This window comes from Proteus cibi (genome assembly GCF_003144405.1).
Taxonomy (GTDB): Bacteria; Pseudomonadota; Gammaproteobacteria; order Enterobacterales; family Enterobacteriaceae; genus Proteus; species Proteus cibi.
In genome coordinates this window covers 57,672-173,014 of record NZ_PENW01000005.1, presented here as the reverse complement: position 1 = coordinate 173,014, position 115,343 = coordinate 57,672, and the positions used below count along the sequence as shown (strand labels likewise).

Below are 115,343 nucleotides of genomic sequence, written 5' to 3'. Positions count from 1 at the left end.
ACTCGATTTCGGTTCGTATGCGTAAAGATTAAAGGTTTTACTGACAATTTCGGAGAGATATCCCCCCGTATTCTCAACGAATGATTTTAATATCAATACGGTTGGACCGAGAGTAATGACTAATAAAAGAAGAATAACCGCCAATCCTAAGTTAAGTTCAGATAAAAAGCGGATACCTTTCTCTAGCCCAGAAACAACGGAGATAGTTGCAAGTCCAGTGATCACAACAATTAATATGACTTGAATCGTTGGGTTAATCGGCACATTAAAGAGGTGATTTAAACCCGCATTAACCTGTAGAACACCAAAACCAAGAGACGTTGCGACACCAAATACGGTTCCCATAACAGCGAAAATATCAACAGCATGACCAATTGGGCCATGTATGCGATCACCAATAATTGGATAAAGTGCAGAGCGCAGTGTTAACGGTAAACCATGGCGATAAGAGAAGAAAGCTAAGATCAACGCGACAATGGCGTAAATTGCCCATGCATGTAATCCCCAGTGGAAAAAGGTTAATCGCATGGCTTCTTTTGCGGCTTCGATGGTTTGCGCTTCACCCGTCGGAGGCATGAGATAATGCATAACAGGTTCAGCAACACCAAAGAACATTAAGCCAATCCCCATTCCTGCTGAAAAGAGCATGGCAAACCAAGCAAAATAACTAAAGTGAGGGCGAGCATGATCTGGCCCTAACTTGATTTGACCAAAGCGGGAAAGTCCTAAGTAAGTCACACTCAGCAAAACCAATGCAACGGCTAGAATGTAGAACCAGCTCGCATTTGTGAAGAGGTTTTCCTGAAGATGACCTAATTTATCATTAGCTAACTCTGGAAATAATGCAGAGAAACCAACGACCAGTAAAATTAATAACGCTGATGTATAAAAAACGGGAGGATTAATTTTTATCCTAACTTTTTGAGGGGTTATATCGTTTTGTTGACTCATAGTTAACCTATTTTTTGTTATTTTCCTAGAAAGAGACTTTTCGCTACCCATGATCTGATTGTTTATGTCATCAGAAAAGAAAAGTTCATAAGAAAATTTGAATAAAACACCAAATTGGAGAGATGCTTTATAAAAGAACGGAAGTAAATTATTTTTTCCGCAAGATGAAGAAAAACACAATTAAATCAATTTATTAATAACCTTATATACTAGATAATTTCGCTCTTTAATAGGTTTCTCCTGTTGAAAAAAGGAGAACATGGTTACATTTTTTGCTTAACCGATCAACCCTTGTCTTTTTTTTATACAAAAAAAGCCAGTAGAAAATTACTGGCTCTTAATTCATCAAAAAAACTGAAATTAGATTATTTGTTTTCAGTTTTTAAATCATCAATTTTTTGTTTGGCTTGATCAGTTAATTGATCCGCTTTATCAAGTGCTTTGTTTTCAGTCTCTTGAGCTTGTTGTTTTACATCATCGCTGGTTTTTGATGCATCACCTTTTAGCTGTTCAATCTTGTTGTCTGCTTCTTGCATTAGATTATCAGCTGTTTTGCTTGCATCTTGCTTTAGCTCTGCGGCTTTTTCAGATAATTTATTACTTTCAGCTTCTAGGCTTTGCTTAATTTCTTCCGCTTTTGCAGCACTTGCATCTTTTAGCTCATCGGTTTTTTGTGAAATGCTCTCTTTTAGGGCATCTGTTTTTTCATCAGCTTGCGCTTTTAAGTCAGCCGCTTTTTGTTCAGCTTTATCTTTTAGTTCTTGAGCTTGTTGTGTTAATTCATCTGCTTTTGCCGATGCATCTTCTTTCAAGTCAGCAGCTTTATCTTTGGCTTGTTCCGTTAACTCATTCGCTTTATCTTGCGCTGTTTCAGTAACTTGAGTCGCTGTTTCTTTTGCCTTGTCAATACTATCATCGACTTTTTTAGATGAATCATCACAACCTGCTGTAATAGTAACAAGACCCGCTAGAACCAATGAAGTAAGTAGTTTTTTATTCATTTTTTTCTCCAAAATGTGTATTCAAAAACAATTCAGTGATATCCCGCGTAAGAACTAGAAAAGGCGAGAAGTTATTGCGTTAATTGTAAGAGGTTACAGCTAAACTATCGTAATAAGTATAGTGCGAGTCTTAAAATCAACAAACCTAAGTATATTAAGTGTATTTCCTTAGTCAAACGTCATGAAAACAAAATAAAAATAATTTAGATTTTTATCTAGGTGAGATTTTCTGCTTTATAATAAACAGGCAGAGATTATTGGAAATGTGAGATGCAAATGGAATATTACTTTCTGGTTATTATCAAATTTATTATTGGTTTTACTATCATACTAGCTCATATGAATTTATCAGGTAAAACACAACTCTCTCAATTGACACCTATTGATTTTATTGGCAATTTTGTGCTCGGTGGCATTATGGGTGGGGTGATTTATACCGATGCGATCCCGCTTTATCAATATATTATCGTCTTCCTAATTGGTGTCTGTTTTATCTCTTTGCTTAATTATATCAGTAAGCGATTCAATTTTTTCCGCGCTGTGACCATTGGCAATCCTATTCCTATTATAAAGAAGGGCGAGTTTATAATGGAAAACATCATGGAGAAAAAGAACAAAATAGACATTTTAAACATAACGTCTCGTCTTCATGCTCAGGGTATTCATTCGTTTCAAGAGGTCAATTACGCGCAAATTGAACCTGATGGACAAATTACGGTGGTATGTGATGGTGCAAAAATGCCGTCGATTATTGTCATGAAAGACGGTGTTATTCGAACATCAGAATTAGCGCAAATAGAAAAAGATGAAGCTTGGCTTCAAGAAGAGATGAAAAATCAGCATATTGATAAACCGGAAGAGATTTTCTTAGCTGAGTTTTGGGATGGAAAAGTCAATTTTATTTTACAAGATGGGAAGATAAAACGGACTACGCTATAGACCAATAACTAAAATATACGTCGATGAGTGAAGTATGATTTATAACAATGGCGACGTAATATCGCCAAGGTTATCTAGTGAATACGCATTCACATCTTAAATACCTCAAAATCAGAAGCCATTTCAGTATGGCTAAAGATTTGTTGGCTTTCATTGAGTAATTCAACACACTCTTCAGGAGAATAGCGACTACTGATATGTGTAATAATCAGCTTTTTGCTATTAGCCTCTTTAGCTAACTGTGCGGCTTGTACTGTTGTTGAGTGTCCTCGACTATTCGCTTGTTCTGCCATTTCATGTTTAAACGTCGCCTCATGAACAATAACATCTGCGTTATTAGCCAGCTTTAATGCATTTGGTGTAGGTTGTGTATCACCAAAAATGACAATACAACGGCCTTTTATTTCAGGACCAATATACTCTTTACCGTTAATAACTCTACTATCTGGCAATTGAATTGTTTTACCTTGTTTTAACTCTTGCAACCAAGGGCCAGCAGGAATGTTGTCAACTTTCAGTTTTTCGGCATCTAATTTACCTGGGCGGTTTTCTTCTTCCAAGCGATAACCAAAACACGGTACGGGATGAGAAAGTGCTTCACAGCTGACTTTGATACCTTCCTCTTCAAACAGAAAACCCGCTTCGTCAATTTCAACAATATTAATAGGGTAAGTTAAATAGGATTGGCTTAATGTCAGTGCCGTTTCTATAAAGGCTTTTATACCCTTAGGGCCATACACCGTTAAAAGTGTTTCCGTTCCACCCATTGAGCGACTACAAAGTAATCCCGGTAAACCAAAAATATGATCGCCATGTAAGTGGGTAATAAAAATTTTATTTAAACGCGGTAGTTTCACGCGGGTATGCAATATTTGATGTTGTGTTGCTTCACCACAATCAAACATCCACATGCTTTTTTGTTTATTTTGTAAATCGAGCACCATACTGGTGACATTGCGATCTTTAGAAGGAACGCCTGCGTTAGTGCCTAAAAAAGTGAGCTCCATAATGAAATATTATTCTCCATGTTGAATTTGTTCCCAACTTAAATTGAATTTCGCCAGATACTTACGTAGGCGATCGGCATCGTTGGGTTGTTTTTTATTTTGCCTTGATACTGCGAAAAGTTTTCTACCGGCTTCTGAGAGTGTTGATGATTGCTGGCATGTTTTGATAACGGTATTCAGTTGACTCAGATCGAAAAGATCAATATCCGTACTATTAAATAAGGTAGAAGAAACAACACCCCAATTTTGTTTTAAACGATTAATTTCTTCATCAACAAGAGGCAGGGTAATACGACCATTTTCGGCAAGTGTTGCCATTCGCGTTATACTAGCACTAAGTTCGCGGAAATTACCACGCCATAATGCCTGTTCAGATGTGGCAAATCGAATATAGTGTGATTTCGCATCAGCATTAAAACGGATCACCTTTTGGTAAAGCTTTGCAAAGTGATGCAATTCATAATCGATATTAGGCTCAATATCCTCTTTACGATCAGCTAAACCCGGTAGTGAAAAAGACCATAAGTTGATCCTTGCATAGAGATCTTCACGGAAAAATCCTTTTGCAATTTGCTTGTCCATATCACGATGTGTTCCTGCGATCAGTTGAAAATCACTTTGCACCTCAGTATCTGAGCCATAAGGATAAAAAGATTTCTCTTCTATCGCTTTAAGTAACATGGCTTGTTCATCAAGTCCTAATTCTGCAATTTCATCCAGAAATAAAATCCCTTTATCGGCTTCTCTAAGCAATCCTTGTCTGGTTTGTAATGCACCTGTAAATGCCCCTTTTACATGTCCAAATAAAGTGGACATGGCATTGTCACCACGCAAAGTGGCACAGTTAACAGCAATAAAACGACCTTTTACAAAATGGCGAGATTGTCGTAATTCATAAATACGTTGAGCAAGAAATGATTTCCCAGCTCCTGTGGGGCCTGTTAATAAAATAGGCGCAACGGAGCGTAATGCAACACGTTCAATTTGAGCAATTAAAGTATTAAAACGTTCATTACGTGTGGCAATCCCCGATTTCAAGAACGAGAGGGACTCATTATGGTAATGCTCAAATCGGCTCGTTAGTTTTGTATAACGGCTTAAATCGAGATCAATAACAGCATAACTTCCCGTGGCGGATTGTACTGTTTTGATACCTTCTTCATTTTCTCTTATTTTAGAAGAAGGAGAGGTTTGTAATAGTTTTGCGGGTAAGTAATGGGCTTCAGTCAGTAGAAACCAGCAAATCTGAGCAATGTGCGTACCTGTTGTGATATGTACATAATATTCTTCATTTTCAGTATCAAATGGATAACTCACTGCAAAATCAAGAAAGTGACTATAAACCTCTTCCAGATCCCAAGGATCACAAATATCCATTTCGTAAGGTAAGACTTCAGTGTCAGGGGAGATGGTATGGATATCTTCAGTGATTTTTGACGCTAACATAGAATCATTAGGTTGATGGATCATGACCAATCGACTAACGGGAAAGTCTTTTTGATGACAAATCGAAATCGTTGGGCGCCATGAGTTCCATCTTTTATGACTTTTACCCCGTTTATCTAATGTTGTGCCTAAAACACCAATCACCACTTTGCGTTTCATTAAGTTATTTCCACTTATTTTTTATCTATATTTATAAACATCTAGATAAAAAGATAAGTTTTTATCGTTTTTAATTCAACGGCTAAATATTTAAAAATTACGTTAAAGATATTTTTACAAATAAAAACAATGAATTAAAAATATTTTTTGCAGATTTGAAAAACTTGGCACGATATTGGCAATATTATTAGTGTCTTGAGCAGATTTTAAATCTGGTAGGCACATAAAGAACACGCTGTGGTGTTATCTAAATGTGTTCCTTCACATTGAGACTCTGTAGGTGAAGAGGGTTATTTTCAGGTTCGATTCCTGACACCAAAAACCATTACAAATCCAAATGTAAAATTAAATATAAAAAATCGTTGTGATAGCAGTACCGTCACCTTGCTTATCCACCAGCAACTACGCTGGATTGAAGGCAGAAGAAGAGACAAACAAAGTATCGTTCCTCTCTTTTTTTCCCTTCTATTTCGCCAAGTTTGTTCGTGGAGAGCAAGTCACGATAAAAAGTAATAAAAGAAGAAAACTTATAAAGAAGAGAGAAAAAGGAAGCCATGATGATAAGAACAACAATAAAAGTGAGACAAGGACAACTGGGGTTATTAAAGAAGGACGATGAGTATATTGAAGTCCTTAGTGCAGGTGAGCATAAATTTTTTGATCTTCGTCGCCAATTAAGTGTTGAGCTGGTGGAGTTAAACGGCCCTGCGATTGAAAAAGAGAAAGCCGAATTTTTACGCCAATATCATCCAGAATGGGTGAGTGAATATTGTTTTGATATTGTGCTATCAGATGAAGAGATTGGTTTACTCTATGAAAATGACTCACTCAAAGAGATCTTAGCACCGAGTACCCGTCGTCTTTATTGGAATTATTCACAACGCTCAATGGAAGTGTTGTCAGCAAATGAATTGGAAGTTTCGCCAGCGTTGGTGAAAAAATTGCAGTATCCAAAATTACGTAACCAAACGGTAAAAGGCAGTGAAGGTGTATTAAGTGTGGATATTCCAACATGGCATGCTGGTATTATCCGTGTTGATGGTGAAACTCAATCACTATTGCCACCCGGATTAAAAGGCTATTGGCGTTATCAGCACAAAGTGGATGTTGAAGTCGTTGATATGCGTTTACAAACACTCGATGTGAGTGGTCAAGAGATCTTAACAAAAGACAAAGTGACATTACGCATTAACTTGTCAGCAAACTGGCGTTATAGCGACGTGCTTTCAGCGTATCAATTACTGAGCTCACCGATCGAGTTCTTATATAAAGAGTTGCAGTTTGCGTTACGTGAAGCCGTAGGAACAAGAACATTGGACGAATTATTAGAGAATAAAACGCTCATTGACAGCTTAGTGAGTGAAAAAATCAGTGAAGTGACTAAAGGATATGGTGTGGAAGTGGCTTCATTAGGAGTAAAAGATATTGTTTTACCTGGCGAAATGAAAACGATTTTAGCGCAAGTGGTTGAGGCAGAAAAATCTGCTCAGGCTAATGTTATTCGTCGAAGAGAAGAGACATCCGCAACGCGTTCTTTATTAAATACGGCAAAAGTAATGGAAAATAATCCAGTAGCCTTACGATTAAAAGAGCTAGAAACCGTAGAACGTATTGCAGAGCGTATTGATAAGATTTCCGTTTATGGTGGTTTAGACCAAGTATTAAACGGATTAGTACAAATTAAAGGAGCACAGGCATGATATTGGATCATCAAATAGTAAAAGAAGCAGGAACGTCTGAAATCAAAATGTGGACAAATGGTGTACCTGTTGAAGCAGATGCTCTAAAGCAACTTATTAATACTGCCAAAATGCCTTTTATTTTTAAACATATGGCAGTAATGCCTGATGTTCACTTAGGAAAAGGTTCAACAATAGGGAGTGTTATTCCAACGAAAGGCGCGATTATTCCTGCTGCAGTGGGGGTGGATATTGGATGTGGAATGATTGCAGTGAAAACATCATTGCACGCAAATGATCTGCCAGATAATTTATTTGCCATAAGAACGGCAATAGAAAAAGCTGTACCTCATGGAAGAACAAGTTATCAGTCAGGGAATGATCGAGGTTCATGGAAGAGCCCACCTAAACTGGTTGATCAACATTGGCAACAACTTGAAGGGCGTTTTAAGGTTTTAACTGATAAGTACCCACGTTTACGAAATACGAATAACTATCGTCACCTTGGTACATTAGGAACAGGAAACCACTTTATCGAGTTGTGCCTTGATGAATCAGATAATGTTTGGGTGATGCTACATAGTGGATCTCGTGGTGTAGGAAATGCTATCGGTACATTATTTATCCAAATGGCACAAGAAGATATGAGAGAGCATATCGCTAACTTGCCAGATAAAAATTTAGCGTACTTAAAAGAAGGAACGCTTTTCTATGATGACTATATAGAAGCCGTAGAATGGGCACAGGATTTTGCCCGACATAACCGCGAAATTATGATGGAACGTGTGTTGGCTGCGTTATCAACACAAATAACTAAACCTTTTACGACACAGCAACAGGCGGTGAACTGCCACCATAACTATGTGCAAAAGGAAATGCACTTCGGTGAAGAAGTACTCGTGACTCGAAAAGGGGCGGTTTCAGCTCAAAAAGGTGAAATGGGGATCATTCCAGGCTCAATGGGCGCTAAAAGCTTTATTGTAAGAGGAAAAGGAAATGCCGACAGTTTCTGTTCATGTAGTCATGGTGCAGGACGTGTAATGAGCCGAACAGCAGCGAAAAAAGCCTTTAGTGTTGCAGACCAAATTCGAGCAACAGCGCATGTGGAATGTCGAAAAGATGAAGATGTGATTGATGAAATTCCAATGGCTTATAAGGATATTGATGCTGTGATGAAAGCGCAGTTATCACTTGTTGAGATTGTTCATACACTACGACAAGTTGTTTGTGTAAAAGGGTAATTGTGTTTTAAGGTCATTCATAACTATCCCCTAACGATCACGTTGGGGATAGTAAGATATGAAAGCGTGTGCATGGAATGCAAATGAATAAAATTTTTAATAATGGATATTTTCTTTTAAATAAAACCCTTATTTCTTGATTAAAAATCAAACAAAGAATGTTTAGTATTACTAATAAATAAAGATTGATATTAAATTTACCGCTCTCCAATAAGGATAATCAAAAAAAGAATATGCGTTTGATTTATTCTTTCGTTAGAAAACGATTATTAATAAATTATTAATGTCTTTAATCGTGATTATTTATTTAATATAAAACAATTCCTAATTTTCTTATTTATATTAAAATTAACTGTATTCTTATTGAAAAAATATAGCCTACTCTATTTAGGGTGTTAATTCTCAGAGAATATATTAATTAAATAAGTGTTGTTAATTTATTGATTCCCAAATGTGAACAAAACGTTTTGAATTACTTGCGGTATAGATAACGGTATGTGAAATATTACGATGTCCTAAGTAATCTTGAATTAAACGAGTATCTCTACCTAAATCAGCCAGTGCATAACCACATGCATGGCGTAACATATGAGGATGAGGAGCAATGGATACATTAGCTTTTTTACCTAAACGGCGAAGTAATCCATATACTTGCTGACGCGAAATTGGACCAGTTTTTTGGGATAAAAAGACCCATTCTGAGTCATATTCTCTCCATGTTTCCCTTTTTTTCAACCAGTTAACTAACGCTTCATATTCTTCTTCAATAATTGGTTGTGTTGTTGATAAACCGCCTTTTAAGCGCCTGACATAGAGTATTCGACTTTCTAAATCAATATCGCTTAAAGTTAAATTACATAGTTCACTTACGCGAAATCCATGTAAAAAACACATTAAAAACATACAGTAATCTCTTTCTGGATAACGTCCTTCCTTTGCTTGCTTCAAAATAGAATTGATCTCAAAACGTGTAAGAAACTTGCGCTGCTTCATTTTCATAACCTTTTCAATGAGATAACAAGGAACAAAAGTCAATTGATGCACCACTATAACAAGTAATATGCATCAATAAAGAGTTGTGTTTTTTTTATGCTTGCACTTTTACTTGTTCATTTTAAACAAGTTTATTGAAAGTTTATTTATTTTTAGAAAATGAAAGTGATTGATTGAAAAAGCGAAAAATGAGTATAGATGGGAATTTGGCTTTCTTTATAGAAATAAACAGAATACACCAAATTGTTTACTATTATTCTCTGGCTTATCACTTAAGTCAAATTTAATATTCATCACTTATCTTCATTTATTTAACATATTGATATTTATCATTATTTTAAAATTCAAACACTATTGGTTACTTTGTTTAAAATCCAGAAATAAATTTTTTTACTTTTTTCACAAATTATAGTAATTGCACTTAGAATAATAAACTCTTTTTCTGATATTTAAAGTTTGATTATCTAAATGCGTTTGATTTCGAGATGAAAATTTTTAACAAAACAATTTGGTGTATTTTGTTTTGTTTCTAACGATATTTGAATTCGTTTTGGACGGGCACAAATATACCAAAATTCAAAAACTCAATAAATGAGTCATTCAATTAGGAATAATTCAATCCTAATGAATTTATTATTTTTAATGTCTTCGTCCTTTATATTTTAGGAAACAAAAAGATGAAATTAAATAAATTAGCGTTAGTTCTTGGCTTAGGTTTATCTGTTGCTGCGGGTTCTGCATTTGCTGCTGATCAAGGTCACGGTACAGTTAAGTTTGTTGGTTCAATTATTGATGCACCTTGTTCTATTCATCCTGATTCAGAAAATCAAACTGTTCCATTAGGTCAAATTTCTACTGCTTCATTAAAAGATGGTGGTCGTAGTAATTCTCGTGATTTTAAAATTACTTTAGAGAATTGCACAACAGAAACTTATAAAACTGTTCAAACAACCTTCACTGGTTCTGAAGATGCAGACATCTTAGCAGGTTCTTTAGGTATTGAAGGTATCGCTAAAAATGCAGCTGTTGTTATCACCGATGCTGGTGGTAAACAAATCAAATTAGGTACACCAAGTGCAGCTCAAACATTACGTGATGGTAATAACGATCTGAACTTTGCTGCTTACTTACAAGGTTCTTCTGCAGAAGCCGCTGTTCCTGGTGACTTCACTGCAATCGCAACTTTCGCACTGACTTATCAGTAAGAAAAAATAAGTTCTGTACAAGGATGTACAGAGCTTTATTTCCTGTGTCTATTTTTAACGATTTTTTTCTTACGGAGAAAAATATGAATCGCAAGATGACACCACTATGGCTATGCCTTATTGCCAGCTTACTGATGACAACAGCAGAAGCGAGTGATGTAAAACAAGATAAAAATATGCATCAGCGATTTGGGGTACTTAATCTTTCAGGCTCAATCTTAGAACCCTCTTGCACGATTGCAGCAGGAAGTGGTGAACAAGTTATTCCACTGACAACGGTTTCTATTCCAATGCTAGTGACTGAAGGGCAAGGACCTATTGAGTATTTTTCTATCAGATTAACGGAATGTACGCTAATTGAACAAAAAGGTCAGGAAGCGGACAACCCTCGTTTTATTGCAACGTTTGAAGGTCCCTCTAACGATAATGGCAATTTTGCACTTTCTGGTGAAGCGAGAGGTGCGTCATTAGCGATAGCTGATCGTTATGGTAGGCGAGCCATTCCGGGTAAGCCATTACCCCCTGTTGGTATTGACTCCAAATCAATGGCGTTACTTTACCAAGCGCGAATAGTCAAAAATAACGAAATACCCAAAGCTGGAAATTACCGAACGACGCTGCGATTTAAGCTGGAATACTATTAAATGGATCGGGTTGGATAACTTATGGTTAGAACATTCAAAACCGTTGGTTTAGGGACGGAAAAAAAGAAAAAACAACATACTATTCGGCCTGTTGCTGTACTGATCTATTTAATTCTTACTGGCGCTTCCAGTATTTCAAGTTCAGCTTTAGCAAATAGTGATATTGAATTTAATGCCGATATTTTGGATCTAAAAGATAAGCAAAATATCGACTTATCCGATTTCTCGCGTGCGGGCTATATTATGCCTGGGCGATATGAGTTTGTTGTTCGTGTGAATAATAATGAACTCCCTGACCTCTATAACATTAGCTATGTTGTACCCGCCAATGATCCTAAAGGTAGCGAGGCATGCTTGCCACCAGAATTGATCCATCAAATAGGACTCAAACCTGAATGGGCTGAAAAAGTTAAATATCAAGATAATGGAAGCTGTCTTGATATCTCTTCTATTCCCGGAATGACGGTAAATGCAAGTCTGGGAAATGGCAATCTTATTCTTACTATTCCTCAAGCGTATCTTGAATATTCAGCGCCTAATTGGGACCCACCTTCTCGTTGGGATCACGGTATTTCAGGCGTGCTTTTTGACTATAACGTCAATGCTAACGTGACCGATCCTGCTAAAGGAAAACAGCGCCAACAAGTTACAGGTTTAGGAACCGTGGGAGCAAACCTTGGTGTTTGGCGTTTTCGTGCCGATTGGCAAGCAAGTTATCAGCATACAACAGGTATTCCCGATAGCACTGAAAATAGTTGGAAATGGAATCAGCTTTATCTTTATAGAGCAATCACGCAATTAGGTGCTCGCCTTGTGATGGGGGAGACTTACTCACGTTCTGACATTTTCGATAACTTCCGTTTTACTGGGATTAACTTGTCTACAGATGACAATATGCTGCCACCTAATTTAAGGGGATATGCCCCTGAAGTAACGGGTGTGGCAAAAACGAATGCGAAAGTGACGATTAGCCAGCAAGGTCGCGTGATCTATGAAACGCAAGTTGCTCCAGGTCCGTTCCGTATTCAAGACATCAATGATGCAGTGAGTGGTAAATTAGATGTACGTGTTGAAGAGCAAGATGGATCTGTTCAAGAATTCCAAATGGATACGGCAAGTATTCCTTATTTAACACGCCCTGGTCGAGTGCAATATAAGTTATCTGCGGGGCAACCGTCAGATATGAGCCGTAATACAGAAGGCCCTATTTTTGGTATGGGAGAATTCTCATGGGGGATCAGTAACGGTTGGTCACTTTATGGGGGATCATTAGTATCGGGTGATTATAACTCAGTTTCGGCAGGTATTGGTCGTGACCTTATGGCACTGGGGGCTATCTCTTTTGATGCGACACATTCTTGGGCAAAAATTCCAAGTGATAACAAGCGTTATCACGGTGGCTCTTACCGCTTAAGTTACTCAAAACGTTTTGAACAAATCAATAGCCAAGTGACATTCGCAGGCTATCGATTCTCTGAACGTGACTTTATGAGTATGAACCAATACTTAGATCGTCGTTATCGTGGTGGTGAAGAAGATAACAATAAAGAGCTTTATACCATTATGTTTAGTAAGCAGTTCCCTGAGTGGGGATTAAGTGCCTACTTAAACTATAGTCATCAGACTTATTGGAATAAACCTAATAATGATAACTATAACTTGTCATTAGCCAAAACGATGGATATTGGTCGCTTTAAAAATATCAACCTCAGTCTGTCGGCGTTTCGCAATAAATTTAATGGCACCAATGATAATGGCGTTTATATGAATGTCAGTATGCCTTGGAGCGATCGCGCAACCATTAGCTACAACACTGTGATTAATAAACACGGCAATTCACATAATGTCAGTTATTACGATCGTATTGATGACAATAGTAGCTATCGTGTTGGTGCGGGTTTAAGCAGTAACGGTAAACCATCCGCAGATGCCTATCTTATGCATTACGCTGATGCGGCATTGGTCACAGCGAGTGCAAGCCATATTAATGGTGAATACACATCAGCCACATTATCACTACAAGGTGGGGCAACATTAACACCAAAAGGTGGTGCATTACACCGTACAAGTCGTACTGGTAGTACTCGTTTACTTGTTGATACAGATGGTGTTTCAGATGTACCCGTGAAAAGTATTGGCGCGATTACGCGTACCAATGTTTTTGGTAAAGCTGTATTGCCTGATATCAATGATTATTACCGCAGTAGTGCCAGCATCGACCTTGATCAGATGCCAGATAACGCTGAAGCATTACGCTCAATTCAACAACTCACCCTTACGGAAGGCGCAATAGGCTACCGCCACTTTGATGTGGTATCGGGACAAAAAGCGATGGCTGTCATTCGATTACAAGATGGCACTTATCCTCCATTTGGTGCCAGTGTCACAACCGAAAAAGGTCGTGAGCTCGGTATTGTTAATGATGGTGGGAATGTCTATCTGACGGGAATTAACAGTGATGATCTATTGAGTGTTCGTTGGAATGGTCAAGATCAGTGCAAAGTCCGTATTCCAACATTAGTTGAAGGATTATTTATGTCTTCATTATTACTGACTTGTAGTGATGGTGAAGCAACATCGTCAACAATCAATCAAAGAACAGAGCCCTTGCCTCAACCTAAACTGATTACGCAATAAGGTTAGGAAAGAAGGGAAAAGATAAAAATAATTTCAGACAAAAAGAGTAATTCAAAATGATGTTATCAAAGCGCTTATTCATTGTAACAACCACTTTATTGACTGGAATGGTCTTTACTAGTCAAGCCCTTGCTGCGATTGCTTTAGATAGAACGCGTGTCATTTTTAATGGTGCCGATAAATCGATTAGCTTAAATGTCAGTAATCAAAACAAAGAGCTGCCTTACTTAGCTCAGGGCTGGATGGAAAATGAAAATGGAGAACGTATTGACAGCCCATTATTAGTATTACCGCCGATTCAGCGTATAGAGCCGGGCGATAAAAGCCAAGTAAAAGTACAGTCATTACCGGATATTGCCAAATTACCACAAGATAGAGAAAGCGTTTTCTATTTTAACTTGCGTGAAATTCCACCTCGTAGTGATAAACCCAATGTGTTGCAAATTGCATTACAAACAAGAATTAAGTTGTTTTATCGCCCAGCATCGATTTATGCCACACAAACGGATCTCACTCATCCTTGGCAGGAAAAAATTACCTTAATAAAGAAAGGTGATCGTTATGAAGTGAATAACCCAACACCTTATTACGTGACATTAGTGGATGGGTTAACCGGGTTACAAGGAAAAAGCCTTGATGGTTTTGAACCGATCATGATTGCCCCTAAAAGTACAGGAACGATAAATCTGCATGCTTCCGCGTTTGGGGCATCACCAGTACTCAGTTACATCAATGATTACGGTGGACGTCCACAGATGAAATTCACCTGTAATGGCAATGAATGCAAAGTCACAGAAACATCAGCAGGAAACTAAATAGGTCTATTTTATGAAAATGGAACAGCGGTTTAGCCCAAGCAAAGCAGTGTTGATTCTTATTTTGGCAACGTTTACTGGAGGCCTAAGTTTTACTGCTGTTGCGAATTTACCCGCCAGAGCGGTGAAAGATGTTATTCCCGGCATCGTTTATATCAATATTACAGGCAATGTCATTGCACCACCACCTTGCTTAATTAATGACGGCAAAATGATTGAAGTTAATTTTGGTGAGGTAATGAGTACACGTATTGATGGTGTTCGTTATAAAGAGCCTATTCACTACACCGCGACTTGCCAAAAAATGCCAACCAATGCCATGAAAGTTTATGTGACGGGTAGCGCAACTGGATTTGATTCAAATGCGCTACAAACAAACATTACGGGATTGGGCGTGCGTATTCTGTATCAGGGAAACTTATTAGATTTAGGTAAGGCGGTGAATTTTACCTATCCCAACTTACCTGAATTAGAAGCTATTCCGGTTCGTGATCAGAATGAAGCCTTAGTGGGTGGTGATTTTGTCGCAAGTGGCACACTGCATGTGGATTATCAGTAAGAGGTCAGAAGATGAATAAATTAAAGTACATGTGTCTGATTGCATTACTGAATTCTTATTCTGTCATGAGTGCAGACGCACCTAATATGAAATTATTTGGCACCTTATTAGTGCCACCCCCTTGTGTCATTAGCAATAACGAACTGATTGATGTCTATTTTGGGCACAACGTGGGTATTCATAAAGTAGATGGCATTAACTATACCGAATCGGTGAATTACCGACTGGTTTGTGATCCAAATTTAAAAGGTTGGGATTTAGGGCTTTCTATTATTGGTCCTAAAACACAGTTTGATGAAGCTGCGCTACAAACCAATATTCCAGATCTAGGTATTCATCTTACGCAAGATGGTAAGCCTTTTAAATTAAACGAACGCATTGCGATATCACCGGATAATCCCCCCGTGATCCAAGCGGTGCCCGTTAAAAGACCCGGTAGCACTTTACCTGAAGGTGCATTTGAAGTTTCAGCAACACTGCTTGCTGAATACCAATAGGAGCGTATTGATGAATATTAAAAGATTATCGATCCCGTTCATATTGGGGCTAGCCACATTTACCGGATTAACATCAACCGCTTTCTCAGCACCGGACAATATGCGTTTTCACGGCATATTAGTTGACGAGCCCTGCACCATAAAGCCCGGTGACGAAACCGTTGAGCTAGATTTTGGCAATATTCCGGACAAGAACCTTTATGCGTATCAAAGAACACCAAGCAAGTTGTTTCAAATACGTTTGTCTGAATGTGATTTAACGATTGGTAAAAGCGTCAAGATCACCTTTAAAGGTGATGAAAATCAAGCTATGGCAGGACAAGGTTTTCTAGCGATTAGCCCAAGCAGCCAAGCCGCGGGTATTGCAGTTGGACTGGAATCTGAAAATGGAAATGCGCTACCTGTTAATAAAGAAACAGACAAAATGTCATTAAATGCGGATGACACGATTTTAAATTTTTATGCCTTTATTCAAGGGGAGCCAGATGCGATTGCTAATCAATCCATTAAACGCGGCCCATTTAGTGCAATAGCCACATTCCATTTGAATTATGACTAATTATTAGGGTTGAGGTTTTATATGTCCATATTAAAGCGATTTCCGGCTTTATGTATTGCAATCGGTTTGCTGTTTTCGGCACCGGCAATGGCATCTATCTTTTCTTACATTACACATTCTGAAGGTGAGCCTGCTCACGCCACTTACACCTATGTTATTCAGCGTTGGGACCCTGAAGAACCTTATACTCCTAACCCTTGTTATGGCTGGAGTCAATGCTGGATAACTATAAACCATAAGCATGATGCTAATGGTTCCCCAGGTTCGGCGGTAAGAAGTATTGTTCGTGTTGAAAAAGAACGCTATTTAGCAGGCGTTCGTGATGCGGTAATGCGTGTTGAAAGCTTTCCGATACAAGGAACGGCAAGACACGATGGTGATCCACTTACCTCAAACCAAGAATGTGTTGGATTATTTTATGAATCCAAGGCAGGAGGTTGGTCTCCGAATGGACGTTTATTACCGGGATCATTATGTGGTATTGCACCACCACCTGTTGGTGCCTGCAAAATAACAGAAGGAGCAGTAAACCTCAATTATGGTGATATTGATGAAGTCAGTTTAGAAAATGCGGCTCGTGCTCAAAATATTAATGTGACTTGTAACTTGGCAATGAAAGTTTTGGTTATTGCATCAGGCTCAGACAGTGGTCGCGTACCATTACGACCTGATAATAGTCTTTATGCTGATTTATTTCTCGATGGTTATCCTGGTGAAAAAGGGTCTGTAATTGATGTTCCTAAAAATGGAAGTATACCTGTAGAGGTTAAATCAATTTTACACACCAATGGTCGTGTTGCACCGGGCTACTTCTCTGGTTCTGGCTCAATTATTTTAACGATGCCTTAATCATGATAATAGGTGGATATATGATGAATTACGATTTTACAGATATTGATGTTAATGCGTTAGTTGGAAAACGAATTCAGAAAAAGCGTAAAGAATTAGGTTACACCGGTATGCAAATTGCTGAAAAAATTGGTGTAAGCCAACAGCAATTTTCTCGATATGAGCGCGGTATGAATAAGATTGATTTAAGCTATCTTGTTTTATTAGCCAATTATCTAAATACACCTATTTATTGGTTTTTTGAAGACTGTTTTATACCAAAATCCTCATCAGAAAATCAGCGTAACGATAAACGAAGTAACATCATTGCAGAAACGATGCCTGATGTTTTTTTATACTAACGCATATCGCTAAAGGACACTCAAACTTAGTGTTTTACAGCGTATGCTTTTTCTTTGATTGATTACCAAATTGGTAAGGCAGGGGATACCCTGCCCTTTTTTTATCCTAAAAAAACACTAAGTGCTGTTAGTCAAACGTGAGTTATTGGTCGCGTAGTCAGGAAAAAAGAGAAGATATCAATGATCAATTATTACTCTCTTATAAGAAAAAACAGGGGGCATAAATGTAAAATTATCATTTTATGATGATAATAATTATCTAAAAAAGGCATTTTTCTGGAAGGAGGGGATCGGAATACTCTTAAAGCGAGTATTTTAAAAAAATCGACTTCGATTCGGTTAAACATATCTTTTTTTTATTGCATCATGAAAAAGATAAATAAAGCTAACTGAATTTATTAAATAAAGATACTCCAATAACGATGCTCTCATTAAGATGGTGTTAGCCTAATAATTAAATAATACTAATGTGATCCTCTATTTTTATTTAAATTATTAACTCATTATCATTTAGTCTATAAAAGATAATTTCCAATATATATCTAAAAACTTACTTCTTTAAGTTAATTAACTATTCGAAAATAAGTTAAATCTATTCAGATAATATAAAACTATTCCTAATTTATCGTAAAGATAAAAAAACGCCAATATTCTTATTGAAAAAGATTTGATAATTAAAAAACAAGTAATAACGACTAATATGTATACGCATTATCCGAGTAATGTTAAATTGATATGTGCACAATGTAAATAAAATGTATTTTATCGTGTTTCTATTTGGATAAAAATATGTAGATCCAATGAAAGAGCAATAATATGAATAAGCTAATAATGAAATTAGTAGCAATACGTAAAATAGTCAATAATCCAGTAAATAAATAATTTAATTTTTTGAAGTAGATCTTAATAAATACATTAAAAATTTTACCCAAAAAAAGCGTAATTATTCTCAATCAAATGATTAAAAATTTAGGTTTTTTTGAGAAAAAAATAGTCATTACTCTAATTTCTTTTTTGAATTATCAGTTAGTTAACTTATGAGTGTGTTCTTAATCAAAAAATGCAAATTGTACAAAAAACTCACTTTCTGACCTTAATTTCCTAAGTATAAACACTTAACCTCAAGTGTTAAATTATTATCAAAACACTCTATTTTTGATTGTCTTTTTTATATAATCCATTACAAATCAATTGGTTATGCTTTTTATACTCTTTTTATGTTATTTATTGTAAATAATAGTAATTATAAATAATGTAACTATATGTTTATTTATAAAATACAACGACTTATGTCTATTCTTGGTTTTATTCTTAATGTTTTAATCTATTTAAGATTGTCATTAAAGGATTGGATTAGTGTGTTTTCTACGCGGTAGTAAATAATGATAATAAATAAATTAACAAACTCATTATTTTGATCTATTTATAAATCAATGTGTTAAAGCTGATTTGTTATAATATGTAAAATTTTAGTTATTTTGAGTTAAAATAAATAAATAGGAAAATGTTATTTAATTTACTATTACTCCTATTCATAAAAAGACAGTTAGATCTTTTCACTTTAAATTTTGAGATAGTAGAATTTAAGTCTCATTTCACTCTTTTTAAGAGTGAGTATTTAGTTTTAAATTCCATTTTAGCTATTTTCAAAAAGTAATATTTTGTATGAAAATGTAAAAAATACACCTAATATCAGTAAATTAATAAAAATAGACTTAATGAATTTGGGGTGGTTTGACTTAAATAAAACCGGAGAGAATAATATATCCAACTTGATACGGTTCCTTTATCTAATTTCATAATTAAATATGAAATTGGCTGGATGAATTTTATCAAAATATAGAAACTCTATTTAGTGTGTCATTCATTTAAGCAATTTGCTTATATTGAATTTTATTATTTTAAATATCTTCGTTCTTATATTTTCAGGAAACATAAAGATGAAATTAAATAAATTAGGTTTAGTTTTAGGTTTAGGCTTAACTGTTGCTGCTGGTTCTGCATTCGCTGCTGATCAAGGTCATGGTACTGTAGAATTTTGGGGTTCAATCATCGATGCTCCATGTTCAATCGATCCTAACTCAGGTGACCAACGTGTTCCACTAGGACAAGTTTCAGCAAATGCACTGAAAGATGGTGGCCGTAGCGTATCTAATACTTTCAAAATCAAATTATTACAATGCTCTACTGAAACTTATAAAACAGTTCAAACTACCTTCACTGGTGCTGAAGCAGCCGCTATTCTGCCAGGTTCTTTAGGCATCGAAGGTTTAGCGAAAAACGCAGCAGTTGTTATTACTGATGCAGGTGGTACACAAATTAAATTAGGTGAACCAACAAAAGCTCAAACTATTCGTGACGGTTCAAATGATCTGAACTTTGCTGCTTACTTACAAGGTTCTTCAACAGATGCAGCTGTACCTGGTGACTTTACTGCGATCGCAACTTTCGCATTAACTTACCAATAATAGATCTTCTGTTTTTAAGCCCTGTATAAGGATGTATAGGGCTTCATTTTTAGCTTTATTTTATGGTTTACCTTATGGAGTAGAAAACAATGAATCGCAAAATAGTGCCACTATTATTACTTGTTGCAACGGGATTATTTGTTAAACCTGTAATGGCAGTGACAGACATAAAACAAGATGTAAAATCACATCAGCGATTCGGCGTGGTTAGTCTACAAGGTTCTATATTAGAGCCAACATGTACTATCTCGGCTGGAAGTCGAGAGCAAGTTATCTCTTTAAGTACCGTGTCTATTCCGACCTTAGCTATAGATGGTCAAGGACCTATTGAATACTTTTCTATTCGATTAACAGAATGTTCCCTTGTTGACGAAAAAGGCACGCAAGCTGAACGTCCTCGTTTTATTGCTACATTTGAAGGCCCCGCACAGAACGGATTATTCCAACTTTTCGGCGATGCGAAAGGTGCTTCGTTAGCTATTGCTGACCGTTACGGAAGATTGGCAACACCAGGGAAACCTTTACCTCCTGTGGATATCGATACCAAATCGTTGTCTTTGTTGTATCAAGCAAGACTGGTTAAAAATAACGACATCCCACGAGCAGGTAATTATCAGGCAACCCTGCGTTTTAAACTTGAATATTATTAAATGGATTGGTTGGATTATTTATGGCTAAATCATTCAAAACTGCTTCAAGAAAAGCAGAAAAAAAGAGTAATCAGCATACAATTCGACCTGTTGCAGCACTGATCTATTTAATTATTGCTGGTATGGCGAGCGCCTCTAGTGCGGCATTTGCAGCCGGTGATATCGAGTTTAACTCTGATATTCTTGATCTTAAAGATAAACAAAATATTGATTTATCTGACTTCTCTCGTGCTGGTTATATTATGCCAGGTAAGTATGAATTTATTGTTAAAGTGAACAATAATGAATTACCTGACCTTTATACCATTAATTATATTGTTCCCGAAAATGATCCCAAAGCGAGTGTTCCTTGTATTCCTCGCGAATTAGTCAATCAATTTACATTGAAACCTGAGTGGCTCAAAGCGGTAACTTGGAAAGATGGCGATGCCTGTCTTGATGAGTCATCAATACCGGGTATGACAACAAGTACTAACTTAGGTGCAGGTAGTTTTATTGTGACTATTCCTCAAGCCTATGTTGAGTATGCTACTGAAGATTGGGACCCACCTTCTCGTTGGGATGAGGGGATTTCAGGACTTATTTTTGACTATAACCTGAATGCTAATGTGACCGATCCCGCTAATGGTAAACAAAGACAACAAGTTACGGGTAGCGGTACAGCGGGTGCTAACTTAGGTGTTTGGCGTTTTCGTGCTGATTGGCAAGCCAATTATCAACACACAACCGGTGTAAATGGTAGTACTGAGAATAATTGGGATTGGAGTCAATATTACCTTTATCGAGCAATAACCCAATGGGGTGCTCGCCTTGTGATGGGTGAGACTTATTCACGCTCTGATATTTTTGATAACTTCCGTTTTACTGGTATCAGTTTATTAACGGATGATCAGATGTTGCCTCCTAATTTAAGAGGTTATGCACCTGAAGTAACCGGTATTGCAAAATCGAATGCGAAAGTGACGATTAGTCAGCAAGGTCGTGTGATCTATGAAACTCAGGTCGCACCGGGTCCATTCCGTATTCAAAATCTTAATGATGCAGTCAGTGGTAAGCTGGATGTTCGTGTTGAAGAGCAAGATGGTTCTGTACAAGAATACCAAATGGATACGGCAAGTATCCCTTACTTAACACGCCCAGGTCGAGTGCAATATAAAATATCAGCAGGTAAACCTTCTGATATGGATCATAAAACTGAAGGGCCCGTGTTTGCAATGGGTGAGTTTTCATGGGGGGTCACAAATGGTTGGTCACTCTATGGCGGTTCATTAGTTGCGGGAGATTATAATTCTGTTTCTTTAGGTATTGGTCGTGACCTAATGGTATTAGGGGCAATATCCTTTGATGCAACACATTCATGGGCAAAAATTCCTAATGATGATAAGCGCTATCATGGTGGCTCTTATCGAGTGAGCTACTCTAAACGTTTTGAGGCTATTAATGGTCAGGTGACTTTCGCAGGTTACCGCTTCTCTGAACGTGACTTTATGAGTATGGATCAATATTTAGATCGTCGTTATCGTGATAACAACCGTGATAATAATAAAGAGCTTTATACCATAACATTAAGTAAGCAATTCCCAGATTTGGGCTTGAGTGCTTATCTTAACTATAACCATCAAACTTATTGGAATAAGCCTAATAACGATTATTACAACTTATCTTTATCTAAGTTTATGGATATTGGTAGCTTTAAAAATATCAATATCAATTTATCGGCTTACCGCAATAAATTTAATGGTGAGAATGATGATGGTGTTTATCTAAACGTCAGTATGCCTTGGAGTGATAAAGCCACAATTAGTTATAACACAGTCATTAATAAGAATGGTAACTCTCATAATGTGAGCTATTTTGACCGCCTCGATGACAATAATAACTATCGCTTAGGTGCAGGTTTAAGTAGCCGTGGTCGTCCTTCTGCCGATGCTTATTATACGCGTTATGGTGATACAGCATTGGTAACAGCAAGTGCGAGTCATATTCAAGGTGAAAATACTTCAGCATCACTTTCGCTACAAGGCGGTGCAACGTTAACACCTAAAGGCGGAGCATTCCATCGTACTGCAATGCCAGGGGCTGCGCGTCTATTGGTCGATACTAATGGGGTGGCGGATGTACCAATTAGAAGCTTAGGGGCTGTGAGCCATACTAACTATTTTGGTAAAGCAGTACTTCCAGATATCAATAATTACTATCGGAGTAGTGCAACAATTGATTTAGATAAATTACCTGATGATGTTGATGCGGTGCGTTCAATTCAACAATTAACCCTGACCGAAGGGGCGATAGGTTACCGTGAGTTTGACGTTATTTCAGGACAAAAAGCGATGGCGATTGTCCGCTTGAAAGACGGAAGTTATCCACCATTTGGCGCTAGCATTACCACAGAAAAAGGACGAGAACTGGGCATCGTGAATGATAGCGGTAATGTTTATTTAAGTGGAATAAACTCTGGTGAGATTTTAGATGTACGTTGGAGTGGTAAAAAACAGTGTGAAGTACAAGTGCCTCAATTAGATGAAGGTATCTTTATTTCTTCGCTATTATTAACGTGTGGGGACACTCCATCAATCTCTTATTCAGCACAAGAGAGAACTGAATCACCATCTCAGCCACAATTAGTCAAAACTGAAGGTTGAGAAGGGAAAAATTAAACGATTTTATAAACAAAAGAGTAATTAAAGATGATGTTATTAAAGCGCTCATTCATTGTAGCAACCACATTATTAACGGGTATGGTGTTTACTCAACAAGCTATTGCTGCGATTGCATTGGATAGAACTCGTATCATTTTTAATGGAGCTGATAAATCAATTAGCCTGAATGTCAGTAATCAAAATAAAGATCTGCCTTATTTAGCACAAGGTTGGATGGAAGATGTCAATGGGCAAAAAGTGGAAAGTCCATTAATCGTTCTGCCACCTATTCAGCGAATTGAACCAGGTGATAAAAGCCAGATAAAAATACAAGGATTACCTGATGTCGCTAAATTACCTCAAGATAGGGAAAGTGTGTTCTATTTTAACTTACGTGAAATTCCACCACGTAGTGATAAACCCAATGTATTGCAAATTGCATTACAAACACGGATTAAATTGTTTTATCGACCAGCTGCGATTTATGCAACACAAACAGATTTAACAAATCCGTGGCAGGAAAAAATTACCCTGACGAAAAAAGGGGATATCTATCAGGTTAATAATCCAACCCCTTACTTTGTGACAATTGTTGATGGCTTAACAGGATTAAAAGGTGAAAGTATTACTGGGTTTACGCCTTTAATGGTCGATCCAAAAAGTAGTGCGGATCTTAATTTGAAAGCCTCGACACTTGGTGCTTCACCCGTATTAAGTTATATCAACGATTACGGTGGACGCCCTCGTTTGAAATTTAGCTGTAATGGCAATGAGTGCAAGGTTGTAGAAACAGCAATCGGAAATTAATAGGTTTATTTATGGATATGGAACAGCGGTTTAACACAAGCAAAGCAGTGTTGATTTTATTAATGACAACATTTACTGGTGTCCTGAGTTCAGCTGCTGTTGCAAATACACCACCTACAGCGAGAGCGGGTAGCGCTATACCTGGGATTGTATATGTCTATATCACGGGTAATGTTATCGCTCCACCTCCTTGTGTCATCAATGGGGGAAAAACGATTGAGGTTGATTTTGGTGAAGTCATGAGTACGCGTATTGATGGTGTTAATTACAAAAAGCCTATTACTTATAGTGCTGAATGTAGAAAAATGCCAACAAATACAATGAAAGTCTCTATTTCTGGAAATGGTACGGGGTTTGATTCAAATGCCTTGACCACAAACATTACAGGATTAGGGGTACGTCTTCTTTACCAAAATAAATTATTGAGATTGGGGCAAGAAGTGAATTTCACTTATCCTAACTTCCCTCAATTTGAGGCAATTCCTGTTCGTGATTACTCTGCATCATTAACTGGGGGTGATTTTTACGCTACGGCAACGCTTCGAGTAGAATATCAGTAAGGAGTCAGTACATGCTTATTAATTTAAAAAAGGTTTGTCTGACAACATTACTCGTCATGTCGCCTTTATTTGTCAGTGCGGATGAACCGAATATGAAATTATTTGGAACATTATTAATTCCGCCTCCTTGTGTAATCGAAAATAATAATTTAATTGAAGTTTATTTTGGTCATAACGTTGGTATTCATAGAGTTGATGGGATTAATTACACCCAACCCGTGAATTACCGATTAAAGTGCGATCCCAATATTAAAGGTTGGGATCTGGGGCTTTCTATTATTGGTCCTAAAAGTCAGTTTGATGATGCTGGATTGCAAACCAATATTACGGATTTAGCTATTCATATGACTCGAAACGGTGAGCCTTTTATCTTAAATGAGCGCTTTGTTATCTCACCAGATAAACCCCCTATTATTCAAGCTGTTCCGGTAAAAAAACCGGGAAGTACCTTAGTAGAAGGTCCATTTGAAGTAACAGCAACATTGCTCGCAGAATATCAATAGGAGTGTGAAAATGAAGCTTAAAACATTACCGCTTCCTGTTATTTGCGGGCTTACGCTTCTAATAGGAATATTTTCAGCCGCTAATGCAGCACCGAATAATATGCGACTTTATGGCACATTAGTTGATGAACCTTGTGTGATAAAACCAGGTGATGAAACCATTTCTCTAGAATTTGGTAATGTGCCAGATAAAACGTTTTATATTGGCGCGGGTAGAACAAATAGCCAAAATTTTCAAATTCATTTATCAGAATGTGACCTTTCTATTAATAAAAGGGTGAGAGTGACATTTAGTGGTACTGAAAATCAGGCAATGGTTGGGCAAGGTTTTCTTGCATTAAGTACAGGAAGTCAAGCTGAAGGTATTGCCATTGGGTTAGAAAACTCGGATGGCAGTCCACTGCGGATTAATCAGGAAACAAGCAATATTGCCTTAAATTCAGGAGATTCTATTTTAAGGTTCCGTGCATTTATACAAGCCGAGCCTAATGCTATTGCTAATGAATCAATAAAACGAGGTCGTTTTAGCGCTATAGCCACATTCCACCTGAATTATGATTAATTATTAAGATTGAGGTTAGTATGTTTACCCCAAAACGATTATCAGCATTATGCCTATTTAGCGTGATGACACTCTTTTCTGCATCATCAATGGCTTCTATTTTTTCTTATATTACTGAATCTAAAATTATTTCTTCTTCTGCTGCAAATTATACTTTTATTATTCAGCGTTGGGACCCAGAAACAACGATGACATTGAATCCTTGTTATGGTGGTGCATCTTGTAAAATCACGATTAATCATAGACATAATGCATCAGGACAAGGTGGGGCTGCGACAAGAACAATTTTAACCGGGGCGCAAAAATATCGCACTATGGCGGAATTACGTGATGCTGTTATGCGTGTGCAAAGTTTTCCTACGTCACCGGCTGTAGCTCACCACTCAGGGGTGCCTAATAGTGAAATTCAAGAGTGTGTTGGCTTATTTTATGAAACCGGAACGACAAAATTACTACTTCCAGGATCAATGTGCGGTATTGCACCGCCGCCTGCTGGGGCTTGTGAGATAATTGATGGTTCTGTCAACCTCAGTTATGGCGATATTGATGAAGACAGATTAGGCGACTCAACACAGAATAAACGATCACAAACAATTCGCGTGACATGCAATAAAGACTTATCTGTTGTTGTTTATGCATCATCTCTAGAAGGCCCAAATGTCAGATTACGCCCAGACGGTAGCCTCTATGCAGATTTATACCTTAACAATAAACCAGGTGAAAATGGCGAGATAATTTTTGTACCTGCGGGAAGAGCAACACCTGTAGTGGTTAGCTCTATATTACGTCCTTATGGTCGAGTTGCTCCGGGTTCATTCTCTGGGGTAGGTACATTAATTTTGGCAATGCCTTAATATAAACGAAGTTGGAAAACGCGATGATGGATTATGATCTTATAAACATCAATGTGAATGAGTTAGTTGGTCAAAGAATACAGAAAAAACGCAAAGAGCTTGGTTATACTGGTGCGCATATTGCTGATAAATTGGGAATTAGCCAACAACAGTTCTCACGTTATGAACGCGGGTTAAATAAAATAGACTTGAGTTACCTTGTGACATTGGCGGTCTATTTAAGAACGCCCATTTACTGGTTTTTTGAGGATTGTTTTCACGCTGAAGAAGAGACTGAAGATAGACACACAAATCAGTGTATATACTTTATGGCTGAATCTACGCCAGATGTTATCTTCTAATCAACAAATGTTTTCTCATTGAGTGGTAGATAAAGAGGGTAAGGTTATTCTTACCCTCTTTTTTATCTTTAAAATATCAACAATATTGTCTTTTAAATACTTATTTTACGATTTCTATTTTTCTTTTCTCAGCTTATCAATTCTTTATTCTGTGTATAGTAAGACGTTCAATATCTACTGCAAAACCACCTGTTCATGTTACAAATAATCTAAACTTTTAACCTATTCTGACCATTTATTCGTCATTATTTTCCCTTTTATAGTAATTACAACCGTTATTATCAGGTTTATCTGAGCATTTAATCGTTTCTAACAATTAATCGACGGTGTTTTTAGATGGAAAAGGTTAATAAATAATCATGATAATGTTAAAAAATGTTACCTTATGCACATTTTTTAATTTTAGATATTATAAATTAATTTTAATGTAAGTGATTTGTAATTGTGTGATTTATTTTTATCGCGTTGTTTATTAAGATAAAAAATATTTTATTTTATAATTTTGTCATGATGTTTATCTTAAATAAAGCATCTATAAATAGGATTAACAGATAGTCATAATAAAAAGGGTTGTGTACTGTGCATTTTCTGTTTTTTTATAAAAAGGATAAATGATGCAAACAAAAAAACAGGGAGGCAGTCGCTTTCTACGCACAGTGGAATGGCTAGGAAATGCGCTACCCCATCCCGTTATTTTATTTATTATTTTAATTGCTATTTTACTTGTCTCTTCTGCAGTTGGTGAATACTTCGGTGTTACGGTACAAGATCCCCGACCAGAAGGCGCCAAAGGACGCGCAGAAGACGGCTATATTCACATTATTAGTTTGTTAGATGCAGAGGGTATTCGTCGTATATTGGCAAATATCGTCACAAACTTTACCGGATTTGCGCCTTTAGGTACGGTGCTGGTGGCGTTGTTAGGTGTCGGTATTGCTGAACGTGCAGGTTTATTATCTGCGGTTATGCGTTTAGTGGTAATGAAAGCACCTCGTAAAATGACCACATTGGCGATTGTCTTTGCGGGTATTATGTCAAATACCGCGGCTGAATTAGGTTATGTGGTATTGATACCGTTATCAGCGATTATCTTCCACTCGTTAGGACGGCATCCTCTTGCTGGTCTAGCGGCTGCATTTGCAGGGGTTTCCGGCGGTTATTCAGCTAACTTACTCTTAGGGACGATAGATCCGTTATTATCGGGCATTACGCAGCAAGCTGCGCGCATTATAGATCCAACTTATATCGTTGGTGCTGAAGCAAACTGGTACTTTATGTTTGTCAGTACATTCCTTATTACTTTCTTAGGTTACTTCATTACAGAAAAAATCGTTGAGCCTCAATTAGGGCCTTATAACGGTAACGAACTTGATGATGAAGAAAATGATTTAAGGAATGCTGCTGAAGTTACGCCACTAGAAAAGAAAGCATTATGGGCTGCAACGGGAACCTTTATTGTGATGGGCGTGATTTTGGCGCTAACGGTTGTTCCTGAAAATGGCATATTGAGAAACCAAGAGACAGGGCTAATTGGTAATTCTCCTTTCTTAAAATCTATTGTTGTCTTTATTTTCTTATTCTTTGCAATTCCGGGTATTGTTTATGGATGGATTGCTAAGACAATGCGTACAGATAAAGATATCGTTGATGCTATGGCGAATTCGATGAGTACGCTAGGGCTCTATTTAGTAATTATTTTCTTTGCGGCTCAGTTTGTTGCGTTCTTTGGTTGGACAAACATCGGTCAGGTGATTGCGGTTAAGGGAGCTGCACTACTTAATAGTATTGATATGCCAAGTGGATTACTGTTCTTAGGCTTTATTTTAATCTGTGCTTTTATTAACTTAATGATTGGTTCTGCATCAGCACAATGGGCAGTTACAGCTCCTATTTTTGTACCCATGTTAATGCTTGCAGGTTATGCGCCAGAGACAATCCAAGCAGCCTATCGCATAGGAGATTCTGTTACTAATATCATTACACCAATGATGAGTTATTTTGGTTTGATATTAGCTGTTGCAACAAAATATAAGAAAGACACAGGTATTGGCACTATGATCTCTATGATGTTGCCATATTCCATTATTTTCTTAATAGGTTGGTCATTATTATTCTACTTATGGGTATTTGTATTTAACTTACCTGTAGGACCTGGTTCACCAACGTACTATTCTCCAACAGCAGGTTAATGCTCAGCAATGAATGAAAGAAGCCTATACAAGGATGTATAGGCTTTTTCTATTTTGATATTTCATCATTTTTGTTCGGTTTCTTTTTATGATTTGCCAATTTTTCTGTCAGTTGTGTGGCATAGTCCGCATGTAAAAATTGAGTATCTAAACCTGCCTGCTGTAATTTCAACTCAAGTAATGCCAAGCGTTTTTGCAGTGATTCATTCTCTATTCCCGATCCATTTAATGTACTTAGGATCTCAGCGAGAGATAAGGCTTCTTTTCTATCTTGCATTTCAGGGGGTAAAAAACCGGCATTTTTTAATAAATGATAGCTTGCTCTAAGTGACTCTGGAACATGGCTATTATCATCGAGGATCAGCGGTTGTCCTTCACCTTTAAGTGATGAAAGTTCTCCTTTTTGCAACGCTTTTTCGATATGGCGTTCAGCCCACTCATCTAAAATAGACATTTTAAACCTCTTTTTCGGTAACTATCATAATAGAAAAGATCACCTTAGATTAAATTGACTTGCTTAGATTATATAATTTGATATTATGTTTTTATATTATATAAATAAATATATTGTAAGGGATCAAAAATGAGCAAGTACAAAGAAATAGTAACAGACATTGCAGGTAACATGGGGGCATTGTCTCAAAATATTCCAGAAGTAATGAAAGCTTTTATGAGTACGACAAAAGCGGGTGGTAAAGAAGGTGCGTTAGACGCAAAAACAAAAGAACTGATCGCCATTGCAATTGCTGTCGCAAATCGTTGTGATGGTTGTATTGGATTTCATACAAAAACACTTGTGGAGCTCGGTACAACAGAGCAAGAACTCGCTGAAGCATTAGGTGTTGCTATTTATATGGGCGGTGGTCCTTCAGTGATGTATGCATCCAACACCATGGGTGCTTTTAAAGAGTTCAGTAAATAAGATTTTTATTATCATATAATTAAATAAAGTAATAAAAAACCAGAATAAGTTCATTCTGGTTTTTTTATTTATATACTTTGTTTATTTTCTGTTTATGTTTAATTTTTTATCCTCTATTTATTACTTTAATACTATTTAGATAATTTGTGATAAAAACTCTCCGTTATTAAATAAATTAATAAAAAGTTAATAATTTCATCATTTAAATCACCGATTAAAAACTCAATATCTTATTGATAATAATCTTCTTTTGCATCTTTCTTGTTAATTAAAAATAAAGCGATAGGTTAATTAATTATAAATTAATAAATAATAATTGAATCTTTTATAGGATAGCTATTCTAAGTGAATAGTTCGTATAAGGTGATATGGTTTTATTTTAACGAGGAATATATGCGTGTTGATTTTGTAGAAAGATATAAATGGTTTCTACTTTTTATTTTTATATGTTTAACTTATTTAATTCCTCTCGAAACGCGACTACTCTGGCAACCAGATGAGATCCGTTATGCTGAAATTAGTCGAGAAATGCTGGTATCAGGTAACTGGTCTGTACCTTACATGCTGGATATTCGTTATTTTGAAAAGCCTGTATTAGGGTATTGGCTAAACAGTATTGCACAATGGTTATTTGGTGGCGGTAATTTTTCTGTTCGTATTGTCGTTGTCACTTCAACTTTATTAACAGGCTTATTTGTTTATCGTGCTACTATGCGAGTTTGGCATAACCGTGCTTTGGCGTTTAATGCACTGGTGGTCTTTTTATCCTCGTTTCTTGTGTTAGCGATTGGTACCTACAATATTCTTGATCCTATCGTGACAATGTTTGTCACGGCAGCAATGTATTATTTTTTATCTGGATTACATGCAACTAATAGAAAAGGGAGAATTAAAGCTTATATTCTCGTTGGTATTTTCTGTGGACTAGGTTTTCTAACCAAAGGTTTTATTGCGGTTGTATTACCTGTATTAGTTTTTTTTGTAACCGCAATTAGCTTATCCCGTTTTAAAGAAGTCCTTTGTTATACACCAATAGCGCTTATCTCAATGCTTATTATTGCTTGCCCATGGGTGATTTCAGTTGCACTTCAGGCACCTGATTATTGGCACTACTTCTTTTGGATTGAGCATGTTCAACGTTTTGTTGAAAAGGCATCAGCAAGATCACAACCTATGTGGTTTTATCTACCTATTGTTATTTTGGGTATTTTGCCTTGGTTAGGGTTCTTATTTGGAGCGCTTAAATCAGCGATTTTCTTGAAAAAGGGAACTCTTTATTTCACGTTTTGGTTCTTTCTATTTTTTGCTTTCTTTTCAGCCTCCAGCGGTAAGCTATTAACCTATATGTTACCTTGTTTTGTGCCACTTTCTATTTTAATAGCACATTACATGGAAGAGCTAAAAAATAAACAAAATGAAAAGATCCATAATATTAATGCGATTATAAATACTGTTTTTGGGCTTATTGGCGTCTCTATTATTGTTTATTCACTTTTCTCGACACGATTTACGTTATATGAAACAAATGAGCAATATAAAGCATTACTGGGTATCGTCGGGTTCTTATGTTGGAGCGTGATGGGAATGGTCTCATTCTTTAAATCGACACGTTTACTGACTTTATTTTGCTCGGTAGGATTAAGTCTAGCCATTGGTTATGCTATTCCTCACAAAGTAGAAAGCAAAAGCACTCCTGAAAAGGTAATTAATCACTATTATAGTGAGCTAGCAAATAAGCCTTATATTTTAACTGATGAAGTCGGGATCGGAACGTCTTTAGCATGGGGATTAAAACGCACTGATATTCGTTTAACAGAGACGAAAGGGGAGTTAGCTTATGGTTTGGCATATCCTGATGTGCAAAATAAATATTACGACCTTAAGCAGTTAGTTAACTTAATTGAAGAGAATAACTATCAAGGGATTGCGATTGTTTTAGTCCGACCAGAGCGAAAAGATATATTATCTGTTATTAGTCAGTTAAAGATAAAACCTATTGTAGAAAAACAGGGTGATTTAACGTTTATTTTCTTTAATTAACTGATTTAAAAACTCTTTTTAAATACTTTTATAAAAGAGCAAATAGATTTAACTTCAGCTTTAAAATGACATAAATTTGATTTTTTGTGTTGTTTTTATGTGATAAAAGTCCAAAAATGGATTTTGTTGAGAAATATATTTTGCTCTTTTTAGTTTTAATGGTAGGTTTAAAATGTGTCCATTAAATCGGAGTTAGCTAAGCACTATATGACAAGTCACTTTACTTTATCAGAACCCCCGCCCAAACAAAATGTACTTATGAATGGGGGTAATTTATGCTGATTTTCCTAGCTGAATGTTTTATCGGTCTAGCATCAATTGCTCTTACTCACCGTGTATTAACGTTGTACGGTAATAAAAAGAAGTGATGATACCCGCTAGCTAAAATAAGCAATTAACGATTGCTTATAATTAAAAGTCCTATATCTACTGAACTGCCCCCAATGTTGATGTCCAACTTTTGGGGGCGATTAAAGTTCACTATTTAGGACTTTTATAATTATATTGCTATCTCTTATAAAAAGATTTCAATACTTTATTGAAAATAACTTTCAATTAATTTTATTTTTTCAATGTCTAATGTATTAGTATATTGATGTAATAATGTCCAAGCCTGAATATAATCATATTTAGCTTTAATTAAATCTTGTTGAGCGCGATATAATAATTCTTCAGCATTAAGAACATCAACCATTGTTCTCTGTCCACCAATATAACTTTTTTGAGTCGCATCTAACTGTAATTTAGCAGAGGAAACGGATTGTTCATAGGCATTCAATTTAATATTACTTGTTGTGCATATTTGGTATTGATGACGTAATTCTTGCGTGATTTGCTGAATAATTGCATCTCTCTCAAATGCACTCATTTGATACAATGCAGTAGATTGACGCATTGAAGCTGTTGTTTTTCCACCATTAAATAAAGGCAAACTAACATAAAAACCAACGTTTGCTGATTGATATTTTTGATTTACGGTATTATTGCTATCGGAATCACTATTAGAATAAGAAGCGTAGAGTTGTACTGTTGGGAAAAATTCACCTCTATTTTTTTCCACTTCTTGTTTGGCTATTGCCATTTCATAACGCGCTGTTTGAATATTGAGGTTGCTTTGCATAGCCTCATTTTCCCATGACTCGTAATTATTGGGTGTGATTGGTTGTAATATAAAACGATGATTATTTAATTTTGCTATATGTTCCGCATAAGGCAGTGGTGTACCAATCATTGAACTGAGTTTATTTTTCGCATTATCTAACTCAAGCTGGATATCGGTATATTGCGATTGAGTTAAATATAAGCGTGTTTGGATCTCTGAAATATCTGTTTTTGTTCCTTCTCCTAATTCGAATAAACGCTGACTTGATATTAGCTGTTGTTTATAAATCTCTTGCTGTGAAAGGTTTAATAATAATTTATCTTGCGCATAAGCCAATTCTATATAATTATCCACTAATCTAATTACTAATTCGGAAAATTTTACTTGATAACGGCTGTCCGATAATAATGTTTTGATTACGGATGATTTGTAATCACTAAATGCTGTGTAATCAAAGAGTGGTTGGCTAATAATAGCACTAACAGAATGGCTTTGATAATTTTGATATTCTGTTCTTTCTATTTCCCCTTGATTCGTATTAATAGGATAAACTTTTCGTTGCCAATTTCGTGGATTATTTTGATAATTGACATGTACACTTGGGAGTAATTGAGATAATCCAATATTTTCATACTCTTTGCCCGCAATCTGTTCTTTAATCGCAGCATTAAATGTAGGATCATTTTTTATTGCTAAGAAATAAAGATCAGATAAGCTGATCGCGAAAGCGTGAAAACTTAGCATCCATATAAATAAAGTGGCAGAGAATTTTTTTATTAGCATCATTATTCTTCCGTTAATGAAGTATGGAGCCTATCTAAAACAGGTTTGAAGAGATAATTTAGCAATGAGCGATCACCCGTATTAATAAATACATCAACTGGCATTCCTGCCTTTAATTTATTTTTATTATCTATAAGAAGAGTTTTATCTTTGACATTAATAAACACTTGGTAATAGGGTTCTGTTGTTCTTTCATCAATAAGTCTATCTGCTGAAATTAATGTGACCTCTCCAGGAATTTTAGGTGTCGTGTTTTGATTGAATGCACTAAACATTAAATCAACAGGAAGACCAAGGGTAACTTTATCAATAAGGTGAGGGGCTAAACGTGCTTCAATAATTAATTGATGATCTTGAGGAACAACTTCCATTAATGTTTGACCTGTTCTGACAACACCACCTTGGGTAAAAACAGATAAATCCATTACTATTCCTGAGATGGGAGCAGTAATTTGCATTTTTTTTAGCTTATCTATTTCAATGATAAGTTGCTTTTCTGTTTCACTTATTTGTAATTGAACTTGGTTAAGATCAGTACGCGCCGATTGGTAAAAATTAGCATTGCGTTGCAATATCTTTTGTTGATATTCCAATTTTTGTTTTTCTAATGTACTTATTTGCCCATACGTATCATTTAGATGGTTATTATTTTCAGCGAGTTCACGCTCAATTTCTTGATAACGATGACGGGGAATATAACCTTCATTAGCAAGTGTATATAAATCTTTGATTTGAGTTTGTAAGCTATTAATTTGATGCTGTTTATTTATTGTGGATCTTTTTAAATGAACTAAACGATTGGAAATCCCATCAATAATAGCGTTATAGCCATTTATTTCACTATGCAACTCAATATATTTTTCATTAAGTAATTTATTTTGCAGTAGGGATAATTTGTTTAAATTCTCAGAAGGAGAATAGTATTTTTCATTAGGGTCTAAGATAAACTCTGTTTTTTCATTTAATTGAGCATATAAACGTTGTTGAGTAATCAGTAAATTATCATATTGTTCTGATAAGGATTTTACTAAGGCTTTTGATTGAATAGGGCTTAATTGAATAAGCGTTTGACCTTCGATTACGCTATCACCATTCTTCACTAAAATTTCAGTAATAATGCCTTCTACAGAAGCTTGGACGCTTTTTTTATTGCCTGAAATGGAAACATTGCCTTTCGCGGATACGCCTTTATCTAAAGGAGCAAAAGCTGCCCAAAAAATAAAAATAGCAAGACCCAAAAGAATCACTGACCATCCTATTATTAAGAATTTTCTAGGATCATCTGAAATACCATGAACAATATCAATTTCATTTTTTTTTGTGATCATAATAGTCTTCTCAATATTAAATATTGCTTTGAGTAATAGGTGTCGTTGTTGGTGTTGGCGTACTCTTTATTACTGATGAGTTATTTAACTCAGCAATAACTGCTGTTGTAGAGCCAAATAATTTGGTGTGACCATCGAAAAGAACTAAGAGTTTATTGGTCACTGAGAGTAATTGTTTTTGATGAGTGATTAATATTACGGTTTTTTTATTCTGCTTAAGCGTTTGAATTGCTTGTATTAAAGCTTTAATACCTAAATCATCCAAATTAGAATTTGGTTCATCTAAAACGACGAGAGTTGGATCACCATATAATGCGCGAGCTAACGCAATACGCTGTTGTTGTCCTCCTGACAATCCTTCACCATGAGCGCCAATAACGGTTTCATAACCATCAGGAAAACGTAAAATCATCTCATGTACATTTGCCATCATTGCAGCTTGAGTGACTTTTTGAGGATCTATTTCAGAAAAGCGAGCAATATTTTCGGCAATCGTACCTGGAAAAAGGGCAATTTCTTGCGGAAGATATCCTATATATTGACCAACTTCACTTTTATTCCATTGATATATATCTGCATTATCAAGACGTATGGCTCCTGTTTTAACTTCCCATATGCCAACAATAAATTTCGCTAAAGAGGATTTGCCTGAAGCACTAGGACCAATAATACCCAGCACGTCTCCAGGACTGAGTGAAAAGTGAATATTATTTAATAATGTGCGTTCCGTTTGAGGGTATTGAGCTTGATTAATATTGACCGTTAATTCACCTTTAGGTGCAGGTAACGCCATCTTTTTATTTTCTTCAGGATACGTTTTTAATAGTGTGGTTAATCGTTTATAAGCTTCTTTACTACTATCCCAATTTTTCCATACACCAATAACTTGCTCAATCGGTGCTAGAGCGCGACCTAATAGTATTGATCCTGCGATCATCATGCCTGGGCTAATTGTATTATCTATTGCTAGCCATCCGCCTAATCCTAGCATTAAAGATTGCAGTGCCATTCGAGTGACTTTTGTTATTGCATTAACACCTGCTGCATTATCACTTGCATGAGTTTGTGCTTGTAGATATTTAAAGTGGGCAATTTGCCATTGGTTACGTAAATAACCTAGCATTCCCATTGCTTCGATAGGCTGTGGATATTCAAAATGATGACCTTGTATCACCTGAGCTTGATTAGCAAATTCATTGGCTTTTTTTAATGATGATCGAGACAAGTATTCATTAAGAATTGCCAAAGAAAATAAAACGAGTGCACCACATAATGCAAATAATCCTAACCATGGATTAAATAATGCGATCACAAGAAGATAAATAGGAAACCAAGGTAAATCAAAAAAAGCAAAAATGGCGTGGCTTGTAATAAATTGCCTAATAGTCACTAAGTCATTAAATGCTAGAGAGGAATTAATACCGGACGTTTTGTTTAATTTTGCTTGATAAGCAGCAGTATAAATTCTTGAATTTAAGGATAAATCAAGTTTATTGCTTATTCTAATGACAATAATGCTTCTTAAGTATTCTAATCCTCCCATAAAAACAAATAATGCTAACATAATGAGCGTTAGCATTAATAAAGTCATTTCATTACCTGAAGGTAAGACTCGATCATAAACTTGCAACATATAAATGGAAGGAACTAACATTAAAATATTTATTAAGGCTGTAAATATTCCAATGGAAAGAAATACTTTTTTTCTTTCTTTTATAATATTTGTTATTTCATTATTGTTTTTGCTTACTGACATAATGTTATTCCTGATTTTATTCCTATCTGTTTTATTGCTATTTACTGCATTTCTTCTATCAATGTGGAGTGATAACTCTATCTTTTTTTTAATAAGATAATATAAAAATAACTCCTTATAGGTAAAAGAAAGGTAGGAGAAATATCTTTCTCCTACTCAATGCTCAATTAAACAATAAAGTCAGTTTCGTAATTAACAAATCCTACAATGTCAATTTTAAAATCAGGGCTATATCCATAACCATAAGCGTTAATAGCGAGTTCGCTTGAGTTTGTTGATTGATCATATTTAATGGTTGCTTCACCCGAGCGACCAGTAAAGTTATCAACAAAGTTAAGGAATTTATGGCTAAAGGTATTTTCGATTAATTCAGATAAATCAATTTTATCAATACCCGATTTAAAATCCATTATCTTGTCAGCAGCAGAGGCTAGAGAGTCGGAGATTTCTTTATAAACAAAGGTATTGCTACCTGTATTGCCCCATAATGTATCTTGACCACCGCCACCATACAGTATGTCGTTACCACCGCCGCCAATGAGAATATTATCAGCATCATTTCCATAGATAATATCATTACCAGAGCCACCGATTGCATTTTCTATTGTAACGCCTTGTGCAATCGAAACGTTTTTCTGTAGTCCGCCAACATTAGAGAAATGACCCTCACGTAAATCAATAATTTGATCTTGATAATATCCTGAGAAGTCAAAAGTATCGTTACCATTACTATCCCAAACTGAGAATATTAATTTATCATTACTGCTTGTTGCCGTGTAATAATCAATACCGGTATTTGAATTAAAACCGTAAACATCATCACCAATTCTTGTTGTTGTATTTGCGCCATAAAGGTATTGCATGGCTGAAATATCATGAAGTAGAGGAGCACCTGCATAAGCACCTTGGAAATGTGCTCCAGTTTCATATTCATCCCAATAGCTCATAACAGTATATTGGCGACTGTCTTCGGCGTAGTCAGATTTTAAATAACCAGGTACATTTTGTCCGGCGTTATAATCGCCAGGATGCATTAAGCCAAGCGCATGACCAATTTCATGGATAATAGTTAAGCGACCATAATTACCTAATTCAGGTGTTGTGTTTCCTGCATAATAATAATCACTAAACCAAGCTTGTCCCGAAACATCACGTCCATAATAATCATAGGTATTAGGTAATGTTGCATATGCTTGGAATTTACCATATGGATCAGTAATATTTCCAAAAGTAATATCTGATTTTACACCTGGCGCGACTTCTTTAAATTTAATATTGGCTATATCAGACCATGCGTCTAAAGATTGTCTTGCATGTTCTTTCTGCGTTGAATTAAATCCATAGGGATTTTTATCACCAAAATCATTAAATTTTTTACCTGCCCAAGTTGGGAATGAATATGTCACTTCTGCCGCTTGACCAATAACATATTTTCCATTCCATGTGGAATCTTCACGTGCGATATGTTTTCCTGCTGTATCATAATCAAAAGAAGGTAGCGTTTTAGCTGAGAAATTATAAAAAATACCACTCTTATCTAATAAATCAGAAACATTAGATAATCCTACTGCTTTTTTTAATAAAGAAGAACCCATAATATCCTCCGGATATCAAATTTAGGTTAAGTTTATTTTCATATTGAAAATAGTTTAATTATCTGGCGAGCGCCAGAGATGATAAAGATAGCTATTTATTGATATTAATCCAGAGGGGGAAAATATGTTTTTAAATAATTGTGAAGTAAAGTGTGTTTTAAGTCAAAATAATTTTACTCTGTAAATAAAATTAAGGTTATCTTATCTAAAGGAATATTTTTTAGTGTTATTATATAATGTCGTCATAGTTTTTAACTCTATTTTATTTGTCAGTTATAAGGCTTGAGTGAATTCAAGCCTTATACGTCTTTAGTTTCTTTTAATATAATTAACCATATTAATAAAGTAGATCTTTATAACTAAAATTTCCCATAATATCTATTATTAAATTGGGTTCATCTAGTTGTTTTTGGGTTTTTATCTCTAATCTTGTTATGTTATCTTCTTTTTGAAAATGCATTTTAAATGAAATTGAATTTTGTGATATGAGTTTTTCAATTCCTAGGCTTATTTTATTTTGATTTATAAAAATAAGATAATCTTCATGAATATTCATATCCATAATTTTATTGTGGCTATTTGTTATCTCATTAATTTCAAAAAAGAATAAATCAGCATTTTTTCCACCAATTAGTGTATTATTTCCATTGCCTCCAGAAATTATATCGTAGCCATCTCCTCCATGAATAAAATCATTGCCTTCTTGACCATAAAGCATATCACTACCGTTGCCCCCATAAATTTTATCATCCCCATCATCTCCATAAATAATGTCATTACCTCCATGACCAAATAGGATATTATTTACGTTATTACCTATAATCTGGTCATTATTTTCACCTCCTATCGCGTTTTCGATTATTGCTCCATAGGCAATAGAAATATTACTTTTTAGCCCACCAATATCAGAAAAGCTACCTTGATTAAGATCTATTTTTTGATTTACATTATATTTTGAAAAATCAAGAGTATCATTGCCACCAGCATCCCAAATACAGCTAATAATGACATCATCTGATGAAGTTAAGCTATAATAGTCTCTTTGCGTATTAGAATTAAAACCATAAATAGTATCACCAGTTCGAGTCGTTACATTTACGCCATAGAATTTTTGAATAACGAAGATATCGAGTAACATCGGACTCATTGGGTAATTATTATTAAAATCGGCATCTTCTTTATGTGGATGATTATAAGACATAACTGAATACATAAAACTATTTTGTGGTGAATAAGTTAAAGTGTCATTATCTTTAAACGTATGAGGTAAACCGAGAGCATGACCTAATTCATGTCGATAAACATATTCCTTATAAGTTCCCGGCTGAGGGGCTAATAGATCATTATTAACATGAGCATTGTTATTAATATTTCTATAGAGAAAAATGTTATCCTCATCCTCAACAAAATAAGTTGATATATAATCGGAATCTTTTTTGAAATTATTTATATAATTTTCTTTTTCTTTTGTTATTTTATCTTTTTTAAACCATTTTAATAATTTTGATACTGATATGTTAATCCAAACTTGACCGCCTTTATTGTAATCTTCAAAAACGTCTATTCTTTTATTTAAATCAATATGATAATCAGGGAAAAAACTAGAACCGCCAACTAAGTGATGTGTGTCATTGTTTAATTCATTTATATTATTATAAACTCCAAACTTTATATGAGTATTATATTGATTATCTTTTTCAATGAATTTTATATTTGCCACATCTGACCATTGCTGTAATGTTTTTTTAGCAAGTTTTTTTTGATATTCATTTAATGTTGTCGTTGTTTTATATTTATCACCTCTTAATTGACTCCAGTCAGGAAAGCTAAATGTGACTTCAGTAAAATCACTATTGGGATCTTGCTTTTTCCATCTGCGTAGTGGTTTAAAACTCTTTATTAAATTGATAATATCATTAATTACTAAAGGGGTATCTTGATGAATTGTATTCATAATATATTAATATCCTTTTTTTATAAATGTTTTCCATATACAAACATTTATATTTTACCCTCCTTTTAAATAAAATATTTTAAGAAAAAGTTTAATTGAAAAAATAGACTTTATTTAATGATATTTATATTGATTCAAGTAAAATGATAATAAACCAATAAAGATTTATTATCATTTATAAGAAGAAATATATAAGTTAATTATGAAGAATAGTTTTTATAATTACGAACCTTATTTTCTTTAAATGCAAATATAAAAACAATAGCAAGTATAAGTGTATAGGATGCAAAAATTAACCAAATCGATTGCCAGTCTTTAATTCCATTGACTGTAAAATGATCAACGACCATACCACTTAAAATTGAGCCTGCATATGCACCAACACCATTCACCATAGTCATAAACAGACCTTGAGCACTGGCTCTTATTTCTGGCTTAACTTCATTTTCGATATAGATAGAGCCTGAAATATTAAAGAAATCAAATGCACAACCATAAACAATCATTGAAAGCATCAGCAATACAAAACCCCAAGGTGAGGGATCGCCATATGCAAATAATCCAAAACGCAAAGTCCATGCAATCATACTAATTAGCATGACTTTTTTAATCCCAAAGCGTTTTAAGAAAAAAGGTATTGCGAGAATAAAGGCAACTTCAGCCATTTGTGATACGGATAGTAATATTGATGGATATTGAACAATTAAACTATCTGCAAACTCAGGATTTTTGGCAAAATCGTGAATAAATGGGCTACCGAAGGTATTTGTAATTTGAAGTACGGCACCTAATAACATCGCAAATAAAAAGAATATTGCCATGACTGGTTTCTTAAATAAAACAAAAGCATCTAATCCTAGACGGGATGCCCAAGATGTAGATTGTTTATGCTGTACTGTTGGAATTTTAGGCAAACAGAAAGAATAGAGAGCTAAACAAAGGGATGCAACAGATGCAATATATAATTGAGTGTTGCTAAGCTCTAATTTAAATAAACTGACACACCACATAGCGACAATAAAGCCTATCGTACCAAATACACGAATAGGGGGAAAATTAGCAACAGAATCTAGTTGGTGTTTATTTAAGCAAAAATAGCCAATTGAGTTTGAAAGAGCAATAGTTGGCATAAATGCTAATGCATTAATGAACATAACCCAAAACATAATAGTTGGATCAGTTACGGATGCGGCAAAGAATAAAGCAATTGCACAAATAAGATGACAAATAATATATAAGCGATTTGCAGGAATAAATTTATCAGCAATGATACCGAGTAAACCAGGCATAATCAGAGCAGCAATACCTTTAGAGCCATAAACCAGTCCAACTTCAATCCCTGTGAAGTTTAATGTTTGCATCATGTATGCACCTAGGGTAATTAACCAACTTCCCCAGATAAAATATTGCATAAACATCATGCCTTTGAGCTGTATTTTTATACCCATAACAATCTCCACTGTTGGGGATATTAATTTCAGTGGATCATAGGCAGCTATCTAAGATCCACTTTTTCTTTTATTGATAGAAAGTTATAAGCGAGCGATCACTTCACTGATAAGTTTTAAGAAAGTTGATTTTACACGTTCTGCTGTTTCAATGACTTCATCATGACTAAGAGGCTGTTCTAAAATGCCACAAGCCATATTGGTTAAGCATGAAATACCAATGGTATCAATGCCTGAATGGCGAGCAATGAGCGCTTCTGGAACGGTTGACATACCTACAGCATCTGCACCTAATGTTCTTATCATGCGAATTTCTGCGGGTGTTTCATAAGTGGGTCCTGTCCACCATGCATAGACACCCTGACGCAAGGTAATGTCTTGCTCTTTGGCAATATCAATAACAATTTGGCGCATGGCTTTGTTATAAACTTCACTCACATCTAGAAAACGAACACCTAATTCAGGGTTGTTTGGTCCAATTAGTGGGTTATTTGCTGTCAGGTTAATATGATCCGTAATTAACATCAGATCACCGGGATTAAAATCTGTATTTACAGCGCCACATGCGTTAGTGATAATCAGCTTTTCAACACCTAATGCCTTCATTACACGGACAGGAAAGGTGACTTCATCGAGTGACACACCTTCGTAGTAATGAAAACGACCTTTCATTGCAACAACGGTTTTTCCTGCCATTTTACCAATGACTAATTCATTAGCATGTCCCACAGCGCCAGACGCTGCAAAGTGTGGAATGGTGTGATAGGGAATATGTACAGCATCTTCTAATGTATCGGCAAAAGGACCTAAACCTGATCCTAAAATGATCCCAATCGTTGGTTTTTCTGTGGTTTTAGATTGAACAAATTCTTTTGCTTTATTAATTTCAGAAACCTGATGCATGACTCTCTCCTGTGTAAATCGTCATTACGTTTTAAATAGGGGTTGAGAGTACTTTGCCTGATAAACGGAAATGAACAACTTACTTTTTCTCATTTTGAGATTAAGATCATGTTGTTTGTTTTGATTAAGGAACTATTGCTTTTTTTACAGTAAGATAGCGATACTCTTCTTTTGCTGATCAATAATTTAATAAAGGATGTCGTTATGCTATTGAAAAATTTAAAAGAACTTCAGTCTTCTAAGACTTCAAAAGCATTGAAACTAAAAAGCCTTTATAAATTGGTAGCAGAGAATGGACCGATAAAAACAGAAACATTGACTGAATTAGCACAAATGAAGCCCGCAACTTGTGCTCGACTACTGGACGAATTGAATGCGCTTCAATTAATTACTACTGCAGAATTAGGGGAATCAACGGGTGGGCGAAAACCTATTTTGTATAATATTAATACCGAAGGCGTGTTTTTAATTGGTATTGAATTGAGCAAAGTTTATTCAACTATTGTGTTAATGGATTTAAAACTCAATATGCTGGATAAAATTAAAATATCGCCAGAGCCTTATTTATCTGCATATGAGATGACAGATAAATTATTACCTAAACTCGATGCTTTGTTATTAAAAAATAACATCAGCTATGAAAAAGTATTAGGATTAGGAATTTCTATTGAGCATGTTGTCGAACATCAATTAGCTTCAAAATCTCTCGATAAAGAATTCGGCGAATTAGAGACACTATTACGTAAAAAAATTCCTACTTACGTTACAGTAGGAAGCGGAGTGCATTTTGCCGCTTTAGCTGAATTTCGTTTATATTACCGCCAAAAAACACAGCGATTTTTATTTACTTCTTGTGATACCGAAGTAAGAGGATGTGCCATTATTGGTAATCAGTTTTTAACTGATACTTCAGCAACGATGAATTGTTTTGGTCATATGACAATTGATGTAAAAGGGCCACTGTGTGAATGTGGCTCTTATGGTTGCTTAAATACATTGTGTTCTTTAGATGCCATAAAAAATAATATCATTCATCAAATAAGAAGAGGGAAGCACTCATTATTAACTTCTCTAGTTAGCACTGATGATGAAATTAACTATCACACTATTTTTCAAGCAATAGAAATGCGAGATCCTTTATGTATTGATGCATTAGAAGAAGCGGCTTATTACTATGGACTTGCTATTGCAAATACGATTTTAATGCTCCAACCTGATATTGTTATTTGTGGTGGAACATTAATACCTAAATATACGTTTTTCGATACCGTTAAAAAAACGATTGAAGCTAAACTTGCACTTTTCTCAAATATAAAAACAGAAGTTTATCCAGCAAGTCACGCTTATGAAATAGTTTCTCAAGGCGCAGGCGCAATGGTATTAGAGCATTTAGTTAATTAAATAATGAAAAAGGCGCTGTAATATCAATTACAACGCCTTTTGGTTTTTTTATTGTTGTTTGTTGTTACAGCTTTAACCCTGGTGAGGTTACCTGCTAGGAGACAGGTTTATTGATATAGATTAACTTTTTACTACAAATTTTTTTATTTACCTCATTGTGAGGTAGGTGATTCTTTTTATTTTGGGTTTAATTTAAACTATCTGTACTAACACCTTATTATTGAGCTGTTACTTTACCCTAGTACTTTGTGCATTTGGGAGCCAATTATAAATATGCCTTACATACCTAGAGAAAAAATAGATTACCAAGCCATTGGCTATCGCTTGCGTGCTTACCGCATAGCCTCTTCATTAAAAGCTGAAGATGTAGCAGAAAGCTTGGGTATTTCTCGTGCTGCTGTATATCGGTTAGAAAAAGGCGAAATTGTTAAAATTGAGACACTTGATAATCTTGCTAGATTATTAAATACCTCGTTAACCAGTCTGTTGGGCATTAATACTGAATATTATTCAAGTGCAAATGGCTTCTTTGAACGAATGCGCCAACTTGAAACTCAATCTTCACATATTTACACCCACTTTGAACCTTTTTCTTACTTATTAACTTCAGATTGTTATGACAAAACATTGGTTGAAATGCTAACAGAGGCATCACCTTTAAATCTTTTGTCTGAAAAACAACAAGAAGTTTTATCTATTTTAAAAGAGCGTAAGAAACATCAGTCCTTACATTCACCTCATATTTATAACCTTATTAGTCAGCAACAAATTGAAAAATTTCTTTATGTTGGCATGCTAGGTTCGGTTAATTTAACTAAAACACTGCAACAAGAAAGAAAAAAACGAGCAAAAAATGAAATTCTTCATTTAATTGAAAAGTTAGAACAAAAAAATAGTTATCTTAATATTGCAATCATTTCAGATACTATGCCGTCTTTAACTTTCCAATTATTTTATCAAGAGAAAGTACCGCTTTCTTTAGCTGTTAGCCCGTTCCGTTTAGGTGAATTTCCTAATGTCAGCACGGGCATTGCCACTGTAACTTCTTCAACGGAGGCGATATTTCAATATCAATCTCTCTTTGATAAATTGTGGTTAAAAGCGACCAAAGGAGATGATGCAATTAACCTTTTAAAACAAATAGTGAGCCATTATTGATTTGCTAATGTGCCTAATGTTTCTGCTAACAAATCTGCAGCGACAGCAATATCACTAAATTCGGTAAATTCATCAGGATGATGACTAATACCAGCAACTGAAGGTGTAAAGATCATCGCCGTTGGATAAAGTGGCGCCATATTCATTGAATCATGGCCTGCACCACTTAACATTGTCATGTAGCTGATATCGTGTTTTTGGCATAAGCTTTCAATAACTTGGCAAATTGAATCATCTAATTTAACTGGCGATTCAGCAGAAATGGGTTGAACATCAATACTCACACCAAAATCTTTTTCTGCTTTTTCAACACTGTTATTTAAACGTTGTACAACACGCTGAATACTTTCAGTATCAATACCACGAATATCAACAGAGAATTTTACTTGCCCTGGAATAACGTTCATGGAGTTCGGAACAACATTGAGTTTACCCACTGTACCTACAGTGCCATAAACCGCTTCAGTGCACGCTGCACGGTTGATATCAGTAATAATCCCTGCACTTGCTACTAATGCATCTTGACGTTGATACATCGGCGTTGCACCAGAGTGATCCGCATGACCATTAACTGTGACTGAAAAACGTGTCGGTGCCGCAATACCATTGACAATACCAATCGTTTTTTTGTCATTTTCAAGGCGTTTACCTTGCTCAATATGAAGCTCAACAAAAGCACTAAAACGATCTTTTTTGATTATGCAATTATCAAGATTATCATGCTGATAACCTAACGATTTTAGCACTTCAAAGAAGTTGTTGCCGTCATCATCTCTATTTTGCTCCCAGCGAGCCTTATCTATTTTTCCGGTTAATACCTTACTGCCAATACACGAAAAGCCAAAACGACTAGATTCTTCCGCGCGGAAAACAACAAGCTCGAGGTCACGTTTCAGTTGTTGTGGTTTGTATTGCATTAAGGCATAAAATCCAGCGATGACACCCAAAGCTCCGTCATAAGCGCCCCCTTGAGGGACTGTATCAAGGTGAGATCCTGTACCTACTGCGGGTAGTGAACGATCTTTACCCGGTAAACGGGCGTAAAGTGTACCAATGCCATCTCGATAAACTTCCAGACCCGCTTCTTTCATTAAACCAGCAAGATACAGATGTGCGGCTTCATCTTCTTCACCATAGGCAATACGAGTGATCCCCTTGCCACTGTTATCTTTTTTATAAATTTGCATTGTTTCAATTAATGCTTTCATATCATCAATTGAGTAATGAGTTGCTGTATCTTGTCGAGTCATAAGAGAATTCTCCCGTGGTTTCTGTAATATCACTTGTCTAAAAAATGAGACAATTTAAGGATTAAAAAAGCCATCTTCAAAGATGGTCACTGTATTTATAATCATTGCTTATTATATTTACTGCTGAAGTTATATTTCGTCAATGACAATTAAGATGAATTTCATATTCTGTGAGGTAGGTATTAATTAAAAGGAGATATATATCTAGAGTATTTCTTAAATGAATTTAAATTGTATTATAAATGTTATAAAAGCGATCGCTTTTTTATGTTAAGTATATTTAAAGTTATATTCTTAGTTTTAAAATGAAAATAAGAATTATTATTGGTAGTAAATTTATTGTTTTAAGAGCTATTTAAATTGTGATTTATATACTAATAATAAAAGATAATTAAAAATACCCCTGACTTTTTTGTATTAATAAAGATATCAGTTTTTATATTAACTAATATTTATAAAATTAGCAGGAGTGGTTGTGAATATCATAAATACTGTGTAAATATATAGAGGTCTTTATATAAAATTAACTTTCTAATTATTAAAATAAATAATGACCTATCTTATATATTTAGATTTATAGTCTATTTATTTTATTGCTTTAGTTAAATGGATTTTTATCTCTCTGCTAAGTAGAAAACTCAATATTTACTATTGATAAGAATTATTAAATATTACACTATAATAGCCGATAATTTGGATGGGATATTGCTTGATTTTTATTCTAAATAAGGATGTGAAAAAATGGCTGAGCGTGAACTAGATTATAGTTATAGTGATGTATATAGAGATACATTAAGAAGAGAATCCAGTTATTTAAGAAAAATAGCAATGAAATTTGCCTATCAATATATTGGTGATTCTTTTGCAAGAATGATGTTCTTAAATGATATAGAACAACTGATTGCTAGAACAGAGTTAGAGGTAAGTAGTTATTGCTTAAGTTTATCAGCAGGATTAGATAATATCTCAGATGAAATTGAAAGGTTAGAGTTACAGGATAATTTACTTAGAAATCGAAGCGTAATGCAATATGCACTTTTTGAAGTAATGCGTAAAAAAGAAGAAAGTGAGAAAAATAATAAATTAATACTCAAACAAGTAGGTTTTGTCAGCGGAGCAATGCAAGTATATGGAGGAGGAGCATCTTGTGTGGGATCTGTCGGAACATTATGCAGTAGTTTAGGGGTTGGAATGGTATCTCAAGGTGTAAATAGTATGATTGAAAATGGACATTATTTATTATTTAGAGAGGATTATAGCGGTCCCATAAGAAACGGATATAGAGCCACATCTAAAGCTTTAGGTTATGGTGATTATGAAGCGGATATATTTTATAATGTGGTTGATTTAAGTTTATCTGGTGCATCACTACTAAAACCAGCTCTTAAAGAAGATTCATGGAAGTTATTTCATTATATTAAGAGTGATTTTATAACATCATGGCAATCAATGGGGCGATTATCACTTACTTCTGAGTTTTTCTTTGATGGTGTGACCTTCTATTCTACATACGATTTATATAAGGAAAAAAATAAAAGTGAATGATTTTGATGTGTTATCACCTTTTCCATTTGGCTGGTTGGAACTTTTTCTATTCTATCTATCTTCATTTCTATTATTTTATATTCTATATAAATTGCAGATTTATCTTCTTAATAAAGAGAGTGGATTTTTAAATTTAATGTATCTTATATTTATTTATATTGTTGGTAGTAGTTGTCTTATTATATTTAAATTTGGTGATAAATTTTTTATTGGTGAATTATTTATAAGATCTGGTAATAAAGATATTATTCGTTATAGTTGTCTCTTTTTTGCACTCTACCTTTGTATCTCACTGACTTTTGGTAAAAAAAAGTAATTTATCATATTGAGATTTTATCAAAAATAGGTTTGGTTAATGGTGAATAAAGAGATTAAATTCACCATTAAGTTTTTACTGATTAATTTAGTTCAGAGATACTATATCCAGAAGTTCCTGCCATTATATGATTACAGGTAATACTTTCATACTGTATGGTGATAATTTCGCTTGGTAATGAATCACTTTGAGTTAAGGTACTTGCATGTATTTGTGAGTAATTGACAATAGAAGCATTTGTTAAAACTATTGTCATATATTTCTCTTGAGCACCAGTATGAGAAGTTCTGTAGTAATCTACTTCACATTTTAAAATTTCATTATTTGTAATTGCTGTAATCAGTAATGGTGTCGATTTATCAACATGTTTGGTTATAGAGAGAGGGGCATGACTTAAATTTTGTCTTCTTGATATATCAAATGTGGATGCTATAACTAATATTTCATTTAAGTGAGAACTCTGATATTTATTGCCAAGTGAATCGTATGAAGAGCATCCTGCTGAAATATTACCCTGAACATTTCCATTTATTCTTAAATAAATATTATTAGACATTAATTGTTTTCCTTTTTATATAATTAAACTTCATGTTTATCTAAAGCTAAATTTATTTTAAAGTTAATCTCATTAGATTAATTTAAGTGTTTTATTATATTTAAAAATGGATAAATTACTATCTAAATACTGTGGTGCTCGAACTTGGGATCGAACAGTTGGATCATGAATTTGGTACTTGGCGCTATGTATATTGTGTTACCGCTTTTCTGGTTTGGTGCCGTAAGTTGGAGTGGGGTAAATCTTGGATTTGCGGTGTCTTCAGCCATTTCAAGTGGTTCAAAAGGCACACAACAAGCAGGTACTCAAGGTGGTTTGGTAATTCTGAATATGGTTAAAAAGGGTATTATGAAAACATAATATGATTATTTGATCTGCCAAAATAATATGGAGCAAAAAGTGAAATAATATAATTATTTTGCTCCGTTATTACCTAAAAAAATTAATAATAATGGACTTATAGATATTAACCCATTATTAAAGAATACATACTTGCTGCATTAATCACACTAACATAAATGATTGCGCCAGATAAATATATAGTTGCAATTCCAATAATGAGTTTGCATAGGTAATTAATATTCACTTTGCTGTAATTTTTATGCAAGTCATGAAGAATGGCTAGAATAATCAGCGCAATAAAGACGACTATACTACCTATAAGAATTTTATATTGATATGACTCACTTCCGAATTTGTCTTTACTAAAAAAAGCACCAAGAGATAGCATAAAGACAACAACCATAGAGGGGGAAATTAAAGACATCGTTCTTCTTAAAAACTCGAAGAAATCAGATCCATCAAAGAACCAAAAACTCTTTTTTTTCGTTTCATTAATATCTGTCATAAAACCTCTAATATAAATTTTTATATGGATAGATAAAATAGAATAAATTCATCGATTTTATTTTTAACATTAATAAATATTTATTCAAGAATAAATTTACATTAATATTTAATAAATCAAATGAATTAAATTAATTGTTATTGTTTTTTTGTATATGGTTTTTTTGAAATATTTAATTGACCTTTTTAATAAAATTAATATGGAGTATTGAGAAAATAATTTAACCTACCTACTAAGTATCCCTATCGTTTTCTCTTCAATTATTACCTCGTTATTTTAACAACAGCCAATGCTTCAGTGCTAATCATTGCACTCGCGATTTGAAAGAAGCGCCTTAGGGCAATCGCAAGCTCACATCATCATTATCTGAGAGATGGTACCTTCGGATGATAACCGCAAGATAATACAAATAATGAAGATGCCACCTGAGCTACGCGCAAACAGCACGCTTTAGCTTATGGTATCTACCTTTTCAATGATAACTACAGTCTGACACACTCGTAGTGACAATATTAAGGATAACTCACTCAAAAAATTAAAGGAGAAAATGAGCTCGGTATCGATGGCAATATCAGCGACAACTGATAGACGGAGGTAGTCTGATTTTATTTATCAGAACGGTTTATACCGCGAACAGCTCTGAGAGCTGGGGAGCCTCGTAAAAACTCAACTTATTGTCGCCTTGATGCACAGATACCCGCGAAAGTGAAAATATAACCATGCCGTCAGGGAGTTTTGATTTTTGTAAAGAGATTAATAATATTGTTTATATAACATTGTGTTTTTTGTTCGGCTACTTAGTTATGTTATGTAAATTTTATAGATCTGTAATTATTGGGATATTTGTCATTCTATTAAGTAAAAATTTGATATAATTATTTGACGGTTTTGAGATAATTTTTTCATTAAAATCTTTTAAATCATTGATTGTACGTATTTTTTTTATTGGTTTTTGAGATAATTTTTTAGCTCAGTTGAGATAATTAAACATAATGGCCCAATTTAATCACTTCGCACTTGGACTCTTGAATCCAAGTTTTGATTCTCCTTTAGTTGATGCTTTAACAGAGTTAGAGTTACTCCGACATTTACGATTAGAAACAGATGTCCATCCACTTTTATTTGCTCAATTGAAAGATATTTTTCACATGTTGGAGAGTCTTGGCTCTGCAAGAATAGAGGGAAACCATACTACACTTGCTGATTATGTTGAAAGTAAAGTAGAAGGAACACAAAATTCTACCGATCAGCTTAAAGAAATTAATAATATTGAAACAGCAATGGAATTTATCGATGAATACTTAAAAAATGGGGATGATATAACTGAGTATTTTATTCGAGAATTACATAGCTTAGCTGTGATGGGTTTACAACGAGAAGGTGATAAAACACCAGGTGCTTATCGCCAGCATAATGTGAGTATTGCTTTGTCAGAACATTTACCTCCAGAATATATTCATGTTTCTGATTACATGAAAGAACTGACGGCATTTATAAATCAGGTAGATAAACCTAAATATGATTTGATGAAAATTGCGTTAGTTCATCATCGATTTGGATGGATCCATCCTTTTGGGAATGGTAATGGGCGTACAGTACGACTGTTAACATATGCATTATTAATTAAATATGGGTTTAATGTACAAGCTGGGGGGCGAGTTCTTAATCCAACAGCAGTCTTTTGTAATGATAGAGAACGTTATTATGCAATGCTTTCTGAAGCTGATAAAGGAACAGAACAAGCGTTAGAAGAGTGGTGTATATATGTTCTTTCTGGGATCTCAGTAGAACTTAAAAAGCTAGATCAATTAACTAATCATGCTTTTTTAAGTAAAAAAATACTATACCCAGCGATTGATTTCTCGTTAGAAAGAGAACTTATAAATACTTTTGAATCAAAGGTATTAAAGCAAACAGTAGAGTTAGGAACAATAAAATCTGGGGATATTCGTAAGATTTTACCTAATTTAAAACCATCCCAAATAACGTATCAGCTTAGTAAATTAATTGAAAGAGGGTTGTTGCAACCTATAGAAGAAGGATCTCGAATTTATATTGCAAAATTTTCAAATTCTTATTTGATCCGAGGTGTTATTAAAATTTTAAAAGAGGAAGGATTTATTCATAATTTATAATTATTATTTGGAATATTATTATTAATAATAAATGATATTTTTATCAGATAATTTTTAGTTTCTGATGAGGAATAACTTTGTCCAAATTAAGCAAATAATTAACCACATTAGCAAAACAAGGTGGAGGGAGTTTTAAAACCGTTGCAGATCGTTTGAAAATCGCCTCTCGCATTGCCGATAGAATGGGAAAACTGAATATTCAAATTCGTGATGTAAAACATATCAAAACAAACCATATCGAGCTTTATATCAAAAGTCGACAGGAAGAAGGCATTTCAAAAAGAACAATTCAAAACGAAATGGCAGGCATTAGGAATATTTTAGCGGTTGCTGGCAGAACAAAGCTTGCCTCACCTCAACATGAAAAACTCAGTAATCATGCGCTTGGTTTATCGAATGCGAGCCGTGATGGTACGAAAGTAGCTATTAGCGAAGAACGGTATTTATCTGCTTTTTATCATGTAGAAAAGCAAGATATGGGGGTTGCAATGACCATGCAACTAGCACGTTATTTCGGGTTACGTACTGAAGAGGCAATACAGTCAGCAAAGTCATTAAAAACATGGCAACGCGCTCTGCTCCAAGGTGATAAAAATGTTCGTATTGTCTTTGGTACAAAAGGGGGAAGACCTAGAGATACGACGATTATTGATCGTGACAAAATGTTATATGCTGTCAATCAAGCTCTGAATTTAGCTTCTCAATCTAATGGTAAATTGATTGATAAACCCGATTTAAAATCTGCCATAGATCGCTATCGAAATGTTGTCAGAAATGCCGGGCTAACAGGTAAATACGCGCCTCATAGCTTACGTTATGCATGGGCAGTAGATGCAATGGATTATCATAAAAATAATGTTTCCGCATTATACCCATCACTAGAAAATTTAGTGAAAGAAGCACAAAAGGTAGGCGTTGAACCGACAGATCAAGTGTTCAATGTTGGGTGGTTTGATTTAATGAAAAGAAAGAAACATCCCAAGAGCATGGGCGAATATCCATTACGCTCATTTTTCAAACGCTTATTAGCAGAATGTAACTTTATCATATCACCACATCGCTTTCGACATACCGTCGCAACACATATGATGCAATCACCAGAACGTAATCTTTATGTTGTGAAAAGGCTATTAGGTCATGCCAGCATTACATCGACATTAGAATACATTGATGAAAGTGTTGATAACTTGCGAGATATACTTGAAGCGGAATTGATGTGATGAAAATAACAGGAGGGGTATCAAGATTTGACAGTGATTAGGAAAGAAAGTAAAAGTTACAAATAAAAAAAACAGCCTTGGTATGAACAAGACTGTTTATTCAAAGCTTTTAATAAATTTTAACAACAGATAACTTACGTTAAATTTGTGTCTTATCTTAGCTTTTTTGCCCTCTCAGTGATTTAACTCACTGACGAACAAATGAAAGATGGTGCCCGAACTCGGAATCGAACCAAGGACACGGGGATTTTCAAACAGTTATGAGAAAAATATATTTGGTATCTGTCACTGATAATATTTTATCAGGTGACTTATATGTATGTAATTTCAGTTATTTCTACAAAAGGTGGGGAAGGTAAATCCACTCATTCCGCAAATCTTGCAGGAATATGTGCTGACGCAGGGTTAAAAACTCTGCTTATTGATGCGGATTACGCACAGCCAACAGCTTCTAGTTATTATTCTTTGCTTTATGAAGCGCCTTGTGGTCTCTATGAACTACTGATGCAAACAGTTGATCTCAATCATCCAGAACGATTAATTTCTCATACTTGTATTCGTAATCTCGATCTTATTATCTCTAATGATCCTCATGAACAATTAAAAACGGCCATGATGCATGCCCCTGATGGCCGAATTCGTCTGCATAATCTATTACAACACCCACTTTTTACTGCTTATGATGTGATTATTATCGATTCACAAGGTGCTCGTTCTATTATGTTGGAATTGGTGTTACTCGCAACTAACCATATTGCTGTTGCGATGATCAAGCCGGTGCTACCCGATGTTCGAGAGTTTTTGCGGGGAACGGTAACACTAATGGAAGAACTGTTACCGTATCAAGGTTTTGGTATTGAATTGCCACCGATGAAAATTCTGATTAATTGTATGGATTATACAGTTTTGGCAAGAAAAGCCCTTAAGGCACTAACTGCGATTATTCATAACAGCTCATACAGTAAAGAAAAAATCCCACCGATCTCACTACTACAAACCCAGGTTTATGATCTCGATATTTATAAATTAGGTCATAGTAAAGGTCAGCCCGCACATCGTCTCGAATATCAAACAGATCGCAAAAGTTTACCTGCTGCACAAACAATGCATAACTTGGCTTGTGAATTATTCCCTCAATGGAAAGCGAGTTTCGATTTGGTTTTGAAACACCAACCAAAGGGGAATGCACTGTGAAATTTTATTGCGCAATACTGAATATGCTCAACTCCCCGTGTCGAGGTAATGATTTATTATCTCCCATTACATATATTCAATATAATGGGAGATAATAATGAGTAATCAAAAACAGAAATTACCTCCTCATTCTATTCATGCCGAGCAAGCCATATTAGGTGGACTCATTCTTAATAATGAACGTTGGGATGATATCTCATCGATTATTTCTGCGGATTATTTTTACTCTCGTCCTCATAAAATTATCTTCTCTGCGATCCAGTCATTATTTCAACAAAATAAACCTGTTGATTTGATTACATTAACTGAATCAATGGAACAACAATCTATTTTAAATCAATGTGGTGGTTTTGGTTATCTTGCGGAGCTTTCTAAAAATACACCCAGTTCAGCCAATATTGTGGCGTATGCAGAACATGTCGCCAATTACAGCCAAAAGCGTCAATTACTGGCATTAGGACATGAACTTGTCACTCAAGCGAGTGATGTGAGTAGTGATTTATCTGGACTATTAGAACAAACAGAACAACGTATTTTTAACATTACTGAACAACAACGTTTAGATGATAATGTAGACCTCCCTTCATCAATTGAAACCTTTCTCAATGAACTAGAGCAACGTTGTAGTCATGAAAATCTGATTACTGGAACACCGACAGGATTTGAGGAATTAAATGACATGACCTGTGGCTTTCAGCCGAGTGATCTAATTTTATTGGCAGGTCGCCCATCAATGGGAAAAACCGCGCTAGGACTCACTTTCTGTGAAAGCGCATTGAATGATTGTGTTGATAAAACTGTACAAATTTATAGCTTAGAAATGCCAACCACGCAGTTATTAATGCGCTTTACATCAATGTTAGGACGAATACCTTTACAACATTTGCGTAATGGCAATATGCAAGATGAAGATTGGGCAAGAACAAGTAATGCAATGAACATATTGCTTGATAAATGGAAAGGGCGATTAATTATTGATGACTCAAGTTATATGACACCAACAATACTGCGCTCTAGAGTCAGAAAAAACATTCGTAAATACGGTTATCCTTCACTTATTTTAATTGACTATTTACAGCTTATGCGGTGCCCAAATCAAGAAAATAGGACTCAAGAAATTGCCGAAATTTCTCGTTCCCTTAAAGCATTAGCCAAAGAAATGGAATGCCCGGTTGTTGCCCTTTCTCAACTTAATCGCTCATTAGAAAATCGGGTAGATAAACGCCCTAACAATGGTGATTTACGAGATTCAGGCGCATTAGAACAAGATGCTGATTTGATCATGTTTATTTATCGAGATGAAATTTATCACCCTGATAGCGCAGAAAAAGGGATCGCTGAAATTATTTTAGGGAAGCAACGTAATGGCCCTATTGGTACGGTAAAAGTGCAATATCAGGCAAATATCACACGTTTTGAAAATAGATTAAGTGGGCATTATGCAAGCTGAAAAAGTAATTTCTTTAGATGAAAAAATGCTTCAACGAGGTAGAGCACCTAAACAGTCAGCATCAAAAAATGTATTAACGGTAAGTGAAATACCGATGGTGTTGACCTTAGAGCAACTCCGACCTAATCCCGATAATCCACGTACTTCACGTAATCCAAAATATGATGATATTAAAGCTTCAATTCGTGCTCGTGGTTTAGATTCTGTTCCTAAAGTCACCAAAGATCCTGATTGTACCGATGATATTTATATTTTTAGTGATGGGGGCAATACACGTTATGCCATTTTAACAGAGCTTTATGCTGAAACAGGGGATGAACGTTTTCATTCGCTTCAATGTATTGTGAAACCGTGGCCTGGTCGATTGCAATGCATGATTGGGCACCTTGCTGAAAATGATATTCGAGGTGAATTATCATTTATTGATAAGGCATTTGGCATAAAGAAAACACACACAATTTACGAGGAACAGTTAGGTCGTGAAGTAAGTCAACGGGAGCTATCTGATCTTCTCAAAAATACGGGATATCCTGTTCATCACTCCAATATCAGTCGAATGTTTGCAACAATTGAGTATCTTTATCCTTGGATCCCCAATTTACTGAATTCAGGAATGGGAAGACCACAAATTACGCAGTTAATAGCTTTACGCAACTTAGCTGAAAAAGCATGGAACACCTTTATTCAAAAGACAAAAATATCACCAGAGCAAAGCTTTAATGATGTTTTTGGGCAAGTTTGTCACTCTTTTGATAATGCTGAATATTACTCAATAGAACTCCTAAAAGATGATTTGATTACCTCATTATTGGAGATTATTCCTGATCCTTCGATTACTTATGATAATTGGTTGATTGAACTATCGCCTAAAACTCAGAACTCCTCTTCGGAGATTATAACCTCGTCAATTAAGGATGATGATCAGCAAGAAAACCCGCCTATTAAGCAATCTGAAAAATCGAAAGCTAAAAAGCTAAGGATTAAACAAGAGCCTCAATCTCAAGTTATTCCGGTTGTAAACGAATTAGAGTCTGTCACAGATATCTGGCATATCTCTGCATTACACGATGATATTGAACATCTTCAAGATATTGCCTTTCGTTTAGCCTTTGAACTAGCCGAAGTGATGGGTGTTGAATCTACTATTCAAGAAAATAAATCTGCTTTAAGTGCTGGATTCTCACTAACACACCATGCCCAAAATGGACTCTTTGTCGCTTTAAGTGGTGATGAATCAAACTCAACTTTAGCGCCATTTATGGACGCATTAATAGGAAATGAGAACTTACTTGGTGAGCCGTTGCTTGATGATGCTTACACAATGAAATTTCTACGATTAATCAGGATTATTCGACGATTACGCGAATTACAACGACAAAATTCTGCTGAGATAAATGAATGAATCAACCAATAGTATCAAGGCTGATTGTGTTGTTATGTTTAGTTGTTTGGACTGCCAATATTGTGATGATTTATGGAGGAATAACGCAATGAATACACTATTAACGGAAATTGTGATGAAACTAAAAGCAGGAAAAATTCGTCACATTGAATCAATGGGATTAACACTGGATGAGATCCAAGCGCTCGATAAATTGACGGTAGAAGATCTCTATTATCTGGTGAATACACCGGTGCCATTTTTGACGTTAAATATCAATCATTGCAATCTTAACACAATGTTGAAACAAGCTCGTCAAGAGCAAAAACGGATCAAATATATTAATCGAGCATTAGCATTGCAGGGTTCTATAGAGTTAATGCAGCACTTTTTTGGGCTTACTGCGATTGAGGTGAGTTCTCGACGTCGATTGGTAGGCATTGTCGCTAAACAGGGACGTAATATCAATCCAACTGAAGAGCAGGAATTATTGATATGGCAACAATGGAAAATAGCAGAAATTCATAATATTGATTCATTAGAGGCTTTAGAAGTGATGATGGATATTGCTGAGCAACAAAAAATTCCGCTTGCTGTCGTCTGGTCATTAACTAAAGAGTGGAGTGCTATTTAATGGCAACTGTGCCGGTCGATAATATTATTCAACAAACACTAGCAAAGATGCAGGATCATATTGCACAAAAGTCGCAATCTGGTGATATGAGTAATGAGCAAAGTGGATTGCTATTTTTAGGCAATGTGCATGATGCTATTCCTCGTCGGCTATTTTTAGATAGCCGATTATCGCCATTAGATAAAATGGCTTGGGTCATGATCAGACTTTATGCTCAACAAAATGAGGGCGCTATTTTTCCAACCTATGATGAGTTACAAAGCCAGCTTGCATTGCCTCATTCTGATAAAGCATCCCGAGAAACAATCAGTAGAGCCTTGTTGATGTTGCGATTAACCGGCTGGCTAAGTTTATGCAAAAGAGTCAGAGATAAATCAGGGCGTATTCGAGGTAATATTTATGCTCAGCATGATGAGCCATTAGGTGTGTTTGAGTGTGAATATTTTGATCCCAGTTGGCTTGATACGGTGGCTCAAGCATGTAGCCACAGCAATAAAACAGTACGCTTAACAGCAATTGCTGTTTTACAAAGTATCAAAACCGAGAAACGAATGCGTCACCGACATGCTCGTGTCGCTCTTATTGAAGCGCGTTTATCATCACCACAAACACCACAACAAATGGTGACGGAAAAGCAGAAGAAAATAACCTCTTCTAAAATCGAACTTAGTTCAAAAACTCCTAGTTCGGAAACCGAACTGGGTAATAAAAACACCACTCAAATACCGAGTTCGATTTCCGAACTAAGCCGTAAATCAAGGGATTGCGACCCAGTTCGAAAATCGAACCGTTACGTACGTAGTTTTACACAGAGTGTAAAAGATACGTATACAGCAACAAACTCAACGCTACTTTGGTCAACTCAAGTCACTGAACGACTCAATCCAGAGGATAAAATGATGCTAGAGAGACAACTCAAGGCATTACCTGATGGATTAGGGCAACGACTCCTTGATGATTTAGCCGATAGAATGAAAAAAACAACAGTCAGAAATCCCATCGCGTACCTGTTAGCTAACCTCAAACGTGCTCGAGAGGGGCGATTTAATTTGGGCAACAGCGCTACCGATAAGCCATTGGAAAAAATGCAGCCAAAATCACCTGAAACCGTATTAGCGGCAGAAAAAAGAGTGATTAAACGTGCAAGAAGAGAGTATGTGTCAGGTGTTATGGCTGAACTTAGAGAAGCTTATTTTAGGTAGGGGAGGAGTGTTGACAGTGTCAACATGTGAGAAAAAGGTCTGAGATGAAAAATAATAGTCTTTTAAAGATAATTCTTTAAGGTTATTCATTTTAAATAAAACTGTACAATTGAAATAATAACTAGTGAATATTAAAAGAATAATTAAATTTTTATTTAATGAATAATTCGAAAAGATAAAATTAATAATTTGTTGAATAATAAAGGTTATTTTTTATCTAGAAAGTATAAAATAAAACTGGTTATTTAAACTGTTTTTATATACAGTATTAATATGTGATCTAGGGGGAACTTATTCATATATAATGTTCGCTGATATTTACTCCTAAAAGAACAAGAGGTTATACTAATATAAAGTAATCTTTTTGGAGTTGGAATGTATACTAACCCTAATAGTGACCCAAAAGAATGGGAGCGCTACTTTAAGAGTATTATTTCTTTACATTATAAACCTGCTAATTATTGTGATTTGCCTGATACTCAGTGTGGAGATTTTGGCTTGGAATGCTATACGTTAAATGGTCATGCTTTCCAATGTTATTTGCCTGAACAATCAAGTGATATAGAAAAACTGGTTAAAGCTCAGAGAAAAAAAATTAGTACTGATATTTTAAAATTTACTAAAAAAAACGTATCGGAGCTTGAGTTATTATTTGGAACAACAAAAATAAGTCGTTGGATATTAGCCACTCCTTACAATAAATCCTCAAAACTAACTCAATATTGTACACAAAAATCACTAAAGGTAAGAAAATTAGGTTTACCATATGTTTCAAATGATTTTCAAATTATCATACAGACAGATAGTGATTATTTAATAGAAAGAGATCTTCTCAGAAAGAATTATTATCAACTTAATCTTAATTTAGATGATACAACAGTTGAAAATGCTATATCTTATATAGAGAAAAACATAAAATTTTTAGAGAATTTAAATTTAAAATTACCCAAGATAAATCCATCAGAATCCACACAAAAAATATACAGACAATTTTTAATACAAAAATATCTTGATTATCAGAATTTACTTGATGAGTTAAAAACTAATTGGGTTGAGCTTTATAAAATTATATATAGTCATATTCAACGGAGAGAAAATAATTTAGTTGGATTATCTATTTTATCTCCAACTAACTCTCAACCGTCAGAGAAAATGACGCAACAAATAAAAGTTTTAACAGAAAATATAGAACTGGATGTTCCATCCTTAAAAGGCACTGATTTAGAAAAAATAACTTGGGGGGTAATTTCAGATTGGTTAATAAGGTGTCCATTAGATTTCTAATATGGTGAAGTATGAATATAAAATTAGATGATATTATTAATCGCCCATTTACCTTTACTCGAAGAAAAGAATATCTTCCATGTGAAATGAGGCCATTATGGCGTTGCAGTCTTATTTTAATTATTTTTTTGTTGTTAACAACTAAAAAAAGAACCTGTTCTTTAAAGAAACTATATGTAATTAACTGGTTATTGAAGTCAGATAAAAATGTAATTGATTATTCTTTTTGGGTTATTGAACAAGGGAGTATTAAACCTGAAGTCAGAATGGATCCTATGCTGGATAAAGCAATAGAATTATTATTAGCTGAAGAGCTTCTAGTTAGAGATAATGAAAAAATAAAACTAACAAAAAAAGGCGAGCTTTATTCATTTAATTTACTTAAATTAAATATTTTTGAAAAAGAATGTGATGTTTTGAATAAAAATAAAAAGTATTTAACCGAAACTAATATTAATAAATTATTTCAGGTGGAATGATATGTCTCTAGAATTAGTTCATCTAAAAATTAGAGTGAATACAATTGATGGTCTTTATGGTATTGATATCCCTTTTAGTAAGGGATTATTCTTATTGAGAATGGATAACTCTCAAGGTAAATCTACTTGCATGAATTCAATTGCTTATGTTCTTGGAATGGAAAAAGCGTTAGGACTAGGTAATGCTAAAATACCATTTCCACCATCATTAACAAGAGCTTTGACAAATAAGTACGGAAAAGAAATAAAGGTAATATCTTCATATGTAGAATTGATTATCAAAAACAAAGAAACAAGAGTTGCAGTGTTAAAAAGAACGATTGTAGGAGTTGAAAACACTAATATTATTCAAATTAATGAAGATAAAAAGACTGAACCATATTTCTTACATCGAGAAGGAGATACTGATAGAGAACATGGATTCTATAATTGGTTTGCCAATTTTTTGAATTGGGATATTCCTAAGGTGCCTAATCATCAAGGGAAAGACTCTCCTCTTTATCCTGCAGTTTTATTTCCTGCATGGTTTGTTGAGCAAAAAAAGGGATGGTCATCAATACTTGCAACCATTCCAACCCAATTTGGAATAAAGGATCCTAAAAAAAGGGTTATAGAATTTTTATTATCTTTAGATGTGAATGATAATTTATTAAAGCGCAGTACTATAAAAAATAAAATTGAAGAAATAAAAATTCAATGGAAGATTATTAAAAATAACTTGGAAAATATAGCTTATAAAGTGTCTGCTACTGCAACTGGAATACCTGAACAACCAGAAAATAAATTTGATAGTTACAAGATAGATCTAATTGTTCAAAATGAAGACAAGATATCATCTTTGATAGATATTAAAACAGAATTACAATCTCAATTACTAGATATAGATATAAATAGTAAGACTAAATTTGAGAATGAAAAGATTGATCTTGATGTAGTTAAAATTATAAGTGCTAAGTTGGACGAAATTAATTCATTAGAGAATAAATTACAAGAACTGATTAACTATAAAAGCTATATTAATTATCAAATTTCATCCACTAATAATAGAATTAAAAATTTAGTAGATGACAAAAGGAAGTATGAAGATATAAAGAAAATTTCCAGTTCGGATATTTTTAATGATTTAAATATTAATATAAATGAATGTCCAACTTGTGGTGCTCATTATAATGATAATCTTCTTGATTTACATTCAAAAGAAGATAATTTGATGACATATGAAAGTAGCCTTATTTTTATTAAAGAACAAATAAAAGCCTTTGAGTTTGTTCTTGATGATAGTAAAGGAAAATTGAAACTAAAAAACAATGAACAAAAGGAAATGGAAAGTAAAATAGCTCAATTAAAATCTGATGTTAATAGAATAAAAAATAATGACAATAATAATTTAGTAATAAAAGAAGAGATTTTAAGAAAAAAAATAAAAATTGAAAACTTAATTGAAAATATAGATGATGCTTATAATTATTTAATGGAAATAAAACTTAAACTAGACTCTTTGAATAATCAATTTATTAAATTAGCAAATAAAAGAAAATCTTTCCCTTTAGGTAATCTTTCAACTGAAGATGATTTGAAATTAAGAAGCCTAAATGATGAGTTGATTAAAAGGCTTAATAAATATAATTTTACTAGCTTTGATGCTAATTTGATTAGTATTTCAGAAGATACATATTTTCCAACAAGAGAAGGGTATGATATTGGTTTTGATACTTCAGCTAGTGATGGGATAAGAATTATTTGGGGATACTTATTAAGCCTATTTTCTATTGGTAATCAGTATACAATTAATCATCCTAAATTAGTTATCTTTGATGAGCCAAGACAACAAGAAGCGAATAAAGTAAGTTTTTCTGAATTACTTAAAGATGCTGCAGAGTCCTCAATAAATGGAGGCCAAATAATTTTTGCTACTTCTGAAGAAGAAAGTATTCTTAACCAAGCTTTAAAAGGATATAAATATAATATTATATCTTTTGATAAAAATGATGGTAAATTAATAAGAAAAATAGATGTTTAGAATAAATTAATTTAGAGTGGTTGTAGTATTATTAGTACGAATTTAATCTGACATAACTATAATGTTCGCTTCTCTTTAATTGAGACATATAGTAAAAAGTAAGAGTTTTATAATTATGCACTATATGTCTCTGCTAGGAGATAATTTAAATGTATAGGAGTCCGGTGGAAATTATAATCCTTTTGCAAAAACAAGCTATTTTCTCACTTGAGATAAAGATTCAAATAAATAAGCATTTAAAAATTTACGGAGAAACGAACCATTAAATCGTTCAATAAACCCATTTTTTGAGGTTTTTCATAATTGAATATGACGCCACTCAATAAGATTATTATTGACAATAATTCAATAGATATAAAAATATCAGTTCTGGTCAATTATAGATATGAATATCTTATTTTTAAATGCTTAAATACCTTACTATTCGAGTGAAGTATTCATCTTAATTGTCAAACATTTCTATATTATTCTATTAATAATATTCAGCACTCTGAAACATTTTCTGCAATATAAACTGTTGTGCATAAAATATAATATCCATAATTATTAACTGCCTTTCTTATACCAAGTCAGAGTTTTCTTAACTCGGTATTTTAGATTACGCCCTAAACAGTAATAAACACGAGAAATCATTTATAATTAAAGGAATCATCCTGAAATTGCAATTGTAAATATTACTTCTAAAACCTCGATTGAGGTGGTTTAGTTAAAACAGATTATATCGAATTGATGATTAGACGATCTTTCTTATACAAATCTAGCTGTTGACGATAAAACGTTGATTGTAGCTATAATATTATGGGATTCTATGCCAATGTAGTTTGATTGCAAATCATAATAGGTGGCGTTGTTAATTCCATTTTGGTGACAGACATCTTCTACTTTCATTCCTAGATTAACGAGATTTAAGATATTAATGATTTGAATCTCAGTAATAGTGAGCAGAAAATCCAATTATAACTATATAATTTAAGGAAAGTGAGAAGTATTAAGTGAGGAAATTAGATGAGAGTAAATGAGAGGTACATCCATTTTTATTTTTTTTAGCATAGTATAATTATTCTTAATTTTTAATATTTTTTTTGTTTTTTCAAACAAAGTTATTGATTGGAGATGGTATGGATTTTAATTATTATATTAATGATGATTTTAAAAAAATAATAAAAAAGATTAATAATAAAAAAAGTTATCATCATTTTATGAGAGATGATAAAAAAATTTTTAAAAAATTAAAAAAAATTGAGTGTGAATTTTTAGAAAAAAAAATTTTCCTAGATAAAATAGAAGAAAGGAATGTTATAATTCCTTTTTCTTTATTATCTTGCTTTGATATTAATAATATTGTTAGACTTGAAGAAGAAGGTGTATCTTTTACTTTGGTGACTGATAATATATTGGATTTTCAAAGTATTATCAATATTGAAAATATTAAAAGATATATTGTCAGTAGTGACGAAAAAATAGAGGTTTTTACATATGATGTGGAAGAAATATACTTCATAGCACATAAAAAATTCATGACGTGTAGTTATAAATTATCTAATATGGTTAGTGATATACTGGATAAAGCACTATATCTTGATAAAGAAAGTAAAGATGAATTAGAAAAAGAAATGGATAAATTGAGAGGTTATTGTACAACAAATTCTCATTTTGAGTTTATTAAGAAATCTAAAATAATTCTTTCTGAAATTTATTTGAAAAAATTAAATGAACTTAGATTTAATAATACAAATGGAAAGGGTTTAAATTTTGAAAAATAAAAGAAGAATAGAAGTTTTAAATGAAAAAATTGATGATTTATGCAAAGGGTATGACGATATTCCATGGGGGAAAAATGAATATTTAGCACAAGATAAAGAGAAGTTCGAATTAATATACAAAGAAATAAAAAAAATAAAGAAACAAGAACAAAAATATTCATGTTGTTATTGTAATGTTAGTTTAATTGAATCTCATGAGATGATTATTGATGTAGAACATATATTACCAAAGAGTATTTTTAATCGAATGACATTTGTTTTAGATAATTTAAGTATTTCTTGTAAACGATGTAACATGGGGATAAAGAATGATGATTTATCATTTTTTAATAAAAATAAAAGTGAATTTGAAAAAATAAATGATGAAAAAAAAGTGGGGTTAAGTAGTGATTATAAGATAATTCACCCTAATCTTGATAATATATATACTTATGTGCATAGAGAAGAAATAAGCATTGATGGATTTAAATTGACGTTATTTAAATTAAATAGTAATGGAAAGGGAAAATATCATAAATCATATTTTCAATTAGGTGAAATTACTAGATCTTGTCTTGATGCAATTCAGGGAATAGAACCTAGAAAAAATTATCTTAGAGCTAGTAGCATAGATTTACTTAAAGGTGATGATGGTCTGGTTCATAGATAAAATATAATATTGATGTTTTACTAAATTTATGAACTATATTTTATACATCTGATAACAGGTGTATAAACTCTATCCTCACCATAAAAAAATAAGTTATTCAACACGTTAATTGTAATATTAAAAGTATGTTAAAAAAGATAAATAATATATTTTAAACACTCTAAAGATATAAATTACTTATTATAATAATAAAATGTTTTTATTAATTTGATAACTCATTTTTATAATTTTATTTTGGATTAGTTGAAGGTGTTACCAAACTTATGGAGCTAAAATGTTTGATTTATGCATATTCGATTTAGATGAAACATTATTATATTCTAATGACTTAGAAGGAATTAGATTAGAATTAGTTAATAATGAAGATGAGGAACTTTTAGAAGCGCTTATTGATGCACTTAATGAAGATCCGGAACGATATATTTATTCTCAAGACTTGCTATTAGAAATAAGAAATAATAATCCTGATTTAAAATTAGCGGTATTTACAAGATCGCCAAGTAGTTATGCTGAATCGGTTTTGGAGTGGGCATACCCAGATATTACATGGGATGGAGTAATTTGCTATGAAGATGTAAATAGAACCAAGCCACATGGTGAGGGTATTTGTGATCTAATGGAACGATTTGATATAGATGATCCTTGTAAGGTAGTTATGGTCGGAGATTCATCGGTCGATATTCAATCAGCGTATAATGCTGGTTGTTATGCCGTATTAGATAAAAGTGGATGGCCTCGAGAATATGAATATACTCATTGGAATAGTTTAAAATTGATTCCTGATGCAATCATAAATGAACCTGAGGCTTTACTGAGAGTTCTTTCTGAACCTGATTCTTTTCTACCTAGTTTAGAATGTTTATTAAAATCAGAGAAAAGTACAGATAGATATTTTGATAAAATAAATCATTTTGTTCCTCGAGAAATTGGAGGAAATAACCATGCATATCCCATTTATGTTGCAGGAAGAAATTTTGCAGATTATAGATCTTTACAAGTTAAAAGAAGCTATAGTTTATTAACGGAATCTATCGAAAATAATAAAAACGCTAGATCTTTTCCTAATGAATGGATTTTTTCAATTTTTGATTTTATTAAGAGCCAAAATTTAGTAAAAATAGATAATCTATGGAGGGGAATAGATACAAAGGTCGTAATAACATCAGTACCCCCTAGACCAGGAAGGATTCATCGATTAAGTTATTTACTTAATCAATTACATGCTCACATAGTGGCTAATCCTATTCGTGGTTTGGATATTAGCATGATGCCTAACTTACTTGGTTATTCAGACGGCGTTCGTTCCCAGCATGGTGAACATTTATCTTCTATTGAAAGATTTGAAAATATACGGGATCATATATATATCAGTGAACCTGAAAGATTAGTTGATGTTGATGTGGTAATATTAATAGATGATGTTGTTACAACCGGAGCATCTCTAATCTACTCATCAGCGAAATTAAAAGATTTTAACGATAGTAGCGTTATTTGTTTTGCCTTTGCAAAAAATATAACAGATGTGCTTAATTCTTAAGAGAAGTAAAAAATGATAATTTCTAGCTCAACTAAGTTACTTTTAACTCTTTCTATGCTGAAAGGAGTTGGACCTGTATTTTTAAAAAAAATAGCTTTTCATCATCCATCTTTAGAAGAACTAACGCTTTCGGAATTGTCTAAAAGTGATGCTAAATTAGCAAATATATTAAATGCTTATAATGAACTATCCATTGTATACGATAAGGTTGAAGAACAGATAGAATATGCAGAAAAAAATAATTTTCGTATTCTCTCAATCTTAGATAATGAATATCCAGCACTTCTCGCTAAAACAAATGATGACCCTTGTATTTTATATGTTAAAGGGAATTTATCTTCATTTCCTGAAAAGTCTGTAGCAGTTATAGGTACAAGAGAGCCAACTAATCATGGGTCATTAATAGCAGAAAGAATTACTACATTTTTTGTGGAACAAAATTGGAGTATTGTAAGTGGGTTAGCTATTGGTTGTGATACGATCGCACATAAAACTGCATTAGATAATGGTGGACATACTGTTGCTATTCTTGCTCATGGTCTCCAAACTATAGCTCCAAGGCAAAATGAAAAATTAGCAAATCGAATTCTTGAGCAGGGAGGCGCTTTAATAACCGAATATCCTTTTGGTCAAGAAATTCAAAGAGCACAATATGTAAAAAGGGATCGTATTCAGGCTGGATTATCTCGTGGTGTTGTTATGATTCAATCTGATATCAAAGGTGGTAGTTTACATGCATCTAGGGCATCTCTTGATTATGATAGATGGTTAGCTGTTCCATATCCAACAGACGTGGATTACTTTAATAATGAACCTAAAATCCAAGCTAATTTATTGATAGCAAATGGTTCTGATAACGAAAGACTAAAACTTCTTCGTTGTGCTAATAGTAAACTGAATAACATAATCATTTTAAAAGAAAAAAAAGATTATCAGAAATTAATAGATGATAGCTTCACTAAAATAATGCCAATGCAAACATCATTTATTGATGATATGTTTTCAGAAACTCAAAGAAATAATGATAGAAATGTATTATCTTTTGAGTCGAGAAAAGATAGCACTGATATAAAAGAGGACAGAAATACCATTCATAAGAGTATGATGAGTGAAAGTGAAAAAATTATTTTTATTAAATTTAATTCTGACAAATATTATCATGATTCTTTTATAAAATATCGGATTAAAAACATTGAAGAACAACTGAAAATATTAATGGATTTTGAATCTAATACAAAACAAAATTTAGGTGTAAAAGAAAAACTAGTTATTGAGTGTATTCTTTTTCAAATTGATAAGATCTTAAAAGAGTTAATAACTCAAGGGAAAAAATCAAATTTTATTTTTAATTTAAATAGAAAAATTAATAATTATATTAACCATTCCCCGAGTTCAATTATTATTAATTATGATGAAATAATGCTTAAAGATGAAAAAAATATGGATGTAAAATATTTTTACGATATATTGAATGAATTTATAAATATTTTGGATTTATAATCTTTGATACTAAAATTATAAATTTAGTTAATTGATTTTCACTGTACTTACTACAATAAATTATCAAAATAGGACTCTTTCTAACAGAGAGTCCTTATGAGCAAACCCATTTCCTTTATAATCTGTTTCACTGCGTTATTTATAACGGCTTGTACTCCCAAAGAAAAACTTCAGCAATTTGAAACTAAACCTAACCCCATTATTCTCAATAAAAATACTCAAATAGCACAGCCCGATCTTTATGCAACGACACCAAAAGTTATTCGTTATGAACGTTATTTATTAATAAATACATCCCCAACGTTGGCTCAACGTGAACCACTAGAGCAAATGATTGATATTCATATCCCAACTTCTCAACGTTCCACAGTGAGTGACGCGATGCGTTATATTTTACAACCTTCTGGATATTCTTTATGTAAAACAACACCGTCTAATCAAGTGCTCTATCACCAAAAACTTCCCGTTGTACATCATCAATTAGGACCCATGCGTTTAAAGCAGGCACTGCAAGTATTGGCAGGTGCTGCATGGCAACTTGAGATTGATGTAGTACAACGAATTGTTTGTCATTCATTGCGCGCAGGTTATCAATTACCGCCAGAAATACTCACAAATTCAACATCATCGGCTAATAGGATGTTGAAATGAAAATGCAGTCTATATTGTACTCTCAATTTTTAGTTTTATTGGGGATTAGCGTGTTGACAGTGTCAACAGAAGGAATGGCGACTCAAAATCAGCATCAAGTTTTAAAAACAGAGCAACAAGCATTAGAACAATCACTTATCACTGAAAATGCTCAAGAATGGAAATTAACAGAGAAAGAATGGCAACGTTATGAAATGCTAAAAAAGGGTAAACGGGGGCTGTTTTCACCGAACTTAGATCCTTTAACTTTATTAGGCATTGAAGCGCGTACTTATGAAGAGCGACGTTATTTTGCTGAATTAGTGGTGAAGCAAGAATTTCAGCGTGTTGAAGCGGAATTGGCTTTTCAGCGAGAGGTTAATCAAGCGTGGCTTCGTCTTTATCCTGAAATTTTACCGATTCAAAATGAAATAAGAGAAAGTCGTCAGGCTTTATTTTTGAAAGAAAGTTGCCCTGTTTGTGAGGCCAAGCTCGCCCAACTTATTAAGCAAAATCAACTTATTGATATCTATTTAGTGGGAAGTGCGGGAAAAGATGATGTGATACGAAATTGGGCTAAAAAACATCATATTCCTATCGAAAAGGTAAAAAAGCGCCATATCACATTAAACCATGATAACGGGATATGGCTAAAGCATGGCAATGGAATGATGCCAGTCGTTTTACAACAAGGAGCGCAAGGATGGCAAAGAGTCGATTAGTTTTTTTATTTATCTCCGTTGGAATATCTCCCTGTTTTGCAGAAGTAATACCGTCATTCAATACGAAACAAACCGAATTAACCGTTGTCGCTGATTTGGGGGGACAATCGACCGAGAACTATTTTCAAGCTATCTCATCACCTGATAATGAAGATAAAGTTTCATCTCCTTCCGATGTGTTGACACTGTCAACACCCAGCTTAGTTAGCTTATTGCCGGTAAGAACACCAGAATTAACACCAGGTTATCAAACAAATAGAACATTAAGTTTAAATGGAATGTCACCGCTATTTTTACTTGGTGATGATGATTTTTCTCGACGTTGGTTAACAGAGAAAAAGGAACAACTGATTGAGCTTAATGCAGTGGGCTATGTGGTCAATATTGATACCGAAACGGCGTGGGATGAGCTAAATGAATTAGCGCAAGGACTGACGTTATTACCCGTATCAGGAAGTGATTTAGCCCTAAGATTAGGGCTTACACATTATCCTGTGTTAATCAGTGATAAGGGATTAGAGCAATGAGCGATCGCTATGTTATTGAAGCCTTATTACGTCCTGCGGTCGAGTTTAATACCGCTATCGTGACAGCGTGTGCAAGTTATCTTTGTATTACTGCACCTTGGGCTGTGGCTTTAGCACCATCTGTTAGTTATGTCACGGCATCAGGATTTGCTATTTTATCAATAAGGCGAGTTATTCAAGGAAGTCGCGTTTTACGTTATCGTCGTAATATTCGTCGTTTAAAACGTTATGCGATGTCGAGTAATAATATCCCTGTAAGCCATCATCAACTTTTCTTAGGAAAAGGGTTCTTATGGGAACAAAAGCACACACAACGATTACTTGATACGTTACGCCCTGAGATTGCTAAATATATTCGTCCACCTAAGCTGTATCGTGTGGTTCGTCAATTTGAACAACGCTATGAGTATCATTTCCCGTCACTATGTTCATTATTAACATCCGATTCGATATTTAATCCCGTTCGCCCATTACCGCCCGTTGGCGGGAATCCTGCAATACATGGGATTGAGTTAAAAGAGGTAAATGTCTCTATAAACTTAAGTGAACGAGTGGGGCATATGTTGGTGCTAGGCACTACGCGAGTGGGTAAAACACGTTTTGCTGAGTTGTTAATCACTCAAGATATTCAGCGAGGTAATACCACCATTGTTTTTGATCCTAAAGGTGATGCCGATTTACTCAAACGAATGTATGCCGAAGCGCATCGAGCTGGGCGAGATAATGAGTTTTACGTTTTTCACCTTGGATGGCCAGATATCAGTGCTCGTTATAATGCTGTTGGGCGTTTTAGTCGGATTTCAGAAGTTGCCTCGCGTATTGCTGGTCAATTAAGCCATGAAGGAAGCAGTGCTGCATTTAAAGAATTTGCATGGCGTTTTGTGAACATTATTGCCAGAGCATTGGTTGCGTTAGGACAACGACCTAGTTTTAGTATCATTCAGCGCTATGTGAATAATATCGAATTATTATTTGAAATCTATGCGGAGTATTGGCTAACAAAGCATAAGCCTGAATTATGGCAACTCATCGAAAATCTCACCCAAATATTAGATGAACGTGATATTCCTCGATATATGGAAGGGCGTTCCTTGCGTGTTGTTGCGATTGAACAAGTGCTAAATAGTGATGAAGGAAAAACGGTATTCGACCCGATATTAGAGAGCTTACGATCTTCTGTTCGTTATGACAGAAAGTATTACGACAAGATTGTGGCAAGTTTATTGCCGTTATTAGAAAAGCTGACCTCAGGAAAAATTGCTGAATTAATTTCCCCTGATTACACGGACATCTCTGATCCTCGCCCTATTTTTGATTGGCTACAGGTGATACGCAAAAAAGGCATCGTGTATGTGGGATTAGATGCCTTATCTGATCCTGAAATTGCTACGGCAGTGGGAAATGCCATGTTTGCTGATTTAGTGAGTGTTGCTGGACATATTTATAAGTTTGGCATTAATGATGGTTTGCCAGAAGCGGATGAAAAAAAGAGAGCAATTAGTCTACATTGTGATGAATTCAATGAATTGATGGGGGATGAGTTTATTCCGCTAATTAATAAAGGTGGTGGTGCAGGAATTGAAGTAACAGCCTATACGCAGACTTTACCTGATATTGAAGCGAGAGTGGGGAGTGTGGCAAAAGCTGCACAGGTTGTAGGTAATTTTAATAGTGTGGTGATGTTGCGAGTGCGACATACTGAAACCGCAGAGCTATTGACGAAACAATTACCTGAAGTTGAGGTATATACCAAAATGTTGATTTCAGGAGTAACCGATATTTCTAATGCTGATATGGGTGGTGATTTTACCTCGAATACACAGGATAGGGTCAGTACCGTTAGAGCACCTTTAATCACGCCAGCGAATATTATCAATCTACCTAAAGGGCAAGCTTTTGCATTATTAAATGGAGGGCAATTATGGAAATTAAGAATGCCGTTACCTTCAGGTAAAGCAGATCCGTTAATGCCTGAAAGTATGAATCAAGTTGTGAATTATATGCGACGACATTATAGAACTAGTGATAATTGGTGGTCTGATAGCGTTCTTGCTAATCAGTGAATTTAAAAAATGATATGTCACAGTTAAATACATCATCAACACCATTGCCAGCATCACTAAAAAAGCGTGGCTTTTTTACCATATTATTGTGGGATATACCTTGGCAGATTATTGGCATTTTATTGGTTTCACTTTTGTTTAGTTTGGTATTGGAATATATCGGTATTTTCTTCTTTTGGGAGAAAGAGGGAGCACAACATAGTTATCAAATTATGCAAATTGAACGAACTTATTTTGCTGAGAGTTTTACACAAAGCGTATTTTTATCCTCACCAGTGATAACAGTAATTCATTGGATCACGGAGTTTTCACAAGGAATGCAGGATAGTTTGCTGAAGATGCCATTATCCGCCATAAAAACAGGTAATGGTGTTACTGATGGGATTAATGTAGGAGCAATAAAAGTGTTCCAAATAGGAGAACAATATTTACTGGCAACATTCTTTGTTTTACAAATAGTGATGATGCGAGTCACGATCCTCGTGCTATCAATTCCATTGTTTATCTTGGTGATAATAGTCGCTGTTGTTGATGGTTTGGTCAGACGTGATTTACGTCGATATGGTGCAGCTTATGAATCGAGTTTTCTTTATCATCATGCCAAGCGAATAATCAAGCCTGCAATTTATATTCCTTGTGTATTGTATTTATCACTGCCATTTGCAGTTTATCCGAACTTCTTGTTGTTACCATCTATCTTATTGATAGGGATCGCTATTTCTGTGACAGTAGGGAGCTTTAAAAAGTATTTGTAGGGATTATTCCTTTTTATTAATTAAAATGCGATGGAATGAGCATGGTAATGAAAAAAAGAATATCAGTGATACCAGAACCTTCTTTTTTCCAAACACCGCAAATTATTCAGACTCGAGAAGATGGAAGTACCGTTAGTACGGCTTGTAGTCGTAGTGGAAAAAAAGTGACTTTTATTACTCCAAAAGGAAAAAAGATCAGAGCATCGCAGAATGAAGTTTTTAATACTTTATTGAAATCAATAAAATAAATATTTATTGGATGCAGAAAGAGAGTTTAGGCTCTCTTTTTGTATATCTATGGTGTAACAAGTGTGTTTTTATTACAAAATTAGTTTCTGATTACTCAACATTTTAATAGGGATGACTATTTTTGTAATAGCAGAGAGTTTTAAGAAGTATGTATAAAGGACGAGATAAATAGTAGTAACGAAATTTGAAAGGAAGAATACTTTGTTAATTTTTCACATAAGATTAAAAAGTAAAAGGAGAACCTAAGTTCTCCTTTTGATATTTCTCTACGACAACAATGTGTGTTGAAGGATTAGCCGCTGCCTAATCGACTGATACTTGCTCTTTACAAGCTGACCTCAGTCAGGTGCTTACGCGGGTCTCATCTGGATTTTAAGAGCGGGGAGACTCAAGCACACTCTATAGCGCCTTTATACCCGTTTATCTTGATATTATCAAGTTTTTTTGTTTTGCCGTTTTATTGAGCTGAATAGGCAAATAGCATGTATAATGGCGTTTGGATACTGTTGTGCAATGATATCTCTAGCTGTAGTTAATGTTGTTCCTGTAGCCATAAGATCATCGACAAGCAATATTCTTATTTTTTCAGTATTGGATGATGATGGTGTACTTAAAACAAATGGTGGGAATATATTCCTAAATTCAGTAGGGATACTTTTTAATGAAAACCCTCCTTTAAGTCCAACTTCTTTTGCTTGTAATTTAATTTTGAAACTAAGACTTTTAGCCTCTTCAATATTAACATCCGCTCTATCGAGAAGTTGAAAAGCATTATCGACTGTTATTTTTCTTAAAATATCAGTTAAATGTGTGGCATTAAACTTTTTTGCTAAACGTTTTGCGATAATATGGCTAATATTATGGGCTGAAGGCATTGATATTATTAATTGATATCCTTTAGGTTCTAATTCCATAAATTTATTGCAAATAACTTTGAAGCTATCATTGAGTTTTTTTATGCTAGAAATATTTGTATATAAATCATCCTTTTTTTTCAAAGCATAAATCAAAGGGCAGTTATCTCCCAGTTGACGTTGCCTTCTATTACGTCTTCTTTTACCTGAAAGAAATTGTCTTTTAAAAATAGCATAAATTTTTAAGCCATTAGTATAATCAATAGTTGGATTCCCTTCAGGCTGGGTTATTAGCCATTCGGGGCAATTATGATCGACAATAACACATAGCTCTTTAATTACTAATCCCATAAATACATATACCAGTCCTAGAAGAGAAGAAAAGTATAACAGAGAGAAAATAGCAGAGCCATATTCAAATAAGGCAATATATTATTTAGAGAAATATTTTTATATTAAGAATTTAAATTTAATTGACTAAGTTAAATGGAAGTAAGTTTATATATTTTAAAATGTAATAATTATTAAAATCAAAATCCCTTCCCCATGATGAATTTATTCGTTATGGGGAAGGGATTAAACAACTCACGTAGTGAGGCGTTAGTTTCCTATAAAACTTCCACTTTCCCATTTCTGTTTTTCTACTGCTTAGCCAGTTTTTTCCTGCCACTCTGCCTTCTTTTATACGATAGTATCTAAGAAGGTCTACTTATGCGAATTGTTCAAATACGAACGTGGTGTTTATTGGGGATATTAATAACACCATTAGCCTATGCTTCTGAATCAAATGAACTTGCTTTAGCTATAAAACAACTCGATTACCTTGATGCGAGATTAGCCTCCGCTAATGTTGAAGCCCTTAAACGTGAACAACCCGCTCGTTTCTACTTGGATTACCAACAAATCAAACAGGATATTGAGGTAATACGCCAAGGACTTAAACACTATCTCTATCCTTCTCGCGCCCAGCCAAGCGCTTTAATCCCTTTCTCAGCACAATATCAGCAAGAGCATCATCCATGAGTGAAGCACAAATTAATGCATTCAACATTGCGAGTGGCAATGTTGCACCGACATCACTGCATCCTTTATTTGTTGGGATTCTGATTGCATTACTCTTGCTATGGTCTGGGTGGGGATTACTGCATGTTTATCAAGGATATGCTTCGGAGTGTATTACAGAGCAAGGGCTGATCCGCTTTGTTATTCGTACTGTATTGCTGATTGTTATCAGTCTCTTTTTATTTGCCCAATAGTATTGGGTATTTTTCACTTTATATAAGGATATCTCTATGTATCAAAAGGGATTGTTTTCTCTACGTTTTTTCTATCACTCTCTTATTCGTGTTTTTTCGCTTTTATTATTAGGTAGCTCTATGGCTTGGGCTGATTTACCTACGGTGGAAGGCCCTAAAAGCAGTACAGACAAAACCTTTTATGGGCAAATTTCGGGCTATCTTAATGATGGTATTGTGCTTGGTGGTTTAATTCTTTCCGCTGTGGCGATGTTAGCGGTTGGCAATGCCATTATTGCCACTTTTGCTGAAGTGCGCGACGGTAAAGCAACGTGGGCAAAGTTTGGCATGCTTTGTGTTGTCGGTGTGATTTTAATTGTTGTCGTGATTTGGTTAGCTTCAAAAGCAGCAACCGTGTTGCTCTAAGGAAAGATATGCCGACAATTGAGTTTATGCCTGATAGATTAAATGCCGAGCCTGTTGTTTTTCGCGGTTTTACAACGCCAGAGTTAGGAATAACTGCACTGTTGAGTGCTTTTAGTGGCTTGATTATTGCTATTCCCATCATGCCTTTTTTAGGTTGGGTAGCCTTGCCGACCGTATCTTTATTAATGCCATTAATCACGATTATTTTAGGGGGAAGGTTACTGGCGCGTTTTAAAAGAGGCAAACCTGAAAACTATCTTTATCGCCGTATAGAGTGGTTTTTAAGTTCGTGTGGTGTGGGTTCAAACAGGTTAATTTGTCGTAGCCAAGTGTTATCACTACGGCGTTTACGCTCGGTGACTTTTCAGTATAAGGAGTCATATGAGCCGATTTAAGAATGCACTCAATGCGCGTGATCATCATGTTCTAACATTAAGAGTAATATGTGGCACTCTCTGTTTTATTGTCGCATTCGCTTTATTTGGCTGGCTCACATCACCTCGACATTTAACTATTCATAATCCGCCTGATTTACGCTCGGGAAGCACTCGGGCTTGGTGGGAAATCCCTCCGCCAACCGTCTATGCTTTTAGCTTTTATATCTTTCAACAACTCAATAGTTGGACGAAAAATGGCGATGTGGATTATCCCTATCGGATCAATTCATTATCGGCATATTTAACGCCAAATTGTGAACTGCTATTACAGCAAGATGCGAAACAACGTAAAGATCTGGGGGAATCTCGTGATCGCGTTCGTGGTGTATCTGAAATCCCAGAACGAGGCTATAAGGAAGAAAGTGTCACGATTGTTGATCGCAATAATTGGCGTGTTCGACTTGATTTAGTCACTGATGAGTATGTGAATGCAGAACCGGTTAAACGCTCATTAGTTCGTTATCCCTTAAAGGTCGTTCGTTGGGATAAGAACCCTGAAATCAATCCCTTTGGTCTCGCATTAGACTGCTTTTTCGATATTCCTCAACGTTTAGAAGTTGTTCCCACTATCAAGGATGAAAAGAAAGGAGGGCTTCATTAATGTGCTTGAAACAACACGTATTTTTTCTGCTCTGTTTTATTGTTTTGCCCGTTCAAGCTGTTGAATTAATGAAGTGGGAACGTATTCCTTTAAAAGTCGCTTTGCATGTAAATGAAGAGCGTATTGTGTTTATTGAACGCAATGTGCGAGTCGGTTTTCCACCTGAATTAAAAGGAAAACTGAGAGTACAAAGTGCTGGCGGTGTCGTTTATTTACTGGCGAAAGTGCCGTTTTCTTATACTCGTCTAGTGCTTCAAGATATTGAAAATGGAGAGATGATTTTATTAGATATCAATGCCAAACAAGGAAAAGAAGCCTTAGAGCCGGTGAAATTGGCATACCCACAAGAGGAAACGTTAGCCAAACAGCAAAATATGGTCACGAATAAACGCCAAAAAATACCACCGATCCCTATTGCGTTAACCCGTTTCGCTTCACAAAGTTTGTATGCACCTCTTCGCACGCTTGAGCCATTGATAGGTGTGCACTCTCTTGCCATGCCATCACCCGAAAAACTGACCTCATTACTGCCAAGTGAAAGTATTGAGATAAAACCATTAGGTGCATGGGGATTGCAAAGCTACAGCGTAGTGGCGCTCAGTTTACGTAATCAGCGAGCGCAAGAGGTATTGCTTAACCCTAAAGATCTACAAGGTGATTTTTATAGCGCAACTTTTCAACATAGTTGGTTAGGTGCAAAGGGAACACCAGAAGATACCACTGTTGTTTACTTGGTGGCAAAAGGGCGTTTAGAGAATGCTTTTCTTCCTGAATTAACTATAAAGGAAGATTAAGTTATGCAAATAAGCTCAAATATCTTGCTGAAGATAATTGTTCCAGTCGTGTCATTGGTCGTGATTATGGTAAGCGTAAAGTCTTGCGATGACACTCAATCAGCACAAGAGACAACTCACCATTCCTCTATAATAGATTTAACACAAGAAGAATTACGCATTCTGGGCATTGAAGGTGACACTGCGCAGGATACTTTGCGTACTTTACTTGGGCGAATGAAAGCCATACAGATAAATCAGGAGAAATTAGAGGAACAAAGTAAGGCGCTATTGACTGAAAATACGCAGTTAAAAAACAGAAGTGACAATGTAGAAAGTCGTATTCATGAAGCGGTAATGAAAGCACAAGAGGAGGGTAATTTAGCCCAGCAAACGCTTTATCATGAACAGCAACGATTGGCTGATTTATTGGATATTTTAATCAATGAACAACAAAATATTAAGGCAAAGGAGACGGAATTACCCGTTGGTTTAGCGCTTGAGCAAACTGATCAACAAACAACGGTTTGGATTGATCCCTTAGAGGGGATAGCTTATGAAAATAATACCAAATCAATAAATAGCGCTGCGACATTTCAATATCCAACCTCTTTTCGTCAATTAGAAGACAATGAAATCAGCCGACAAAAAGCAAAGCTCGATCTTACTGCAAAAAAACAACAACACATTCAAGTTACAGAACATCCTGTTTATACCTTACCTGAAAATGCCACGTTGATGGGAAGCCAAGCGATGACGGCATTACTTGGTCGAGTGCCGATAGAGGGTAAAGTCACCGCTCCCTATCCTTTTAAAATTCTTATTGGTAAGGAAAATCTCACCGCAAATGGTATTGAATTACCTGATGTTGAAGGTGCTGTGGTTTCAGGTACGGCAACAGGCGATTGGGTATTATCTTGCGTCCGTGGTGATATTCATTCCATTACCTTTGTGTTTAAAGATGGCTCAATTCGGACTGTACCTAAATCAGCAACATCGACAGATGGACGCCATGATAAAGCGCAAGGTGGCAGTATTGGTTGGCTCTCTGATGAACAGGGCGTGCCTTGCCTTTCTGGAACTCGTAAAAGTAATGCCTCCACTTATCTACCGACTTTATTTGCACTTTCTGCCAGTAGTGCTGCATCGTCAATGATGGCTGAAAGCCAAACCACAAAAGCAAGTGACGGTTTATCAGTGATGAATTCATTAACGGGGAATGCAGGAAAGGCGGTATTAGGTAAAGCGTTATCGGGAGGAAGCAACGAAATCGCAGAGTGGGTTAAAGCACGATATGGCCAAATGTTTGATGCGATTTATGTGCCTCCTGGTGCACAAGTTGCGGTGCATATTACTCGTGCTATTCCTATCGATTATGAAGCGCAAGGACGTAAAGTTAAATACGATTTCGATATAAGCCAGCAAAATGAATTGGACTAAGGATGGTTAATGAAAGGAACTCATTTATCGTTAGTGATGATATTACTAATAACGGGTTGCAGTACTTCTAAAGAGGAGACTTTACCTGCAGGAAACAGCACTATGCGTGATATTTGGCAAAGCAAAGTGGGTGAAATAAAAACAGAAAAAAGACAAGAAAGAGCCATTCAGCGAGGCTTACTAGGATCAGATAATCCGCCTAATCATCTTATCAATAAGAGTGAGATCCAACAGGCTAAAAAGCATATCCAGCATCACTTCCCTCGCTTACCTAATCCCGATATGGTTATCTATATTTATCCCCATTTTGTGGGTTCTGAGCCTACGCCTATTCCCAGCTATAGCACGGTTTTTCCTTTTTATAGCAAAGTGCAATATGCCTTACCCAACGAGCGATTGGAGGCTTATTGATGAAAAAGAGTGGTAAATTAACACAACAAGCCGTGAAGTCACTTTATCCTAATTATGCCTCATTTATTGATTTTCTCCCTTGGGTTGAATATTTACCCAATAGCCAATGTTTATTGTTGGATGATGGTGTCTCTGTGGGGGCGGTTTTTGAAGTGATCCCTGTGGGTACTGAGGGCAGAACAGAAGCAAGATTAGAAGAAATTCGCGATATTGTGGAAGATGCTTTTCAAGACAGTTTTGAAGAGCGCGATAGTCATCCTTGGGTAATCCAATTTTTTTGCAAAGATGAAGCCGAACCTTCGGAATATCTCGATAAATTACGTCAATATATTAAACCATGGGCGCAATACTCTGTTTTTACAACGACATATTTACAGGTTATTGAACGGCATATGCAAGGGCTTGCAGTACCCCAAGGCTTATTTGTTGATAAGGCAGTAACAGGAGCACCATGGCGTGGTCAGCAACGACGCACACGTATGGTGATTTATCGTTATATTAACCCAAATACAATAGAGCCTTTTTCATCGGAAGAACAACTCAATCAAGTTTGTGAGCGATTATGCTCTGCGCTGTTAGGCGCTGGTATTACTACGGTTAGGCAAAAGGGTGAAGATATTCATGCATGGCTGTTACGTTGGTTTAATCCTGAGCCTGATTGGGTTGATAAAGAGACGCTCTATCGCACGGCAACCCATGTTGACACTGTCAACAGTGCGCTCCCGATATTCAATGATTTTAGCGAAACATTGATGTTTACACCGCCTAAAGCAGATGTAGAAAATGGCGTTTGGTGGTTTGATAATCGCCCTCATAAAGCCATTAATATTGATAGGCTTCGTCGAGCGCCTACTGTAGGGCATTTAACAGGAGAAACGCGCAAAGGGGATAATATAAATGCGTTGATGGATTTGTTACCACAAGGCACAGTGATATCAATGACATTAGTGGTACAACCACAGGATGAACTGGAAGAGCGTTTTAACCATCTTGCGAAAAATGCAATAGGCGAAAACAGTGAATCAGCCAGAGTGCGTGCTGATGCTCAAACAGCAAAAAGTTATCTTGGTGAACGACATAAACTTTATCGTGCGAGTATGACGTTTTATTTATCAGGCGCAACCTTAAAAGAGCTCAACAGTCATCAACGCCATATAACCTCAGTATTGCTAAATGCAGGGCTACAACCAATAAAGCCTGATTATGATATTGCACCATTGAATGTTTATCTTCGTGCTTTGCCTATGTGCTTTGATCCTGAATTAGATAAAAAGCATTGGTATACCCGACTGACTTTTGTTCAACATATTGCCAATATGTTACCTGTTTTTGGTCGTGATACGGGAACCGGTCATGCAGGATTTACCTTTTTTAATCGTGGTGGCGCACCGCTGACTTTCGATCCTTTAAATAGTGCTGATCGTTCTAAAAATGCCCATTTGGTGCTCTTTGGTCCTACGGGTTCAGGTAAGTCCGCAACACTCAATAGTCTATTTACTCAACTTATGGCGGTTCATCGACCTCGCTTATTTATTGCCGAGGCAGGAAATTCATTTGGGCTATTTGCTGATTATTGTGCTGAGTTAGGTTTGAGTGTGAATAAACTTAGCATTAAACCGGGTTGTGGGCTTTCATTAGCGCCTTTTGCTGACGCTTATAAGCTTATTGAAACTACGGCTAAGCTTATCAATGAAGATGAGCTCAGTGAGGTTATTGATGCAGATGAAACCGACGAAGTAGATGAGCGAGATATTTTAGGCGAACTCGAAATTGTTGCGCGATTAATGATAACCGGTGGTGAAGCAAAAGAGGAAGCAAAGCTAGAACGTGCAGATAGAGGCATGATGCGAGAAGCCATTTTAGTAAGTGCTAACAATGCATGGAATGAAGGTAGGCAGATGATCACCGCTGATTTACAAAATACCTTTTATGCCTTTGCGAAAGATAAAGAGCGCCCTGATATACGACGAGCCAGAGCCCAAAATATGGGGGAATCTCTGAGTGTATTTATGCAAGGCTTTTTAGGTGAGTTATTTAACCGAGAAGGACAACATTGGTCAGAAGCTGATGTCACATTAATCGACCTTGGTACATTGGCCAGAGAAGGCTATGAAGCCCCTTTAGCTGTTGCTTATACCTCATTAGTCAACACCATTAATAATATTGCAGAACGTGATCAGTTTTTAGAACGCGAAATAGTCTTTGCCACGGATGAAGCCCATATGATCACCACTAACCCATTACTTGCCCCTTATGTGGTTAAAGTCGTCAAAATGTGGCGTAAATTGGGGGCATGGTTATGGCTGGCGACTCAAAATTTAGAGGATTTTCCGTCTACGTCAAAGAAGATGTTGAATATGATTGAGTGGTGGTTGTGTTTAGTGATGCCACCTGAAGAAGTTGAAGAAATCGCTCGATTTAAAAAGCTTACACCAGAACAAAAAGCCATGTTGTTATCAGCAACCAAAACCCCCTGTTGTTATACCGAGGGCGTTGTCCTCGCCAGCCGTATAGAAGCCTTATTTCGTGCCGTTCCTCCGAGTTTATACCTCGCACTAGGTATGACTGAAAAAGAGGAAAAAGCAGAGCGAAAAGCACTGATGATAGAGCATGGCATTAGTGAACTAGAGGCGGCTAAACGGATAGCTGTAAGGTTGGATGAGGTGAGGGGGATTGTTGGGTTAGTTTGAGATTATATTTAGTTATTATAAGAATATTTGTTTAGTGCTAGAGTTGTTTTATATCCTAACTATTACGTAATGGAATTAAAAGTAAATTTAACTTATCGCGATAAGAATAAAAAATTAAAGGGTAGATGATAATTATACGGTGACCAAAACTATCTATATCTAACATTGGACGTAGGTAGTTTTGGTCGCAAGAAAAGTATTTTAATTAAGGTTTAAGCGCCACCTTTTTCAGCATTACTAAATTCATGAAGTAGCTCTTCAAGAGTTGAGTTAGGGCGAGTTGTTTTAACTAATGCATAGCCATAAACTGGTGTATCTGCTGGGTACATTTCAGCTTCAGATAATAGAGTTGCAACTGCTTTCATTTGAGTTCCTGAGGTGACAACATCATCGATTATAATAACAGCATCTGGGTCCTCGAATTTTTTTGCTTCTGAATATATGCCTAATGTTTCTAAATGTGGTTCTATTTCTCTTCTTCCGTTTGACATATGGGCAGGTTTTGTTGGCCAAAATCTTTCTACTATTGCGCGTGGGATTATTTCACAACCAAGCTCATCTTTATTATGAAAGGCATATGTAGACCATAAATCGATTAATATTTGTATAGGTGATGATTTATTACATTCAAAAGGTACAGAGCTTGGTGTTGCAACTAAATAAATTCTTCCTCTGATTTTATTACTAAGAAGCCATTTTTTAAATTCTAAATAATAACTATAAGCTAATTTACGAAATGGCCTTCCTTCTCCTATTGTTCCGTTTTGATTATAAAAAGATACTGCTTTACCTTCCTCAATTTCTGTTTCTGTTAAATACTTACTAACTTTTATTGAACGTTGGACTTCAAACCATACCTTTTTTTTATGGCTATCATCTCCCCAATCATTTGGGTTAGGCCAATATTCAAAAGAATATCCTATCCTATCTAAATTTAAACTAGAAATATCTGCTGTGTTAGGATCTGCGGTAATATAATTAGTCGAAATTTCTGGTTTGGAGAATTGAATAGAATCTGATAAAAATAGTTCAATATATGATTCTAATTGTAATTTTTTTGTAATAATAGTAGTTGGCTTAGTCCAAAATTTATAATAATTAATTTCACTCTCATTAAAATTACCAATTAGTACAGATATAGCTGAATTTATATGTGCGAAATAAATATCTTTTGGACTATCACCAATAATAATAACATCTTTGTAACTATCTAATATATAACTATCTTCTGCTGTTGGTTTATGTTGACTTCCATAAACATTATCACTATTAATGTTGACATTATGATACTCTAAAATACTTAAGCAATAATTTTTGGGTGAGTCAGAAAAAATATAGACATCGCAATTTTTATTGTTTATTAGTTTATTGACAAAATTAATTATTCTATCGTTTATAGGTCTTACTTTAACTTTACCATCTTTAATCAATTGTGGAATGACGGATCTTCCTGCTTTGCTACGAAGATACACCTGACAATGGTCTGTTTTAAATAAAGTATTATCTAAATCAAATATTATAGCTTTCATAAAAATCCTGATTTATAAGTTGTTATGTAAGGTATGATTTATTACTTACATTTTTTTAATAATTTCAGATGGTGATAGTTTACATTCTTTTTTAGGTGGTAATGATTTTCTATCATTTTCTTATAAATATAACATAATGAAAATTTACGAAGTAAAACATAAGTATCAATTTTAGAAATATAACTATAATTTATTTGGCAATAATACCTAGTTATATGTACTTAATCATATAAAGTTAACTAGTTTTTTAAAATTAACTTTAAATTACCAAGTTTTGATTAATTAATGTTTTAATAATTAAATATAAGCACCCTATACCTTTTCTTTTTACAGGGTGCTTTATGAAACCACCAAAACTATTAATTTTATTATTAGTGCTTTCAACTCAATCAGTTGCATCAACTACTATCTACACTGATAGCAATATTCCTTTACTTAATACTGAAGATAACCAAATTATTTATTTGGATTCACCTGATATTATTCAAAAGCAATTATTTAATGATTTATCGCGTGATCCCAAGCAAGCAGAACAGCAAGTGAGAAGTATTATTCAGTCAGCAAATTGGCAACAAAAACAGCAACAAATCACACAAGCTTATCAAGGTGTTCTTCACGCTTATTCATTGAAACTCGCGAAATATCCTGCGGTTGTTTTTGATGATCGCTATGTGGTTTATGGCACAACAGATGTTGTTCTGGCTGAAAAACATCTCACTGAATTTTTGGAGCACCAATAATGGGGCGATTAAAGCAGTTTAGTGTGTTTGCACTTTGTCTTACTTTTCACCCCATATCAGCAAACGCGATTAACTCAGCTCAAATTATTGCAAGTGCATTATCACCACACTGTTTGGAATACAAAATTATGGGGATCTGTTACTGGCTATTCTGCACACCATTTGGGTGCTCAGTAAAAACATCAGTAAAAGTCAGTCACTATATTCCTAATGCGGTTGTTTCTAGTTACGACCAAACAGGAAGCAATCCATGGGCAGAAATGTCATCATTAGGAATAGGAATATCGGGCTTTGCTGAAGGTGGCGGTGCTAATAAACAAAAACGAGTGAGAAATAAAAATAACCTACATTTTAAAAATGCGGATGTGATTGGGCATCCTGCATTAGCGTCTCCTATATTTGGGCAATTTATGGGGCAAATAAATTATGCTTGTTCTAGCCCAATTAATGCTTTTATGCCTTACTTTCTCAGTACACTCGATGGGTTGATGTGGCGTTCTGGCTTGCCTGAATCTCTTTATCCCGAAGCGCTGATCCCAAATATGCGTGAAATAGGCTCCACAGTTAAAGGCAATATGTGGGGCAATATTTATCCTCGCAGTGGTTTTGTGACACAAGTAAATGACTACAAAGCCTCGGCGGTTGTGGCTCAACGGGCTATTGATATTGTGACACGAACCGGACAGCTTCATGTTTATCAACCGTTAATAAGCCATTCTTATCATGGATATTGGGCGCCAGAGTCTGTTACTGAAAATAGAGGCACTCGTAATCACAAATGGCAAAGACTTTCGCCTTCAACGTCCTCTTCTTGTTCTACTTTTCCTGATGATGCTCAACCTATTGCGAATGATGGCGGTTATGCGTGGGCACTTTGGCAACCTTACAAATGCTGTAAACGTCGAGGACAGTTTTTTCTGTATAGCTTTAATTTTCAATAACAAGGAAAGTGTATGAAAGATAAAAGCTGGCTTTATAGCCGTGTTGTGGTGGGATATTTTGCCTTGAGTTTTCCTGCTATTGCTACTTTTGAGGTCGATAGCCATGTTGTCAGCACGGACTCCAGTAAAGGCATGAAAGGGGCAATTAGTGATTACTTATTTTATACCATAGGCGGTGGAACGGTGATTTCACAACCGCCGAGTCACAGTAATATGCAAAAACTCAGTATTGGTCTGGGTTGGAATAGCGACTTAATGTGCGGTAATTTTGATATCAATACTACAGTTAAAAATCAGCTAAATGGTGCCACGCGTGGTTTTAAAGATATGATGAGCAATGTCATCAATAGCGCTACGGGTGCTGTTGCCAGTTTACCTGCCATGATTATTCAGCGTGCTAATCCTGGTCTTTATGAGTTGCTCACTAACGGTGTATTACAAGCTAGTGTTTCATTCGATAAAGCCCAACTCAATTGCCAAAAAATGTCGCAGAAAATGGCGGATTATGCCTATTCAAATCAATGGACGCAGTCCGCTATTGGAGAAGAGTTTAAACGAGTTGTCGCAACCACATCAGATGCAGTCAGTGCCGATAATCAATTGAAAACCTCAACAGGGAAAGAAGGTGTTAGGTGGATTGGTGGTAAAAAGCGAGGCGGTATCGGTCAGCCTGCGATTAAGCCCACTTATGATTTAGCAAAAGCCGGTTTTAATATACTGAATAAACAGCCCATCACAAGCCATCATCCGGTTAATGAGTCCGCTTGCAAAGGCTCTCTTTGCCGACGTTATAAAACCAGTGACGAAGCTGCGAAAGCGGTTGTGAGTGTATTGGGAGATAGGGCGATCCGCACTTGTTCTGAAACAAAAGAATGTCGTAGCGGAGGCGAAGAAAATAAATCAGGTACGTCAACGGTAGGCGTTGGTTTTTCACCGATGCTTGAAGAAACGACACAAAAGAACATGGCTCTATTAGTTAAGCTTGTGAATGGGCATTTAAAGCCAAATTCGACAAATTTAGCACAATTAAAAACAGGCGATTTAGCGGTATCAAGAGGCGTTATTCAAGCGCTAAAAGAGGATCCTGATAATGTGGCATTAGTACAACGTTTGGCAGGTGAATTGGCAATGTCAGATACCATTTCAACGGCACTTGGTATGCGAAGAATGTTGATTGTAGGACAATCAGAACCTCATGTTGCTGAGCATAAAATAGCATTAGAAGAAACGGATCGCCGTCTTGCTTTCCTCGATAGAGAAATTTTGGCATTAAAAAATGAAATGGAAATTCGTAAATCTATTAGCAATAACACGCTGTTAATGGTGTTAAGCCGACAAGAAAGCCGTGATGCTGAAAATGGTGTTCATCAGACCATCATACAAAGTGATAAGGCAATCTATCAGCTAAATCAGAAGGTAGATCATTAAGATGACGACAGAGAGTTATCTTGAACTTGTATTACTTTTTATGGCTTGGCTGATTAATAATTCATTGTGGATGCTCATTACCACAACAGGTCTTTTTACCCTTCCATTAGCGATTAAAATTGCAGGGATTTGGTTAAAAGCACGAGAAGAGGGAGAGGATGAAGGTAATAAAGGGATTTTAGTCTTATCGCGTATGGAAAATACGCTCTATGTTGCGTTTATAGTGATGATATTTTGCACTGTTCCTCTGTGGGAAATCAATGTTTCTACATTACATTTTGATCGTGCTCGTTCGGCGCAATGTAGTATTAATGTGCCGATACCTGCGGATTCTGGGTATGGCACGCTAATCGCAGAATTAAACGGACAAACGGCAAAAGTACCTTTGTGGTGGTATCTAGTTCATTCATTATCTAAAGGCGTGACGCATGCAACTATCGCGACGATCCCTTGTAGTAATGATTTTCGATTGCTACGTTTTGAAGTACAGAATACTCAATTAATAGATCCTATTCTTCGCCAAGAAGTACAAGCGTTTGCGAATCAATGCTATGTCAAAGCATATTATAAGTTAAAAAATCTTCATTCTGGATTATCACCTCAAATAATGGAGGGTGCTAATTGGATTGGCTCTGATTATTTTTTGAATACAATCGGCTATTACGATTACTACACCGCAACATCCCCCCAACAAGCATGGTCCTATAATGAAAATCGAGATAGCGGATATGCCAATGTCGGTCGTGGCGGTTACCCAACATGTAAAGCATGGTGGAATTCGACGACTCAAGGCTTAAAAAAGCGTTTATTAGCTCATTTCGAACCACGCACCATTAATATGATGAAAGCCAAGTCACCTGATAATTGGGAAGAGGGATTATTACGTTGGTTAGTGAGTCCTCAAAGTATCCATTTAGCCAGTAGTGGTGACACTTATATGATGGGCAACCAGCAAGGGCAAAGCACAAGTATTGATACAGGAATAAAACAGGCTATTAGCAGTCTAGGGACATTCTTAGCTCAAACGACACAACTACCTGCTTTTGATGCATTGCGCCAAAGTTTACCGATGATCCATGCGATTTTACTAATGGCTTTGGTTATCATTATTCCGCTGGTTTTGTTGCTGAGTGCTTATGAACCCAAAATAATTATTACACTTACCTTTGTGATGTTCGCATGGCTATTTGTGCCGTTTTGGTGGGCATTAGCTAGTTGGTTAGATGATAAATTGATTGAATTACTATATGCGAGTTACAAAGGGTATCGCGGTGATTTTAATATTTGGTTAGCAAGTACTGGTTCTGATGGTTGGATCATGAATTTAGTGCTTGGCGCTATGTATATCGTGTTACCGCTTTTCTGGTTTGGTGCCGTAAGTTGGAGTGGCGTAAATCTTGGATTTGCGGTGTCTTCAGTTATTTCAAGTGGTTCAAAAGGTACACAACAAGCAGGTTCTCAAGGTGGTTTGGCAATGATGGATGCGGTTAAAAAGGGTATTATAAAAAAATAATTGTTTAATTTATCAGAATAATATGGAGCAAAAAATAAAATGATATAATTATTTTGCTCCATTATTATCTACAAAAAAATTAATAATAATGAACTTATAGATATTAACCCTTTATTAAAGAATACATACTTTCAGCATTGATAACACTAACATAAATGATTGCGCCGCATAAATACATGGTTGCAGTTCCAATAATGAGTTTACATAGGTAATTAACATTCACCTTGCTGTAATTTTTATGTAAATCGTGAAAAATAGCTAAAATAATTAGCGTAATAAAGACGACTACACCGCCTATAAGGATTTTATATTGATATGAATCACTTCCGAATTTGTCTTTACTAAATAAAGCACCAAGAGATAGCATAAAGACAACAACCATAGAGGGGGAAATTAAAGACATCGTTCTTCTTAAAAACTCGAAGAAATCAGATCCATCAAAGAACCAAAAACTCTTTTTTTTCGTTTCATTAATATCTGTCATAAAACCTCTAATATAAATTTTTATATGGATAGATAAAATAGAATAAATTCATCGATTTTATTTTTAACATTAATAAATATTTATTCAAGAATAAATTTAAATTAATATTTAATAAATCAAATGAATTAAATTAATTGTTATTGTTTTTTTGTATATGGTTTTTTTGAAATATTTAATTGACCTTTTTTAATAAAATTAATATGGAGTATTGAGAAAATAATTTAACCTACCTACTAAGTATCCCTATCGTTTACTCTTCAATTATTACCTCGTTGTTTTAACAACAGCCAATGCTTCTGTGCTCATTATTGCACTCGCGATTTGAAAGAAGCGCCTTAGGGCAATCGCAAGCTCACATCATCATTATCTGAGAGATGATACCTTCGGGTGATAACGCAAGATAATACGAACAATGAAGATGCCACCTGCGCTATTTGAGATGCTCTGTTATGACTGATGTAATAAAACCATCTGCAAGAGGAGCATTAAGCGATAGGAGCGATGTAGCGTCACTTGTGTAAAAGCGTAAGCGATACCAAGTGACGCTACGCGCAAACAGCACGTTTTGGCTTATGGTATCTACTTTTTCAATGATAACTACAGTCTGACACACTCGTAGTGACAATATTAAGGACAACTCACTCGATAAATTAAAGGAGAAATTAGCTCGGTATCGATGGCAATATCAGCGAAAGCTGATAGATGGAGGTAGTCTGATTTTATTTATCAGGACGGTTTATACCGCGAACAGCTCTGAGAGCTGGGGAGCCTCGTAAAAACTCAACTTATTGTCGCCCTGATGCACAGATACCCGCTAAAGTGAAAATATAACCATGCCGTCAGGGAGTTTTGTTTTATATATAAAAATAGGATTGTGGAGGACTTATTTGTCCAAATTAAGCAAACAATTAACTACATTAGCAAAACAAGGAGGCGGAAGTTTTAAAACCGTTGCGGATCGCTTGAAACTCGCTTCTCGTATTGCCGATAGAATGGCAAAACTGAATATTCAAATTCGTGATGTAAAACATATCAAAACAAATCATATCGAGCTTTATATCAAAAGCCGTCAGGAAGAAGGCATTTCCAAAAGAACACTTCAAAACGAAATGGCAGGCATTAGGAATATTTTAGCGGTTGCTGGCAGAACAAAGCTTGCCTCACCTCAACATGAGAAGCTAAGTAATCATGCGCTTGGTTTATCAAATGCGAGCCGTGATGGCACGAAAGTGGCTATTAGCGAAGAACGGTATTTATCTGCTATTTATCATGTAGAAAAGCAAGATGTGGGAGTTGCAATGACCATGCAACTTGCACGTTGTTTTGGGTTACGCACCGAAGAGGCGATACAGTCAGCAAAGTCATTAAAAACATGGCAACGCGCTCTGATCCAAGGTGAGAAAAGTGTTCGTGTTGTTTTTGGTACAAAAGGGGGAAGACCTAGAGATACGACCATTATTGATCGTGACAAAATGTTATATGTCGTCAATCAAGCTTTGAATTTAGCTTCCCAATCTAACGGTAAATTGATTGATAAACCCGATTTAAAATCTGCCATAGATCGCTATCGAAATGTTGTCAGAAATGCTGGATTAACAGGTAAATATGCACCTCATAGTTTACGCTATGCGTGGGCAGTGAATGCAATGGATTATCATAAAAATAATGGAATGAGCGATGATGAAGCTAAGGCAATGGTCTCTATGGATTTAGGACATGGTGATGGGCGAGGGTGTTATGTTGAGCGTGTCTACAATAAACTTGATATTAATGATTAATAAAACAAACTTGTTTATAGCACATCAAATTAATAACGTTTACCCGTTAATTCGTTGTTTATAACAACAGCCAATATTTCCGCAATCTGAAAGGAATGCCTTAGGGCGATTGCAATATTCATTAAATCAATTTTCTTTATTTCACCCCAAATGGGAATTGCTTCCCTATTTGGTGGCAATTCCCTTTTTTTAACAGGAATTGCCTATGAAAAAGGAATTAATAGGTCGTACATCCTCACAGCAAAACGATCTTTATCACATAGTGACAAATAAGATTATCGAAGCGTTAGAAAAAGGAACAGAACCTTGGCGTAAAACTTGGGATACAGAAAATGAAGGGCTACCAGTTAATGCAGCAACGGGACGATATTACAGTGGTATTAATGTCATGCTGTTATGGCTAGGAGCGATTGAAAAAGGGGTTAATTCAAATCGGTGGTTGACGTTTAATCAAGCAAGATGTGCAGGAGGTAGTGTTCGCAGAGGTGAAAAATCTACATTAGTCACGTTATTTAAACCTTTTACTGAAGATAGATTAGATAGTGAGGCAACAGAGGCTGAAGATAAATTAACTCATTCATCACGCTGTTTTATGGCACGTTTCCATCTCTTTAATATTGAACAATGTGAAAATTTGCCAGAGCATTTTTATGCTAAAAAGCCCGTTCTTCCTGATGTTGAACGTATTGATAGAGCGGAGAGTGTGGTGATAAGTAGTAGTGTACCCGTGATACATCGTTATCAAGATAGTGCTTATTATCACACGAAAAATGATCATATTGTTATCCCAGAAATGGGGCAGTTTCATTCAGTGGAAGATTACTATTGCACATTACTTCATGAATTGGTGCATTCAACAGGTCATAGTTCAAGACTTGCTAGAAAAGGAATAATGGCTCTGTTATCTCAAAAAATGAGTAACCCAGTTTATGCTTTTGAGGAACTTATTGCAGAAATTGGATCGGCTTTTTTATGTGCTGAATTAGGTATTCAAGGTCATTTGCAACATGAAAGTTATATTGCATCATGGTTAAAAATACTTAAAGAAGATCATAAAGCCATATTTAGAGCAGCTCGATATGCCAAGGAGGCATTTGAGTATTTAATATTAAATACAAATAAAAAATAATTATTATTTGACTAAGTAATATAACGATAATAAATCTAAAAAGGTTTCCGTTTTAGGAAGCCTTTTTATCTTTCGCTAACAGAATCAAAGATCAAATAGCTTCATACTGTTCCGTGTGTTCTACCCTGTGAATTAACCGTCATTAAATTGAAAGTTAACAAGCGAAAAATAGTATTTAATATGAATTTTATACTGGGTTAACTTTTATATTAAATATCTATTATTTAATAGCATTTTTTATTTTATTAAAGCTTATTATCATAAATGGAACTTTATATGTTAAATCTGAAATTACGTTTTCAGCGAATAGGTTTATTCAAAAAAATTAAAAAAGAAATAAATTCAAAAACTCCACCAAACTCTATTTTACCCATATCATTAGACGAGCTTCTCTTATCATCTCATCGTCAACAATTATTAAAATCACTTTGGAGTTCATCTTCTTTGTCTCAAGAGGCTTATATCCAGTTTTATAAAATACCCTTAGAGCAATGTGTTTTCTTAATGCAACAGCTCCCATTAAGTGAAAAGGGAGCCTATAATTATTTAGGCGGAATGACTGATTACATGCTTGAAGTTGTAACACGAACCTCTAAGTTGTCTAAAAATTACATGTTTCCTATTGGTGCCTCACCAGAGGAACAAGCTGAACAAAGTACAGTATGGCATGCTGTTATTGTTTATGCCTCGTTGTTTTCTTGTGCGGAATATTTATGTCATTTTGACGTTGAATTCAAAAGTGGAAAACGATGGTTTCCATTGCAGGAGGCATTAACAGAGCCTTATCGATTTCGATTTATCTCTGAAGTATCACAAAATCAAAAGAGATGTTTTGGTGCGATGCTTGCATGGAAAATAATTTCACCCGATGCAATAAATTGGTTAAGCCAATATCCTAAAGCGCTTGAGGCGCTATCAATGTATTTAACAGGATTTAGAGAACAAACAGGCATCGTGGACGAAATTATTTCTAAAGCTGTTGCTTTAACACTTGCACCATTTCAACGTGAGATATCATTGCCTGAAAGTGATGTGTTATCAGAGACTATATCGCTAGAAAAAAGAGCGCCTACCGTTATACCAGAAATGCAATTACACCAGGCTGATAATCAAATCACCGATATGGGTGATGCCTTTTGGGAGTGGCTAATTGAGGGGTGCGTGAATGCTCATCTCTCTATAAATCAACCTAATGCACAAATTCATATTATTGCAGGATATGTTTTTATCGTTACTCCCAATATTTTTTATGTGTTTTTAGCTGAAATGAAATTGCCTAAACAAGATAAAGGTAAGCTTCAAAAAGCCTTTGAGAGACTGAAATATCATCGTCATGATCGAGGCAATATGTTTACTTGTCGGCTCTTTCAAAATGAATTATTAGAAGGGCAATTTAAAAAATTAAGTGGCTACTTAATTCCAGCAAATAAAATATTCACAAGCAATAATAAGCCTGCTGAAAATCCATTACTGGTTGTCGTATAAAGATTTTGCAATGAATTTGTTGCGTGCTATTTGCTTATTAAATTGTTTGGTGAAATATCCATCAGCGATAGAAAATAATAATAGTAATTCCACTAAAACAGTCTTGCTCCCGTTGATTAATCACGGTATCTTTCACTCGCACCTGCAAAATCAGGTGTCGGGATTAGCCTCCTGAAAAATACTTCACTGACAACACACAATGCACTTACATTTTGTGTTTGCATTCTGCTACATCTCAATGGTGGGCTGGATGAGGGCGTCGAAAGACGCGCCGACGTCAGTGAGGTCGGTAAGGCTAACCTTGTTCAGTTCCACCACCCATGAGATTAGCCTCTCCAGTGGTGGAAATTAATACTACTCACTGAGGATGCCTAAATATGGCAACAACCCCTAACCCAACTCATCCATTACTTACTATTCAGTTCGATTCCACAACAGATTTCATAACACTCGTTGATTATTGCGATACTTTTGTCGATGCATTGATTAAGTTTGATGATCTTGCACTTCAAATGGCATTATGTTGTCGGCTTAATGCCTGTTTAACACTCTTGCAATCGACGTTAGATGAGCCTATCCCTCCCCATTTGGTGAAATGTTTTATTACCAATAAAACACCGCCAAGCCTTCCTCGCTTTGATTTTGAATGTACTGAACTTTGCCAGCATTGCATTACGCTGACTCAATTTCTTGCAGAATTAGGTTTTTCAAGTGAGAAGGGCAAAAGTCTTATCTGGTTATTGAATGATTTAATTAATTATTTTGTTGCTGAAATGCGAGCACCTAGATGGTTACGCACTCTTGATGGAGTGAAATCTCTTGATGAGGTAATGGTATGACTTTTAAACAGGAGCAACAAAAAAGTCATCATTTAAAGTTGTATGGTTGTTATTTGATGGTTTGTTCGTTTTGTATCAGCGATAACAGCACCCATTGTCGTGTTTTACTGATTGTTGTAAATGAGCATGTTATGGATGACATCACTTTTGAGTTTCTTATTGAGCAGTATTTTTATTATAAATTATTACGTCCTACGACAATGAGAAGTTACCGTAAGGTTCTTCGTACATTTGAAGAATTTACGTCGTTAAAACCTGCTCAGGTTGATCAATTAACCGTTCTGCAATGGCGACATATTGTTTTAGGTGATAATAAGCGTTCAAGTAGAACTTGGAACAATAAAGTGACTCATATGAGGGCATTGTTTAATTTTGGAATAGAACAAGAGTTATTGCCCCATAAAAAGAACCCTTTTAATGGTACGGTTGTTCGTGCAGGGGCTAAAAAGAAAAAGGTTCTAACTAAATCACAGATGGATGATATGTATCGTCGTATGACACACTATCTAGAACTTGAAGAAAAGCAAGATTATGGCTACGTGTGTGATGGGCGAAAAAATGCATTATATCCAGCGTGGTTTTGGATGACGGTCGTGAATGTGTTTCGTTATACCGCCATTCGCCAAGGGCAGCTTCTGCATATTAGATTGAATGATATTAATCTCGAAGAGAAATGGATCCATTTATGTGAGGAGGGGGCTAAAAATCACCGTGAACATCGGGTACCGATTGTTTCCGCATTATACCCATCACTAGAAAATTTAGTGAAAGAAGCACAAAAGGTAGGCGTTGAACCGACAGATCAAGTGTTCAATGTTGGGTGGTTTGATTTAATGAAAAGAAAGAAACATCCCAAGATCATGGGCGAATATCCATTACGCTCATTTTTTAAACGCTTATCAGCAGAATGTAACTTTATCATATCACCACATCGCTTTCGACATACCGTCGCAACACATATGATGCAATCACCAGAACGTAATCTTTATGTTGTGAAACGGCTATTAGGACATGCCAGCATTACATCGACATTAGAATACATTGATGAAAGTGTTGATAACTTGCGAGATATATTAGAAGCGGAATTGATGTGATGAAAATAACAGGAGGAGTATCAAGATTTGACAGTGATTAGGAAAAAAAGTAAAAGTGACAAATAAAAAAAAACAGCCTTGGTATGAACAAGACTGTTTAGTTTAAGAGTTTCAACATAAAGTGACAGTGCCAAATTATATTTTTCAACTCTTTTTTGCCCTCTCAGTGATTTAACTCACTGACGAACAAGTGAAAGATGGTGCCCGAACTCGGAATCGAACCAAGGACACGGGGATTTTCAATCCCCTGCTCTACCGACTGAGCTATTCGGGCAACGGGGCGTATTAAACCCGATATCGCTTTGCTCGTCAACGTTATTTATCACAAAACTGTTTGATTGCTGTTTTTTTAAACTTATTGGTTGATAAAACGCGATTTATCGTGGGAAATGCGCAAAAATAAAGCTAACGCTTTTTTCAATACACAAAAAACACATGACGATAAACTGCTTATTAAGCCTCAATAACAAAAAAAGCTTCCCCAAATTTATTGGGGAAGCTTGGTTTTTTAGATTAAATATTAACTAACGGTAGTTACGTTGAGCGGTACTGACTTTCTCAAGATAACGACGAGATTGGTCGGCAGGGTGTTTATTACGTAATGTGGTATACACCTGTGCTGGCTCTAAGTTGTTAATCATGGCTGCTGCCTGTTTCTTATCGTTATGGAATATCCGTAACACACTGCCTGCACCACCGTTGTAAGCCTGTATAACGGCGTAACGGCGTGAAATAGGATCTTTGATATCGCCAAGATAACTATTTTGCAGTATTGAGATATAAGCTGCACCGGCATCGATGTTATTAGCCGGATCAAATAAGTAACTACGACTTGGTTGTCCCGATTTTCCTTGCATTCGGAATACATCCCGTCCTGCCGTTGCTGGCATGATTTGCATTAAACCTAGAGCATCAGAACTACTCACCGCATATGGATTAAAACTTGATTCAATTTGCATAATTGCCAAGATTAATGATGGTTCAACTCCATATTTAGCGGCTGCTTGTTGCACTAACGGTAAATATTTATGCGCACGTTTATCAAGGTGATTAGGAACAAGATTAATGGTGACATACCAAATGGTATTTATACCAGACTGGCGTTTTTGTAATTTATTAGCAATCAGATAATCTGCAAACTTATTGGCTCGCCATTCCCAACGTATAGGTTGCCCCGTATTATCAAGAACCTGTCCAAATAAAAACGGTTCAGTGCTATGAGGAATATTATTAACGTCAGAGTAGAGGTCAATAGAACCGGGATCTTCACCCATTAATAACGTTGTGACTATCGCCTTATGCAATTGGAATTGAGGTGCATCATCACCTAAAGTTTCTATTGTAATGGTACCGGCTTCAAAATTAATATGGCTACGTGTTTTATAAGCATTAGTATATTTTACGTAATCTTTAGGCCCTGCGATTAATACTTCCTTCATACCCCAAATCATTTCGATATTATTGGCAAATTGCCCCATAAGAATATCGAATGCATTGGTGTCCTTTGCGTAATCGGGCTCAAATGTTTTTGGCGGTTGACTACTACATGAAATGAGTAGAGGGGCGATAATCAGCAAGAGAAGGATTTTTTTCATGGTCAATTGCATCGCTATGGTGAATAAAACACCAGAGCCTTTAAGGCTCTGGAAAAGTGAATATTATTTTTCAGGTGGTGTGTAACCGTCAATATGAACATCATGGCCTTCGAATAAAAATCGCACCATTTCTTGTTCTAGTAGTTTGCGATCATCAGGATTCATGGTGTTAAGTTTTTTCTCATTGATAAGCATAGTCTGTTTTGCCATCCATTGAGCCCATGCTTCTTTTGAAATCTCATTGAAAATGCGCTTTCCAATTTCTCCTGGGTACAACTGAAAATCAAGTCCATCGGCTTCTTTGTTAAGGAAAGTACAAAAAATAGTTCTGCTCATAATAAATCCTCAATATCGCAGGTATTAGCTTAGGCTAATTGTCTAAGTAAATTCTCTACAGGTGCTGCTAACCCTACGGTTGCAGGTGTCTGTAAGTTATACCAAAGTCCTTTTTGCGTCTCCATCATAGCGGTAAACGTCGAGAGTTTTACGCAAATTGGCACAATATCTAAATGAAAGTGGCTAAACGTATGCCTAAATGAAATCAGTTGCTCTGCTTCATTATTATCGAGTCCATGCTCAGCTAACCACTGTTCTAAAAGCGCTTTTGTTTCAAATTGAGGAAAGGCAAATAACCCACCCCATATTCCTGCTGGTGGTCTTTGATCTAACCAAACAAGATTATCATATTGTAAAATAAGAAAATAAGTTGTTTTCTCAGGGATCACCTTTTTAGGTTTTTTCCCAGGGTAATCCGCCCAATTGTTTTGAGCATAAGCGATACAACCACTATTTAATGGACATAATTCACATTTAGGCTTGCTTCTGGTGCAAACCATTGCACCTAAATCCATCATTGCCTGATTAAAATACTCGACACCTTCAACAGGGGTGACGGTTTCGCTGATCTCCCACAACGTATTTTCAACCTCTTTTTTACCTGGCCAACCTTCTACAGCATAACAGCGTGCTAAAACACGTTTCACATTACCATCAAGAATTGGATAAGGTTTTTTTAGCGATAACGATAAAATAGCACCCGCGGTTGAACGCCCAACACCAGGTAAGGCACAAACGTCCTCAAAGGTATCAGGAAACAGCCCTTGATGTTTATCTACAATGTGTTGTGCTGCTTTATGCAAGTTTCTAGCTCTTGCGTAATAGCCAAGACCAGTCCAGAGGTGAAGGACTTCATCAAGAGGGGCTTTAGCTAATGCGTTAACATCAGGAAAACGTGCAATAAAACGCTCAAAATAAGGAATAACCGTCGCTACTTGAGTTTGTTGCAACATTACTTCAGATAACCATACGTGATAAGGCGTTTTCTCTTGCTGCCAAGGAAGCGTTTTGCGCCCATATTTGTGATACCAAGTGAGTACGACTTGCGAAAATTGCAGAGCTTCCATCATGTTTATTTTATTAACTCATGTTCTGATTAAGGTAAGATTGCACCACAGAGAGAATAAACTGTAAACACTCTTAATATTTATCTTATAGAGTGATGCTTCTATAAGTGACTCTTGCTAAACTTAGTGATCTTTGGATAATGTCGGTTAAATTGCACCATAGCGACATTATAACGATTTTAAGTAAATAATTGGCCTAACGACTGACAGTATTAGACATGATCAAGAATGTAATTTCTCCGGAATTCAATGAAGAAGGGCGTGCTTTACGACGCGTTCGTAGTTTTGTTCGTAGACAAGGTCGTTTAACGCCTCGTCAAGAGCAAGCATTAGAAACACAGTGGCCTGCCTTTGGTATTGATTATCAGCCGGAACCTATCGACTTCAGTCAGGTTTTTGGACGCGAAGCGCCTGTAATATTAGAAATAGGCTTCGGCATGGGCGCATCGCTCGTGACTATGGCAAAAAATACACCAGAAAATAATTATTTCGGTATTGAAGTGCATGCACCGGGTGTTGGTGCTTGTCTTGCTAATGCAGAAGAAGAGCAATTAAGTAATCTGAGAGTCATGTGTCACGATGCGATTGAAGTGCTCAATCATATGATCCCAGATAATAGTTTAAAAATGGTTCAGTTATTCTTTCCTGATCCATGGCACAAAGCGCGTCATAATAAACGCCGTATTGTTCAAGTGCCTTTTGCCGAATTAATTTTAAAAAAATTAACGTTAGACGGTGTTTTTCATATGGCGACAGATTGGGAACCATATGCAGAACATATGCTTGAAGTGATGACAAGTGTTGAAGGTTATCAAAATTTGTCAGAAACTCAGGATTATGTACCACGACCAGAAACACGCCCTGTGACTAAGTTTGAAAAACGCGGTCATCGTTTAGGGCATGGAGTCTGGGATCTTATGTTTAAGAGGGTAAAATAATGGCTAAACAACGTAGTCGCCGCTTACGCAAAAAAATGCGTATCGATGAATTTCAGGAATTAGGTTTCTCAGTTAAATGGACTTTCCCAGAAAATACCCCTATTGAGGAAGTAGATCGCTTTGTTGATGAACTGATCCTCAAAGTTATTGAGCCAAACGGGCTAGCATTTGATGCAAGTGGTTACCTGAGCTGGGAAGGTTTAATCTGCTTACAACAAATTGGTAAATGTACAGAAGAACATCGCCAATTAGTCGAAAACTTCCTCAAAGAGAGCAAAATGCAAGATGTACAAACCTCTGAACTATTTGATGTTTGGTGGGATTGATAGAAAGTTATACATTTAGCAAATAATTACAAGGGCATCCAAAAGGATGCCCTTGTCTGTCTGGGGAAGGGACTGTGACTACAACGTTATCTAACGAATTACTGTCAGATATTTTGCAACAAATTCGCCCATTAATTGGGCAAGGAAAAGTCGCGGATTATATTCCCGCATTGGCTCAAATACCTCCAGAACAGCTTGCTATGGCTGTTTATACGGTTGATGGTGAACTCTATCAATCAGGTATGGCTGATAAGCGTTTTTCGATTCAATCTATTTCTAAAGTACTTAGCTTAACGCTTGCTTTAACACGTTATGAAGAAAATGAAATTTGGCAACGTGTAGGAAAAGAGCCATCAGGGCTACCTTTTAATTCCTTGATACAGTTAGAAATGGAAAAAGGAATACCGCGTAACCCTTTTATTAATGCTGGTGCTATTGTTATCACTGATATGTTGCAGTCTCGATTAAGTGCACCTAAGCAAAGAATGTTAGAAGTGATCCGTTTTCTTACTGATACTCCTGACATTTGCTATAACTCAGTGGTTGCAAAATCAGAGATGGAGCATCTTAGTCGGAATGCATCAATCGCTTATCTGATGAAATCTTTTGGTAATTTTGAGAATGATGTTATTACGGTGCTTGAAACTTATTTTCACTATTGCTCAATAGAGATGAGTTGCACCGAGTTAGCGCAATGTTTTAGCTATTTAGCTAATCAAGGTGTGTGCGTAGGGAATAAAAATCAGATTATTACGCCAAGACAAACCCGTCAAATAAATGCATTAATGTTAACCTGCGGAATGTATGATGGTGCCGGTGAATTTGCCTTTCGTATTGGTATTCCCGGAAAATCAGGCGTGGGTGGTGGCATTATTGCGGTTGTTCCTGATGCCTTTACGGTTGCAGTTTGGTCGCCAGAGCTGGATAAATCAGGTAACTCATTAGCAGGCTGTGCAGCACTTGAATTATTAGCAAACAAAGTCGGGCGTTCAATTTTTTAGGTGTGTTTTCAGGAGAGTTGTTATGAATTTAAGAAATATTGCTGTCACTCTGTTTTTTGTTGCGGGTACAGCAAATGCATCACCCAGTTTTGATTGTGCGGTAATGCCAAAAGATGATTTACGCATAACCTCCGAATTCGTTGAAGTCGCTGGTTCACATGGTTTAATGGTCATTTATCCAGACGGCACATTATTTCAAAATGAAAAAAGTGCCACATTGACACCACACCAACAAGAGTTAGCAAAAAAATATCAAGCCACAGTAAGACGAGACGTACCTTGGTTAAGAACTGAAACAGGGGTAAAACTGCAAGATTCTCGTAAAGTGCTTGATAAAGTAGTGATTGAAGCTTTTGGTAAAGAAAGCAATATCCTCAATAGATTAAGTCGATTAGAGAAAGATCTTAATCAGCAAATGGATAGGGTGGTCAGCATAGAGCCGAATAACATTACGTTTCATTCTCAAGCCATTAAAGAAGTTGAAGCCAAAGGTCGTGAAATCGTAGAAAGCAGTCTAGGGGGGATGTTGCAAGACAGCATTAATGAATTGGGGAAAAAACAGTTATTAGCAGCCGCTGGTGGCGACAGTAAAAAAGCCTTAGGTGGATTATTAGGCAGCTTAGATGGTTTTCAAAAGATTATAGATCAGGAGTGGAAGCAGCAAGAAGCGGCGTTTACTCAATTTGGTCAGCAAGCTTGCAGTAAAATCACTCAGATGGAAAACCAGCGCATAGAATTAATTAATTCATTAAAGAAGTAGCTGATCCGTCTCTTTAATGATTGGGCTATTAACCAGATAGTTAATAAGTTTTATAAATGACCGACTCACAATTATTGAAAATAATAATGAAAATCATTCTTATTCAATTGACTTGTGAGAAGAGCTGTTTAGAATGCCCTGTTTGAGTATTTCACTTAAACAGGGCAAAATTAATGAAGAAGATCCTCCCTTTAGTTATCGCATCTATCCTTTCTGTAACAAGTTTCTCGGCGTTAAGTAAAACACCAATCGAATACCAACCTAATCAAGTTATTAGTCAGCAAAGTGGAAAAATGGTAATTAAACACCTGTTGGGTGAAACGTCGGTTATTAAGAACCCTTCAAAGGTTGTTCTCTTTGATTTTGGTTTATATGATTCTTTAGTTCAGTTAGGTTTAGCTGATAAAGTGGTGGGGTTGCCATTAGGTAATGCACCTGCTTATATTAAAGGAAGTATTGCAAGTAATGTGGCTAATGTCGGTGGTATGAAGGCGCCTGACTTAGAAAAATTAGCGGAGATTAAACCTGATTTAATTATTATCACGGGTCGTCAAGGTGCATCTTATGATGCGTTAGCGAAAATAGCACCTACAGTTAATTTAGGTACGAATAGTGCTAATTATCTCAATTCCGTTGAATCAAATATCAAGTTATTAGGTGAATTATTTGATAAACAGCAAGCGACTCAAGAGCAACTGACTAAGTTAAATACGGTTATTGAGCAAGCTCAGAAAAAAGCAGCAGAGTCGGATAAAAAAGTGTTAGTGCTATTACATAATGCTGGCAATTTAATGCCTAATAATCAAAGTGTTGTTTATGATGTTGTTAACGCTAAAAGAGCCGAATTACCGCCTGTTGCTGAAGAAGAGAAAGGCAAGCGTCGTGTGGTAACACCTGAAATGATCGCAAAAGTTAATCCTGATGTTATTTTAATTGTGGATCGTAGCGAAGCCATTGGTGCAGATAAATTAGACAAGGCGACATTTGAAAACGAGATAATAAAAACAACTTCGGCCTATAAAAATGACGGTATTATTTATCTACAAGCAGATCTTTGGTATCTCTCTGGTGGTGGGTTAGACAGCTTAACTAAGCAGATTGAGGCAGTAGAAAGCGCACTTTAAGATTTCTATGATCGTTTAAATGGCTTCATCAATAAATAAAAAATGCCCATATTGTGAATAACAGTATGGGCATTTTTGTTGTTAGTCCATTGAGTGATAAATCATTTAGAGAAATAGCTCTAGTAATGAATTGAGGAACAATTTGCCGTGTGGTGTTATTTGCCAGTGTGTTTCAGTCTCACTGATATAACCCAAAGCCAACGCTTCATCTATTTGGTGGCGAATAGCCTCTTCAGAGAGTCCTGTATAATCGCTGAAATCCTGTCTTGGAAATGCTTCTAAGAGACGAAAACGGTTCATAAAAAATTCAAATGGACGGTCATCATTATCAACAAAATTTTGCTGGTGGAGATAACGACCTTCCATAAAACCTTTGGGGTGCTTGGTTTTTACTGTTCGCATTATGCGACCGTCTTCAAAGCTTATTTTTCCATGAGCGCCACAACCGATGCCTAAATAATCCCCAAAACGCCAATAGTTTAAGTTGTGCTCACACTGAAAGCCTGGCTTGCAATATGCCGATGTTTCATATTGTTGATAACCTGCTGCAGTCAGTAATTTGTCGCCTTCTGAAAAAATATCCCACAGCATATCGTCATCAGGTAACTTGGGAGGGCGAGAGCCAAATTGTGTATTGGGTTCAATGGTTAATTGATACCAAGACAAATGGGGGGGTGATAACGCGATTGCTTGCTGTAAATCAGAAAGTGCTTGAGATAATGATTGGTCTGGCAATCCATGCATTAAATCTAAATTAAAGCTACGTAAGCCTAATTCTTTGGCTAATCGAGCCGCATTTTTAGCTTCACCAGCATCATGAATACGGCCTAAACGAATAAGCTTATCGTCGCCAAAACTTTGCACGCCAATAGAAATACGATTTACACCTGCACGTTGGAAGCCCGAAAAGCGTTCTGCTTCTACGGTTCCTGGATTCGCTTCCATGGTAATTTCTGCATTAGGGCTAACAGCAATGCGCTCTTTCACACCATAAAGTAAATCAGCCATTGACTCAGCGCTTAATAAGCTTGGTGTACCGCCACCAATAAATATTGTTTGGACTTCACGGGAGCCAATGTGAACAAGATCAGCATCTAAATCATTGAGTAAATGTTGCACATATTCCTGATGTGGCACTTCACCTTTTAAGGTGTGTGAATTGAAATCACAATAAGGGCATTTTTGTACACACCAAGGAATATGAATATACAAACTTAATGGGGGCAACTTAAGCATTCTTAAGCGCATCCAACATTAATTTAAGTGCTTTTCCACGATGCGAATGCTGATTTTTTTGCTCTTTAGTTAATTGTGCCGCAGTACAATTTAATTCAGGAACAAAGAAAATAGGATCGTAGCCAAATCCTCCTTCACCGTGCATTTCTGTACTTAATGTACCGTGCCAAATGCCGTGAAAAATCAGCGGAGTTGGATCGTTTTCATGGCGCATATAAACTAAAACACAGTTAAATTGTGCTTGGCGTTTTTCAGCGGGTATATCTTTCATTGCATCAAGCAATTTATCTAAGTTTTGCTGATCACTTGCATCAACACCCGCATAGCGTGCTGAGTAAATACCTGGAGCACCACCTAACGCATCTACCGAAATACCAGAATCATCAGCAATGGCGGGAAGACCGGTCACCTTTGCCGCATGACGCGCTTTAATTAGCGCGTTTTCAACAAAGGTTAAGCCCGTTTCTTCAACAGAATCAACACCAAGTGCTGTTTGTGCAACAATATCTAAACCAAAATCAGAAAGTAAGGATGCTAACTCTTTAACTTTTCCGGGATTTCCTGTTGCGAGAACGACTTTTTGCATGCGTGTTATCCTTAGTAAAGCGTTACGCTAAGTAGCCATTGTAAAACGTCTACACGCAGATAATTCAGAGCATAAAGCACAAGAATAACAATCATTGCTGAGAAATCTAACCCTCCCATTGCTGGGATAACGCGGCGAATTGGAGCCATTAAAGGTTCTGTCAATTGAAATAAAAGATGGTCAATTGGATTACGACCTTGGCTTACCCAGCTAAGGATTGCGCGGATAATGATCAACCAGAAAATCATCTTACCTGCTGCTGTGAGCAGTTCAATAAAGGCAAATGGGAACATTAAAGAGAAAGGAATAGATGTTCCTGATAAGTAAGATGGAATAATAATCCCAAGTAGAATGAGTATATAGGCTAATAAGACTGAAGCGGTATCAATAGGACCGATAGAAGGAATAACACTTCTTAATGGGCGAACAATTGGCTGTGTGATCTTGACGATAAATTGTGAAAAAGGATTATAAAAATCAGCTCTAACACATTGCATCCAAACACGTAATAGAAGGACGGATGTGTAGAGTTGAAGAAGAGTCAGAATGACGAAATTTAAAAAATTCATTAGTTGGCCCTGATGAAATTAAAATTGTTTTTCCATTTCTTGCGCACGTTTAATCGCAGCTTGCATGGCAGAAGCGACGTTTTCAGGTAATTTACCGTCATAAAACTGCATAAGTGCAGCTGCGGTGGTTCCACCTTTTGATGTTACTTGCTCGCGTAAAGTTGAGAAAGGTAACATATGTTGTTTCTCAGCTAAGGCGGTAGAACCGCTTGCGGCTTGTTGAACAATCGCTCTTGCTACCTCAGGTGAAAAACCTAAACGTTCAGCTTCCTGTTGCATTGATTCCATAAACAAGAAGAAATAAGCGGGTGCACTACCAGCAACGGCGATAATATCATTGATGGCAGATTCTTGCTCTACCCAAACAGTTGTTCCAACACTTTTCATTAATTCGTCGGCAAACTGTTTATCTTGAGATGAAAGTGAATGATGCGCAAACATACCGCTTAAGCCTTTGCCTACCAGTGCTGGGGTGTTTGGCATAATACGAACAAGTTGTAATTGAGTTGCAAAATAGTCGTTATAACGTGCGGCAGGAATGCCTGCAGCGATAGTAAGGACTAACTTTTTACTCATGGTGATATTTTGTAAGGGCTTACAAACTTCTTCCATCATTTGTGGTTTGACTGCCAGAACAATAACATCTGCTTTTTGAACGGCATCAATATTGTCATTAGTACTATGAATCCCGAACTCTTTTTCTAAAGGTTCGCGACGAACGGCAGAAGGTGAGCTAACAGTTATCTTATGTGCTGGATATCCACCTTGAACCAATCCAGCAATAATGGCATGAGCCATATTTCCAGCGCCAATAAAAGCGATGTTACGATGTTCCATATAAACCTCTATTTTTACTTAGTCGCGTAATCTCTTGCGCCAAAAATTGCTGTACCAATACGAACAAGTGTTGAACCACAAGCAATAGCCGCTTCCATATCACTGGTCATTCCCATAGATAACGTATCTATATTGGGATATTGAGATTGTAATTGTTTAAATGCGAGATGCATTTTTTCTAACACTTCAACTTGTTTGTCATAATTGCTTTCAGGTGCTGGGATAGCCATTAACCCGCGTAATTTAATGCCTGAAAGAATAGAAATCTGTGCCGCTAACCCATCAAGCTCAGTCAGATTAATACCTGATTTACTGTTTTCATCACTGATATTAATTTGAATAAGTACATTCAAGGGTGGCAATGAATCTGGGCGTTGGTCACTTAATCTTTGGGCGATTTTTAATCTATCAATGGTATGGCACCAATCGAAATTTTCAGCAACAAGGCGTGTTTTATTTGACTGTAAAGGGCCAATAAAGTGCCAAACTAAGGCATGGTTATTAGCAAAATAATGGATTTTATCAACACCTTCTTGGACATAGTTTTCACCAAATTCAGTTTGTCCACATGCTATAGCTTTTTCGATGTCACTCGCAGGTTTTGTTTTACTCACTGCAAGTAGCGTTATTTCTTCTGAAGATCGGCCGCATTTCTGCGCTGCTGTGTCAATGTGAGACCTGACATTGACGAGATTCTGTTTAATAGTATTCATGGCAACTCAGGAGATAATAAGATGAAAATGGAAAATTTAATTGCATATAGTGTAAAGCATAACGCTTCAGATCTGCACCTTTGTTGTGGTGATGTACCACGATTGCGGATCAATGGAATACTTTATCAACAAAATCAATGTAAACCTATCACTTCTGATAGTTTACTAACGTGGATCAGTCCTTTTTTAAGTGAGGTTCAAAAGCAAATTTTTGAGAATGAAGGGCAGGTTGATACGGCACTTACACTCTCTTGTGGACAACGACTTCGTGTTAATTTATTTCGCCAACAAAAAGGTGTTTCAGCAGTATTAAGAATAATTGAAACACAAATTCCTTCTTTAGATAAACTTCGAGTACCTAAGTCGGTTTCAACATTATTAGATAATTATTCTCATGGCTTGATTTTAGTGACTGGCGCAACAGGAAGTGGAAAATCATCAACATTAGCGGCAATGATTGATTATTTAAACCAATATCAACGTCAGCATATTTTGACATTAGAAGATCCTATTGAATTTATACATAGCAATAAGCAAAGCATTGTACAGCAAAGGGAAATAGGGCGAGATGTTCAACATATTGCAAATGCAATAAAGAGCGCTTTACGCCAAGATCCTGATGTCATTATGTTAGGTGAATTAAGAGATGCACAAAGTATTCAGTTAGCATTAACGGCAGCAGAAACAGGCCATTTAGTGCTGGCAACATTGCATACTCAAGGAGCCGCACAAACGCTTGAGCGCGTAACTAATGTATTTACAGGTAATGAGCGACAATGGATTTCATCACAATTAGCATGCAGTTTAAGAGCGATAATTTCACAAGAGTTAGTGTCTTCAACTGAAGGTGGGCGTGTGGCGTTGTTTGAAATAATGCAGGTTACGCAGGGTATTTCACATCTTATTAGAGAAGGAAAATATCACCAAGTGACAACGTTAATGCAAACAGGTAGTGAATACGGTATGCAAACCTTCATGTTAAGTCGGCAGCAACGCCAACATGAAGGTTTAATTCAAGCTGAGTGATAACGTAGAAGTAAAAATAGGCTACGAAGTGGAATCTATTTTTTAGAATTGCTGTTCAAACCAGCTTTCAAGAATAATAACGGCAGATGCTGCATCTACACTGCCTTTATCTAAGGAACGGTAACCACCACGTTCAAAAAGATGAGCGCGAGCTTCTACGGTGCTAAGGCGTTCATCATGCAACGCAATTTGTACACCAAATCGACCATGTAGGCGATTAGCAAACTTTTTAGCTTGAGTGGTGATTAATTGTTCAGTGCCATCCATATTAAGAGGTAAGCCGACAACCACTAAATCTGGTTGCCACTCTTTTATGATTTTTTCGATTTGAGTCCAATCAGGAATACCATCTTTTGCTTTAAATGAGGCTAATGGTCTTGCTGTTCCTGTAACTTCTTGACCGATAGCGGCGCCAATGCTTTTAGTACCGAAATCAAAACCCATTACCGTTCTGTTTGACATTATGCATGACCCGCGATTGGTGAAATGGTGTGGATATTAATCCCAATTAATTCAGCGGCTTTATGCCAACGTTCAGCAATAGGGGTATCAAAAATAATTTGAGGTGAGGCTTCAACGGTTAGCCAGCTATTTTCTAAAATTTCTTTCTCTAGTTGACCTTGTTCCCAACTGGAATAACCTAGAGAGACTAATGTTTTTTCTGGTTGTCTTGCTGTGCCTAAGGTTTCTAATACATCTTTGGATGTTGTGATCATCGTGCTATCACTAATTTTGATGCTAGAACTAAAACCAGAAACCGGAGTATGCAAGATAAAACCATGCTCTTCTGCAACTGGACCTCCTGACATCACGGGTTTTTGTAAGCTAATCGCTTCGTCTCTATCAGTCGAAAAAATTTCCAGTTGATCTAATACACCTTCCACAGAGATATCTTCGATAGGTTTATTAATAATTAAGCCCATCGCACCGTTTTCATTATGTTCGCAAACATAGACGACCGAGCGTTCAAATAACGGATCGCTTAATGAAGGCATAGCAATAAGAAAATGGTTAAGTAAATTCATAATAGTCGTACTGTTCCCTGATCATTTTTATTAAAAAACCTAGCCCTTTTATACATTGTATTTCTTAATGTATACCGCTTATTGATTAATATGTGGGGGCTAGGTTCATACTTTTAAACCCTTTAATCTCAGTGTCTAAAAGTTAGTTTTTCTTGTTTAAACGTACTTCAATAGCATCCATTAACATGCCTGTAATAGAAACATCAGGATAAGCCGCTTCAATTTCACGTGCGCATGTTGGGCTTGTAACGTTAATCTCAGTCAAACGATCGCCAATAACATCTAATCCGACAAAAATAAGCCCTTTTTGTTTAAGAATAGGTGCAACTTGACGAGCTATTGCCCAGTCACTTTCTGTTAATGGACGTGCTTCTCCACGACCACCAGCTGCTAGATTGCCTCGCGTTTCACCTTTTGCAGGAATTCGAGCTAAGCAATAAGGTACTGGCTCGCCATCAACAACAAGAATACGTTTATCGCCATTTACAATTTCAGGTAGAAAATTTTGTGCCATACAGAAACGATGCCCATGTTCTGTCAATGTTTCGATAATAACACCTACGTTTGGATCATCTTTTTTCAAGCGGAAGATTGATGCTCCCCCCATACCATCTAGTGGTTTGAAAATAACATCACCGTGTTTTTCATGGAATGCACGTAAATGCTTAGCTTCACGAGTAACTAATGTGTCTGGCGTTAATGTTGGAAACCATGCAGTAAAGAGCTTTTCATTACAGTCACGTAAGCTTTGTGGCTTATTCACTATCAGTGTTCCCATATCTTCAGCGCGTTCTAAAATATAGGTTGCGTAGATAAACTCGGTATCAAAAGGCGGATCTTTACGCATTAAAATAGTATCTAATTCACCTAAAGCAATATCCTGCTCTTGACCAAATTCAAACCATTTTTCTGGGTTTTCTTCTACACTGAGTAAACGAGTGTGAGCGCGTGCTTCACCTTGGTGTAGGTAAAGATCGTTCATCTCCATATAATGAATTTCCCAGCCACGACGTTGTGCTTCTAATAGCATGGCAAAGCTGGTGTCTTTTTTGATTTTGATGGATGAAATTGGGTCCATCACAATACCTAATTTAATCATTACTTCTCCTTTATCCCAGATCGCCGAACCGAACCTGTAAAGCGGTGATTGCGGTGAGTGCTGTTGTTTCAGTTCTTAATACACGAGGACCTAATAAAATATCAGTAAAATGGAACTCTGCTGTCATGGCGATTTCTTCAGGGGAAAGTCCACCCTCAGGGCCAATCAATAAACGCACTTTTTTAACAGGTAAGGGTAAGGTATTAATACTTTGGTTAGCTCTAGGATGTAAATTGAGTTTTAAACTACCATCATCTTGAGCACACCATTCCTCTAATGACATCACCGGCATTAATTGTGGGATGCTATTTCTGCCACATTGCTCACATGCCGAGATAATAATTTTTTTCCATTGCTGATGTTTTTTCTCTAAACGGCTAGGGTCAAGTTTAACACCACAGCGTTCTGAGATCAGTGGAGTGATCGTATTAACACCTAATTCTACTGATTTTTGAATAGTAAACTCCATTTTCTCACCGCGTGAAAGCACTTGCCCTAAATGGAGGTCGAGGGGGGATTCTTTATCATCAACAATGCTTTCATTAATTTGCACAGTGACTGACTTTTTTGTGCTTTCTATGATTTCAGCATCAAATACCTGATTTGAACCATCAAACAGTGCCAGTTTTTGCCCAGTAGACATTCTTAATACACGCCCAACATGATTAGATGCTTCTTCATCTAATGCTGTTTGAGTACCTGCTGTGAGTGGTTCTGGATGATAAATGCGAGGAATACGCATAACGTGAAACCCTTACGTAAAAGATAGTTAACCGTGATAAATAAAATATGTGATATGCATCATACGCATGACATTATGGCATGCAAGTTATCACTTTGCTTTTATCGTTATTATAGTGCGAATATTATTGCGTGTTTTGTCTCAAAATTTCATGTTTTCATCGTTCTTATAAAGAAAATTCTCGGTATTAAATTGATCTTCTTATACAGTCGTTTAGCTAAGGATAACGAGGTATCTAAGGAGTAGATATTTATGCCGTTAAGTCGCTTTTGTTTTATAAAAGGACCTTTACTTTCTTTTTTGAATGATTTTTTTGTTTTTATTAAGTGTTGCCTGCCTTTTTCACTATTATCTTTGTTACCTAAAACTCGGCGCAAACAACTTGTCATAAGCTATATTATTGTTTGTTTATATTGGTTTTTTTCAATTAGTTCGCTTTCTTTATTGATATTACTTTCTATATTAAGCTTTTATTTGTTAATACTCTCTTTCTTTGATGCTGATTATTTTCTTCTACCTAATACGTTGACTTATTGGCTAATATTTTTAGGGTTGTTGTGTAATTACACGACATATGGATTAGTGCCTTTTGATCATGCTTTTTATGGTTTTCTAGGTGGTGTAGGACTTTTTTATGGCATCTATTTATGGGGATATTTGATCTACCAAAAATGTGTTTTAGGTTTTGGTGATGTAAAATTATTTGGGGCTATTGGCGCATGGTGTGGGGTTGAAAAATTACCCTATATTCTTTTGCTAGGCTCTTTTTTAGGTTTAAGTGTGTATTTTTCAGTATTAATCACGATAAAAAATCGTATAAAAAAAGTGGCATTTGGCTCTTGTCTTGCATTTTCAACATTAATGGTATTAGGTTCCTATTTTTCGTCTTTTAATCCCTTTAATTAATGGGATTCAATCTTTTTGGGGGCGGATTTTATAACAAAGTCACTAAATAGTAAGGATAGAAATAAAGAAGGCAGTGTGCGGAATTTAATCAGCACACTGAAAAGAAGATTATAGATTTTCTTTTATAAATTGCTGCCAACGTTTTGTATCACCTAAATATTTTTCAACCGATATCAGGCGATAACCTTGGTTATCTTCAATAAATAAAGTCGGAAAACCGCGACCATTAACTTGAGTCATTAATTGTTGTGTCTGTTTTAAATGTTGTTGAACTTGTGTTTCGCCAATTTCAGACAGTAAGGATGCAAATTGTTCAATATCAAAGCCAAGTTTTTTCACAATAAATAGCAGTGTGTCTTTATCACTGATATTTAAGCCATCAAGGTAATAGGCCTCTTGTAGTGCTTTTAATAAATACACATCACGTTTTCCCATTATTTCAGCAACAAGTATGGCTGAAATAGGGAGTAGTGAGTTTAATACCATGTCAGTGTTACCAAGAGTGTCTCTGTATGCGTGACTAAAAACTTGACCTGATAATTGGCTAATACGCTCATCAATTGGCGTGACATGCTCTTTCCATGATTGACCACCTGTTACGGCTCTTGCTGGTGTAAACAATCCACCACCATGTAACTTAATAGAGTGTGGAAAGGTATTGCTTACCGCTTCAATCAGGGGCGCGATGCCGTAGCACCAACCACAAAGAGGATCATAAACATAGTGCAATATTTTAGTACCTTGGGTATTACCTGTATTGCTTGCTACTGAGGCCACTGCATCTCTCCTTTTAGTACTTTTGCACTAAGTTCTAGGCTTGATTTATCGGCTAAATTCTGATGATTTTTTTCCATCGCTGCAATAAATTCATCTGAATTTTTCGTCTTTTCAAGATTTTTCTCAGCCTCAATCAAGTAATTCATTGTGAAGTCAACAGCTTGTAGATCATAAGTTGCTTTTGGTAAATAGTGACCTGGAATAACCGTTTTGGGGGATAGTGATTTTATTTGCTGTAATGCACTAACCCAATGTTGGCGCTCTGCTACAGTTTGTGTATCCGCTAACCAAACATGAATATTTTCAGAAACTAAAACGCCCCCCATGACTGCATTAAGTTTTGGAACATAAAGGTATGTTCTATCTGGAGATTGTCCGTCTAAGCCTTTGACTGCAATAGTTTCACCTTCTAAAGAAAAACTATCGCCTTTTAGTACTTCAGGAAGGATGATTTTTTGAGGGGCATTTTCTTTAAGTACAGGCCCCCAGTAGGCAAGTTTTCCTGCCTGAGTTTCATTAATGGCTTTAATTGTGGGTGCAGTTGCAATCACTTTGGCATTTGGAAATGCATCAGTAATGACATCTAACCCAAAATAAAAATCAGGATCAGAATGGCTGATATAGATATAAGTCAGGTTTTTTCCAGAGGCTTTTATTTTATCAACCAACGCTTGTGCATCATTTTTTTGAAATTGAGCATCAATTAAAACGGCATCTTTATCACCATAAATTATTTCAGATGAAACAGGAAAAACACTCGCTTCTCCTGGGTTATAAATATCTAATGTTAAATCAGTTGCCAGCGCTGATGTTGCGAAGAATGTGGTCGTTGCAAGTGTTAAAGGCAGTAATTTTTTCATCTTTTGTTTTCTCCATAATGTTGTTGCTGACTATAATATGTTGCATAAAACAAGAGAAAAACCCTATTTTAGGCAATTGATTGTTGCGTAAATCGAGCAAATAGAATGGATAAAATAAAAGCATCAGAAGTGTTTGTAACCATTGTGAAACAAGGAAGCATGATAAAAGCGGCTGATTATCTAGGTATGTCTAGAGCGATGGTGACGCGTTATTTAAATGAAATGGAAGAGTGGGCAGGGGTGCGTTTATTGCATAGAACAACACGCAAACAAAGCCTAACATCAGTAGGTGAAATGGTATATGAACAGAGTTTACAGTTATTAGAAATGGCTGAACGTATTCCTGCCAATATCCCCAAAGAACATCATCAAATCAGTGGGCTTGTGCGTATTACGAGTTCACAATCGTTAGCAAATAGTGTTTTGTCAGTGGCGATAAGTGAGTTTATGCAACGTTATCCTTTAATTGCGGTTGATTTACAAATTACGAATCAAACCGTGAATTTAGTGGAAGAACGTATTGATATTGCATTGCGTATTACGAATCACCTTGAACCTAATTTAATCGCACGCTCGCTAGCGACCTGTCTTTCAGTAGTGTGCGCTCATAAAGATTACTTAGCAAAAAAAGGGATACCTCAAACGCCAGATGAACTTGCTCAGCATCAATGTTTAACTTACCGATTTTTTGGTCGTAGTTTGTGGGAGTTTAATTTAGGTGATGAACGTTATTCAGTACCTGTTGGGGGGAATTTAAGTGCAAATGAATCGGTTGTTTTATTGCAAGCTACGTTAAAAGGAGTCGGTATATCGCTACAACCTTATTATTCAGCCAAACCTTATCTTGATAACGGTGAATTAGAACAAGTCTTGTCTGACTATCAAGCTCAACCAATGGGAATTTATGCGGTTTTAGCGAGTCGGCAAAATATGCCCGCAGCTGTCAGAGTGTTGTTGGATTTCTTAGTTGAGTGGTTTTCATCATCACCTTATTGGTTTGCTTTATCGGGTAAAAGCTTGGGTTAGTCGCTTAGGGTAATCTGATAATGCCTCTTTCATCACGTCAATAAAATAGGAAACAAGTTGTGATGATGGGCGATGTGATGGGGTAATTAAACTGATGGTAAAGGGAATCGAAAAGCTTAAAGGGCGAAGACAAATAGACTTATCTAAATAATCAAGTGCGGTGATAGGGTTAACGATTGAAATACCGATATTTTCACTCACCATGGCACAAATAGAGGCGGCACTTTGTGTCTCCATCACTAAATGTCGTGTAATTCCATCTTTAATAAAAACGGTATCAATCAATTGTCGGTAGCTATCATTGGCAGACAAGCTAATAAAACGCTGATCTTGAAAATCAATAGGGTATAACAATGGTTTTTTACACAATGGGTGAGACTTAGGTAACACCGCGACTTCATTGAGTGTAAGCACGGTTTCTTGTTCGGTTCCCGCTGGTGTTTGTGTGTGTTCAGTCAATCCTAAATCATAATGTTGAGCAGATAACCACTCTTCTAATAAAGGCGATTCTTGAGGAACAATGGTTAAGTTGACATCTGGATATGTATCTAGAAATTGTCTACATATTGAAGGTAATAATGACTGAGCAAATGCGGGCAAGCAGGTGATATTCAATTCTGCTTGGTTAAAATGGCGAATGTTTTCAGCTGCGTTAATTATCCTATCTAAGCCATAATAAGAACGTTGTACTTCCTCAAAAAAGCGTAACCCTTCCGTTGTGGGTTGTAAACGGCCTTTTATTCTATCAAATAATCTAAATGCTAATAGATGCTCAAGACGAGATAACTCTCTACTGACAGTGGGTTGTGATGTTTTCAGTAACTCTGCGGCTTCAGTTAGATTCTGAGTGGTCATCACAGCATGAAAAATTTCAATATGTCGCCAATTAAAAGGGGTTTTCATTGTCCATTCCTATATCACAGATGAATAGAGTGTAGCTTATTTGATATTTTTATTCCCTTGTAAGTTAATAAATAATGAATTTATTCACCAGTGACTTTTATGAGTAGATAACATGACAACATCAATAACTATGGCTCAATACCAATTAGCACAAACTTATGGAACGCCATTATGGATTTATCAAGGCGACACGATTTCTCAGCGTATTGCTCAGCTTAACTCTTTTGATGTGGTTCGTTTTGCTCAAAAAGCATGTTCCAATATTCATATCTTACGTTTAATGAAAGCACAGGGTGTGAAAGTTGACTCTGTTTCATTAGGAGAGATTGAACGTGCTTTAGTTGCAGGTTATCAAGGTGGTAGAGAAAAAAGTGAGATTGTCTTTACCGCTGATTTACTTGATGAAAGAACCATTGAACGTGTTGTCGAGTTAGATATTCCTGTTAATGCTGGCTCGATTGATATGCTTCGTCAGTTAGGTAAACGCAATCAAGGGCATGCGGTTTGGATTAGAATTAACCCCGGATTTGGTCATGGACATAGCCAAAAAACCAATACAGGTGGTGAAAACAGTAAGCATGGTATTTGGTATGAAGATGTGCCAGAAGCGTTAGCGGTGATCCAACAATATAATCTAACGCTAGTGGGTTTTCATATGCATATTGGCTCTG

109 protein-coding genes, 1 tRNA gene and 2 pseudogenes (2 of these 112 cut by a window edge) are annotated in these 115,343 nt (G+C 35.7%); 75 read left to right on the top strand and 37 right to left on the bottom strand.

The genetic code is table 11. From position 1 onward, the window contains the following. Both betT and DK865_RS01645 read right to left on the bottom strand, forming a co-directional pair. Window positions 1–951: the 5' end (the start) of a choline BCCT transporter BetT gene (gene betT / locus DK865_RS01650; RefSeq protein ID WP_036911936.1), read on the bottom strand. 1,053 nt of this gene lie to the left of the window's left edge; the window shows 951 of its 2,004 coding nt (coding positions 1–951); its start codon is at window positions 949–951; the stop codon falls past the left edge of the window. 365 nt (window positions 952–1,316) lie between these two features. Beyond that, on the bottom strand, window positions 1,317–1,952 hold the full coding sequence (locus DK865_RS01645) for a hypothetical protein (RefSeq protein WP_023581072.1): 636 nt from the start codon (window positions 1,950–1,952) through the stop codon (window positions 1,317–1,319). Between the two features lie 276 nt (window positions 1,953–2,228). On the opposite strand from DK865_RS01645, the gene DK865_RS01640 reads away from it, so the two are divergent. Next, the gene (locus tag DK865_RS01640; protein WP_036911991.1) at window positions 2,229–2,891 is read left to right on the top strand and encodes a DUF421 domain-containing protein; all 663 of its coding nucleotides are present in this window, start codon (window positions 2,229–2,231) and stop codon (window positions 2,889–2,891) included. Between the two features lie 89 nt (window positions 2,892–2,980). Here DK865_RS01640 and rnz read toward each other — a convergent pair whose 3' ends face one another. Both rnz and rtcR read right to left on the bottom strand, forming a co-directional pair. Beyond that, complete coding sequence (gene rnz, locus DK865_RS01635) at window positions 2,981–3,898, bottom strand: ribonuclease Z (RefSeq protein WP_109391001.1); 918 nt, start codon at window positions 3,896–3,898, stop codon at window positions 2,981–2,983. Between the two features lie 9 nt (window positions 3,899–3,907). Next, window positions 3,908–5,503 (bottom strand): RNA repair transcriptional activator RtcR, encoded by a 1,596-nt coding sequence (rtcR, locus tag DK865_RS01630; protein ID WP_023581069.1) that lies wholly within the window; start codon window positions 5,501–5,503, stop codon window positions 3,908–3,910. A 560-nt stretch (window positions 5,504–6,063) separates the two neighbouring features. Between rtcR and DK865_RS01625 the strand changes: the two genes are divergently transcribed. Both DK865_RS01625 and DK865_RS01620 read left to right on the top strand, forming a co-directional pair. Beyond that, complete coding sequence (locus DK865_RS01625) at window positions 6,064–7,203, top strand: slipin family protein (protein ID WP_109391028.1); 1,140 nt, start codon at window positions 6,064–6,066, stop codon at window positions 7,201–7,203. Then, complete coding sequence (locus tag DK865_RS01620; protein ID WP_023581067.1) at window positions 7,200–8,423, top strand: RtcB family protein; 1,224 nt, start codon at window positions 7,200–7,202, stop codon at window positions 8,421–8,423. Before DK865_RS01625 ends, DK865_RS01620 begins: the two co-directional genes overlap by 4 nt. Window positions 8,424–8,855: 432 nt before the next feature. Here DK865_RS01620 and mrpI read toward each other — a convergent pair whose 3' ends face one another. Continuing rightward, window positions 8,856–9,416, bottom strand: coding sequence for a phase variation DNA invertase MrpI (mrpI, locus tag DK865_RS01615; protein ID WP_109391000.1), 561 nt, complete (start codon window positions 9,414–9,416; stop codon window positions 8,856–8,858). 677 nt (window positions 9,417–10,093) lie between these two features. On the opposite strand from mrpI, the gene DK865_RS01610 reads away from it, so the two are divergent. The 19 genes from DK865_RS01610 to DK865_RS01520 all read left to right on the top strand — a co-directional run bounded on the left by DK865_RS01610 (window position 10,094) and on the right by DK865_RS01520 (window position 29,095). After that, window positions 10,094–10,621 (top strand): fimbrial protein, encoded by a 528-nt coding sequence (locus tag DK865_RS01610; protein WP_023581066.1) that lies wholly within the window; start codon window positions 10,094–10,096, stop codon window positions 10,619–10,621. A gap of 95 nt (window positions 10,622–10,716) precedes the next feature. Next, complete coding sequence (locus tag DK865_RS01605; RefSeq protein ID WP_152526010.1) at window positions 10,717–11,265, top strand: fimbrial protein; 549 nt, start codon at window positions 10,717–10,719, stop codon at window positions 11,263–11,265. A gap of 21 nt (window positions 11,266–11,286) precedes the next feature. After that, complete coding sequence (locus DK865_RS01600; RefSeq protein ID WP_109390999.1) at window positions 11,287–13,902, top strand: outer membrane usher protein; 2,616 nt, start codon at window positions 11,287–11,289, stop codon at window positions 13,900–13,902. A 56-nt stretch (window positions 13,903–13,958) separates the two neighbouring features. After that, window positions 13,959–14,717, top strand: coding sequence for a fimbria/pilus periplasmic chaperone (locus DK865_RS01595; RefSeq protein WP_036911923.1), 759 nt, complete (start codon window positions 13,959–13,961; stop codon window positions 14,715–14,717). Window positions 14,718–14,730: 13 nt separating this feature from the next. Beyond that, window positions 14,731–15,276: a fimbrial protein gene (locus DK865_RS01590; RefSeq protein WP_023581063.1), complete on the top strand. Its 546-nt coding sequence runs from the start codon at window positions 14,731–14,733 to the stop codon at window positions 15,274–15,276. A gap of 11 nt (window positions 15,277–15,287) precedes the next feature. Then, window positions 15,288–15,773 (top strand): fimbrial protein, encoded by a 486-nt coding sequence (locus DK865_RS01585; RefSeq protein WP_023581062.1) that lies wholly within the window; start codon window positions 15,288–15,290, stop codon window positions 15,771–15,773. Between the two features lie 10 nt (window positions 15,774–15,783). Then, a complete protein-coding gene (locus DK865_RS01580) occupies window positions 15,784–16,332 on the top strand; it encodes a fimbrial protein (RefSeq protein WP_023581061.1) in 549 nt (182 codons plus the stop codon). A 21-nt stretch (window positions 16,333–16,353) separates the two neighbouring features. Further along, window positions 16,354–17,181, top strand: a complete 828-nt coding sequence (locus tag DK865_RS01575; protein WP_023581060.1) for an MrpH family fimbial adhesin — start codon at window positions 16,354–16,356, stop codon at window positions 17,179–17,181. Between the two features lie 20 nt (window positions 17,182–17,201). Next, entirely contained in the window at window positions 17,202–17,522 is a 321-nt protein-coding gene (locus DK865_RS01570) for a helix-turn-helix domain-containing protein (protein WP_036911920.1), read from the top strand. A 1,940-nt stretch (window positions 17,523–19,462) separates the two neighbouring features. Further along, on the top strand, window positions 19,463–19,990 hold the full coding sequence (locus DK865_RS01565; protein ID WP_023581058.1) for a fimbrial protein: 528 nt from the start codon (window positions 19,463–19,465) through the stop codon (window positions 19,988–19,990). An 89-nt stretch (window positions 19,991–20,079) separates the two neighbouring features. Further along, window positions 20,080–20,640, top strand: a complete 561-nt coding sequence (locus DK865_RS01560; RefSeq protein WP_023581057.1) for a fimbrial protein — start codon at window positions 20,080–20,082, stop codon at window positions 20,638–20,640. Window positions 20,641–20,660: 20 nt separating this feature from the next. After that, window positions 20,661–23,282 carry an outer membrane usher protein gene (locus tag DK865_RS01555; protein WP_109390998.1) on the top strand — a complete coding sequence of 874 codons (2,622 nt, stop codon included), beginning with the start codon at window positions 20,661–20,663 and terminating at the stop codon, window positions 23,280–23,282. A gap of 45 nt (window positions 23,283–23,327) precedes the next feature. Then, the gene (locus DK865_RS01550) at window positions 23,328–24,086 is read left to right on the top strand and encodes a fimbria/pilus periplasmic chaperone (protein WP_023581055.1); all 759 of its coding nucleotides are present in this window, start codon (window positions 23,328–23,330) and stop codon (window positions 24,084–24,086) included. 11 nt (window positions 24,087–24,097) lie between these two features. Next, complete coding sequence (locus tag DK865_RS01545) at window positions 24,098–24,646, top strand: fimbrial protein (RefSeq protein ID WP_023581054.1); 549 nt, start codon at window positions 24,098–24,100, stop codon at window positions 24,644–24,646. Between the two features lie 56 nt (window positions 24,647–24,702). Then, window positions 24,703–25,149, top strand: coding sequence for a fimbrial protein (locus DK865_RS01540; RefSeq protein WP_373931975.1), 447 nt, complete (start codon window positions 24,703–24,705; stop codon window positions 25,147–25,149). A gap of 10 nt (window positions 25,150–25,159) precedes the next feature. After that, a complete protein-coding gene (locus DK865_RS01535; RefSeq protein ID WP_023581052.1) occupies window positions 25,160–25,711 on the top strand; it encodes a fimbrial protein in 552 nt (183 codons plus the stop codon). Between the two features lie 20 nt (window positions 25,712–25,731). Further along, window positions 25,732–26,565, top strand: coding sequence for an MrpH family fimbial adhesin (locus DK865_RS01530; RefSeq protein WP_109390997.1), 834 nt, complete (start codon window positions 25,732–25,734; stop codon window positions 26,563–26,565). A gap of 23 nt (window positions 26,566–26,588) precedes the next feature. Then, on the top strand, window positions 26,589–26,906 hold the full coding sequence (locus tag DK865_RS01525; RefSeq protein ID WP_109390996.1) for a helix-turn-helix domain-containing protein: 318 nt from the start codon (window positions 26,589–26,591) through the stop codon (window positions 26,904–26,906). Between the two features lie 614 nt (window positions 26,907–27,520). Continuing rightward, complete coding sequence (locus tag DK865_RS01520; RefSeq protein ID WP_036911913.1) at window positions 27,521–29,095, top strand: AbgT family transporter; 1,575 nt, start codon at window positions 27,521–27,523, stop codon at window positions 29,093–29,095. A gap of 49 nt (window positions 29,096–29,144) precedes the next feature. Here the strand turns inward: DK865_RS01520 and DK865_RS01515 are convergent, their stop codons facing one another. After that, the gene (locus DK865_RS01515) at window positions 29,145–29,549 is read right to left on the bottom strand and encodes a DnaJ family domain-containing protein (RefSeq protein WP_109390995.1); all 405 of its coding nucleotides are present in this window, start codon (window positions 29,547–29,549) and stop codon (window positions 29,145–29,147) included. Window positions 29,550–29,678: 129 nt separating this feature from the next. On the opposite strand from DK865_RS01515, the gene DK865_RS01510 reads away from it, so the two are divergent. Together DK865_RS01510 and arnT are read left to right on the top strand one after the other, a co-directional pair. Then, window positions 29,679–30,017, top strand: coding sequence for a carboxymuconolactone decarboxylase family protein (locus tag DK865_RS01510; RefSeq protein ID WP_023581047.1), 339 nt, complete (start codon window positions 29,679–29,681; stop codon window positions 30,015–30,017). Window positions 30,018–30,410: 393 nt separating this feature from the next. Then, window positions 30,411–32,057, top strand: coding sequence for a lipid IV(A) 4-amino-4-deoxy-L-arabinosyltransferase (gene arnT, locus DK865_RS01505; protein WP_109390994.1), 1,647 nt, complete (start codon window positions 30,411–30,413; stop codon window positions 32,055–32,057). Window positions 32,058–32,592: 535 nt separating this feature from the next. On the opposite strand, the gene DK865_RS01500 is transcribed toward arnT, so the two are convergent. The 7 genes from DK865_RS01500 to DK865_RS01470 form a co-directional block, all read right to left on the bottom strand. Then, window positions 32,593–33,945, bottom strand: coding sequence for a TolC family outer membrane protein (locus DK865_RS01500; RefSeq protein WP_023581045.1), 1,353 nt, complete (start codon window positions 33,943–33,945; stop codon window positions 32,593–32,595). After that, a complete protein-coding gene (locus tag DK865_RS01495) occupies window positions 33,945–35,270 on the bottom strand; it encodes an HlyD family type I secretion periplasmic adaptor subunit (protein ID WP_023581044.1) in 1,326 nt (441 codons plus the stop codon). Before DK865_RS01495 ends, DK865_RS01500 begins: the two co-directional genes overlap by 1 nt. Before the next feature lie 16 nt (window positions 35,271–35,286). Next, window positions 35,287–37,026, bottom strand: coding sequence for a type I secretion system permease/ATPase (locus tag DK865_RS01490; protein WP_023581043.1), 1,740 nt, complete (start codon window positions 37,024–37,026; stop codon window positions 35,287–35,289). A gap of 167 nt (window positions 37,027–37,193) precedes the next feature. Next, complete coding sequence (locus DK865_RS01485) at window positions 37,194–38,621, bottom strand: serralysin family metalloprotease (protein WP_023581042.1); 1,428 nt, start codon at window positions 38,619–38,621, stop codon at window positions 37,194–37,196. A 337-nt stretch (window positions 38,622–38,958) separates the two neighbouring features. After that, entirely contained in the window at window positions 38,959–40,575 is a 1,617-nt protein-coding gene (locus tag DK865_RS01480) for a M10 family metallopeptidase C-terminal domain-containing protein (RefSeq protein WP_109390993.1), read from the bottom strand. 200 nt (window positions 40,576–40,775) lie between these two features. Beyond that, a complete protein-coding gene (locus DK865_RS01475) occupies window positions 40,776–42,023 on the bottom strand; it encodes a nucleoside permease (RefSeq protein ID WP_109390992.1) in 1,248 nt (415 codons plus the stop codon). An 84-nt stretch (window positions 42,024–42,107) separates the two neighbouring features. After that, window positions 42,108–42,926 carry a purine-nucleoside phosphorylase gene (locus tag DK865_RS01470; RefSeq protein WP_023581040.1) on the bottom strand — a complete coding sequence of 273 codons (819 nt, stop codon included), beginning with the start codon at window positions 42,924–42,926 and terminating at the stop codon, window positions 42,108–42,110. A 204-nt stretch (window positions 42,927–43,130) separates the two neighbouring features. On the opposite strand from DK865_RS01470, the gene DK865_RS01465 reads away from it, so the two are divergent. Next, complete coding sequence (locus DK865_RS01465; RefSeq protein WP_023581039.1) at window positions 43,131–44,327, top strand: ROK family protein; 1,197 nt, start codon at window positions 43,131–43,133, stop codon at window positions 44,325–44,327. 273 nt (window positions 44,328–44,600) lie between these two features. Further along, entirely contained in the window at window positions 44,601–45,485 is an 885-nt protein-coding gene (locus DK865_RS01460) for a helix-turn-helix domain-containing protein (RefSeq protein ID WP_023581038.1), read from the top strand. On the opposite strand, the gene DK865_RS01455 is transcribed toward DK865_RS01460, so the two are convergent. Beyond that, window positions 45,479–46,735 carry a Zn-dependent hydrolase gene (locus DK865_RS01455; RefSeq protein WP_023581037.1) on the bottom strand — a complete coding sequence of 419 codons (1,257 nt, stop codon included), beginning with the start codon at window positions 46,733–46,735 and terminating at the stop codon, window positions 45,479–45,481. The two genes, DK865_RS01460 and DK865_RS01455, sit on opposite strands and share 7 nt — an antisense overlap. Before the next feature lie 741 nt (window positions 46,736–47,476). On the opposite strand from DK865_RS01455, the gene DK865_RS01450 reads away from it, so the two are divergent. Then, window positions 47,477–48,280, top strand: a complete 804-nt coding sequence (locus DK865_RS01450; protein ID WP_109390991.1) for a DUF4225 domain-containing protein — start codon at window positions 47,477–47,479, stop codon at window positions 48,278–48,280. A gap of 398 nt (window positions 48,281–48,678) precedes the next feature. On the opposite strand, the gene DK865_RS01440 is transcribed toward DK865_RS01450, so the two are convergent. Next, window positions 48,679–49,152, bottom strand: coding sequence for an Hcp family type VI secretion system effector (locus tag DK865_RS01440; RefSeq protein ID WP_109390989.1), 474 nt, complete (start codon window positions 49,150–49,152; stop codon window positions 48,679–48,681). Between the two features lie 144 nt (window positions 49,153–49,296). Here DK865_RS01440 and DK865_RS01435 point away from each other — a divergent pair, with 144 nt between their 5' ends. Further along, window positions 49,297–49,512 (top strand): hypothetical protein, encoded by a 216-nt coding sequence (locus tag DK865_RS01435; RefSeq protein WP_194295165.1) that lies wholly within the window; start codon window positions 49,297–49,299, stop codon window positions 49,510–49,512. Between the two features lie 106 nt (window positions 49,513–49,618). Here DK865_RS01435 and DK865_RS01430 read toward each other — a convergent pair whose 3' ends face one another. Further along, window positions 49,619–49,999 carry a hypothetical protein gene (locus tag DK865_RS01430; protein ID WP_109390988.1) on the bottom strand — a complete coding sequence of 127 codons (381 nt, stop codon included), beginning with the start codon at window positions 49,997–49,999 and terminating at the stop codon, window positions 49,619–49,621. A gap of 992 nt (window positions 50,000–50,991) precedes the next feature. On the opposite strand from DK865_RS01430, the gene DK865_RS01425 reads away from it, so the two are divergent. From DK865_RS01425 to DK865_RS01380, 10 genes and pseudogenes are all read left to right on the top strand, one after another. Further along, window positions 50,992–52,134: a Fic family protein gene (locus DK865_RS01425; protein WP_023581029.1), complete on the top strand. Its 1,143-nt coding sequence runs from the start codon at window positions 50,992–50,994 to the stop codon at window positions 52,132–52,134. Between the two features lie 77 nt (window positions 52,135–52,211). Beyond that, window positions 52,212–53,354: pseudogene (locus DK865_RS01420) on the top strand (integrase domain-containing protein). 315 nt (window positions 53,355–53,669) lie between these two features. Beyond that, window positions 53,670–54,548, top strand: a complete 879-nt coding sequence (locus DK865_RS01415) for a ParA family protein (protein WP_109390987.1) — start codon at window positions 53,670–53,672, stop codon at window positions 54,546–54,548. Window positions 54,549–54,645: 97 nt separating this feature from the next. After that, window positions 54,646–55,998 (top strand): SPI-7-type island replicative DNA helicase, encoded by a 1,353-nt coding sequence (dnaB-PI, locus tag DK865_RS01410; RefSeq protein ID WP_109390986.1) that lies wholly within the window; start codon window positions 54,646–54,648, stop codon window positions 55,996–55,998. Beyond that, on the top strand, window positions 55,988–57,400 hold the full coding sequence (locus DK865_RS01405) for a ParB family protein (RefSeq protein ID WP_109390985.1): 1,413 nt from the start codon (window positions 55,988–55,990) through the stop codon (window positions 57,398–57,400). Before dnaB-PI ends, DK865_RS01405 begins: the two co-directional genes overlap by 11 nt. Before the next feature lie 88 nt (window positions 57,401–57,488). Beyond that, on the top strand, window positions 57,489–58,013 hold the full coding sequence (locus DK865_RS01400; RefSeq protein ID WP_109390984.1) for a DUF2857 domain-containing protein: 525 nt from the start codon (window positions 57,489–57,491) through the stop codon (window positions 58,011–58,013). Further along, a complete protein-coding gene (locus DK865_RS01395; RefSeq protein ID WP_109390983.1) occupies window positions 58,013–59,215 on the top strand; it encodes an STY4528 family pathogenicity island replication protein in 1,203 nt (400 codons plus the stop codon). Before DK865_RS01400 ends, DK865_RS01395 begins: the two co-directional genes overlap by 1 nt. A 375-nt stretch (window positions 59,216–59,590) precedes the next feature. After that, a complete protein-coding gene (locus tag DK865_RS01390) occupies window positions 59,591–60,499 on the top strand; it encodes a hypothetical protein (protein ID WP_109390982.1) in 909 nt (302 codons plus the stop codon). Between the two features lie 11 nt (window positions 60,500–60,510). Continuing rightward, a complete protein-coding gene (locus tag DK865_RS01385) occupies window positions 60,511–60,978 on the top strand; it encodes a serine/threonine protein kinase (protein ID WP_109390981.1) in 468 nt (155 codons plus the stop codon). A 1-nt stretch (window position 60,979) separates the two neighbouring features. Further along, on the top strand, window positions 60,980–62,998 hold the full coding sequence (locus DK865_RS01380) for a hypothetical protein (RefSeq protein ID WP_228407707.1): 2,019 nt from the start codon (window positions 60,980–60,982) through the stop codon (window positions 62,996–62,998). 195 nt (window positions 62,999–63,193) lie between these two features. On the opposite strand, the pseudogene DK865_RS19030 reads toward DK865_RS01380, so the two are convergent. Both DK865_RS19030 and DK865_RS19025 read right to left on the bottom strand, forming a co-directional pair. Then, a pseudogene (locus DK865_RS19030) lies at window positions 63,194–63,277 on the bottom strand (hypothetical protein); the annotation flags it as partial. Window positions 63,278–63,745: 468 nt separating this feature from the next. After that, a complete protein-coding gene (locus DK865_RS19025) occupies window positions 63,746–63,952 on the bottom strand; it encodes a transposase (RefSeq protein ID WP_407681493.1) in 207 nt (68 codons plus the stop codon). Window positions 63,953–64,116: 164 nt separating this feature from the next. Between DK865_RS19025 and DK865_RS01370 the strand changes: the two genes are divergently transcribed. The 10 genes from DK865_RS01370 to DK865_RS01325 all read left to right on the top strand — a co-directional run bounded on the left by DK865_RS01370 (window position 64,117) and on the right by DK865_RS01325 (window position 73,392). Then, window positions 64,117–64,761 (top strand): hypothetical protein, encoded by a 645-nt coding sequence (locus tag DK865_RS01370; protein ID WP_109390980.1) that lies wholly within the window; start codon window positions 64,117–64,119, stop codon window positions 64,759–64,761. Next, window positions 64,751–65,410: a hypothetical protein gene (locus tag DK865_RS01365; protein WP_109390979.1), complete on the top strand. Its 660-nt coding sequence runs from the start codon at window positions 64,751–64,753 to the stop codon at window positions 65,408–65,410. Before DK865_RS01370 ends, DK865_RS01365 begins: the two co-directional genes overlap by 11 nt. A gap of 274 nt (window positions 65,411–65,684) precedes the next feature. Then, a complete protein-coding gene (locus DK865_RS01360; RefSeq protein ID WP_109390978.1) occupies window positions 65,685–66,947 on the top strand; it encodes an HAD hydrolase-like protein in 1,263 nt (420 codons plus the stop codon). 12 nt (window positions 66,948–66,959) lie between these two features. After that, window positions 66,960–68,447 carry a DNA-processing protein DprA gene (locus tag DK865_RS01355; RefSeq protein WP_228407706.1) on the top strand — a complete coding sequence of 496 codons (1,488 nt, stop codon included), beginning with the start codon at window positions 66,960–66,962 and terminating at the stop codon, window positions 68,445–68,447. A gap of 96 nt (window positions 68,448–68,543) precedes the next feature. Then, complete coding sequence (gene pilL2 / locus DK865_RS01350; protein WP_109390977.1) at window positions 68,544–69,098, top strand: PFGI-1 class ICE element type IV pilus protein PilL2; 555 nt, start codon at window positions 68,544–68,546, stop codon at window positions 69,096–69,098. Continuing rightward, the gene (locus tag DK865_RS01345; RefSeq protein ID WP_109390976.1) at window positions 69,095–69,799 is read left to right on the top strand and encodes a TIGR03759 family integrating conjugative element protein; all 705 of its coding nucleotides are present in this window, start codon (window positions 69,095–69,097) and stop codon (window positions 69,797–69,799) included. The genes pilL2 and DK865_RS01345 overlap by 4 nt, the downstream gene beginning before the upstream one ends. Further along, window positions 69,781–70,326, top strand: coding sequence for an integrating conjugative element protein (locus DK865_RS01340; protein WP_109390975.1), 546 nt, complete (start codon window positions 69,781–69,783; stop codon window positions 70,324–70,326). Before DK865_RS01345 ends, DK865_RS01340 begins: the two co-directional genes overlap by 19 nt. Continuing rightward, window positions 70,323–72,389, top strand: coding sequence for a type IV conjugative transfer system coupling protein TraD (traD, locus tag DK865_RS01335; RefSeq protein ID WP_109390974.1), 2,067 nt, complete (start codon window positions 70,323–70,325; stop codon window positions 72,387–72,389). Before DK865_RS01340 ends, traD begins: the two co-directional genes overlap by 4 nt. 14 nt (window positions 72,390–72,403) lie before the next feature. Then, a complete protein-coding gene (locus DK865_RS01330) occupies window positions 72,404–73,144 on the top strand; it encodes a TIGR03747 family integrating conjugative element membrane protein (protein WP_109391025.1) in 741 nt (246 codons plus the stop codon). A gap of 41 nt (window positions 73,145–73,185) precedes the next feature. Next, window positions 73,186–73,392, top strand: a complete 207-nt coding sequence (locus DK865_RS01325; RefSeq protein WP_228407705.1) for a hypothetical protein — start codon at window positions 73,186–73,188, stop codon at window positions 73,390–73,392. Window positions 73,393–73,827: 435 nt separating this feature from the next. On the opposite strand, the gene DK865_RS01320 is transcribed toward DK865_RS01325, so the two are convergent. Beyond that, the gene (locus DK865_RS01320) at window positions 73,828–74,598 is read right to left on the bottom strand and encodes a phosphoribosyltransferase family protein (RefSeq protein ID WP_109390972.1); all 771 of its coding nucleotides are present in this window, start codon (window positions 74,596–74,598) and stop codon (window positions 73,828–73,830) included. Between the two features lie 360 nt (window positions 74,599–74,958). On the opposite strand from DK865_RS01320, the gene DK865_RS01315 reads away from it, so the two are divergent. Genes DK865_RS01315 through DK865_RS01275 form a run of 9 tightly spaced genes read left to right on the top strand, consistent with a single transcriptional unit; the run spans window position 74,959 to window position 82,260 of the window. Further along, on the top strand, window positions 74,959–75,270 hold the full coding sequence (locus tag DK865_RS01315) for an integrative conjugative element protein, RAQPRD family (RefSeq protein ID WP_109390971.1): 312 nt from the start codon (window positions 74,959–74,961) through the stop codon (window positions 75,268–75,270). Then, window positions 75,267–75,503 carry a TIGR03758 family integrating conjugative element protein gene (locus DK865_RS01310; protein ID WP_109390970.1) on the top strand — a complete coding sequence of 79 codons (237 nt, stop codon included), beginning with the start codon at window positions 75,267–75,269 and terminating at the stop codon, window positions 75,501–75,503. Before DK865_RS01315 ends, DK865_RS01310 begins: the two co-directional genes overlap by 4 nt. A 36-nt stretch (window positions 75,504–75,539) precedes the next feature. Beyond that, complete coding sequence (locus DK865_RS01305) at window positions 75,540–75,908, top strand: TIGR03745 family integrating conjugative element membrane protein (RefSeq protein ID WP_109390969.1); 369 nt, start codon at window positions 75,540–75,542, stop codon at window positions 75,906–75,908. A gap of 8 nt (window positions 75,909–75,916) precedes the next feature. Continuing rightward, on the top strand, window positions 75,917–76,303 hold the full coding sequence (locus DK865_RS01300) for a TIGR03750 family conjugal transfer protein (protein ID WP_109390968.1): 387 nt from the start codon (window positions 75,917–75,919) through the stop codon (window positions 76,301–76,303). Then, window positions 76,290–76,946 (top strand): PFL_4703 family integrating conjugative element protein, encoded by a 657-nt coding sequence (locus DK865_RS01295; RefSeq protein WP_109390967.1) that lies wholly within the window; start codon window positions 76,290–76,292, stop codon window positions 76,944–76,946. The genes DK865_RS01300 and DK865_RS01295 overlap by 14 nt, the downstream gene beginning before the upstream one ends. Next, window positions 76,946–77,740 carry a TIGR03749 family integrating conjugative element protein gene (locus DK865_RS01290; protein WP_109390966.1) on the top strand — a complete coding sequence of 265 codons (795 nt, stop codon included), beginning with the start codon at window positions 76,946–76,948 and terminating at the stop codon, window positions 77,738–77,740. The genes DK865_RS01295 and DK865_RS01290 overlap by 1 nt, the downstream gene beginning before the upstream one ends. Before the next feature lie 3 nt (window positions 77,741–77,743). Next, window positions 77,744–79,159, top strand: a complete 1,416-nt coding sequence (locus tag DK865_RS01285) for a TIGR03752 family integrating conjugative element protein (RefSeq protein ID WP_109390965.1) — start codon at window positions 77,744–77,746, stop codon at window positions 79,157–79,159. A gap of 9 nt (window positions 79,160–79,168) precedes the next feature. Beyond that, window positions 79,169–79,570 (top strand): TIGR03751 family conjugal transfer lipoprotein, encoded by a 402-nt coding sequence (locus DK865_RS01280; protein ID WP_109390964.1) that lies wholly within the window; start codon window positions 79,169–79,171, stop codon window positions 79,568–79,570. Beyond that, the gene (locus tag DK865_RS01275; protein WP_109390963.1) at window positions 79,570–82,260 is read left to right on the top strand and encodes a conjugative transfer ATPase; all 2,691 of its coding nucleotides are present in this window, start codon (window positions 79,570–79,572) and stop codon (window positions 82,258–82,260) included. Before DK865_RS01280 ends, DK865_RS01275 begins: the two co-directional genes overlap by 1 nt. A gap of 212 nt (window positions 82,261–82,472) precedes the next feature. Here DK865_RS01275 and DK865_RS01270 read toward each other — a convergent pair whose 3' ends face one another. Further along, window positions 82,473–83,789: an NIF family HAD-type phosphatase gene (locus DK865_RS01270; RefSeq protein WP_109390962.1), complete on the bottom strand. Its 1,317-nt coding sequence runs from the start codon at window positions 83,787–83,789 to the stop codon at window positions 82,473–82,475. Window positions 83,790–84,130: 341 nt separating this feature from the next. On the opposite strand from DK865_RS01270, the gene DK865_RS01265 reads away from it, so the two are divergent. From DK865_RS01265 to DK865_RS01250, 4 genes are read left to right on the top strand one after another with little or no spacing between them, the layout of a single operon-like run. Next, complete coding sequence (locus tag DK865_RS01265; RefSeq protein WP_109390961.1) at window positions 84,131–84,529, top strand: TIGR03757 family integrating conjugative element protein; 399 nt, start codon at window positions 84,131–84,133, stop codon at window positions 84,527–84,529. Then, window positions 84,529–85,470, top strand: coding sequence for a TIGR03756 family integrating conjugative element protein (locus tag DK865_RS01260; protein WP_109390960.1), 942 nt, complete (start codon window positions 84,529–84,531; stop codon window positions 85,468–85,470). Before DK865_RS01265 ends, DK865_RS01260 begins: the two co-directional genes overlap by 1 nt. Before the next feature lie 12 nt (window positions 85,471–85,482). Next, on the top strand, window positions 85,483–86,898 hold the full coding sequence (locus tag DK865_RS01255) for an integrating conjugative element protein (RefSeq protein ID WP_109390959.1): 1,416 nt from the start codon (window positions 85,483–85,485) through the stop codon (window positions 86,896–86,898). Window position 86,899: 1 nt separating this feature from the next. Beyond that, complete coding sequence (locus DK865_RS01250) at window positions 86,900–88,411, top strand: conjugal transfer protein TraG N-terminal domain-containing protein (protein WP_109390958.1); 1,512 nt, start codon at window positions 86,900–86,902, stop codon at window positions 88,409–88,411. A 103-nt stretch (window positions 88,412–88,514) separates the two neighbouring features. On the opposite strand, the gene DK865_RS01245 is transcribed toward DK865_RS01250, so the two are convergent. Continuing rightward, window positions 88,515–88,895 carry a hypothetical protein gene (locus DK865_RS01245; protein WP_109390957.1) on the bottom strand — a complete coding sequence of 127 codons (381 nt, stop codon included), beginning with the start codon at window positions 88,893–88,895 and terminating at the stop codon, window positions 88,515–88,517. 887 nt (window positions 88,896–89,782) lie between these two features. Here DK865_RS01245 and DK865_RS01240 point away from each other — a divergent pair. The 5 genes from DK865_RS01240 (at window position 89,783) to DK865_RS01220 (ending at window position 95,220) form a co-directional block, all read left to right on the top strand. Continuing rightward, the gene (locus DK865_RS01240; RefSeq protein WP_109390956.1) at window positions 89,783–90,673 is read left to right on the top strand and encodes an integrase domain-containing protein; all 891 of its coding nucleotides are present in this window, start codon (window positions 89,783–89,785) and stop codon (window positions 90,671–90,673) included. A 205-nt stretch (window positions 90,674–90,878) separates the two neighbouring features. Beyond that, window positions 90,879–91,802 carry an ArdC family protein gene (locus tag DK865_RS01235; protein ID WP_109390955.1) on the top strand — a complete coding sequence of 308 codons (924 nt, stop codon included), beginning with the start codon at window positions 90,879–90,881 and terminating at the stop codon, window positions 91,800–91,802. Between the two features lie 276 nt (window positions 91,803–92,078). Continuing rightward, the gene (locus DK865_RS01230) at window positions 92,079–93,287 is read left to right on the top strand and encodes a TraI domain-containing protein (RefSeq protein ID WP_109390954.1); all 1,209 of its coding nucleotides are present in this window, start codon (window positions 92,079–92,081) and stop codon (window positions 93,285–93,287) included. A gap of 377 nt (window positions 93,288–93,664) precedes the next feature. Next, a complete protein-coding gene (locus tag DK865_RS01225) occupies window positions 93,665–94,126 on the top strand; it encodes a hypothetical protein (protein WP_109390953.1) in 462 nt (153 codons plus the stop codon). A 131-nt stretch (window positions 94,127–94,257) separates the two neighbouring features. Next, window positions 94,258–95,220 carry a tyrosine-type recombinase/integrase gene (locus DK865_RS01220; RefSeq protein WP_109391024.1) on the top strand — a complete coding sequence of 321 codons (963 nt, stop codon included), beginning with the start codon at window positions 94,258–94,260 and terminating at the stop codon, window positions 95,218–95,220. 198 nt (window positions 95,221–95,418) lie between these two features. Here the strand turns inward: DK865_RS01220 and DK865_RS01215 are convergent. The 4 genes from DK865_RS01215 to mutY form a co-directional block, all read right to left on the bottom strand. Further along, a tRNA-Phe gene (locus DK865_RS01215) sits at window positions 95,419–95,494 on the bottom strand. Window positions 95,495–95,744: 250 nt separating this feature from the next. Beyond that, the gene (gene mltC, locus DK865_RS01210) at window positions 95,745–96,815 is read right to left on the bottom strand and encodes a membrane-bound lytic murein transglycosylase MltC (RefSeq protein WP_023581028.1); all 1,071 of its coding nucleotides are present in this window, start codon (window positions 96,813–96,815) and stop codon (window positions 95,745–95,747) included. 63 nt (window positions 96,816–96,878) lie between these two features. Continuing rightward, the gene (locus DK865_RS01205) at window positions 96,879–97,151 is read right to left on the bottom strand and encodes an oxidative damage protection protein (protein WP_006534840.1); all 273 of its coding nucleotides are present in this window, start codon (window positions 97,149–97,151) and stop codon (window positions 96,879–96,881) included. A gap of 29 nt (window positions 97,152–97,180) precedes the next feature. Then, on the bottom strand, window positions 97,181–98,221 hold the full coding sequence (mutY, locus tag DK865_RS01200; RefSeq protein WP_109390952.1) for an A/G-specific adenine glycosylase: 1,041 nt from the start codon (window positions 98,219–98,221) through the stop codon (window positions 97,181–97,183). Window positions 98,222–98,436: 215 nt separating this feature from the next. On the opposite strand from mutY, the gene trmB reads away from it, so the two are divergent. The 5 genes from trmB (at window position 98,437) to DK865_RS01175 (ending at window position 102,367) form a co-directional block, all read left to right on the top strand. Continuing rightward, window positions 98,437–99,156 (top strand): tRNA (guanosine(46)-N7)-methyltransferase TrmB, encoded by a 720-nt coding sequence (trmB, locus tag DK865_RS01195; RefSeq protein ID WP_023581026.1) that lies wholly within the window; start codon window positions 98,437–98,439, stop codon window positions 99,154–99,156. Further along, a complete protein-coding gene (locus tag DK865_RS01190; RefSeq protein ID WP_023581025.1) occupies window positions 99,156–99,482 on the top strand; it encodes a YggL family protein in 327 nt (108 codons plus the stop codon). Before trmB ends, DK865_RS01190 begins: the two co-directional genes overlap by 1 nt. A gap of 74 nt (window positions 99,483–99,556) precedes the next feature. Continuing rightward, complete coding sequence (glsB, locus tag DK865_RS01185; protein WP_109390951.1) at window positions 99,557–100,483, top strand: glutaminase B; 927 nt, start codon at window positions 99,557–99,559, stop codon at window positions 100,481–100,483. Between the two features lie 22 nt (window positions 100,484–100,505). Beyond that, the gene (locus tag DK865_RS01180; protein WP_023581024.1) at window positions 100,506–101,243 is read left to right on the top strand and encodes a DUF2884 family protein; all 738 of its coding nucleotides are present in this window, start codon (window positions 100,506–100,508) and stop codon (window positions 101,241–101,243) included. A gap of 173 nt (window positions 101,244–101,416) precedes the next feature. After that, a complete protein-coding gene (locus DK865_RS01175) occupies window positions 101,417–102,367 on the top strand; it encodes a siderophore ABC transporter substrate-binding protein (protein WP_109390950.1) in 951 nt (316 codons plus the stop codon). A 105-nt stretch (window positions 102,368–102,472) separates the two neighbouring features. On the opposite strand, the gene hemW is transcribed toward DK865_RS01175, so the two are convergent. Genes hemW through DK865_RS01150 form a run of 5 tightly spaced genes read right to left on the bottom strand, consistent with a single transcriptional unit; the run spans window position 102,473 to window position 106,308 of the window. Further along, window positions 102,473–103,603 carry a radical SAM family heme chaperone HemW gene (hemW, locus tag DK865_RS01170; protein WP_109390949.1) on the bottom strand — a complete coding sequence of 377 codons (1,131 nt, stop codon included), beginning with the start codon at window positions 103,601–103,603 and terminating at the stop codon, window positions 102,473–102,475. Further along, window positions 103,596–104,189, bottom strand: a complete 594-nt coding sequence (rdgB, locus tag DK865_RS01165) for an RdgB/HAM1 family non-canonical purine NTP pyrophosphatase (RefSeq protein WP_023581021.1) — start codon at window positions 104,187–104,189, stop codon at window positions 103,596–103,598. The genes hemW and rdgB overlap by 8 nt, the downstream gene beginning before the upstream one ends. Before the next feature lie 11 nt (window positions 104,190–104,200). Continuing rightward, window positions 104,201–104,758 carry a YggT family protein gene (locus tag DK865_RS01160; protein WP_023581020.1) on the bottom strand — a complete coding sequence of 186 codons (558 nt, stop codon included), beginning with the start codon at window positions 104,756–104,758 and terminating at the stop codon, window positions 104,201–104,203. 18 nt (window positions 104,759–104,776) lie between these two features. Continuing rightward, window positions 104,777–105,595 (bottom strand): pyrroline-5-carboxylate reductase, encoded by an 819-nt coding sequence (gene proC, locus DK865_RS01155; RefSeq protein WP_023581019.1) that lies wholly within the window; start codon window positions 105,593–105,595, stop codon window positions 104,777–104,779. A 14-nt stretch (window positions 105,596–105,609) separates the two neighbouring features. Next, complete coding sequence (locus DK865_RS01150; RefSeq protein WP_109390948.1) at window positions 105,610–106,308, bottom strand: YggS family pyridoxal phosphate-dependent enzyme; 699 nt, start codon at window positions 106,306–106,308, stop codon at window positions 105,610–105,612. 21 nt (window positions 106,309–106,329) lie between these two features. Here DK865_RS01150 and DK865_RS01145 point away from each other — a divergent pair, with 21 nt between their 5' ends. After that, window positions 106,330–107,334, top strand: coding sequence for a type IV pilus twitching motility protein PilT (locus DK865_RS01145; protein WP_109390947.1), 1,005 nt, complete (start codon window positions 106,330–106,332; stop codon window positions 107,332–107,334). Window positions 107,335–107,376: 42 nt separating this feature from the next. On the opposite strand, the gene ruvX is transcribed toward DK865_RS01145, so the two are convergent. From ruvX to rsmE, 4 genes are all read right to left on the bottom strand, one after another. After that, entirely contained in the window at window positions 107,377–107,796 is a 420-nt protein-coding gene (gene ruvX, locus DK865_RS01140; protein WP_023581016.1) for a Holliday junction resolvase RuvX, read from the bottom strand. Beyond that, window positions 107,796–108,359: a YqgE/AlgH family protein gene (locus DK865_RS01135; RefSeq protein WP_023581015.1), complete on the bottom strand. Its 564-nt coding sequence runs from the start codon at window positions 108,357–108,359 to the stop codon at window positions 107,796–107,798. Before DK865_RS01135 ends, ruvX begins: the two co-directional genes overlap by 1 nt. Before the next feature lie 142 nt (window positions 108,360–108,501). Next, entirely contained in the window at window positions 108,502–109,458 is a 957-nt protein-coding gene (gene gshB / locus DK865_RS01130) for a glutathione synthase (RefSeq protein WP_023581014.1), read from the bottom strand. A gap of 10 nt (window positions 109,459–109,468) precedes the next feature. Beyond that, window positions 109,469–110,200: a 16S rRNA (uracil(1498)-N(3))-methyltransferase gene (gene rsmE / locus DK865_RS01125; RefSeq protein ID WP_023581013.1), complete on the bottom strand. Its 732-nt coding sequence runs from the start codon at window positions 110,198–110,200 to the stop codon at window positions 109,469–109,471. Between the two features lie 252 nt (window positions 110,201–110,452). On the opposite strand from rsmE, the gene DK865_RS01120 reads away from it, so the two are divergent. Next, a complete protein-coding gene (locus tag DK865_RS01120; protein WP_109390946.1) occupies window positions 110,453–111,106 on the top strand; it encodes a prepilin peptidase in 654 nt (217 codons plus the stop codon). 108 nt (window positions 111,107–111,214) lie between these two features. Here DK865_RS01120 and DK865_RS01115 read toward each other — a convergent pair whose 3' ends face one another. Further along, window positions 111,215–111,883, bottom strand: coding sequence for a DsbA family protein (locus DK865_RS01115; RefSeq protein WP_109390945.1), 669 nt, complete (start codon window positions 111,881–111,883; stop codon window positions 111,215–111,217). Beyond that, window positions 111,871–112,743, bottom strand: coding sequence for an MBL fold metallo-hydrolase (locus DK865_RS01110; RefSeq protein ID WP_023581012.1), 873 nt, complete (start codon window positions 112,741–112,743; stop codon window positions 111,871–111,873). The genes DK865_RS01115 and DK865_RS01110 overlap by 13 nt, the downstream gene beginning before the upstream one ends. Window positions 112,744–112,848: 105 nt before the next feature. Here DK865_RS01110 and DK865_RS01105 point away from each other — a divergent pair, with 105 nt between their 5' ends. Beyond that, window positions 112,849–113,769: a LysR family transcriptional regulator gene (locus tag DK865_RS01105; protein WP_109390944.1), complete on the top strand. Its 921-nt coding sequence runs from the start codon at window positions 112,849–112,851 to the stop codon at window positions 113,767–113,769. On the opposite strand, the gene DK865_RS01100 is transcribed toward DK865_RS01105, so the two are convergent. Beyond that, entirely contained in the window at window positions 113,746–114,672 is a 927-nt protein-coding gene (locus DK865_RS01100) for a LysR family transcriptional regulator (RefSeq protein ID WP_109390943.1), read from the bottom strand. The genes DK865_RS01105 and DK865_RS01100 overlap by 24 nt on opposite strands. Window positions 114,673–114,784: 112 nt before the next feature. On the opposite strand from DK865_RS01100, the gene lysA reads away from it, so the two are divergent. After that, window positions 114,785–115,343: the beginning of a diaminopimelate decarboxylase gene (lysA, locus tag DK865_RS01095; protein ID WP_109390942.1), read on the top strand. It continues 683 nt past the right edge of the window; only the first 559 of its 1,242 coding nucleotides appear in the window; it begins with the start codon at window positions 114,785–114,787; its stop codon lies beyond the right edge, outside the window.

Coding starts and splice junctions, on each gene's coding strand:
- DK865_RS01645 (WP_023581072.1), bottom strand. CDS start 1,952: ATGAATAAAAAACTACTTACTTCATTGGTTCTAGCGGGTCTTGTTACT.
- DK865_RS01640 (WP_036911991.1), top strand. CDS start 2,229: ATGGAATATTACTTTCTGGTTATTATCAAATTTATTATTGGTTTTACT.
- rnz (WP_109391001.1), bottom strand. CDS start 3,898: ATGGAGCTCACTTTTTTAGGCACTAACGCAGGCGTTCCTTCTAAAGAT.
- rtcR (WP_023581069.1), bottom strand. CDS start 5,503: ATGAAACGCAAAGTGGTGATTGGTGTTTTAGGCACAACATTAGATAAA.
- DK865_RS01620 (WP_023581067.1), top strand. CDS start 7,200: ATGATATTGGATCATCAAATAGTAAAAGAAGCAGGAACGTCTGAAATC.
- mrpI (WP_109391000.1), bottom strand. CDS start 9,416: ATGAAGCAGCGCAAGTTTCTTACACGTTTTGAGATCAATTCTATTTTG.
- DK865_RS01610 (WP_023581066.1), top strand. CDS start 10,094: ATGAAATTAAATAAATTAGCGTTAGTTCTTGGCTTAGGTTTATCTGTT.
- DK865_RS01605 (WP_152526010.1), top strand. CDS start 10,717: ATGACACCACTATGGCTATGCCTTATTGCCAGCTTACTGATGACAACA.
- DK865_RS01600 (WP_109390999.1), top strand. CDS start 11,287: ATGGTTAGAACATTCAAAACCGTTGGTTTAGGGACGGAAAAAAAGAAA.
- DK865_RS01595 (WP_036911923.1), top strand. CDS start 13,959: ATGATGTTATCAAAGCGCTTATTCATTGTAACAACCACTTTATTGACT.
- DK865_RS01590 (WP_023581063.1), top strand. CDS start 14,731: ATGAAAATGGAACAGCGGTTTAGCCCAAGCAAAGCAGTGTTGATTCTT.
- DK865_RS01585 (WP_023581062.1), top strand. CDS start 15,288: ATGAATAAATTAAAGTACATGTGTCTGATTGCATTACTGAATTCTTAT.
- DK865_RS01580 (WP_023581061.1), top strand. CDS start 15,784: ATGAATATTAAAAGATTATCGATCCCGTTCATATTGGGGCTAGCCACA.
- DK865_RS01575 (WP_023581060.1), top strand. CDS start 16,354: ATGTCCATATTAAAGCGATTTCCGGCTTTATGTATTGCAATCGGTTTG.
- DK865_RS01570 (WP_036911920.1), top strand. CDS start 17,202: ATGATGAATTACGATTTTACAGATATTGATGTTAATGCGTTAGTTGGA.
- DK865_RS01565 (WP_023581058.1), top strand. CDS start 19,463: ATGAAATTAAATAAATTAGGTTTAGTTTTAGGTTTAGGCTTAACTGTT.
- DK865_RS01560 (WP_023581057.1), top strand. CDS start 20,080: ATGAATCGCAAAATAGTGCCACTATTATTACTTGTTGCAACGGGATTA.
- DK865_RS01555 (WP_109390998.1), top strand. CDS start 20,661: ATGGCTAAATCATTCAAAACTGCTTCAAGAAAAGCAGAAAAAAAGAGT.
- DK865_RS01550 (WP_023581055.1), top strand. CDS start 23,328: ATGATGTTATTAAAGCGCTCATTCATTGTAGCAACCACATTATTAACG.
- DK865_RS01545 (WP_023581054.1), top strand. CDS start 24,098: ATGGATATGGAACAGCGGTTTAACACAAGCAAAGCAGTGTTGATTTTA.
- DK865_RS01540 (WP_373931975.1), top strand. CDS start 24,703: ATGTCGCCTTTATTTGTCAGTGCGGATGAACCGAATATGAAATTATTT.
- DK865_RS01535 (WP_023581052.1), top strand. CDS start 25,160: ATGAAGCTTAAAACATTACCGCTTCCTGTTATTTGCGGGCTTACGCTT.
- DK865_RS01530 (WP_109390997.1), top strand. CDS start 25,732: ATGTTTACCCCAAAACGATTATCAGCATTATGCCTATTTAGCGTGATG.
- DK865_RS01525 (WP_109390996.1), top strand. CDS start 26,589: ATGATGGATTATGATCTTATAAACATCAATGTGAATGAGTTAGTTGGT.
- DK865_RS01520 (WP_036911913.1), top strand. CDS start 27,521: ATGCAAACAAAAAAACAGGGAGGCAGTCGCTTTCTACGCACAGTGGAA.
- DK865_RS01515 (WP_109390995.1), bottom strand. CDS start 29,549: ATGTCTATTTTAGATGAGTGGGCTGAACGCCATATCGAAAAAGCGTTG.
- DK865_RS01510 (WP_023581047.1), top strand. CDS start 29,679: ATGAGCAAGTACAAAGAAATAGTAACAGACATTGCAGGTAACATGGGG.
- arnT (WP_109390994.1), top strand. CDS start 30,411: ATGCGTGTTGATTTTGTAGAAAGATATAAATGGTTTCTACTTTTTATT.
- DK865_RS01500 (WP_023581045.1), bottom strand. CDS start 33,945: ATGATGCTAATAAAAAAATTCTCTGCCACTTTATTTATATGGATGCTA.
- DK865_RS01495 (WP_023581044.1), bottom strand. CDS start 35,270: ATGATCACAAAAAAAAATGAAATTGATATTGTTCATGGTATTTCAGAT.
- DK865_RS01490 (WP_023581043.1), bottom strand. CDS start 37,026: ATGTCAGTAAGCAAAAACAATAATGAAATAACAAATATTATAAAAGAA.
- DK865_RS01485 (WP_023581042.1), bottom strand. CDS start 38,621: ATGGGTTCTTCTTTATTAAAAAAAGCAGTAGGATTATCTAATGTTTCT.
- DK865_RS01480 (WP_109390993.1), bottom strand. CDS start 40,575: ATGAATACAATTCATCAAGATACCCCTTTAGTAATTAATGATATTATC.
- DK865_RS01475 (WP_109390992.1), bottom strand. CDS start 42,023: ATGGGTATAAAAATACAGCTCAAAGGCATGATGTTTATGCAATATTTT.
- DK865_RS01470 (WP_023581040.1), bottom strand. CDS start 42,926: ATGCATCAGGTTTCTGAAATTAATAAAGCAAAAGAATTTGTTCAATCT.
- DK865_RS01465 (WP_023581039.1), top strand. CDS start 43,131: ATGCTATTGAAAAATTTAAAAGAACTTCAGTCTTCTAAGACTTCAAAA.
- DK865_RS01460 (WP_023581038.1), top strand. CDS start 44,601: ATGCCTTACATACCTAGAGAAAAAATAGATTACCAAGCCATTGGCTAT.
- DK865_RS01455 (WP_023581037.1), bottom strand. CDS start 46,735: ATGACTCGACAAGATACAGCAACTCATTACTCAATTGATGATATGAAA.
- DK865_RS01450 (WP_109390991.1), top strand. CDS start 47,477: ATGGCTGAGCGTGAACTAGATTATAGTTATAGTGATGTATATAGAGAT.
- DK865_RS01440 (WP_109390989.1), bottom strand. CDS start 49,152: ATGTCTAATAATATTTATTTAAGAATAAATGGAAATGTTCAGGGTAAT.
- DK865_RS01430 (WP_109390988.1), bottom strand. CDS start 49,999: ATGACAGATATTAATGAAACGAAAAAAAAGAGTTTTTGGTTCTTTGAT.
- DK865_RS01425 (WP_023581029.1), top strand. CDS start 50,992: ATGGCCCAATTTAATCACTTCGCACTTGGACTCTTGAATCCAAGTTTT.
- DK865_RS01415 (WP_109390987.1), top strand. CDS start 53,670: ATGTATGTAATTTCAGTTATTTCTACAAAAGGTGGGGAAGGTAAATCC.
- dnaB-PI (WP_109390986.1), top strand. CDS start 54,646: ATGAGTAATCAAAAACAGAAATTACCTCCTCATTCTATTCATGCCGAG.
- DK865_RS01405 (WP_109390985.1), top strand. CDS start 55,988: ATGCAAGCTGAAAAAGTAATTTCTTTAGATGAAAAAATGCTTCAACGA.
- DK865_RS01400 (WP_109390984.1), top strand. CDS start 57,489: ATGAATACACTATTAACGGAAATTGTGATGAAACTAAAAGCAGGAAAA.
- DK865_RS01395 (WP_109390983.1), top strand. CDS start 58,013: ATGGCAACTGTGCCGGTCGATAATATTATTCAACAAACACTAGCAAAG.
- DK865_RS01390 (WP_109390982.1), top strand. CDS start 59,591: ATGTATACTAACCCTAATAGTGACCCAAAAGAATGGGAGCGCTACTTT.
- DK865_RS01385 (WP_109390981.1), top strand. CDS start 60,511: ATGAATATAAAATTAGATGATATTATTAATCGCCCATTTACCTTTACT.
- DK865_RS01380 (WP_228407707.1), top strand. CDS start 60,980: ATGTCTCTAGAATTAGTTCATCTAAAAATTAGAGTGAATACAATTGAT.
- DK865_RS01370 (WP_109390980.1), top strand. CDS start 64,117: ATGGATTTTAATTATTATATTAATGATGATTTTAAAAAAATAATAAAA.
- DK865_RS01360 (WP_109390978.1), top strand. CDS start 65,685: ATGTTTGATTTATGCATATTCGATTTAGATGAAACATTATTATATTCT.
- DK865_RS01355 (WP_228407706.1), top strand. CDS start 66,960: ATGATAATTTCTAGCTCAACTAAGTTACTTTTAACTCTTTCTATGCTG.
- pilL2 (WP_109390977.1), top strand. CDS start 68,544: ATGAGCAAACCCATTTCCTTTATAATCTGTTTCACTGCGTTATTTATA.
- DK865_RS01345 (WP_109390976.1), top strand. CDS start 69,095: ATGAAAATGCAGTCTATATTGTACTCTCAATTTTTAGTTTTATTGGGG.
- DK865_RS01340 (WP_109390975.1), top strand. CDS start 69,781: ATGGCAAAGAGTCGATTAGTTTTTTTATTTATCTCCGTTGGAATATCT.
- traD (WP_109390974.1), top strand. CDS start 70,323: ATGAGCGATCGCTATGTTATTGAAGCCTTATTACGTCCTGCGGTCGAG.
- DK865_RS01330 (WP_109391025.1), top strand. CDS start 72,404: ATGTCACAGTTAAATACATCATCAACACCATTGCCAGCATCACTAAAA.
- DK865_RS01325 (WP_228407705.1), top strand. CDS start 73,186: ATGGTAATGAAAAAAAGAATATCAGTGATACCAGAACCTTCTTTTTTC.
- DK865_RS01320 (WP_109390972.1), bottom strand. CDS start 74,598: ATGGGATTAGTAATTAAAGAGCTATGTGTTATTGTCGATCATAATTGC.
- DK865_RS01315 (WP_109390971.1), top strand. CDS start 74,959: ATGCGAATTGTTCAAATACGAACGTGGTGTTTATTGGGGATATTAATA.
- DK865_RS01310 (WP_109390970.1), top strand. CDS start 75,267: ATGAGTGAAGCACAAATTAATGCATTCAACATTGCGAGTGGCAATGTT.
- DK865_RS01305 (WP_109390969.1), top strand. CDS start 75,540: ATGTATCAAAAGGGATTGTTTTCTCTACGTTTTTTCTATCACTCTCTT.
- DK865_RS01300 (WP_109390968.1), top strand. CDS start 75,917: ATGCCGACAATTGAGTTTATGCCTGATAGATTAAATGCCGAGCCTGTT.
- DK865_RS01295 (WP_109390967.1), top strand. CDS start 76,290: ATGAGCCGATTTAAGAATGCACTCAATGCGCGTGATCATCATGTTCTA.
- DK865_RS01290 (WP_109390966.1), top strand. CDS start 76,946: ATGTGCTTGAAACAACACGTATTTTTTCTGCTCTGTTTTATTGTTTTG.
- DK865_RS01285 (WP_109390965.1), top strand. CDS start 77,744: ATGCAAATAAGCTCAAATATCTTGCTGAAGATAATTGTTCCAGTCGTG.
- DK865_RS01280 (WP_109390964.1), top strand. CDS start 79,169: ATGAAAGGAACTCATTTATCGTTAGTGATGATATTACTAATAACGGGT.
- DK865_RS01275 (WP_109390963.1), top strand. CDS start 79,570: ATGAAAAAGAGTGGTAAATTAACACAACAAGCCGTGAAGTCACTTTAT.
- DK865_RS01270 (WP_109390962.1), bottom strand. CDS start 83,789: ATGAAAGCTATAATATTTGATTTAGATAATACTTTATTTAAAACAGAC.
- DK865_RS01265 (WP_109390961.1), top strand. CDS start 84,131: ATGAAACCACCAAAACTATTAATTTTATTATTAGTGCTTTCAACTCAA.
- DK865_RS01260 (WP_109390960.1), top strand. CDS start 84,529: ATGGGGCGATTAAAGCAGTTTAGTGTGTTTGCACTTTGTCTTACTTTT.
- DK865_RS01255 (WP_109390959.1), top strand. CDS start 85,483: ATGAAAGATAAAAGCTGGCTTTATAGCCGTGTTGTGGTGGGATATTTT.
- DK865_RS01250 (WP_109390958.1), top strand. CDS start 86,900: ATGACGACAGAGAGTTATCTTGAACTTGTATTACTTTTTATGGCTTGG.
- DK865_RS01245 (WP_109390957.1), bottom strand. CDS start 88,895: ATGACAGATATTAATGAAACGAAAAAAAAGAGTTTTTGGTTCTTTGAT.
- DK865_RS01235 (WP_109390955.1), top strand. CDS start 90,879: ATGAAAAAGGAATTAATAGGTCGTACATCCTCACAGCAAAACGATCTT.
- DK865_RS01230 (WP_109390954.1), top strand. CDS start 92,079: ATGTTAAATCTGAAATTACGTTTTCAGCGAATAGGTTTATTCAAAAAA.
- DK865_RS01225 (WP_109390953.1), top strand. CDS start 93,665: ATGGCAACAACCCCTAACCCAACTCATCCATTACTTACTATTCAGTTC.
- DK865_RS01220 (WP_109391024.1), top strand. CDS start 94,258: ATGGATGACATCACTTTTGAGTTTCTTATTGAGCAGTATTTTTATTAT.
- mltC (WP_023581028.1), bottom strand. CDS start 96,815: ATGAAAAAAATCCTTCTCTTGCTGATTATCGCCCCTCTACTCATTTCA.
- DK865_RS01205 (WP_006534840.1), bottom strand. CDS start 97,151: ATGAGCAGAACTATTTTTTGTACTTTCCTTAACAAAGAAGCCGATGGA.
- mutY (WP_109390952.1), bottom strand. CDS start 98,221: ATGATGGAAGCTCTGCAATTTTCGCAAGTCGTACTCACTTGGTATCAC.
- trmB (WP_023581026.1), top strand. CDS start 98,437: ATGATCAAGAATGTAATTTCTCCGGAATTCAATGAAGAAGGGCGTGCT.
- DK865_RS01190 (WP_023581025.1), top strand. CDS start 99,156: ATGGCTAAACAACGTAGTCGCCGCTTACGCAAAAAAATGCGTATCGAT.
- DK865_RS01180 (WP_023581024.1), top strand. CDS start 100,506: ATGAATTTAAGAAATATTGCTGTCACTCTGTTTTTTGTTGCGGGTACA.
- DK865_RS01175 (WP_109390950.1), top strand. CDS start 101,417: ATGAAGAAGATCCTCCCTTTAGTTATCGCATCTATCCTTTCTGTAACA.
- hemW (WP_109390949.1), bottom strand. CDS start 103,603: ATGCTTAAGTTGCCCCCATTAAGTTTGTATATTCATATTCCTTGGTGT.
- rdgB (WP_023581021.1), bottom strand. CDS start 104,189: ATGCAAAAAGTCGTTCTCGCAACAGGAAATCCCGGAAAAGTTAAAGAG.
- DK865_RS01160 (WP_023581020.1), bottom strand. CDS start 104,758: ATGAATTTTTTAAATTTCGTCATTCTGACTCTTCTTCAACTCTACACA.
- proC (WP_023581019.1), bottom strand. CDS start 105,595: ATGGAACATCGTAACATCGCTTTTATTGGCGCTGGAAATATGGCTCAT.
- DK865_RS01150 (WP_109390948.1), bottom strand. CDS start 106,308: ATGAATACTATTAAACAGAATCTCGTCAATGTCAGGTCTCACATTGAC.
- DK865_RS01145 (WP_109390947.1), top strand. CDS start 106,330: ATGAAAATGGAAAATTTAATTGCATATAGTGTAAAGCATAACGCTTCA.
- ruvX (WP_023581016.1), bottom strand. CDS start 107,796: ATGTCAAACAGAACGGTAATGGGTTTTGATTTCGGTACTAAAAGCATT.
- DK865_RS01135 (WP_023581015.1), bottom strand. CDS start 108,359: ATGAATTTACTTAACCATTTTCTTATTGCTATGCCTTCATTAAGCGAT.
- gshB (WP_023581014.1), bottom strand. CDS start 109,458: ATGATTAAATTAGGTATTGTGATGGACCCAATTTCATCCATCAAAATC.
- rsmE (WP_023581013.1), bottom strand. CDS start 110,200: ATGCGTATTCCTCGCATTTATCATCCAGAACCACTCACAGCAGGTACT.
- DK865_RS01120 (WP_109390946.1), top strand. CDS start 110,453: ATGCCGTTAAGTCGCTTTTGTTTTATAAAAGGACCTTTACTTTCTTTT.
- DK865_RS01110 (WP_023581012.1), bottom strand. CDS start 112,743: ATGAAAAAATTACTGCCTTTAACACTTGCAACGACCACATTCTTCGCA.
- DK865_RS01105 (WP_109390944.1), top strand. CDS start 112,849: ATGGATAAAATAAAAGCATCAGAAGTGTTTGTAACCATTGTGAAACAA.
- DK865_RS01100 (WP_109390943.1), bottom strand. CDS start 114,672: ATGAAAACCCCTTTTAATTGGCGACATATTGAAATTTTTCATGCTGTG.